Here is a 111,723-nt window from a genome sequence, read left to right as displayed (position 1 = left end):
TGGGAGCGCGGCGTTCCCGTGTCAGAGCGGTGGAGCAACTTCACCGGATGCGAGGGTTTCCGCAACTATTCGCTTTGGGAACACTTGGGCTTCTCGCTCTACCGTGTTGTCGTGGGCTTCCTTCTGGGCGCTTTGGTCGGCATTCCATTGGGCTATGCCATGGGCCTATCCAACTGGGCACGGGGCTGGTTTGATCCCATCGTGGAATTCATGCGCCCGGTGCCGCCGCTTGCACTGATCCCACTGGTTATCATCTGGGCCGGTATCGGTGAAAACGGCAAGGTCGTGCTGCTGTTCCTTGCTGCCCTTTGGATCATGGCAATTGCCGCGCGTTCCGGCGTGTCCGGCGTTAACCTGTCAAAGGTCCACGCGGCCTATTCGCTGGGGGCCAACAAAACGCAAATCATGCGCCACGTGATTATCCCGAACTCCCTGCCCGAAATCTTCACCGGCGCTCGTGTTGCGATGGGCGTGTGTTGGGGCACGGTTGTGGCCGCAGAACTTGTGGCGGCGGTGCAGGGGGCTGGCATGATGATCATGGTCGCCTCGCGGTTCCAGCTTACGGATATCGTGATCTTGGGCATCATCCTGATCGGCATGATCGGCTTCGGCATCGATATCTTGATGCGCATGGCCGAGAACAAACTCGTGCCTTGGAAGGGGAAGAGCTAGCGCTCAAGCAGCCGAAGGCGGTAGCGCATAGAAAGGCGCTCAAGCAGCCGAAGGCGGTAGCGCATAAAAAGGTGCTCAAGCAGCCGTCAGGCGGTAGCGCATAGAAAACGCTCAAGCAGCCGAAGGCGGTAGCGTATAAACAACCCCGCTCAAGCAGCCGTCAGGCAGTAGCGGATTAAAAACAGGCGTTGGCCCGGATGCGGGCCGGCGCCTTTTTACTGTCCGGCCACCGCTTTTGCAGGGGCGCGGAAAACGAAGCTATCTGCGCCGTAGGCATCCGCGGCCCAATCATAGGGTCCGTGCGTGGGCGCGGGCTTGGCGGTGTTCGCCACTTCGGTCATTTCCATTGCCGGAAAGACGGGCAGTGGCGCGGTGTAATCTGTTGTTTCCAACATTCTGTGTCTCCTTGTTTGGGTACGGGCCGCTCTTTGCGCGGCGTTAAGCCTTTCTCCATCATTCAGATGGCGCAAACGGGGCCTAGGCTGGGTCAAAACTGTGATTGGATTTGGGGAAATTGAGACTTTCCACGACACTCCGACTAAAATTGTCCCGAGTGGTCCTTGTTTCGCTGGGGTGCCTCCATTTGCTGCCCGTGCAGCGCCTTGGCCGCGGGCAGTCGCCTTTAAACCGATCTGCTGGTAATCCATTCCCATGACCGAGCAAGCCTTCCACCCGTCGCGATTCCTTCCCTACCTGCTGAACCAAGCGGCCGAGGCATCGAGCCGGGAATTTCAGGCCTACTACCGGTCGCGTTACGGGATGTTGCGGACCGAATGGCGGGTGTTGTTTCATCTGGGATGCTACGGCGAGCTATCGGCAAAGCAGATTTGCGAACGGGCCTCGATCCACAAAACCAAGGTCAGCCGTGCGGTGGCTGCATTGACCGAGAAACGCTTCCTGACCCGTCGCCCCAGTGACGCCGATCGCCGGATCGAGGTTCTGTCCCTGACTCCGGCCGGAAACACCGCGTTCGAGGATTTGTGCCGCGCCGCAGAAGGCTTCGATGCGAAGCTGGTGGCGCGTCTTGATCCCGCCGAAATGGACGCCCTGCGCCGCGCGCTTTTGGTGCTGTCAAAACCCGACCTCTAGGCGCGGACGAATCGCGTTTGGGCGAAATCGGCGGAAAATAGGCCCTATGCGCAAAATCGTTGAAATCAAATTGATATACCATTGATATACCCCTGAAGCCTCTCTGCTGAGCCAAACGGCCCTGAATGGGGGGATTGTTATATCTGCGTCACGCTCCGCCTTGCGCCTCAAAAATAGGCGCTTCGATAACCTGTGGACGGGGGCCGCGCATGTCTTCTATCGTCACGCAAAAGACTAAGAATACAGTACCACCAGATGGACTCTATGGGAGGATTCCAATGACCAAACTGCACACACTGCGGCTTACTTGTGCTGCGACTGCCTTGATGGCGGCGGGCACGGCTTCTGCTGATGAAGTTAGCTTCCTTTGCTACCAAAATGGCAACGAATGCGACGTTCTTGGCGCGATTGCCGCCGATTATGAGGCTGCCTCGGGCCACACGGTAACGATGGAAGTTGTCGGTTACGAAATCGTCCGCGACCAGTTGGAAAACCAGTTGCAAACAGACGCCGCACCTGACGTGGCCCGTGTGACTAACTTGGGCGGTTTGAACCAGTATTATTTGGACCTGACGCCCTATGTGGACGCTGACTATATGGAGGCCGCCTACGGTGCGGTTCTGCCTTGGTATCGCGCCCCCGGCGGTGAGGATAACGGTATCTACGGTTGGCCGACCGAGCTGACAGTTACCGGCCCTTTCATCAACGTCACCATGTTCGATGACGCAGGCGTAGACATCCCCGGCAACGGCGCCACATGGGATGAATGGATGGTTGCCCTTGGCGAAGTGCAAGAAACACTCGGCATGGATGCGGCCTTCGCAATGGACCGCACCGCGCATCGTTGGGCGGGGCCTGCGTTCTCCTATGGTGCTGCTTTCTTTGACGAAAGCGGCGCTCCGATCCTTGTGGATGAAGGTTTCGCCACCTACGCGGAAACCTTTGTGGGTTGGCACGAAAGCGGCCTGATGCCCGCCGACGGTTGGCCCGCTGGCACCGGCACGGCCTACCGCAACGCGGCACCTCTGTTCCTGTCTGGCTCCGTTGCGATGCATATGTCGGGGTCTTGGATGATCGGTAACTACGCTGAGAACATCACGGACTTTGAGTGGCGCGCCGTCCCTGCGCCCTGCGGTCCTGGCGGCTGTGGCGCTATGCCTGGCGGCGCGGGCATTGTGGCGTTCAACTCTACCGATGTGCCCGAGGCAGCAGCGGGCCTGATCGCCCACTTCGCGTCCGAGGAAAACACCGCCCGTTTCGCGGCTGAAACCTCCTCCATCACGGCGCACGCGGGCCTTCAGGCATCTGGCGTTGATTATGGCGATGCGGACCCGGCGGTAGCGCAAGCGCTGTCCACCTTCGCGGCATCCATCGGCACCGCGGCTGAAACCACACCGCAGGCCTTTACGTTCCAAGGCTACGCCCAGAACTTCGTGATCTACGGCGTTGTGCCGGACTACATCACGCAGGTCATCACCGGTGAATCCACCCTTGAGGACGCTCTGGCAGCCATCGACGCGGACGTCGCCGCGCAGATCGCGGAATAAGGCTAGGTAAGGGTCAGGCCGATGTGGACGGCGATTGAGAATGCCTTCGCAGGTTCGTCCTGGCCCTTGGCTTTCCTTGTTTATCTAATCGTGGGGGCGGTCATTGCCCGCCCCTCCGGCACTCTCGGCTCTCGGGCGATGGCCATTCTTGGCTGGCCGATCGAGCTGGCCCAAAAGATGCGCGGCCATGGGCCTCTGCCGTATCTCTTTCTTCTTCCTAACCTATTGGTTTTCGGCGTTTTCACCTTCGCGCCGCTGTTCATTAACGTGGGCTTCTCGGTGACCGAGGGCCAATCCATCAATTTCGCGGATCGCCCCTTTGCCGGCACGGATAACTGGCAACGTCTGTTGGCTGAAACGCAGATTGATACCGGCAATCCAAATCTTGAGGACGACCAATTCTACCGCGCCGTCATGGACACAAGCGTGTTCGTGATCTTTCAGGTGCCGATCATGGTGCTGTTTTCGCTGATTACCGCGCTGGTGCTGAACCGCGATATCGTGGCCCGTGGCTTGTGGCGCTCGATCTTCTTTTACCCCGTCATGCTGTCGCCTGTCGTAGTCGGCTTCCTGTGGACGCTGATTTTGAAACGCCAAGGCGTGCTGTCGATCACCCTGATGGAATGGGGCTGGATCGAGGAGCCGATCCAATGGCTGGTGGACCCTGCGTGGACGATGTTCTGGTCCGTTTTCGTGTTCACATGGGCGCATCTGGGCTTCTACATGCTGATCCTTCTGGCGGGTCTGCAAGCGATCCCCTCGGACCTTTATGAAGCCGCCGAGATGGACGGCGCCTCCCCGTGGCGCGTGTTGCGGAAGATCACCCTGCCGCTGTTGATGCCCACGCTTCTGGTCGTCACCGTCTTGTCGCTTATCAAGGCATTCCAAGCGTTTGAGGAGCTTTATGCCATGCAGGTCGGCTGGATCTCCATCGTTGCCTACATCTTCGAGACCGCAGGTCTGCGCGGGAACCCGACGCCCAACGGGCTTGGCATTGCGGCCACGGCGTCGCTTATCGTTGCGGGCGCGTTGGCGATCTTCTCGATCATCCAAATCTTCCTCAGCGGAAGGAACGCCCGATGACCGCCCTCTGGGACTTCCTGTCGCGCACCAACGGGCGCGCCAAGCTGAGTTGGACTGATTGGCTGTCCTACGCCTACCTGATTTTCGGCTTCCTGATCATCCTTGTACCCGTGGTTTGGCTTGGACTGAACTCCGTCAAGTCTCAGTTCCAGATCGAAAGCCAAGACCTTTCCCTACTGCCCGGCGACTTTGACCGTGTGGCGCGGGCCACCGTGAATGGCCCCGATGGACGAGAGATATTTATCATCGCGGATCTGCCCGATTGGGTGCTGAACTGGTCGGACCTGAGCGCCGACGAACAAGCTGCCGAAGATGTGAGCGGCTTTCTGGCGGATTTTGAGGGCAACCCACTTTACGCCCTACGCTCGCACCTCGGCCAAGTCTCCGCAGCTGCGAGGAGGCAAATTGCCGAGGAGGGGTTGCCAGAATGGCTGAACCGCTACAGCGCGCTGACACCGCAGGCGCGAGAGGCGTTTGATCTGGACGCTGTCGCCGGGTCGCTCTCTCCCGATCAGGCGCGGTTGATCCTCGAATATCTGGGGGTTGATCCCTATCAGCCCAACCGCATCGTCACCCAAGCCCTTGTGACCGCGCCCCATCCTGACACCGGAGAGGTCATGGAATGGGCGATCCCCAATCCTAACGCCTCCTCTGCCTTCTTCCCCGGTCGTGCGGTTAATGGCGACGCCAGCCAAGTCGTGCGCCTGCCTGCGGAAAGTGTCACCGCCAACCGTACCATCGCGCCCTCTTGGGGCAATTACATCGAGCCGCTGACCGGTACCGCTTATGGCGTCAACGTGGACTTCGCGACCTGCATCACCAACTCGGTCCTTGTCACGGTCATCGCCACATTGATGACGCTGCTTATCAACTCCATGGCCGCTTTCGCGCTGTCAAAATACACCTTCAAGGGCCAGACCCTGTTCCTTGTGGTGATCCTTGCGACCCTGATGGTGCCCGCCACGATCACCCTTGTGGGGGTCTTCAAGGCGATCAACGCAACAGGTCTGTCGGGCAGCATATGGGGGGTTATCATCCCCGGCGCGGCCACGCCCGCGGGCGTGTTCCTTCTGCGTCAATACATGCTGACGATTCCCGATGAGCTGCTAGAGGCCGCGCGGATGGACTCGGCCTCGGAATGGAAAGTCTACTGGCGGATCGTGTTGCCCTTGGCGCTTCCGGCTATCGCGGCGCTTGGTATTCTTAGCGTGATTTGGCGCTGGAATGACCTGATTATTCCCATGGTCGCCATCGCCACCAATACCGATGCCTACACCATCCAGCTGTGTCTGCTGGAATTCCGGGGCGAGCATATCAGCCAGGAACACTACCGTCTTGCGATGACGGTCGTGTCGCTGATCCCCACGACGCTCGTTTTCGTGTTCCTCCAAAAATATATCACCACCGGTATCGCGAATACCGGCATGAAGTGAGCGCGCTCAAGTAGCGAAGCGATAGCGCATAGAAAGTTAAACCATGGCCCTGTTAGAACTGCGCAATGTGAAGAAAGCCTACGGCGAGGTGGAGGTCATCCACGGCGTCGATATCACCGTGAAATCCGGCGAGTTCTGCGTTTTCGTCGGCCCCTCGGGCTGCGGGAAATCCACGCTCTTGCGGATGATCGCGGGGCTGGAGCCGATCACATCGGGCGAGATTGCCATTGATGATGAGGTGCTCAACAATGTGCCCGCCTCCAAACGCGGGCTGGCGATGGTGTTTCAAAGCTACGCGCTTTATCCGCATATGTCCGTGCGCAATAACCTGTCGTTCGGGCTGGAAAACATCGGCATGGACCGCGCCGAGATTGACGCCCGCGTCGGTGAAGCCGCCCGCATGCTGCAAATCGACGACTACCTCGACCGCCGCCCCGGCCAACTGTCGGGCGGCCAGCGCCAGCGCGTCGCGATCGGTCGCGCCGTGGTAAGGGAGCCGCGCGTGTTCCTGTTTGATGAGCCGTTGTCGAACCTCGACGCGGAACTGCGCGTCGCCACACGGGGCGAGATCAGTGAACTTCATCAACGCCTTGGAAACACGATGGTTTACGTGACCCATGACCAAGTGGAAGCCATGACCATGGCCGACAAGATCGCCGTGTTGCGGGCGGGGCGCCTAGAACAATTTGGCCCCCCGCTCGAGCTGTTCAACGCCCCTGCGAACCGCTTTGTGGCGGGTTTCATCGGTTCTCCCAAAATGAACTTCATCCGCGGCGCGATGGGCGAGAACGGCATGTTCGTCTCCGATGGCGGGGCGTTTGTGGCGTTGGACCAGAGCCGTTTCAACACCCGTCCCGGTCAGACGGTGGAACTGGGCGTGCGCCCAAGCCATACCAACCCCGCCGACGGCAAAGGCGTGCCCCTGGAAGTGCGCGCGGTGGAGCAATTGGGCACAGAGACCTTCGTTTACGGGGCTGTGTCAGGATCGGATGATTTTGCCATGCAGCTTCCCGGTCAGGTGGATATTCAGGCCAAGACCACGCTTCAGGTCGAGATTGACGCCTCTGCCGCGCATCTGTTCGACCTTGAGACGGGCCTAAGCTGCGCCAACCCCTAAACTGCCCTGACTGTGCCTTGACATGGCTCGTGGAACGTTCCAATTATTCCACAATAGGAACGTTCCAATTTTGTCGGGAGAACATCATGCGTTGGGGATTGATCGGAGCGAGCACCATCGCGGCGGAGCATATGATCGGGGCCATCCGTGCCTCGGGTGGAGAGGCGGCAACGGTCCTCAGCTCTAACGCGGATCGCGCCGTAAGCTATGCGGCGGAGCACGGCATCGGCAAAGGCGTCACGGATCTGGACGCGGCAATGGACGGCGTCGATGCGGTCTACATCTCTACCACCAACGAAAAGCACCTGCCGCAGGCTATGGCCGCGATCAAGGCGGGCAAGCATGTGCTGTGTGAAAAGCCTCTCGCGATGAGCGCCGCCGATGCCGTGACCATGGTGAACGCAGCGCAAGCGGCGGGCGTTACTTTTGGCACCAACCACCACCTGCGCAACGCCGGCAGCCATCTGGCGATCCGCGAATTGATCGAAACGGGCCGCATCGGCACCGTCTTGTCCGTGCGCGTCTTCCACGCCGTCCACCTGCCGCCCCACCTGCAAGGCTGGCGCATCGACAATCCCGCCGCTGGCGGTGGCGTCATCCCCGATATCACCGTCCACGACGCCGATACCGTGCGCTTCCATCTGGGCGAAGACCCGGTGGATGTGGTCGCCATGAAAACCGCTAGCGGCATGGGGCAAGGGGTGGAAGATAGCGCCATGTCGGTCTGGTCCATGCCTTCGGGGGCGATGGTGCATACCCACGAAAGCTTCACTCACCGCTTCGCCGGATCGGGGATCGAGGTGCATGGCACCGAAGGCTCGATCATCGCGCGGGGCGTCATGACGCAGCAGCCGGTGGGCGAGGTCACCTTGCGGTTTGAGGGTGGGGAGCAAGCCGTCGAATACGCGACCCACGGCCTCTATGACCGTGCCGTGAACCTTTTCATCAAGGCCTGCGCCGGTGAGGGCCGCCCCTCGGCTGATGGGGTGGATGGGGTCAAATCCCTTGCTGTGGCGGAGGCTGTCGCAAAGGCCGCCGAAACCGGCCAGCGTACTGCCGTTGACTACGGCGGTGTCTGAGATGTCGAAGGTTGTCACAGGAGCGCAAGCGGCCGCCCGGATCAAGGACGGCGCGGTGGTGACCGTGTCTTCCAGCTCTGCGCTCGGCTGCCCCGATGCGGTTTTGCAAGCCATCGGCGCACGGTTCGATGCGGAGGGCGCCCCGCGTAACCTGACGACACTACACCCCATCGCGGCGGGGGACATGTATGGCGTGAAAGGTGTGGACCACATCGCCAAGGACGGCTTGCTGGCGCGGATTATTGGCGGCAGCTACCCCTCGGGGCCGTCGTCCCTGCCGATGCCCGCGATCTGGCAGATGGTGGTAGAGGACCGCGTTGCGGCCTACAACGTGCCCTCGGGCATCCTCTTTGACATGCACCGCGACGTGGCCGCGCGCCGTCCCGGCGTGTTGACCCAAGTGGGGCTAGAGACCTTCGTGGACCCGATCCGCGAGGGCTGCGCCATGAACGCCCGCGCCGAGGCCGCGCCAATCGTGAGCCGTGTAGATTTCGCGGGCGACACCTGGCTGCACTTCCCCAATATCGTGCCTGATGTGGCCATCATCCGCGCCACCACGGCCGACGAAAACGGCAACCTGACCTATGAACACGAAGGCGCGTATCTGGGCGGGTTGGATCAGGCGATTGCCACGCGCAACCACGGCGGTTTGGTCATTGCGCAGGTCAAGCGCGTGACAGCGGCGGGCAGCTTGCGGCCCCACGATGTGCACGTGCCGGGGCATATGGTGGATATGATCGTGGTCGACGCGGATCAGAAACAGACCACGGAAACCCCCTATGATCCCGCGATCAGCGGAGAGGTCATGCGCCCGTGGGACAGCTTCGCCTTGGCAGAGCACGGCGTTGAAAAGATCATCGCCCGCCGTGCCGCGATGGAGCTGAAGCGCGGCATGACCGCCAACCTCGGCTTCGGCATCTCGGCCATGGTGCCCCGTGTTCTGCTGGAAGAAGGCGCCCATGACGCCGTCACTTGGGCCATCGAACAAGGCGCCGTCGGCGGGATGCCCCTGACCGGGTTCGCCTTTGGCTGCGCCTCGAACGCCGATGCGTTTGTGCCGTCCCCGCAGCAGTTTAGCTACTTCCAGGGCGGCGGGTTCGACGTATCCTTTCTGTCGTTCATGGAGGTGGATGTGGATGGCAACGTCAACGTCTCCAAACTCGGGAAAAAGCCTTACCTCACAGCGGGCTGCGGCGGGTTCGTGGATATCACCGCGAATGCCCGAAAGATCGTGTTCAGCGGCTATTTTGAGGCTGGCGCTCAGTTGGAAGTCACCGACACCGGCCTGCATGTCTCCAAACCCGGCAAGTTCACCAAGATGGTGGAGGCGGTGGAGCATGTGACCTTTGCAGGCCGCCGAGCAAGGGCACGAGGGGCAGAGGTGCTTTATGTCACCGAGCGGTGCGTCATGGTTCTGGGTGACAGTGGCCTGATCGCGACCGAGATCATGCCGGGCATCGACCCGAACCGCGACATCATCGCCGCCAGCGAGGGCCGTGTGAGCGTGGCGGACGACGCGAAAACCTTGCCGCTTTCGTTGCTGCAAGACGCGCCCATGGGGATCGCATTATGAGTGCCGTACATCTTTCCATCGACGGGGCCATCGCCCGGATCACGCTGGACAATCCAGCCAAGTTGAACGCGTTCACCGCCCCAATGCTGCAAGAGCTGGAGGCCGCCTGCGCGACCCTTGAAACCTCGCCCATCGTGCGCTGCGTCCTGATCACCGCCAAGGGCGATCGCGCCTTTTGTGCCGGGGCCGATATCGCGGCTTGGGGGGCGCTGTCGCCCCCGCAGTTTGCCCGCCTTTGGGTGCGTGAAGGCCACCGCATCTATGACCGTTTAGCACGGCTATCTATGCCGACAATCGCCGTGCTGGAAGGCCATGCTTTCGGCGGTGGGCTGGAATTGGCTGCCTGCGCTGACCTGAGGATCATGGGCCCAAACGTGACCTTGGGCTTGCCAGAAGCGCAAGTGGGCATCGTGCCCGGTTGGGGCGGTTGTACGCGCCTGTTGCGGTTGCTGCCCGAGCCCGTGGTGAAAGACATGGCGCTGTTTGGCCGCCGAGTGACCGCAGACAAAGCAGAAGCCCTTGGCTTTGCAGAAGTGTCCGACACGCCGCTTGCGACGGCGGTCGCCATCGCCAAGGCCACGATCTCGGCCTCTCCGCGTGCGCAAGAGATTGCAAAATACCAAATCCACGCGGCTGTCGGCGAAGACCGAAACGCGATGATTGAGGCGTTGGGCGGCGGCATGGCCGGCGCAACCGACGATAGGGACGAGGGCGTCACCGCCTTCGCCGAGAAACGCACACCCGATTTCCGAGGGACATAACCCATGACGAAGATGACGATTATCCCCTCCGCCGGGGCGGCGATGCCTGCGCCTTTCACGGGGCGGCATCTGATTGACGGTGAATGGCGCGACAGTGCCGATGGGGCCGTGTCGGAACGACACTCTCCGGCCCACGGCACCCACGTCAGCACCGCCGCCGAAGGCAGCGCGGCCGAGGCCGAAGCCGCGATAGCGGCGGCGCGGGCCACGTTTGATGCGGGCAATTGGGCGTTTTCCAGCGGGGCGTCCCGCGCGGCGATCCTGTTGAAGGTCGCTGATCTGATCGAACGGGATCTGGACCGCATCGCCCTGTTGGAAACTTTGGAATCTGGCAAGCCGATCAGCCAAGCCAAAGCCGAAATCGGCGGTGCAGCGGACCTTTGGCGCTACGCGGCCAGCCTTGCACGGATGGTCTACGGCGATAGCCATAACGCCCTTGGGCCGGATATGTTGGGCGTCGTCCTGAAAGAACCCATCGGCGTCGTGTCGATGATAACCCCTTGGAACTTCCCTTTTTTGATCGTGTCGCAAAAGCTGCCCTTTGCCTTGGCCGCGGGCTGCACGGCGGTCATCAAACCGTCTGAGTTGACACCTTCAACCACCTGCATCCTTGGAGAATTGCTGATCGAGGCGGGCTTGCCCGCAGGCGTTGCGAACATCGTTCTGGGCTTCGGTGACCCGGTGGGAGAGGTGCTTTCGACCGACGCCCGCGTCGATATGGTCAGCTTCACCGGCTCCACCGGGGTGGGCAAGCGCATTAGCGCGGCGGCATCGGGGACGTTGAAGAAAGTCTCGCTGGAATTGGGCGGTAAGAACCCGCAGGTGATTTTCCCCGACGCGGACTTGGACCAAGCCGCCGATGCCATCACCTTCGGCGTCTATTTCAACGCGGGCGAATGCTGCAATTCCGGTTCTCGGATCATCGTTCATGAGGACGTGGCCGCGGAATTGACGGCTAAGGTCGTCGCCTTGTCGCGCCGCGTTCCCTTTGGCGATCCGCTGGACGAAGCGACGCAAGTTGGCGCGATCATTTCGCCCGAGCATATGGCGAAGATCGACGGCTATGTGCAGGACGCCGTGGCCGAAGGGGCGACCGTCGCCATAGGCGGCGCGGCGTTGGCTGTGGACGGCGTCGGCCCGCAATTCTACCAGCCCACGGTCGTCACCAACCTGCGCCCAGATATGGCCATCGCCCGCGATGAGGTCTTTGGCCCGGTCCTGTCCGTGCTGACCTTCAAAACCCTTGATGAGGCACTAAACCTTTGCAATGACGCCGCTTATGGCTTGTCCGCGGGCGTGTGGTCCAGGGATATGACCACCTGCCTTTCCTTTGCCAGAAGGGTGCAGGCGGGGACGGTTTGGACCAACACCTGGATGGACGGTTTTCCGGAAATGCCCTTCGGTGGCGTCAAGGAAAGCGGGCAGGGCCGAGAGCTGGGGCGCTACGGCCTGGAAGAATTCCTAGAGGTCAAAACCGTGCAAATGCGCATTGGTGACACCCGTCAGCCTTGGGTTGTGGGGTGACCGGATTGTTCGAACTCCGGCATCAGCAGATGCGTCAGCCCGTCCGAAGGTTTGCCCGCCATGCGGTGCAAAAGCATCTCGGACATTTTATGGCCGGTCATGCGCAGGTCCTCAAAGACAGAATCGATGCGCGGGCGGATGTTGTCAAAGATCGGAGAGGCGCGTTTGGCGAAAATATCCGCATCGCGCCCCAGAACCGCGCCGCTGTCAGACAGGGCCGACAGGGTCACAAGGGCCGTCACCTCGCCCACGCAAACGTAGCCATCGGGCGGCGTGGCGGACATGCGGCTTGCGCGGGTGGCGCGCACAATGTCCTCGGACGAGCTATCAAGGGTCACGCCTTCCATGATCTCATAATCAACACCCGCCTCGCGCACGGCACTCAGAAAGCCGTAGCGCAGGTGTTGGGTGAAGGTGAAACGGTCTTCCGGCAAAATCATCGACAGGCGGGTACGGCCCTTGGCGACCAGCCTCTCAACGGCGGTTCGAGCGAAGGCCTCGTTATCGAAATCTACGTAGGGATGGGGCGCCGTGAACTCGGTTCGACCATGACAGACGAAGGGAAAATCCGCCTCCATCAGCATCCGGACGCGGGGGTCAAATGCCTCGGTCCGGGTGAACAAGATGCCATCGGCAAGCTGGTTGCGCAGGATATTGCGGACCGGGGCCAGGCGGTCTTCGCCCACATGGTCGGGCACCACGTTCACGGAATAACCGGTGCCGCGCAATGCGTCCGTCATGCCGGCCAGAAATTCATGGGTGAAGCCAAGGAATTCGTGCTCGGTGTTCAGCAACAAGGTCACAACTTGGGTGCGCCCGGTGCGCAAGCGTCGCGCGGCACGGTCGGGGACATACCCCGCGTCGGCTGCTGCCTGTGCTACGGTGGCCCGGGTCTTCGCCGCGATTCGCGGATCGTCCGCCAAAGCCCGAGAAATCGTCGCCACAGAGAAGCCAGTGGCCTCGGCCAAAGAGCGCAGCGTCGGCTTGTCGCCGGTCTGTGTCAGGCCGATATCTCGATTCATCGCGAAGGGGCGTCCAAAGGTTGCATCCCGCATTGTATTACGCAGGATTTCAAACGTTACAATAGCGCATATCGGTGCCTAAGCCATTTCTGCAATGCAGAAATAGTGAGCAAAATATGCCGCAATGCGGCGTGATGAGCGGACGGGTGACAAAATTTCTGGTTGACTTGAACCGGATTTATAACGTTTTAATTCTGACAACCCCGGGAGGGGGATCGGTCAATTGGGAGGAAATCGAATGACCATGATGAAAAAACTGTACACGGGTGCCGCTGTTGTTGCGCTGTCGACCAGTGCCGTGATGGCGCAAGAGGTTGAAGTTCTGCACTGGTGGACCTCGGGCGGCGAAGCGGCTGCGTTGAACGTTCTGCGCGAAGATCTGGCAGGCAACGGCATCGGCTGGACCGACATGCCTGTTGCAGGCGGCGGTGGCTCTGACGCCATGACCGTTCTGCGTGCGCGCGTCACCGCAGGCGACGCCCCCACCGCCGTTCAGATGCTGGGTTTCTCGATCCAGGATTGGGCCGCAGAAGGCGCGCTGGCAAACCTTGACGCGCTGGCGGAAGAGCAGAACTGGAACGAAGTTGTGCCCGAGGCGCTGCAAGCGTTCTCCACCTACGACGGCCATTGGGTTGCAGCCCCTGTGAACGTCCACTCCACCAACTGGGTTTGGGCCAACACGGCGCTGATGGAAGAACTCGGCATCGAGCAGCCCGAGACTTGGGAAGACTTCGTTGCAGCCATGCAAACGGCCCAAGATGCCGGTTACACAGCGCTGGCTCACGGCGGTCAGGCTTGGCAAGACGCCACCATCTTCGATTCGATGGTGATGGGTGTTGGCGGTCCTGAGTTCTATCAGGCCTCCATGATCGATCTCGACGCTGACGCGCTTGGCGGTGAGTTGATGGTTGAAGCCTTCGACCGGATGAACACGCTGCGTGGCTTTGTGGACGACAACTTCTCGGGTCGTGACTGGAACCTGGCCTCGGCTATGGTGATCAACGGCGAAGCGCTGTTCCAGATCATGGGTGACTGGGCGAAGGGTGAATTCGTCAACGCCGGTCAAACCGCTGGCGAAGAATTCCAGTGCTTCCGCGTTCCCGGCACCGAAGGCACCGTGACGTTCAACTCCGACCAATTCGCCATGTTCGGCGTTGAGGACGAGGGCGACCAAGCATCCCAACTTGCCATGGCAACTGCCGTGATGAGCCCTGAGTTCCAGATCGCGTTCAACGTGGTCAAAGGCTCTGCGCCCGCACGGACCGACATCGACGCGTCTTCCTTCGATGCATGCGGTCAGGCGGCAATGGCCGATCTGGCAGCGGCTGGCGAAAGCGGCGGTCTGTTTGGGTCCATGGCCCACGGCCACGCCAACCCACCATCCATCCAGAACGCGATGTATGACGTGATCACGGCGCATTTCAACGGTGAGTATGACTCCGCCACTGCGGCAGAGGAAATGGTTACAGCGGTTGAGCTGAACCAATAATCACTAGACGGACTGGCCCCTTTCGGGGCCGGTCCATTCCCGTCGGGTGCCCCCTGTTTTCGGCCCGCCCGCAATTCCTGTTCGACTGAAGGAGAGGCCCCATGGCCGCAACCGATCCCATGCTGTCTGGGGGCGCGGATTTCCGCACACGCCTACAGAACTGGCTGCCCAAGATCGTGCTCGCCCCGTCATTCGCTGTGATGGTGCTGTTCGTCTACGGCTTTATCGCCTTCACAGTGTACCTCAGCTTCACCGGCTCGCGCATGCTGCCGAGCTTCGATCTGGTCGGATTTCAGAACTACGAACGCCTGTTCCGGGTGCGCCAGTGGGACACGGCGATTGTCAATCTGGGGGTTTTTGCGGGCCTCTATATCGTCATCAGCACGATCATCGGTCTTTTCCTTGCCATCTTCCTCGACATGAAAATTCGGGGCGAGGGCCTGTTGCGCCCGATCTTCCTGTACCCCATGGCCCTGTCCTTCATCGTGACGGGCACAGCCTGGAAATGGATTTTGGACCCCGCCATCGGGCTAGAGGTCACGGTACAGCGTTGGGGGTGGGAGACCTTCCAGTTCGACTGGATCAAAGACAGCGACATGGCGATTTACACCATCGTGATCGCCGCCGTCTGGCAGTCGTCGGGCTTTGTGATGGCAATGTTTCTTGCGGGCCTGCGCGGGATCGACAACGAGATCCTCAAAGCGGCCCAGATGGACGGCGCCTCTACCTTTCAGATGTATCGCCGGATCATTTTGCCACAACTGCGCCCGGCGTTTCTGTCGGCTTTCGTGATCCTGAGCCACCTTGCGATCAAGTCCTACGATCTTGTCGTGGCGATGACGGACGGCGGCCCCGGCACGTCCACATGGCTGCCAGCGTTGTTCATGTACGAATACACCTTCACGCGGAACCAGATGGGGATCGGCGCAGCATCGGCTGTGATCATGCTGATGACCATCGCCGCAATCATGGTGCCCTACCTCTATGCCGAGCTGCGGGAGAAGAACTGATGTCGATTGCTTCCAACGATACCGTTATTCGGTCCTCCAAGGTGACACGCACGTTCATGTACCTTGTCCTGGTGCTATTCGCGCTGTTCTATCTGATGCCGTTGTTCATCATGGTGGTGAACTCGCTTAAGCCGCTGGATGAGATTACCAGCGGGGGGATGATTTCCCTGCCGCACAACTGGACGATCGAGCCATGGCTGTCCGCCTGGTCCACCGCCCAAATCGGCGTGTCGCCCACGGGGCTGCGGCCCTACTTCATCAACTCCATCGCGATGGCCGTGCCAGCGGTGGCGATTTCCACTATCGCGGGGGCGCTGAACGGCTATGTACTGACAAAATGGCACTTCCGGGGTGCGACTTGGGTCTTTGGGTTGCTGCTGTTTTCGTGCTTCATCCCGTTCCAGATCGTCCTGATTCCTATGGCACGTGTCTTGGGACTTCTGAACATCTCGGGCACCACATACGGGTTGATCTTGGTCCATGTGGTCTACGGTGTAGGCTTTTCGACGCTTTACTTCCGCAACTACTACGCCGCCTTCCCGACCGAGCTGGTTCGTGCGGCCCAGATCGACGGGGCAGGATTTTTCCAGATCTTCTGGCGGATCATGCTGCCCTCGTCCGGGCCGATCATCGCGGTGTGCTGCATCTGGCAATTCACCAATATCTGGAATGATTTTCTGTTTGGCGCTTCCTTCGCGTCCGGCGGCGCCGCGCCGATGACGGTGGCCCTTAATAACCTCGTGAACTCCAGCACCGGTGTGCGCGAGTATAACGTTCACTTCGCGGGCGCCATCATGGCCGCCGCGCCTACTCTTCTCGTCTACATTGTGGCCGGTCGGTACTTCGTTCGGGGTCTCATGGCCGGCAGCGTGAAGGGATGAATTTTCGTACGAAAATTCGAGGGGGCGATTCTTCGTACGAAGAATCCGTGTTCTCGATCACTGAAAGGACCTGATCCATGGGTTTTCTAGACATCAACAACGTCACCAAATCCTACGGCGCGGTGGAGGTTCTGCATAAGGTGGACATCCAGGTGCAGGAGGGAGAGTTCCTTGTCCTCGTCGGGCCGTCGGGTTGCGGCAAGTCCACGTTGCTCAACATGATCGCAGGGCTCGAGGGAATCACTTCGGGTGAGATCTCGATCAAAGACCGCGTCGTCAATGATGTGACGCCCTCCAAGCGCAACATCGCGATGGTGTTCCAAAGCTATGCTTTGTACCCGAACATGACCGTGGGCCAGAACATCACCTTCGGCCTGGAAATGCAGGGCACCCCTAAGGCTGAGCGGGATGCGGCCATGGCCGATGTGGCCAAGCTGCTGCAAATCGAGAATCTGTTGGATCGCAAACCCGGCCAGCTGTCCGGCGGGCAACGCCAGCGTGTCGCCATGGGCCGCGCTTTGGTGCGGGACCCCGACGTGTTCCTTTTTGATGAACCGCTATCCAACCTCGACGCGAAGCTGCGTGTGGACATGCGGACCGAGATCAAGAAGCTGCACCAAAAGCTTGGCACCACCATCGTTTACGTGACCCACGACCAGATTGAGGCGATGACCCTCTCCACCCGCATCGCCGTGATGTACGATGGCTATGTGCAGCAACTGGGCACCCCGAAAGAGATCTACGACAACCCCGCCAACCTGTTTGTGGCGACGTTTATGGGCTCGCCCGCGATGAATGTGCTGAACGCGCGTCTGATCGAAAAGGACGGCGTGATCCAAGCGGTGTTCGCGGGGGCTGATGGAGCTGATGTCCATCTGCGGATTGAAGACGCACCGGTGGCATACCGCAATTACATCGATAGCGACGTGATGCTCGGCATCCGGCCCGAGGCGATTACAGATCCCGAAGGGGCCGATCGTAATGCGCGCAACATCCAGACCATGACCAACACCGTTAGCGTAACCGAGCCCGCGGGCGCGGATACTTTCGTGTCCACCACGCTTTCTGGCAAGGATTGCATTGCCCGGATGCGGGCGGACGCTGACGTTCACGCGGGCCAACCGTTTGAGTTTGCAGTGAACATGGATAAGGCCGTCTTGTTTGATCCGAAAACCGAAGACCGCATCGCCTGAAAGCCGGACCCGAGTGGAGACGCTCGGGTCTATTTTTTGCTTGAAATTGGAACGTTCCAAAATTAACTAGTGTGATCATGAGCGACGCCGATATCATTATCGTAGGCTCCGGTATGGGGGGCGCGACGCTGGCCGCAGGGCTGGCGGCGACGGGCCTGCGCGTGTTGATCCTGGAACGGGGGCAGTTGCTGCACGACTGCCCCGAGGCCCGTAATCCTTTGGCCGTGTTCAAGACCGGTCACTTCCGCCCGGATGAGACTTGGTTGTCCCCGGAGGGGGAGCGATTTAACCCCGGCAATTATGCCTGTGTCGGTGGCAACTCCAAATTCTACGGCGCGGTGATGCTGCGCTACCGTGAGGCGGATTTCAGCCCGATCGCCCATATGGGTGGTACGACGCCCGGTTGGCCGATCAGCTATGACGATCTCGCGCCGTTCTACACCCAGGCCGAGGCGCTCTACCAAGTGCGGGGCCGTATGGGGCAAGATCCGACAGAGCCGCCGCATCAAGACTATGCCTTTCCGCCGATCCCCCATGAACCCACCATCGCAGACCTCGCCGTACGGCTTACCCAAGCGGGATTGCACCCTTCCCCCTTGCCCTTGGCGGTGGATTTGGAGCGTTGGTTGCAGCGCGCGCGTACCCCTTGGGATGGCTTCCCCGACACCACCGGCGGCAAGCTAGACGCCGAAAGTGCGGCCCTTGTGGCGGCTCTGGCGCACCCCAACGTGACCCTGCGCACCGGAGTGGAGGTCCGCAAGGTCGAGGTTGAGGGAGCCCGTGTCACCGGCCTGCTAACGTCCGCCGGGCGGCTATCCGCGCCACGCATCGTGCTGGCGGCAGGCGCAGTTCATACGGCGGCGTTGCTGTTGCGCTCAGCCACCGAGGCAGACCCCAATGGGTTGGCCAACCGCTCGGACCAGGTGGGGCGCAACTTCATGAACCACAACGCCAGCGCGGTGCTGGCGCTGAGCACGCGGCGCAATCGCTCGGTGTATCAAAAGACCTTGCAGATGAACGATTGGTATCTGTCGGGCGGGCCTGACGGGGCGCCCTTGGGCAACGTGCAGCTCCTCGGGCGCGTCTCCGCGCCCATTCTCGCCGCGCAAACGCGCTTACCAAAACCGCTGGCCAAAGTGATCGCGGACCGGGCGATTGATTTCTACGCCATGTCCGAGGATTTGCCGAACCCCGATAGCCGTGTCACCCTTCGCGGAGACGATATCGTGCTGAATTGGAAACGCTCCAACTTTGCCGCCCATGAGGCGCTGGTGGCCAAGCTGAAGGCGACGCTCAAACGTATCGGTTTCCCAGTGGTGCTGTCCCGGGCGTTTGATCGCCGCACGCCGTCCCATCAATGCGGCACGGCGCGGATCGGGACGGACCCAAACAGCAGCGTTTGCGACGCGTTCGGGAAGGCTCATGACCTAGATAACCTCTATATCTGCGATGCCTCCTTGCTGCCGACCTCGGCGGCGGTGAATCCGTCGCTGACCATTGCCGCGCTGGCCTTGCGCCAAGCGGACCACCTCGCGTTGACCTTGCCCGCCAATGGCGAAATGGCAGGCTTTGAAAAGGGCACGACATGAAAGCGCTTATTACCGGTGGCCAGCAGGGCATAGGCCTTGGGATTGCGACGGCCCTTCACGCCGCGGGGTGGGAAATTGCGGTCGCGTCTGAGGCCGCCTCGGCAGAACTACCGTTCCCGGCCAGCTACCACCAACATGACGTACGCGACATTGCAGCGATCCCGGCGCTTATGGATGCGGTCGGTCCGATCACCACGCTTATTTCCAACGCGGGCGTGGGCGCGATGGCACGGGGCGATGTGCTTGAAATGACGCCGGAAAGCTATGACCGCTGCCAAGAGGTCAACACCCGTGGCGCGATCTTTTTGGCACAGGCGGTAGCGAAACGGATGCTGGATATGCCAGCGGAGTCTTACCGCTCCATCACCTTCATTACCTCGGTCAGCGCGACCATCGTGAACCCGTCTCGGGTGGAATATTGCATCTCCAAGGCGGCCACCGCGATGGCGGCGAAAGCCTTTGCCGAACGCCTCGCGCCTCACAACATCGGCGTCTTTGACATTCGCCCCGGCATCATCCAGTCGGCCATGACGGCCCCCGTGGCTGAGCGCTACGACGCCACGATCCCGGACACCGTGCCCATGGGCCGCTGGGGCACGCCGCGCGACATTGCCGACATCGTCGTGCCCCTGGCACGGGGCGATTTCGCCTTTGCCACTGGTGCACAAATCCCTGTGGATGGCGGCTTGTCCATCCAGACTTTCTGAGGCGGTCCCATGGCTGAAGGCTTTGATTTCATCATCATCGGTGGCGGCTCTGCCGGCTCTGTCATCGCGTCCCGGCTGTCGGAAAATCCCGACGTTCGCGTTTGCCTGCTGGAAGCCGGAGGGTCTGACCGCCACCCGTTTTTCCACCTGCCTGCGGGCTTTGCGAAAATGACCAAAGGCATCGGGTCCTGGGGGTGGAGCACGGTACCCCAAGCTCACATGCAGGGCAAAGTGTTCACCTATACGCAGGCCAAAGTGATCGGTGGCGGATCGGCGATCAACGCGCAAATCTACACGCGTGGGCATCCGTTGGATTACGACGAATGGCGGCAATTGGGATGCGAGGGCTGGAGCTATGAAGATGTCCTCCCCTACTTCCGCAAGTCCGAGGGGAACGACACCTTTTCAGGCCGCTATCACGGGCAAGACGGCCCCCTGGGCGTGTCGAAACCCATCGCGCCCCTGCCGATCTGTGAAGCGTATTTCGAGGCAGCCAAAGCGGTGGGCATTCCGTTCAATGAGGACGTCACCGGAGAGGTTCAGGAAGGCGCGGCCTACTATCAGCTCACCCAGAAGAACGCCCGCCGTTCCTCGGCCGCGATGGCGTTCTTGCATCCAAACCGGGGCCGCAAGAACCTGACCGTAAAACTCCGCGCGCACGTGCGGCGGATCATCGTAGAACAAGGCCGTGCCGTTGGGGTCGAGATGATAGACGGAGCCCGCCTGATCGCCGATCGCGAGGTGGTGCTGTCCAGCGGGGCCATCGGCTCGCCCCGGTTGTTGCAGCTATCGGGCATTGGTCCGGCAGACGACCTGCGGGCGCTTGGCATCGACGTGGTGCTGGATCAGCCTCAGGTGGGCAGCAACCTGCAAGATCATCTGGACCTGTATTGCATTGCCGAGGTTTCCGGCCCCCATACCTACGACCGCTTCGCCAAACCGCATCTTAGCGTGCTTGCGGGGCTGCAATACCTGACGACCCGCAAGGGCCCGGTGGCCAGCAGCCTCTTTGAAACGGGCGGTTTCTGGTACGCAGACCCCAACGCGCGGTCACCCGATTTGCAGTTCCACCTTGGCCTTGGGACCGGGATTGAAGCGGGCGTTGTCTCTATGCCCGATGGCGGCGTGACGCTGAATTCCTGCTACCTGCGGCCCCGGTCCCGTGGCTCTGTCCGGCTGGCCAGCGCCGACCCGGCGAAAGCGCCGTTGATTGATCCGAACTACTGCGCCGATCCCCATGACCGCGAGATGTCCATTCGGGGGCTGAAACTGACGCAGGAAATCCTTGGCCAAGATGCGCTGGCCCACATGATCCGGACCGAGCGTTTGCCGGGCCCTGATGTGCGCACCGATGAGGATTACTTCAACTTCATCTGCGCCCATTCCAAAACCTCGCATCACTGCGCGGGCACCTGCGCCATGGGGCCGGACGACAGCGCCGTTGTCACGCCGCGATTGGCGTTTAATGGAATCGAGGGGCTACGGGTTGCCGATGCCTCGATCATGCCGCGCGTCGTGTCGTCCAACACCAATGCACCCGCGATCATGATCGGTGAAAAAGCCGCCGATATGATCCGTGAAGACCAAGGAGTTTAGACCATGTTGCTGCCCACCTACGCCGGCACGTTGGAACCCTATTCCTTAACGGGAGAGCCCTTGGTGCCCCGTGCTCCAAAGGTGCCGCTAACCCGCACGGCTTTTGCCGCGGCCCATGTCATCAGCGATCCTTTGGCCGAGCGAGACCCTTGGCAGGGCCGCCCCGCTGTGGATTGGGATGCGACATTGGCGTTCCGGGTTGGCCTTTGGGATCAAGGGCTTGGACTGGCCGAGGCGATGGACACCTCGCAGCGGGGAATGGGCGTGGATTGGCCCACCGCGCGGGAATTGATCGAACGCACCATGGCCGCCGCCAAAGCACATCCGGCGCAGCCTCGGGTCGCTTGCGGGGCAGGGACGGATCATGTGGCATCAGAGGCATTAACCACAATCGACGCGATCCGAGAGGCGTTTTTTCATCAGATGGAGGCGGTCGAGGCCGCAGGCGGGCAGGTGATCGTGATGGCGACCCGCGCCCTGCCCGCAATCGGCGCGGGCCCGCAGGAATATGCGCGGCTCTATGACGATCTGATAACCCAAGCGCAAGCGCCGGTGATCCTTCATTGGTTGGGCGATATGTTTGACCCGGCGCTGAAAGGTTACTGGGGCAGCGACGATGTCGCGCAGGCCGATGAGGTGGTGCATGATTTGATCGTGCGGAATGCCGCCAAGGTCGATGGCCTGAAGATTTCCCTTCTGAATCAATCGCATGAGGAGGCGTTCCGCGCCCGCTTACCGGATGGCGTTCGCCTCTATACCGGGGATGATTTCAACTACGCTGCCCTGATTGAGGGCGACGGCACCCATCATTCCCACGCGCTTCTGGGCATTTTCGCCGCCATAGCCCCCGCCGCGTCACAGGCGCTGGAGGCGCTGGCTATGGGGGATACGGAAACGTATCACGCCCTGCTTGCGCCCACCGTGCCGCTCAGCCGTGAGATATTCAAAGCGCCGACGCAGTTATACAAGGCGGGCATTGCGTTTCTGGCGTGGCTCAACGGGCAGCAGAGCCACTTCATCATGCCGGGCGGCTTCCAATCCTCTCGCGAAATCAGCCACTTCGCCGAAGTGTTCCGCCTTGCGGACCAAGCGCGCCTTTTGTCCAACCCGGACCGGGCGCAGGCGAAAATGGCCAACCTTCTGGCGCTCCATGGGATCGACGGTTAAGCATTTACCATGACCCGCCGCCCCACCATCCTTGACGTTGCCGCAAAGGCTGGCGTCTCCAAATCCACCGTGTCGCTGGTGTTGCAGAACTCCAAGCAGGTGAAGGCCGAGACCCGCGATGCGGTGCGCGCGGCGATGGCGGACATCGGCTACGTCTACAACCGCGCAGCGGCGCAGATGCGGTCGCAATCGGCGGGGCTTGTGGGGCTTGTCATTAACGATCTGCGCAACCCGTTTTTCACCGAATTCGCCACGGTCTTACAGATGACCCTAGCCGCGAAGGGCTATGCAACGGTCATTGCGAACAGCGATGAAGACCCTGATTTGCAGGAGAAATTGATCGGCTCGATGATCGAACACGGGGTTTCGGCGCTGGTGGTGTCCCCGGCCTACGATGACGCGGGCGACGCCTTCGATCAGATCGAGCGGGCGGGCATCCCGGCGATGCAGGTGTTGCGCAAAACCGACCCGCGCACCGGGCTGTTTCCCTTCGCGTCCTTCGACTATGCGGCGGGCTCGGCCAAGGCGACGCGGCACCTGATGAACCAGGGCGCGAAACGCATCGCTTTCGTCGGCGGCATGGAAGGCCGCGCCATCACGGAAGAACGGAAATCAGGCTATCTGGCCGAGATCAAACGCGCCGGAGCGGAGCCGTTTACCCTCCACGGTCGCAGCAGCCGCGCCTTCGGGGTGGAGGCGGTGAAGGAACTGCCATTGGATGTAGATGCTGCCATATGTTTCAATGACTTAGTGGCATTAGGCATGTTGTCCGGCTTCGCCCGAGAAGGTGTGGAATTGGGCCGGGAATTTCGGCTTGTGGGCTTTGACGATATTGAGGATTGCGCACAGGTTTGGCCGCAAGTGTCGTCGGTTGGCTGCGACATCGAAGGCTTCGCCCGCAGCATTGCCGACGGGCTTTTGGCGTGGATGTTGAACGGTGAAACGCCGTTGCCAGAACATCGCTTCCCGGTAGAGCTTGTGGCAAGAACCTCCAGCACGGGAAGAAGCAATTGAAAGATAACGACTTTCTGAGGAGTTTGTTTGATTGCGCCGTGCGCGTTGCGGACCCGATGCAATCGCTGGCCAGTGCTTTGCCCCCCAAGCCCAAGGGCCGCGTTGTGGTGATCGGGGCAGGCAAGGCCAGCGCCCGCATGGCCGAAGCGGTGGAGGCCGAATGGGGCCCCTGTGAAGGCTTGGTCATCACCCGATATGGCTACGAAAGACCCTGCCAAGGCATTGAAATCGCTTCAGCTTCCCACCCCGTGCCCGACGCGGCGGGGGTGGCGGCGACCAAGCGGATGTTGGCGTTGCTGGATACGGTGGGCGAGGGTGACTTCGTGCTTTCCTTGATCTCGGGCGGTGGATCGGCGCTGTTGTGCGCCCCGGTCGAGGGGGTGACTCTGGAAGAAAAACAACAGCTTACGACTGATCTTCTGGCGTCTGGCGCACCGATCGGCACGATCAACGGCATCCGGAAAGAGCTTTCAGCCGTGAAGGGCGGAAGGCTGGCCGCCGCCGCATATCCGGCGCGGATGTTGGCGCTGATGATCTCGGACGTGCCCGGCGACGACCCCGGCGATATTGCCAGCGGGCCGACGGTTGGTCATGATGGAAGCGCGGCTAATGCGTTGAAAGAGCTAGGTAATTGGGGCGTCGTGCCTGCGCCTGCCATCGGCGCGTATCTCCAGAAGGGCGGCGACCCGGTCCGCCCGGACGACCCGCGCCTGTCCACCACGACGAACATGATCTACGCGGCCCCATCGCAATCGCTGGCAGCGGCGGCGGAACAGGCGCAGGCGGCAGGCTACACCGTTGAAATACTGGGAGATTCCATCGAGGGGGAGGCGAGGGACATTGCCAAGGCCCATGCCGCCCACGCCCTGAAGGCTGCCCCCGGCACTCTGATCCTGTCGGGCGGAGAATTAACCGTAACAAGGCGCGGTGACGGGATCGGCGGGCCGAATGCGGAATACGCGCTCGCCCTTGCTATCGCGTTGAACGGGCAGGAAAATATCCATGCCATCGCCTGCGATACAGACGGCGTGGACGGCGCGGCAGAGGTTGCGGGCGCGATCGTTGGACCGGACACGTTAACCAAAGCCACCACGCTTTCGCCGCAGGACGCGCTGGCCAACAACGATGCCCACAGCTTTTTCGCCAGTATCGGCGATCAGGTTGTCACCGGGCCGACCCTGACAAACGTTAACGATTTCCGCGCAATTTTGGTCAAATAGGGCCGAGGGGGGTATATCAATGCTATATCACTTGGTGATGCTGGAGCCCGACGGCCCCGGCGCGATGCCTCAGATCGAGCAAGCGATGGCGATCTTGAACACGCTGTCCGCTCAGCTTTCTGGCTTCACGGAATTTCGCCACGGGCCTAACCGCGATTTTGAGCAGAAATCGGAACGCTACCCCTACGGTTTTCTGTGCACCTTTACCGACAAGGCGGCGCTGGATGCCTATACCGCCAACCCCGACCATCAGCGGGCGGGCGCGATGTTGGTGGCGTCGTGCAAGAATGGCGCGGACGGGATCTTTGTGGTCGATCTAGAGGTCTGACACTGGCGCGGTGCGCCAATTGCGGGCAAGGTAACGCCCGAGCAGCAGATGCGGAAAACCGCCATGAATGACCCCAAATCCCTCGCCCTTTTTTATGTCGCGGACGGCTACCGGTTGGAAAAGCAATCGTGGCTTTTGGCGGCGTCCCTTATGGCGGCCCACAAGGGCGACGATCGGGTAAAGCAATTCGCCTATGCCAGTGCCGAGAACCGGGCCGAGATGCGCGACATCACCCATGCGATCTATGAGGTCTGCGGGGTTGAACTGCGCACCTTGGCAAAGCCGCCGAAGTGGAAGGGCCCGTACCCCCACGGCAACAAGATCATCGCCGCTTGTGATGATCGGGGGGCGACCCATTCCGTGTTCCTCGACACGGATATGGCCTGCACCGGCTCTCTCGCTGATTTCATGGACCTCGCCCCCGATACCTGCGCCGCCGCGCCAGAAGGGCGGCCCACATGGGGCGGCAAGAACGCCCGCTGGACGCGGGCCTATGCGCATTTTGATATGGAGGTGCCGAAGGAAAGGGTGAAGCTGTTGCGCGGGGCGAAGCTGGAATATGTGCCTTATTTCAACGCGGGCCTTGTGGCCTTCCCCGAGGGCAAGCACGAAGATGGTCGCCGGTTCGGAGAACATTGGTTGGACACGGCGCTGGATTTCGACCGCAATTGCGCCATTGCCAACAAGCGCCCGTGGCTCGATCAGATCACGCTGCCCCTGACGATGAAGCGCTTTGGGTACAAGACGCGGGTGTTGAGCGAGCTTTACAATTACTCTCTGTCACACCGGATGGATTACAGCAAAACGCCAACAGACGCGGTGATCCTGCATTACCACCGGATGCGGTTCCTGTTTCAGTCACCGCAATGGCCCGCGCTTAGGGACACTTTGATCGACACGATGCCAAGCAAGCACCGTGACGAGTTGGACGTTCACATCAAGGATATCGAAACGTCGTTAGAGGCGGACGACAGCAGCGTTTCCACCTGATCGCGGCTGCCCATGGAGGCGGCAGTGCCGTGCTTGGTGACGCAAAGCGCGGCGGTTGCCGTGGCGAAAAGCAGCGCGTCCTTGATGGCTTTGCCCTCGGACAGTGCCGTGGCGAAGCCGCCGTTGAAGGCATCGCCTGCGCCGGTTGTGTCCACCACGGGGCCTGCGTTCATCGGTTTGGTGTGAATGGCTTGGGTCGCGTCCACATAAAGTGATCCGGCCTCACCCAAGGTGACGACGACGCCCTTCGACACCCCCGCTGCGAGGAGCGGCTTTGCCGCGAGGAGGGCCTCTTCCACCGATGTCACGGGAAGGCCCGTCAGGGCCTCGGTCTCGGATTCGTTGGGAGTGATGTAGTCACACAACGCCAGCATCCCGTCCGGCAAGTCCGCGGCGGGGGCCGGGTTCAGCATGGTGGTGACGCCACTGGCACGGGCCAGTTCCAGAAAGCGCACGGCGGCATCCATGGGTTGTTCCAACTGGGTCAGGGCAACCTTGGCGCCTGCGATTTCCTTGGCCCGCGCCTCCACATCGGCGGCGGACAAAAGGCCGGACGCCCCCGGCGCGATCACGATGGCGTTGCTGCCCGAGGATTCCTCGATAAAGATCCCGGCCGATCCCGTGGGCACGTCGGCGTCTTCGATCACCAGCGGGTGCACCCCCGCCTCTGCCCAGACATCGCGGCCCATTTTGCCAAAGGTGTCGGCTCCGATCCGAGAGATAAACGCAACGTCACCGCCCGCTTTCGCAGCCGCCACGGCTTGGTTCGAGCCTTTCCCGCCCGGCCCAAGTTGGAACCCGGTCCCTAGAAGCGTTTCGCCGACAGCGGGCATCCGCGCGGTCCGGTAAGCGGCGTCGGCGACGTAGACGCCCAAAATGATGATGTCTGTCATGTGGTTGCCCCTTGGAGTTGCGGGCTGACCGAAGCATGATGCCGCCAAACAATGCAAGAGCGCTGAAAGCACAAGGGAAGGATCTTCGATGAAGTTTGTCAGATGGGGTGAAGCAGGGTCCGAGAAGCCCGGGGTTTTGGATAGTGACGGCAAGGTGCGGGATTTGTCCGGTGTGGTCAGCGATATTGACGGCAGCACCTTGGCCACAATGCCCGCCATCACGCCCGAGGATTTGCCCTTGGCGGGCGACGATGTGCGCCTTGGGCCTTGCGTCGGCAACGTGGGTAAGCTGGTCTGTGTGGGCCTGAACTATGCCGATCACGCCGCAGAGGGCGGATGGGACGTTCCGACCGAGCCGGTTTTGTTCATGAAGGCCACGACCTCGATTTCCGGCCCGAATGATCCAGTGATCCTGCCACCCGGCAGCGAAAAGACCGATTGGGAGGTGGAGCTGGGCGTTATCATCGGCACCCGCGCCAAGAACACTACCGACGGTGCGTCGCATATCGCGGGCTATTGCATCGTCAACGACGTGTCTGAGCGCGCGTTTCAGCAGGAAATGGGCGGCCAGTGGACCAAGGGTAAATCCTACGACACCTTTGCGCCCATGGGGCCATGGATGGTCACCGCCGATGAATTAGGCGACCCGACGGGCCGCGCGATCTGGCTGGAGGTTGACGGAGAGCGGATGCAGGACGGCACCACCGACACGATGATCTTCAAGCCCGATTTCATCGTCGAATACGTCAGCCGTTTCATGACCCTTGAACCCGGCGACGTCATCACCACGGGCACACCGCCCGGCGTGGGGATGGGCAAGAGCCCGCAGGTCTTTTTGCGGGCTGGTCAAGAGATGCGCCTTGGCATCGACGGTTTGGGCGAGCAACGCCTGCCCGTTCAGGGTGCGTGACAGGCAACATCTGCGTGAAAACATGGGCGGCTGCCTTGTTGCCAAGGTCCCAGCCGCCTACATCACATGGAATGAAGCACCTGATCCCCTTCCTTAAATCCGAGCCGAAAGTCGCCGTGATCCGCCTGCAAGGCGCGATTGCATCTGGATCGCGGGGCGGCATCAGTGATGCCACCTTCGCGCCGGTGATCGAGAAGGCGTTTGCCAAGGGCAAGCCTGCGGCGGTGGCGTTGATTATCAACTCGCCCGGCGGCTCGCCTGTGCAATCGGCCCTTGTGGCCGCTCGCATTCGCCGTTTGGCCGATGAAAAGAACGTGCCCGTTCATGCCTTCGTGGAAGATGTCGCGGCCTCGGGGGGGTATTGGCTGGCCTGTGCCGCCGATGACATCTGGGTCGATCCCTCGTCCATCGTGGGCTCCATCGGGGTTGTGTCGGCGGGCTTCGGATTTGTAGAGGCATTGGGCAAGCTTGGCGTGGAACGCCGCGTTCATACGGCGGGCGAAAACAAAAGCATTCTCGACCCGTTTTCGCCTGAGAAGGCCGAAGATATTGAGCGCCTCAAAAGCCTGCAAATGGACATTCATCAATCGTTCATCGACCACGTCAAAACCCGCAGAGGCGCGCGTCTGAAAGAGACGCCCGAGACGTTTACCGGCGCGTTCTGGACCGGAACCAAGGGTGTGGAACTGGGCCTTGCCGATGGCATTGGCCATCTGGTGCCAAAGATGAAAGACCTCTATGGAGCGAAGGTCAAATTCGCGCCCTACGGGCCGAAGAAGCCGCTGATCCCTCGCTTGGGGGCGCAGGTATTGGCTGACCTGGATCAAAGCGTAGAGGAGCGGGCGTTGTTTGCCCGGTTTGGGCTGACGTAATGCTAAAGATTGTAACCCTTTTCCTGATCGGCATGGCCGTGCTGGCCATGTTCGGTAAACTGCATTGGCTTGGCGGCAACCGCATCGGGCGCAATCGCCAGAATGGACCGTTGCCCAAGCCAAGAACCTGCCCTGATTGCGGCCGGATGAACCTGCGCGGCGGTAAATGTCGCGTCTGTCGTGAGGACACCAATGGCTGAGACGTTTGGCTACGCCGCTCTAGGGCTGGTAATTCTGTTGCTGGCCGGGGACGTGCTTGTGAAAGGCGCGGTGAACCTTGCGTTGCGCCTGGGGATTCCGGCACTGATCGTATCGTTGACCGTGGTGGCTTTTGGCACTTCGGCGCCCGAGTTGCTGATTTCGGTCCAGTCCATTCTGGACGGCGTGCCGGGGCTAGCATTGGGGAACGTGGTCGGGTCCAACACCGCGAATGTGTTGCTGGTGTTGGGCGTGCCCGCGCTGATCACCGGCTTGGCGGCCAGCAGCGACACCTTGCGTGAATATACCTTCATGATGATCGGCACGGTGCTGTTTATCGGCCTGTGCTTTGTCGGTCCCCTTACGTGGTGGCACGGGGCGATCCTGCTGTTGGGCTTGGCCTTTGTTCTGGGCGACGCGGTGCGATCCGCCCGGGCCCATCGTAACGCGGCCAGTTGCGACGACCTGATAGACGAGATCGAGGAAGCAGACCCAAACATGCCGTGGTGGCAGGTCTGTGTTTATCTTCTGTTGGGTCTGATCGGCCTGCCCCTTGGCGCCTCGCTTCTGATCGACAGCGCCACGACCATCGCGACGGAATACGGCATCAGCGATGCGGTGATCGGACTGACATTGGTGGCGGTTGGCACGTCGTTGCCGGAGCTGGCAACAACGGTGATGGCCGCAATTCGCCGCCAGGCAGATGTGGCGATTGGCAACGTCATTGGCTCTAACGTGTTCAACCTTCTGGGCATCATCGGTGTGGCGGTTTTCGTCGGTCCGATCCCTGTTGACGCCGAGATCCTTCGCTTTGACCTTTGGGTCATGCTGGCGGCCTCGGTCGTGTTGGCCCCCTTCGTCTATTATCGCTGGCCCATGGGCCGGGGCGTGGGCTTGGTCTTTTCCGCGCTATATGTGGGCTATATCCTTTTGCTCTTGATGTAAGGAGCCTGAGCCATGACAGCATTGGTAACCGGAGCCGCCAAACGGTTGGGCCGCGCGATGGCGCTAGAACTGGCTGCACAGGGCCATGACGTGGCGATCCATTACAACAGCAGCGATGACGCCGCCGAGGCAACCGCAGCGGACGCCCGCGCCCTTGGCGTGAAGGCGGTGACCGTCCAAGCGGACTTGCTGGACGAGGAGGCGGTGCAGGGGCTGATGCCCCGGGTGATCGACGCGCTCGGCCCGGTGGAGGTGCTGGTCAACAGCGCCTCGGTCTTTGATTACGACAACCTGACATCCGCCACGCGGGCATCGTGGGACGCCCATATGATGTCGAACCTGCGCGCGCCTTTCGTGTTGACGCAGGCTTTGGCCGCACAACTGCCCGAGCCTGATATCGACGGGGGCGGTGAACCTGTCGCCCGTGGTCTTGTGGTAAACATGGTGGATCAAAGGGTGCGCAAACTTACCCCCGAGTTCATGACTTACACCTTGGCGAAGGCCGGGCTTTGGACCTTCACCCAAACCGCCGCCCAAGCGTTGGCGCCGCGCTGCCGCGTGAATGCCATTGGCCCCGGCCCTACGATGCAAGGCGCCCGCCAATCGGCCGAGCATTTCGCCGCGCAACGGGCCGCGACGGTCCTGAACCGCGGTGCTGGCCCCGAAGAGATCGTTGCGGCGCTGCGCTACTTTCTTGCCGCAAAGGCGGTCACGGGGCAGCTAATTTGCGTGGATGGAGGTCAGCATTTGGGGTGGAAAACCCCCGATGTTTTGGGCGTAGAATGAAAGGCCTCGCAAGTATTCTCCACTGGGGCGCTATTTCGGGTAACATTTATGAAGATTTGGTAAATTCGCCCGCCTCAAAACTTAACGTAAGGTTTTTTCTGTTTTAAAACAAAGTATTGCATATGCGCTTAAAAATTAGGCAAACCGTAGAACCCTGCTAAAAACAAAGGAAAATTCCTATTCTCAAAGAGTTCTCCGCAGGGTTATCCACAAGATCGGTGGAAAGCTAAGGGGTTGCCAAGGGGGGAGCCGCATTGCAGCGCAAAAGAGAATCACAAAACTGTCACAATTGATGAAAAATGAAACCGAGACATCTCAGGACTTTACGCCCGTAAAACATGGGGCCGAGGTCATTGCCGACTACGTTCGGACGCTGGATATGAGCCCCGGCGTCTATCGTATGCTCGATAGTCAGAGCCGGGTTTTGTACGTGGGAAAAGCCCGCGCCTTGAAGCGGCGGGTGGCGAATTACGCGAAGCCGACGGGCCATTCGCCCCGTATCGCACGGATGATCCGCGAAACCGCCTCGATGATGTTCCTGACGACGCGCACGGAAACCGAGGCGCTGCTGCTAGAGCAGAACCTGATCAAACAGTTGAAGCCCAAGTTCAACGTGCTGCTGCGTGACGACAAGTCTTTTCCGAATATATTGGTAAGCGATACCCATGCCTTCCCGCAGATCAAAAAGCACCGGGGCGCGAAGAAAGAAAAGGGCAGCTACTTTGGCCCCTTCGCCAGCGCAGGTGCGGTGAACCGGACGCTGAACCAATTGCAGCGGGTCTTTCTGCTGCGCAATTGCACCGACGCGGTGTTCGAGTCCCGCACGCGGCCTTGCCTTCTGTATCAGATCAAGCGGTGCTCTGGCCCTTGCGTCGGCCACATCAGTGAACAGGATTACGCCGCCTCCGTGACAGATGCCGTGCGCTTCCTGAAGGGCGACAGCACCGATTTGCAACGGCAGCTGGCCGAGGGCATGGCCGCGGCGTCCGAGGCGATGGAGTTTGAACGCGCTGCCGCCTTGCGCGACCGGATCAAGGCGTTGACCAATGTTCAATCCGCGCAAGGCATCAACCCGCAGGGCGTGAAAGAGGCCGACGTGATCGCGCTCCATATGGAGGGCGGGCAAGCCTGCGTGCAGGTCTTCTTCATTCGCGCCAACCAGAACTGGGGTAATCGCGACTTCTACCCTCGCGTCGGTCCCGACATTGATGAACCCGAGGTTCTCGAAGCCTTCCTTGGGCAGTTCTACGACAAGAAAGAACCGCCCCGTCAGTTGCTGCTATCGCACCCGGTGGAAAGCATGGACCTGATGGCAGAGGCGATGGCAGGAAAGCGCGGCGGCAAGGTGGAAATCCTTGTACCGCAGCGCGGAGAGAAGGCCGAGCTGGTGGACGGCGCAAGGCGTAACGCCCGTGAAAGTCTGGGGCGTCGCATGGCCGAGAACCAAGCGCAGGGCAAACTGCTGGACGGATTGGCGGGTGCTTTCGGGTTGGACGCCCCGCCAAAGCGGGTGGAGGTCTACGACAACTCCCACATCCAAGGTGCCCATGCCGTGGGCGCGATGATCGTGGCAGGGCCGGAAGGCTACCTGAAAAGCCAGTACCGAAAGTTCAACATTCGCGGTGATAGCCTGACCCCGGGCGACGACTTCGGGATGATGAAAGAGGTGCTGACGCGCCGGTTCTCACGCCTGTTGAAGGAAGATCCGGATCGCGAGACCGAAGCCTGGCCGGACCTGTTGCTGATTGACGGCGGAGCGGGGCAGGTATCGGCTGTGAAAGAGATTATGGACGAATTGGGCGTCGATGATGTGCCTTTCGTCGGCGTGGCCAAAGGCATCGACCGCGATCAGGGGAAGGAAGAATTCTACGTCCCCGGCAAATCCGCCTTCGCGCTGCAACGTAATGATCCGGTGCTCTACTTCGTGCAGCGGATGCGGGACGAGGCGCACCGCTTTGCCATCGGGGCGCATCGGGCAAAACGCTCCAAAGCCGTGTCGGCGACGCCGCTGGACGATGTGCCGGGCGTCGGCGCGGCCCGAAAACGGGCGCTTCTAGCACATTTCGGCAGCGCCAAAGCCGTGTCGCGGGCGAACTTGTCCGATCTGACGGCAGTGGACGGCGTGAGCGAGGGTCTGGCCCAGAAGATTTACGACTTCTTCCACGATCAGGCGTGAGTGGCACAGGCGTCAGGATTTCCGCCACTTCCCAAGGCCGTTCCCTCAGATACACTCGGCCCGATCCCCCTTCGGAGCTTCCCATGATCGACTTTCGCAAACCCTCCTTCCTCATTCCCATGGCCCTCATCCTCGGCGGCATCGGGTGGAACATACTCAACACAAACACCTCAAGCACCGAAGTCACGGTGGAGGTCATGCTGCACCCCAGCGGCGAGGTGATCACAGACCTCGCCCAGATCGACGCGTTCGAGACCTATATCCCTTTGGAAGTCGGTGAAGATGGCGGCTATGAGCGTTACGGCCCGATTTTCAACGTCGAGGGTCAGTCCAACGTGTTCCGCGTCGATGGCGGGGTTCAGGCCGGGTTCGCGGCGCGGGTAGGGGCCACCGATCTGGGCATGATCGCCACCACCGGTGGCGGGGCCGAGACGCGCAACATCACCTTCCCGTCAACCGATGGGCTGGTGAGGTTGTCGGTGCAGACCGACGCCGCGCCCGAGTTCTTCGTGCAAGCGACCTCTGATCTGGCATCGGGAACTTTGGACATCCAAAGCCAGGGTGCGCCGGAGGGTGGCGAGATGGTGTTTCTGTTGCCGCCGGGCGACTGGACCTTCTCTGCCGTGAATGACGCCTTTGACCAAAACGTCGTTGTCACGGTCCCGTCTGGCGCTAGCGTGGATGCAACGCTGGACTTGCGCGCCGACAATTGAACGCCCGCACATCGTTCAATTTGGCGGTGATCCACTGGTTAACATCAGGTTAGCGAAACTCCGTTAATCGTTTTTGTTCAATATGTTAGGTTGGGTTCTCAAGCTTGCGCATCCCCGCGCGTGCGCCATCGGCCTTCCGTGCCCTCTGGCAAGTGCCGCGCAAGAGCGCTAGGTACATCTTATGCAGTGGAACGTGCCCAACATCCTGACCCTTGTGCGCCTGATCGCGGCGCCGATGGTGGGGTTCGTCTTCCTCCTTCTGCCGCGCCCGTTTGCGGATTGGGTAGCGTTGTTCCTGTTTATGGGGGCGTCGATGACCGATTATCTCGACGGCCTTTTGGCGCGGAAATGGGGGCAGGAAAGCCGCTTTGGCGCGATGTTGGACCCGATTGCCGACAAGGCGATGGTGGTGATCGCGCTGGCGGTTTTGCTGGTTATTATGAGCCTCGATCACGGATGGTCGGCGCTGATCCTTGTGCCCGTGATTGTCATCTTGTTCCGAGAGATTTTCGTTTCAGGATTGAGAGAGTTTTTGGGTGCCCATGCGGGCACGCTGAAGGTGACGAAGCTGGCGAAGTGGAAGACCACGTTGCAGATGGTCGCCATCGGTTTGCTGTTCTGTTGGGGGCTATTCACCCACTATTTCTGGGCGCTGACCATTGGGATGGATGCCACGATGATCGAGAGCATTCTGGCCGGAGTTACTGCCGATGAATTTGGTCTGGTCTGGATCGAGTTTGGTTTCTTCTGGAGCGGCCTTGTGGGCAAGGTCTTGCTTTGGTTGGCGGCGCTTCTGACCGCGATCACCGGGGTAGACTACTACCTGAAGGCGCGTCCGTTCTTGCAGGAAGACGCCTGATGGACCTGCGGTATTTTGCCTGGCTCAGGGAGCGGATCGGCACGGGTCACGAGGTCGTCGAGACCCAAGCGCGCACCGTGGCTGAGTTGATTGAGGAACTCAAAGACCGCTCGGAAGCCCATGCGTTTGCGTTGTCCGACCTGAAATCGGTACGCGCGGCGGTGGACCAGAAATTGGTCAGCTTTGATGCGCCCTTGGAGGGCGCGCGGGAAGTGGCGTTGTTCCCCCCCATGACAGGGGGCTGAGAGATGGATTTTGTGCGGGTGCAGGAAGCGGCGTTTGACAGCGGCGCGGAGCTGAACGCCTTCACCGGGGCCATGGCAGGCGCGGGCGCTGTGGTGAGCTTTACCGGCATCACCAGAGATGTATCCGAGGGCGACATGGTCGCGATGGAGATTGAGCATTACCCCGGCATGACGGAGGCCGCGCTGGCCGAGATCCGAGAGGACGCGGTCGCAAGGTTCGAGTTGCAAGGCGCCTTGGTGATCCACCGGTTTGGGCGTTTGGCCCCCGGAGAGGTCATCATGATGGTGGCCACGGCGGCCCGCCACCGGGCAGGGGCCTTCCAAGGTGCGGAGTTCCTGATGGATTACCTGAAGTCCCGAGCGCCGTTCTGGAAGCGGGAAGTCACCGAGCGGGGGGCCGATTGGGTTGTCGCGAAAGATGATGATGAGGCCGCGCTGGGGCGATGGTAGGCCGGTGACGGGGTGGCTGCCGAGCCGCTTCGGGGGACAGGCTGCCGGCGGGCGCTTTGGCACGCGGGGCGTCGGGCGCGCTGAGGGGGCGGGAGCCTCCGGCGGGAGTTGTAGGGCCAAGATGAAGGCGCGATGCCGCGTTTGGGGCGGCGGTTACGTGCCTTGGTTGATGGATTCCACGTAGTTGCGAAGTTCCTCGGACTCTGTCCGGGCCTCGCGCAGGCCTTCCATGGCGGCGCGAAGTTCGGCCTCGGTCTGGCTGAGTTGGTTGGTCAGTTCGCCTTCGCGCTGTTGCAGGTAGGCGATGGCTTGGTCACGGGTTTCTTCCGCATCATGCAGCGCACGGGCAAGGTTTTCCATTTCGCCCAGATCCGCAGAGGACACCTGGTTGAACCGGGTTACGAGCCAATGGGCTAACCAGCCAAGGGCGAAGGCCACGAACAAGATGATCGCAATCGTGATGATGAATTCCAAGCGGTTCATGGGGTCTTGGCTTTCTGTCTAGTTTGCATCGGAGGCCTCGGGGGGGGCGATGGGGCGCGGCAGGGGGCGGATATCGAACGGCCAGTCGGCAATGGCGCCAGCGGCCAGAACACCGCCACGGGTACGGGGTTGGTCATCGGCGTCAGCAGCGGCATCGGCGACTTCGGCGGTGGCCAAGAGGCGGAAGTCGATACGGCGGTTTTGTTCGCGCCCGTCTTCGGTTTCGTTATCGGCGATGGGTTGGCTTTCGCCGTAGCCTTGGGCCGTTAGGTTGGTCACCAGAACGCCCCGAGCCAAGAGGCCGTTGAGCACCGCATCGGCACGGGCTTGGCTGAGGTTTAGGTTCATATCCTCGCCGCCCTGCGCATCGGTATGGCCGCCGATTTCCATGCTCACGTGGAGGCAATCGGGCAGCACTTCGGCGATCTGGTCCAGAACTTCACCGGCGGCACGGTTGATCTCGGTGGAGCCGGGGTCGAAAGTGATTTTGGTTTCGTCCTGGATTTCGCGAATGCGGGCCTCGCATTGCTCGGGCGTGGGCTGAGAGGCGATGGGGTCCAAGGTCTCGTCGTAGCGGACGTCCATCTGGAAGTTCACGCCGGGCCCGAGGTCCTCGGAGAGTTGCCGGGTGAGGCGGGAGATCATTTCGTCATCGCCGGTGCGGCCAGACAGGCGCAGGTTGTCTGGCTCGACCGTGAGCATGCCGTCTTCGAGTTCCGATAGGGCAGTGAGGCCCGCCATGACCCGAACGGACCAGCCTTGCGGCAGGTCAGGCACGCCACGGGTGGCGAGATCCGTCCGGTCCGCGCCGAAAATGGCCGTGGCGAAGGATTCAACGGATTCGCCAATGCGGCCATCGGGCAAGCGGCCGCGAAGGCGCGCGCCTTGTTCCGCATCATAGGTGGCGGTGAAACGGGCGGGACCGGTGCTGGCTAGTGTTTCAGGCTCGGGCAGGATCGCTTGCAGGGAGAAAACTGCAGGCAGGTCTGCGTCCAGCTCGCCCACGACGGTGTCGAAGTGGTCCTGAGCCGTGCCTTGGGCGGCGATCAGGGTTACGTCTGCGTCGGAAAGGGTGACAGAGCCGTTGCCCAGTTCCGTCAGTGCCGCCAAGGAGATGGCGACGGCATCGCCCCAAGAGGGGGAGGGCACGCCAAGGCCGATGGTGCAGGGCACGGTGCCTGTGGCCCCGGCGGTGCGTCCGGCAGAAACGATCTGATCGCGGGCCTCGGGGGTGTCGGCGGTACAGGTTTCAAAGCGCGCCCCCCCGGCATCGCGCACGAAGCGCAGGGTGAAGGGGGTGATGACCGGGCGCGGGGCCGAAATATCGAGAACGACCTCGACGCCGGAGGGTTGGTTCTGTTGCAGGCGGGCGATGAATTCGGCCCGCTGTTCCCGGGTTTCGGCCACGGCCTCGACCTCCACCCGGTCGGCAAGCACCGTCACTTTGGAGCGCGGCAGCGCCTCTAGCGCGCGGAGGCCATAGGCGAGGGCGGCGTCCCAATTCTCGGGCGCGGCAAGGCTGGCGGTTTCGACCATGTTCACCACATCGGCGGAGCCCGCGATGTCGGCAATCGCTTCGGCGACGGCAAATGCTTCATCGCCTTCGGGGCCCGGGATCAGGCCGATCAACTGGATGCCATCGCCATTGCGCAGCATGTCGAGGGAAAAGCGCGGCGGCTCGGACACTTCGAAGGCGGCGACCTCTAGGCGGTTAATCACCCGGTCCGCATCGACGATGGCGCTTGCGCGGGTTTCGGCGCGGAAGCGCGTGGCCTCGTCCGGGGCGGTGCCATCAAGGAAGACTTGCAGGCCATTGGCCGAAACTTCGACCCATTGTATGCCATCGGCCTCCAGCGAGGTGATGATGTCCTCGGTGGAGCGATGTTCGATCGTAAGGGCCGCGAAAATCGCGGTGACAACGGATAGGCCGCCCGCAGCTGCAAAGGAAGCGGGGCCGACCAGTGCGGATATGCGGTCTTTGTTTGACATGGGCGAAGCTACGCGAAATCCCTGCTCGGGGCCTAAATGTTGTATCGCAGTACCGCGTCCTGCGAGGGCTTTCAATCAAACGAGTGCGGCACAGGCGAAAAACAGCACAGGGATCAGGCCGGCATTCCGGTTGGAACGGAACAGGCGCAAGCAGGTCTCGGCGTCGTTGATGTTCAGATGGATCAATTGCCAAGACAGGTGCCAGCCCATGGCCCAAACACCTGCAAGGGCAATGACAAGGGCCAAGACATTTTGCGACGGCAGCAGCGCCACGATCACGCCCAGGCCGATAAGGCAGACCGTAAGAACAAGGAAGAAGCGCAGCCAGGTCTGGGTATTGTCGCCAAATAGTCGGGCGGTGGATTTGATGCCAATCATGGCGTCGTCTTCACGGTCTTGGTGGGCGTAGATCGTATCGTAGAACAGCGTCCAGCAGATGCCCCCGAGGTAGAGTAGGATCGGCGCGGTGGACAGGCTTCCGGTGTGGGCGGCCCAAGCCAGCAAAGCGCCCCAGTTAAAGGCGGTGCCAAGGAATACTTGCGGCCACCAAGTGAACCGTTTGGCGAAGGGGTAGATGCAGACCAAAGCGCAAGAGGCCACGCCAAGGGCGATGGCGGTCCAGTTGAACGTCAGAAGGATCAGCAGGGACACAAGAGCTTGGGCCACCATCCAAGCGACCGCCCCTTTTACCGAGACCTGCCCGGAGGGGATGGGCCGAGACGCCGTCCGCGCGACCGAGCCATCAAGGTGGCGGTCGGTGATGTCGTTCCACGTGCAGCCCGCGCCGCGCATCAGAAACGCGCCAAGCCCGCAACCGATGAAAATCCAAGCGTCAAAGCTCGTGGCCGTAGCAGGAGCCGCCGCGATGGCCAACATCAGCCCCCACCAGCAAGGCAACAGCAACAGCCAAGTGCCAATGGGACGATCCGCCCGGCTCAGGCGCAGGTAGGGGCGGGTTGCTGCGGGGGCGAGGGTATCAACCCAATTACCCGATACGGCGTCGGCGACTTTTACGTCTGCATCTGCCGGAGTGTCTTGTCCATCGCCCTGCGCGCTCATACGTTCCACCCCATGAAAAACCGTCCGAAAATCCGCCTCTATGTAGATCACCCCTTGGGGGAGGCGCAAAGCGTTCCCGTGTCGCGGGACCATGCCAACTATCTGTTCAACGTGATGCGCCTTGGCGTCGGCGCAGAAGTTGCGCTGTTCAACGGCCAGGACGGGGAATGGCGGGCCGAGGTGGCGGCCAAGGGCAAGCGCGGCGGCGTGTTGGTCTGTGACGAGAAGACCGCGCCACAGATGATGCCGCCCGATGTCTGGTTGCTGTTTGCGCCGATCAAGAAGGCGCGCACGGATTTCATCGTGGAAAAAGCCGCGGAACTGGGCGCGGCGCGTATCCTGCCCGTGCGCACGGATTTCACCAATTCCGAGAGGCTGAGACAGGACAAGTTGCAAGCCCACGCGATGGAAGCAGCCGAGCAATGCGGCGGGACGTTTGTACCACCGGTGGAAGAGATCCAACCGTTGCAAAAAGTGCTGGAGGGCTGGGACGCTTCGCGGACGATTTTCTTTGCCGATGAGGCGTTGGCCGACCCCTCCTCGGCCCCAGAACGGGGCCTCCTCGCAGCGGCTCCTGCGCCTGCGGCGATCTTGATTGGGCCCGAGGGCGGATTCTCCGATGCCGAGCGGGACCGCCTGCGGGCGCTGCCATTTGTGCACACCATGTCCTTGGGGCCGCGCATTTTGCGGGCTGACACCGCCGCCGTGGCCGCTTTAACCCTGTGGCAGAAAGCGCAAGGGGATTGGGGGTGAGCGGCTTTTTCCGCCCCGAAGCCATCGCCGCCGTCGCCCGTTGGCGCGAGGTGCTCGTGGCCGCGACCATCATCGCGCTTGGCCTCTGGATCGCGGCCAAACCCGGTGGCATGATCGTCACAGGCTTCGGCTACGTCCTGATCGGCCTTGGCGCTGTGGCCATGGTGCCCGCCGTGCGCCGTGCGCGGTTCATCACCGGCGGCAATGGGCCGGGGGTGGTGCAAATCGACGAAGGACGCATTCTGTTCATGGGGCCGGAAACGGGTGGCGCCATGGCGTTGGATGATCTTAGCATCCTGTCCCTGCGCCGCGACCGGGATGGCAAAAGCGCCTGGGTGCTGGCCGATGCGTCGCAACTTCTTGTGATCCCGGTGGATGCCTCGGGGGCGGACGCGCTGTTTGATGCCTTCGCGGCGCTGCCCGGCCTCAATATCGACAGACTGATCGCCTCGGTGCAAAATCGCACATATGGGTCGCAAAGGTTGTGGGTCCGTGACCGCCCGCTGGCCTTGACACCGTAGACGCAACGGGCGACGCCTTTAGCCCAATCGAGCGCCCCTTCAGCGGTGACACCTTCAGGAGACACGTCCCATGTCCATCCCCCAATCCGGCGGCGGCCCCATCGAGCATTACAGCCAGCTGGCTGAATATCTGGCCGACGGCTGCAAGCCCAAAGCCGATTGGCGCATCGGGACCGAGCATGAGAAGTTTGGCTACTGCCGTGATACCCAGGTGCCGATTCCCTACGATGGCGAGCGGTCGGTGAAAGCGGTGCTGGAAGGGCTGCGGGACCGCTTCAACTGGTCCCCGGTGGTCGAGGGTGGCAACATCATCGGGCTGGAAAAAGACGGCGCGAATATCTCCCTGGAGCCCGGAGGCCAGTTGGAGCTTTCCGGGGCGCCGCTCGAAAATGTCCACCAAACCTGTGACGAGGTGAACGACCACCTGCGCCAAGTGCGTGAAGTGGCCGATATCATCGGCGTCGATTTCATCGGGCTGGGGGCGGCCCCGATCTGGCGACACGAAGATATGCCCCTGATGCCCAAGGGCCGCTACAAGCTGATGGACGGCTACATGCAGAAAGTCGGCACCATGGGCCGTACCATGATGCGCCGTACCTGCACCGTCCAAGTGAACCTCGACTTCGGGTCCGAGGCCGACATGATCCAGAAAATGCGCGTGGCTGTGGCCTTGCAGCCCATTGCAACGGCGCTTTTTGCCAACTCGCCCTTCCTCGATGGCAACCCCAACGGCCACAAATCCTGGCGCTCTCGCGTATGGCGTGACCTCGATGCCGACCGGACCGGCACCGTGCCCTTCATCTTTGATGAGGGCTTCGGGTTCGAGGCTTGGGTGGAATACGCCCTCGATGTGCCGATGTATTTCGTCTACCGCGATGGCCAATACGTGGATGCCCTCGGACAATCCTTCCGGGATTTCCTCAAAGGCGAACTCCCCGCGCTACCGGGCGAAAAACCCACCCTCAGCGATTGGGCCGACCACCTGACAACATTGTTCCCCGAAGCGCGCCTGAAGAAGTTCATCGAAATGCGCGGCGCCGATGGCGGCCCTTGGCGCAGGCTCTGCGCGCTGCCCGCCTTCTGGGTGGGCCTGATGTACGATCAAACGGCGCTCGATGCCGCTTGGGACCTCTGTAAAGGCTTCGATGCCGAAACCCGTGATGAGATGCGTATCCAAGCCTCTGTAGGCGGCCTTCAAGGCTTCGCGGGGGGCTACAAACTGCATGACCTCGCCCGAGAAGCCCTGTCCATCTCAGAAGCCGGCCTCAAAGCCCGCGCCATGCCCGGTGCCGGTGGCCTCGTCCCCGATGAAACGCACTTCCTCAATGCGCTCAAGGACTCGGTGGAAACCGGCCAAGTTCCAGCCGATGAATTGCTCGAGAAATACAAAGGCGAATGGGCAGGCGATCTTACCCGCATCTATGGCGAGTACTCCTACTAAACGCGCCGCTCCTCCATTCATCTTGGCGGGTACAACTCCCCCCGGAGGGTCCCCAACCTCCCCCTCATCATACCGCTGAGGGGGCGAGATACCTCAGCCCAACGCTCACGCCTTTTGGATTGAGGGAAGAACATGGCGTCGGTAATAGTCCTGAGCTTCCGCGCGGCGGGCCACCTCGGCTTGCACCCGCGCTTCCCCCTCTAACGCGCCTGCAAACGCCGGATGGGACGGGACCGGACGTTTGCGATCAGGGGCGCTATCGCCACCAAAGCGGTTGTTCCCGTAGGTGCCGGGCAGGCACATCAGAACAAAGAACCAAATCGCGCCAATAATTGGAATAAGCTGGATGAAATACCATGCGCCAGACCGATCCGTGTCGTGCAGCCTGCGGATCGTTACGGCTAGGCCCGGAAGCCAAAAGAAAAGCAGGTTCGCAGCCGCATAATAGCCCGCATAGTAGCGGTACTGCTCGACAATCGCCGGGTTCGCCGACCCGTAACGTTGGGCCTGTTGCATCTGGTTAGCCAGTTCCGGGTTGTTGATCGCGTAAAATCCAAGCGCGGCACCTGCGGCCATGCCTGCGATGATTGTCCACAGCATGAACCACCAGAACTCTGACCGCCGCGCGCGTCCAGAGAAGTGCAACATGTTGCCGTAGCAATGAATGACTGCCTTTGCGAAACCCATACCCATCGTCCCTTGGTACTAATCTGACTTTGGGCCATGTCATGGCGGCGAAATGTGCCAAGGATGCGGCAAACGCGGGACAATCTTTGGGGCATGGCCGCAAACGCAAAACGGCCCGCCGGGAAGGACGGGCCGTTTGTATTGGATAGAAGGGCTGTGGACTACACGGCCGCAGGTGTGTCGTAGGGGTCTTGACCGTAGTCGTTCGGGCCCACCGTGCCACGCTGAACGAACCAGTAGATATAGAGGATGATGCCGACGAGCGGGATCAGCACGATCAGGATCCACCAGCCGGATTTGCCGATGTCGTGCATCCGGCGCACAGCGACGGCGATGTTGGGGATCAGCAGGCCAAGGGTTGTGATGATGTAGAGGATAGGCATGCCAATTGCGCCGTCCACGATCTGCGCCACAACGCTGACGATCATGGCAAACAATGCCCACCACCAGAACTCGGAGCGCCGCGCGCGGCCCGAGAAGTTGGCGTAGTTAGCGAGGACGTGCTTAACAGCAGTCATGAAATCCATAGGGGTGTCCTTTCAGGGTCCGAACTTATCTTTGTGACGAAGGCGCGTTTGGGACGCAAAGGCGCATTGTGGCCCTCGTTCCAGCACACAATCGCGTGAGGGGCCCACAAAATCAACGAAATTTACCTAACGGTAAGGAAACCCGTAAGTCTCAGGTTTTCTTGCCAATACGTGGCTCTTGCCCGTTCACAAGGCGGATGATGTTGGCGTGGTGCCGAATGAAGATCAGTACAGCCAACGCAAGGCAGAACAAAGTCGCCGTTGGGAAACCTAATGCCCAAGCCGCCAACGGGCTTAGCGCCGCCGCCACCAGCGCCGCGAGCGACGAGATGCGGAACAAACCAGCGGTCACCGCCCAAGTGGCACAGGCGGCGACCCCGATGGGCCAGGCCAGGGCCAGCAACGTGCCCAAAAACGTCGCCACCCCTTTGCCGCCCCTGAAGCCCAGGAAAACTGGGAAGCAATGGCCCAAAAATGCGGCGAAACCAGCGAGTTGCGCCGCATCTTCCCCGACCAAGAACCGCGCCACCAAAACCGCAATCGCCCCCTTTCCGGCATCCAGAACCAAAGTCAGGAAGGCGGCGGGCTTGTTACCGGTGCGCAGAACGTTCGTCGCCCCGATATTGCCCGAACCGACACTGCGCAAATCCCCCAATCCAAAAAGCCGCGCCATCACAATGCCAAACGGTACCGACCCCAATAAATATGCGAGGAGGGCTGTAAGCCCGAGGAGGGGCAATGCGGTTTCGATCATCGGGATCATTTGCTTGCCTCAAACACGGTTTCGCCGCCCACAAGGGTGCGCAGCACCCGGCCCTGCATCCGCGCCGCATCAAACGGCGTATTCTTGGATTTCGATTGCAACGTCGTCCGGTCCAGTTGGAATGGCATGTCGGGATCGAACAAGATCAAATCCGCAGGCGCGCCCACCGCCATCCGGCCTGTGGGTTGCCCAAACCGCCGCGCGGGGTTGAAGGACAAGGCGCGGAACAGCTCTGGCAGGGTCAATTGCCCTGAATGCACCAGCCGCATGGCGGCGGGCAAAAGAGTTTCCAACCCCACCGCGCCCGAGGCCGCGACTTCAAACGGCAGGCGCTTGCTTTCTTCGTCCTGAGGCGTGTGCATGGAGCAGATGATATCAATCGTGCCGTCGCGCACGGCCTCCACCATCGCTTGGCGATCATCCTCGGAGCGCAGAGGCGGCTTCAGCTTAAAGAACGTCCGGTAGTCCGCTACGTCAAATTCGTTCAACGTCAGGTGGTGGATCGACACGCCCGCCGTTACGTCCAGCCCGGCCTTGGCGCGTGCCAGCGCGGGAAGGGCCGCGGCGGTCGATATCTGATCCGCGTGATAGGCCACGCCTGTCATCTCCACCAATGCAAGGTCACGCTCCAGCCCCATGCGTTCGGCCATCGGAGACACCGCCGGCAACCCCCGCAGAGAGGCGAATTTGCCCGAGGTCACAGCCGCCCCGTGGCTGAGCATAGGCTCCTGCGGGTGCCCGACAATCAACGCCCCTAGGGACCGCGCATAGGTCATGCAGCGGCTGAGCACTTTGGTGTTCTCGGTCACCGCATCGCCATCGGTAAAGGCCACCGCACCGGCATCGCGTAGAAAGCCGATCTCGACCATTTCACGACCCTCGCGGCCTCGGGTCAGCGCGGCCATGGGGGCCACGCGCACGGCCGAATGATCGCGGCCCCGGCGGGTCACGAAGTCCAGCACTTCGGGGGTGTCAATCGCGGTGGTCGTGTCGGGGCGGGTCACCATGGTGGTCACGCCACCGGCGGCGGCGGCAAGTCCTGCGGTGCGGAAGCTTTCTTTGTGGCGCTCGCCGGGTTCGCCCACTTTCACGCCAACATCCACGATCCCGGGCGCAAGGCAAAGCCCGCCGCAGTCAATCCCGCCAGCGCGCGTGCCTTCACCGATCTCGGCAATCAAGCCGTCTTCGATCCGTACCCAACCGAGCGTTTCTGTCCCCGCCTCGGGGTCAATCAACCGGGCGTTGTGAAAAAGCGCATTGGTCATAAAACGTGCCTGCCGTGCTGTGCCAGAGAGTGTGCCAGTGTGTGTGCAAGTGCGCCCATCAAGACCACCCCACAAAGAAAATGAGCGCCGCCAGAATGGCCATCCCGATCAACGCATAAAGCGCAAGAGGTGGACCCACCTCGTGGCGGGCCGGGGGCGCGGCGGTGGGCAGGGGCGTGACCTTTGCTTTTGGCAAGTCCGCCCCGTGATCGGCCCGCGCCAAGGCGAGGCTGGCGATCAAGTTGGCTTTCGGGCCGGGCGTGGCCGCAGCGGAAAGCGCCTTGTCGGGCACCAGCAAAACGGCCCCGTCCAAGGCATCAAGGCGCGTCACCGTGGCTGTGGGAATGGCAGCTTCGGGGGCGAAGGCAAGGCGGATATAATCGCTCAGCGCCATATCGCTTAGGTCGTTGATGGCAAACAGCTCGATTTCATCGGTGTCGATCGCCTCGACTCCAAGCCAGTCGGCCAGGGGCGGCAGAACGGCCACCTCCCCCTTCTGGCGTGTGAGGTGCGTATGAGAAACCGCGACCGGCTCATTCAGGGCGAAAACGTGAAGCATGCTCATGCTGCCGCCCTCCGCTCGCGGAGGTTTTCAGCGAGGATTTCCATTGCGGCCATACGCACGGCAACCCCCATTTCGACCTGCTCCTGAATCACGGATCGGTTGATGTCATCGGCCAGAAGTCCGTCAATCTCGACGCCCCGGTTCATTGGGCCGGGGTGCATGATGATAGCGTCATCCTTGGCCACGCTCAGCTTGGCGGCGTCGAGGCCGAAGCGGTGGTAGTATTCCCGCTCTGACGGGATAAACGCGCCGTCCATGCGCTCTTTTTGCAGGCGAAGCATCATCACAACGTCGCAGCCTGCAAGGCCGGTTTCCATATCGTCATAGACCTCTACCCCCCAATCACGCACGCCCGAAGGCATCAGAGTAGGCGGGCCGATAAGGCGAATGCGGTTTTCCATCTTGCCCAGAAGCATGATGTTGGACCGCGCCACCCGGCTATGGGCGATGTCGCCACAAATGGCGATGTTCAGGCGATGCAACCGCCCCTTGGCGCGGCGGATCGTCAGCGCATCCAGAAGCGCCTGCGTTGGGTGTTCGTGGCGGCCGTCGCCCGCGTTCAGCACCGCACAATTCACCTTGTCGGCCAGCAGCTTCACCGCGCCGGAATGCGGATGGCGCACAACCAGAAGATCCGGGTGCATGGCGTTCAGGGTCAGGGCGGTGTCGATCAGCGTTTCGCCCTTCTTCACGCTGCTGGTCTGCATTGCCATGTTCATTACATCGGCCCCAAGGCGCTTTCCGGCGATCTCGAAGCTAGCTTGGGTGCGGGTCGAGTTCTCGAAGAACATATTGATCTGGGTAAGCCCCTTGAGCGGCGCACCATGGTCGCGCGCGCCCCGCTCGGCCTCAGCATGGAGGTCGGCACGATCAAGCAATGTGGTGATTTCCAGCTGAGACAGCTCTTCAATGCCCAGAAGATGTTGCTTGTTGAATGTCATCGGCACGCCCTTTTGGTTTGTCCGCTTATAGGGGGGGCATGGGCGAGGCGGCAAGTATTAGGGCCGGGTGATTGTGGCGGTAATCCTGTCCGCGTTCCGCATCTGGTGGCGGTATTTGTAAAGGTGGCGGCCGACGCGCACCATGTAGCCGGTCAGCAGCCCACTATCGACGACGATCCGATCGGCCCAAATCGCGCCGCCCTCGGTCGGCGTGACGGTGAGCGTGTGGTCCCATTGGCGGATCGCTCGACCCTGTTCGCGCGACTGCATGATCCGTTCCGCTGGGTCGAGGCGCTCCACATGGATCTTGTATTGCGGGTTATGCATCCAGCCCCAAACCGTGACGTAGGTTTGATAGCTCTCGTTCGCCTCAAAAGCGCCGTCCGGCAGGCCCTGGTAGGTGGCAAGGCCGCGGGTCGCCGCGACCATGCCCGGAATGCTGATGGCTTCGGAAAACACCTGATCCGCCGCGCGCGGGTAAAAGGCGGAGACGGTGAGGATGCGAGCTGTTTTCATGGGCCGTGCTTGGCAGAGCGGTGGCGGCGCTGGCAAGAAGACGCAGCGGGCGCGGGGCATATAGAGCCGGGGCGTTGCCGATCCGGCCTACCTAAAACGATAGAATCGCAGCGTTGTCAGAGCGTTTCCACGGAGATAGAGACATTGCGCCCCCGGCGGCGGCGATGGCTTGCCTTGTGGATATGGCGGGTCAGCGCCCCGATGATTCTACCCGGCGGCGGGCCCGGAAGCTCGATCCGGTCGGTCCAAAGGCTCCCGCCGCTGTCGGGCGTGATGTGGGTTGTGTAGCGGGCGCTCGGCGCGTCAGGCGCTTGAACAGTAGTCAACTCGCAAACGCGGGCGATGGGGTCAATGCGGGTGCAGGTCACGCGTGTCTCGGGCATCCGCAGGAAGGTCCAAAGGACGGGGGTGAAGCTGTAGGATTGCCCCTCAAAGACGGTGCCACGGGGCATGCCGTGGTAATCTACCAACCCCCGCAGATCGCGGTGCAAAGCGTCAAAGCTTAGCGCGTCGGCGAAAACGGCGTCCGGGGTGCCAGCGTAATGGGCGGTCACGGTCAATAGGCGCATGGCTAAGATATGCGCCCCCTTTCCGCCGCTGCCAATCCCGAATAGCCTAGGCATCATGTTGGATGCGCATAACATGGACAGCTGGGGCTATTGGGATTCGCTTGCCGCGTTGGAGTGGCAGGTGGAACTGGGCGCGGATGAAGCGATGCTGGACGATCCGCTTGACCGCTTCGATCTGCCCGCCCCCGTCGCCATGCCCAAGCCCGAGGGGCGCAAAGCCCCCACCGGTGCCCCGACGCCCGCCGCGCTCGCAAGGCAGGCCGCGCCCAAGGTCGATGCCGTGGCCATTGCCCGGCAGATGGCGGAAGCCGCAGACACCTTGGAGGCGTTGCAAACGGCCATGGCCGGGTTCGAGCATTGCCAGTTGAGGCGCGGCGCACGCAACCTTGTGTTTGGGGAAGGCGCCCCCTCGGCCCGCGTGATGGTGGTGGGAGAGGCCCCAACCCGTGACGAAGATACGCAAGGCAAACCCTTTGTCGGTGCAGAGGGTGCGCTGTTTGACAAGATGTTCGCGGCCATCGGTCTGGACCGTGCGAAAGAAGGGGCGGAGGGCGTCTACGTCGCCAACATCCTGCCGTGGCGCCCGCCCCAGAATCGAGAGCCGGCGCCCGAAGAACTGGCGATGATGGCCCCGTTCATACAGCGCCATATCGCGCTGGTCGCGCCCGATGTCCTTGTGGTGATGGGCAATGATGCCTGCGCGGGCCTGTTGGGGCGGCGTGGTGTGTCGCGGATGCGCGGAAATTGGGCAGAGGTGGCTGGAACGCCAGCTCTGCCGATGTATCGGCCCGGATTTTTGCTACGCAACCCCGCCGCCAAGCGAGAGGCTTGGGCAGATCTTCTGGCGATCAAGGCGCGGCTGGCGTGAGGGTAACCTGCCCTCCTCGGCCTATTCTAGGCCTCCTCGCAGATGGCCGTTCCGACCCCTTACTGACCATGGATCTCTGATGTCGAACCTTGATCTTTCCCGTGATTTCATCGCCTGCCGTATCGCTGTTCTTGCCGTTAGCGATACGCGCACCTTGGCCGAGGACACTTCGGGCGATTTACTGGCGCAACGGCTGACGGAGGCGGGCCACCGCTTGGCCGCTCGCCAGATGCTGCGTGATGACCGCGCCGCAATTGCCGAGCAGTTGCGCGAATGGTGCGCGGACCCACAGATTGACGTGATCCTGACCACAGGCGGCACCGGATTGACCGGGCGCGATGTGACCGTTGAGGCGCACCGGGACGTCTACGAGAAAGAAATCGAGGCCTTTGGCACCGTATTCACCCATGTATCCATGGCAAAAATCGGCACATCGGCGGTGCAATCGCGGGCCACGGGCGGCGTGTCGAACGGCACCTATTTGTTCGCATTGCCGGGAAGCCGGGGGGCTTGCGCGGATGCTTGGGATGAAATTCTTGTGAAGCAACTCGACTATCGGCATCGTCCCTGCAACTTTGTTGAGATTATGCCAAGACTAGATGAACATAAGCGGCGCAAGTGATGCGGACCTCTTGGTTGCGCCGTGGGTTGCGACAGTTTTTTAAATTCAAGGATAGTAAATGCGGTTTCTCACTCGTGCTTTGATCGGTCTTTTCCTGACGGCCTGCACGGTGGGCCTTTTCGCATTGGCCGGCAGCATTACCTACGGCGCATTGCAGACCCGCTGGGCGGATGAGGGGCGCCCCCCTCCGTCGCGTGAACGGGTCTTTGCGGCAGAGGTGGCCCCCTTGGTGTTTGGGGAGGAAACCCCGATCCTGACAGCCTTTGGCGAAATCAGATCGCGACGCACGTTGGAACTTCGCGCGCCCGCTGAAGGCACGGTGATCGAGCTGGCCGATGGGTTTGAAGAAGGCGGCGCTGTCACCGCAGGGCAGCTTTTGCTGCGGATTGATCCGGCGGAAGCGCAATCCGCCCGTGACACAGCGGCCACCGATCTGCGTGATGCCGAGAATGAACTGGCAGAAGCGACCCGCGCCTTGGAACTGGCCGAGGAAGAGGTCGCCGCCGCGCGGATGCAGGCTGAAATTCGCAGCCGCGCCTTGATCCGGGCCAGCGATTTGCTGGAGCGTGGCGTAGGCTCTGCCGCCGCGGTGGAAACGGCGGAACTGGCCGATGCCACGGCGCGTCAGCAAATCCTGTCGCAACGCCGCGCCTTAGCGGTGGCAGAGGCGCGGGTCGATAACGCCGATACGGCGCTGGACCGCCGTCGGATCGCCTTGGCCGAGGCCGAGCGGCGCTTGGCGCAAACGGAGCTGCGGGCAGAGTTTAGCGGCGTGTTGACCGAAGTGGACGCCGCCTCAGGCCGCTTGGTGAACCGCAACGAACGCCTTGCCGCGCTGATCGACGCCGATGCGCTTGAGGTCGCTTTCAGGATCTCGACCGCGCAATATATCCGCCTTCTGAATGAGGAAGGCGCGTTGACCCAACGCCCGGTGCGCGTGATTTTGGATGTCTTTGGTCTGGATGTGCAGGCCAGTGCCACTCTGACCCGTGAAAGCGGCGCGGTAGAGGAAGGACAATCAGGTCGTCTGCTGTTCGCCCGCCTTGAGATGCCAAGGGGCCTGCGCGTGGGGGATTTCGTACGGGTAGAGGTGGACGAGCCGACCTTGCCCCGCGTGGCACGCCTGCCCGCGGCTGCCCTTGGGTCCGACGGGCAAATCCTGCTTTTGGGCGAAGACAATGTGCTAGAGGCGGTCGATGTCACTTTGATGAGCCGCCAAGGCGACACGGTCCTTATTCGCGGTGAACAGGGTGCAGGCCCGTTGCAAGGCCGCGATGTGGTGCTGGCGCGTACACCGGTTCTGGGGGCGGGCATCCGCGTGAACCCGATCCGCCCCGACGCCGCTGACGCCCCCGAGGTGCCTGATACCATCGCCCTCGATCCAGACCGCCGCGCCCGCCTGATTGCCTTTGTGGAAAGCAACGGCTTTATCCCCGCCGATGTCCGCGAAAGGATGCTGCGCCAACTGGCCGAGGAAGAGGTGCCAACCCGCATGGTCAACCGCCTCGAAGCGCGGATGGGCAGCTGATATGCGCAATCTTCCCCCTTCGGCTGGCGGCATCCTAAGCTACTTTACCCGGCATCGAACGGCGGCAAATCTTGTCTTGGTGATGATGGTCGTGGCAGGCCTTGCGGCTCTGCCTCAGATGCGGGCGCAGTTCTTCCCCGATGTGGTTTCGGACGACATCACGATTGTCACGACATGGGACGGGGCAGGGGCCGAAGATGTCGATACCGCCATCGTCGCGGTGCTGGAACCGGCCTTGCTTCTGGTGCCGGGCGTCGCGGGAACGTCCGCCTCGTCCCGCGAAGGGCGCGCAACGATCACCTTGGAGTTCGACCCGGGCTGGGACATGTCCCGTGCCGCTGATGAGGTTCAACAAGCCCTCGATGCGGTCACGGATCTTCCCGACGATGCCGACGAAGGCTCGATCAGGCGAGGGAATTGGTTTGACCGGGTCACCGACGTTGTCATCACCGGCCCCGTGGCCACCGAGCAGTTGGGGCGCTTCGCCGATGAATTTGTCACCCGCCTGTTCGAGGCGGGAGTGACCAACACGACGATCCGTGGCGTCGCCGCCCCAGAGACGTTGGTGATTGTGCCCTCGGCCAACCTGATCCGCTACGATGTGTCGATGGCCGAGATTGCCAGCGTCATTGCCGACGCCGCCGACACCGCACCCGCAGGCGACGTGGACGCTGCTAACGCACGGGTTCGCACCGGCAGCGAAGCGCGCAGCGCCGAGCAGATCGCCGCGTTGACCCTGCGTACCAATGATGATGGCTCCGTGCTGACCATCGCAGACGTTGCCGTGATCGAAGTCAACGGCATCGACAGGGACCGCGCCTATTTCGTGGGCGAAGACCCGGCCATCGTGATCCGCGTCAACCGATCCGAGGCGGGCGACGCTTTGGCCATCCAAGCCGATGTGGAACGCGTTGCTGCCGCGCTAGAGGCAACCTTGCCCACCGGCACGCAGATTGACCTGATCAACACACGGGCCGAGGCAATCTCTGGCCGCCTGAACATCCTTCTTGATAACGCGCTCATGGGGCTCGGCCTCGTGATCGCGCTGCTGTTTCTGTTCCTGAACGCGCGCACCGCGTTTTGGGTGGCGATGGGCATCCCCGTTGCCATGACAGCCGCCATTGCGCTTATGTTCATCGCGGGCATCACCATCAACATGATCTCGCTTTTCGCGCTGATTATCACCCTCGGCATCGTGGTGGATGACGCCATCGTTGTGGGTGAACATGCCGATTACCGTGCTCGCCACTTGGGGGAACCTCCGGTCGTTGCCGCCGAAAACGCCGCCCGCCGCATGGCCGCACCGGTGTTCTCGGCCACGCTAACCACTGTCCTTGCCTTCACCGGCCTCGTGGCCGTTGGGGGCCGGTTTGGCGATCTGATCTCGGACATTCCCTTCACCGTGATCGTGGTGCTCTTGGCGAGCCTAGTGGAATGTTTTCTGATCCTGCCAAATCACATGTCCCATGCCTTGGCTCATTCCGCGCAATCCCACTGGTACGATCTGCCGTCGCGTGTGGTGAATGGGGGTTTCGACTGGATGAAGCGAGTGTTGTTCCGCCCCCTGATGCGTTTCGTGGTCTGGGCGAGGTATCCGGTTATCGCCGGGGTGATTGTGCTTTTGTCCACCCAAACGGCGCAATTCATCCGGGGCGATGTGATCTTCCGCTTCTTCAGCGCGCCGGAAACTGGCAGTGTCACGGCGAATTTCGCCATGGTTGATGGTGCAAGCCGCGAAGACAGCCTTCAGCAGATGCTAGAAATGCAACGCGCCGCCGAAGCCGTCGGTGCCGCGTTTGAGGCCGAGCATGGGGTGAACCCACTGGCCTATGTTCTGGCAGAAATCGGCGGCAATTCGGGCCGTCAATTGGGCGGGACCGAAAACAAAAGTACCGACCTTCTGGGTGCTCTGTCGATCGAGCTGATTTCAGCCGACCTGCGCCCCTATTCCAGCTTCGCTTTCGCCAGTGCGATGCAGGACGAGGTGCGCCAATTGCCCTTGACTGAAACTCTGGCGTTTCGCGGTGGCCGTGGCGGACCCGGCGGCGATGCAATCGACGTGCAGATCTTCGGGGCTTCCACCGATGTGCTGAAATCCGCGTCCCAAGCCCTGCAAAGCGCCTTGGCGGTGTTTGCCGAGGTCTCGGGGCTAGAGGATTCGATGGCATACGATCGCGAAGAACTGCTGCTGGAACTCACCCCACAGGGCGAAGCGCTGGGTTTCCAGATCGCAAACCTCGGCCGCACCCTTCGCAACCGACTGGGTGGGGTCGAGGCCGCGACTTACCCCGATGGCCCCCGCACCGCGTCGATCCGCGTTGAACTGCCCGACGGCGAGCTGACCGCAGATTTCCTCGACCGGACGCTGCTGCGCTCGGACAGCGGCCAGTATGTGCCGCTTGCCGATATTGTCACCGTGGCCACCCGTCAGGGGTTTTCCACGATCCAGCGTGAAAACGGCGTGCGGTTGATCTCGGTTATGGGCGACCTGTCCGAGGATGACCCCGCCCGCGCCGAGGCCGTGATGGCCGAACTGCGTGAGGTCATCATCCCCCAGATCGAGGAATCCTTCGGCGTCGCCACCCGCCTTTCCGGCTTGGCCGAGGATGAAGACGCCTTCCTCACCGATGCCATGACAGGTTTCATCCTGTGCCTCATCGGTATCTATCTGGTGCTGGCCTGGATCTTCGCCTCTTGGGCGCGGCCCTTGGTGGTGATGTCGATTATTCCCTTCGGGCTGGTGGGAACGATCTTCGGGCATGTGGCTTGGGATGTGCCGCTGAGCATGTTCACAGTCGTGGGCCTGATCGGGATGACGGGGATCATCATCAATGATTCCATCGTCTTGGTCACCACCGTCGATGAATACGCCGAGAAACGCGGCCTGTTTCCGGCCATCGTGGATGGCGCCTGCGACCGCCTGCGCCCGGTCCTTCTGACGACGCTGACGACCGTTCTGGGCCTGATGCCGCTGCTTTGGGAAACCTCCCAAGACGCGCAATTCCTCAAACCTACGGTGATTACCTTGGTCTACGGCTTGGGCTTCGGCATGGTGATCGTGCTTCTGGTGGTGCCAGCGCTTCTGGCCATCGGGCAAGACGTCGGCCAGCAGATGCGTGGCTTCCGCCGGGCGCTGCACGCGCGTGCCCATAGCCCCGCCACAACCTTTGCGTTCTGTGCCCTCACGCTGGCAACCGCGGCGATCTTCTCGGTCACCCTGGGGGCGTTTATCGCCCAAGGCGCCATGTGGCGTCCGCTTGCTCCCTATGCCTCCTCAGCCCCCATGGCCTTCGGCGTCTTCATCCTCACAACCGCCGTGCTCTGTGCCATCGGGCTCATCCTTAGCCTGATCGCCACCACCCTGCGCAAGCCGCGCAAACGCGCCGCATCGGCCTAGCCCCTTCATCTTTTCAAAAATATCGCAGGGAGTTTGAGGGGCTGGCCCCTCAATTCTTCCCTCTCACCCAGTGCAACGATCCAACTCAATCGCCATCCGGCTGCCAATAACCGTGATCCGCAAGTCACCCCGGTTCATCGCAAAGGGCCCGTGATCGGCTGGTACAACGTCCGCCGCTCCAGTCAGCCAACCGCCCTGCCGCTGCACCGACGCCTCCGACACCCAGATCATCGGATCTCGGTGCTCTACCACCAGCGCCTCATCATTTCCGGTATCTGGCACCTGTGCTCGAACGGTGACCCTCAGGCCATCGGCGATCGGCTCTATGGCACAAGTTACAGCACCCGCGCCCGCCTCACGCGCCGTGAACGGCCGGTCAGACAACGCCGCCGCAATCGCGCCATCCCTTGATGTTTCGACCGGCAAGAGCCCCGCCAGATCGACCGAGATCGGCATGCAAACGTCCTGGCACACACCCAAATCCAACCGTCCGGCGACCTGCGCCACACCTTCTGTGGTCAGCGAAAATTCAACCGGCAAAATCACGTCACCTTCATAGCCGATGGATCGCAATCCGTTCGAGTAGAACACCCTCGGCCGGGGCCAATGCATCGCCATGCCAGCCACTCCGTCAGCCTGCGTCAGGCGCAACACGGTCGGCACTCCGCCGTCACCCGGCGCGCGCCAATAGGTCTTCCACCCCGGCGCCAAGCGGATGCGGATCGCGGCCATGTGGCGGTCGCCCTCCAGTCGGTAACCGGGCATCAGGCTCACCTCCACCACGTCATCGGCGGAAAAGTACTGCGCCGAAGCGGGGAAAGCTGCCAACACCCCAAGGGCTGCGGCGCAAAGGAAACGGATCATATGTGTCATGCAATCTGACCTAGGAACTCGCCGTTGAAATGAAAAGTCACGTTCACGCGACGCGCAACCGCGAAAGGCGATTGATTGAAGCCGGCAACAGGCCCATGCTGAGGATATGACCATGCCCGACCTCTCACACGATCTCACAGGCAAACTGCTCATCGCAATGCCCGGAATGCAAGATCCGCGCTTTGCCGGCGCGGTGATTTTCCTGTGTATCCACTCCCCCGATCAAGCCATGGGCCTGATGATCAACAAGCCGATGGAGGAGGTCACTTTCAAAGAACTGATGGAACAACTCGATATCCCCAAGCGCGGCGCGGCCCCGACTGTGCCCGTCTGCTTTGGTGGCCCGGTTGAGATGCGGCGTGGCTTTGTGTTGCACTCCCCCGACTACGCCCCTCGTGGGGAAGAGGCGCTGCGGGTCGATCATCGCTTCGCCATGACAGGCACCCTCGATATCCTCGAAGACATCGCCGGCGGGTGTGGGCCCATGCGGTCGCTTCTGGTGCTCGGTTACGCCGGTTGGGGCGAAGGCCAGCTAGAGGCCGAGATTTCACGCAACGATTGGCTTACCGCCGATGCGACGCCCGAACTGGTTTTTGATTTGGCGATGGGCAAAAAGTGGGACGCTGCCGTGCAAAGCCTTGGCATCAATCCCCTGATGCTCTCGTCCGAGGCAGGGCACGCCTAAGCCTTTCCCCTACGTCGCCGCCCGCCGCAAACGATCATTAATCGCCCGTCCCAATCCGACCTCTGGCACGTCGGACACCCGGATCACGTATGCGCCCTTGGCCACTGCACGCGTGTCCGCGGCGTGGAGCGTAGCGAACAGCCGCGAGGCGGCCTCAACGAGGTCGCCGCGCTTGGAGAGCGTGAAATCCCCCGGCATCGCCCCAAACCCGATCGTCACCTCATCCGGCGCGGCAGCGCCCCCCAACACAACCTTAGTGCGCGGCGCATAATGGCGCTCCATCTGCCCCGGTGCCTCCACGCGTCCCGGCGTCAGATCCGCTGTGACCGGGCCAACCACTTCCTCCACTGCCTCTCGCGAAATGCCGCCCTCTCGCAGCAGCCGCACACCGTCCGGGCCGGGGGCTAGAATCGTCGATTCCAACCCTACGCCGCAGGCCCCGCCATCCAGCACCGCCTCTACCCTGTCGCCCAAACCTGCCACAACATGCTCTGCCAATGTCGGGCTGATCTGCCCTGACGGATTGGCCGAGGGCGCCGCAATCGGGCCGCCAAATTCTGCCAGTACGGCGCGGGCCAACGGATGGGCGGGCACGCGGATCGCCAATGTCTCCAACCCGCCCGAAACAAGATCGGCCACGTGCCCCTTGGAGGGCACCACAAGTGTCATCGGGCCGGGCCAGAACGCCTCCGCCAAGGTCAGCGCCGTGTCGGAGAAACCGCCCAGTTCCATCGCCGCCTCCAGAGATGAGACATGCACTATCAGGGGGTTGAACGTGGGGCGGCCCTTGGCCTCGAATATCCGCGCCACCGCCCGGTTGTTGCGGGCGTCGGCGGCAAGGCCATAGACCGTCTCGGTCGGCAGGGCCAATAGCCCGCCGTCACGCAACACCTCTGCGGCGCGCGCGATGCCCGCGACATTTTCGTGCAACATTTCGGGTTTAGGGCGGGACATCTCGTGACGTAACGTTGAAGTTGCTGAACCAATTGCCGAGGCTCCATTGTTTGCCTCAACACGATAACGGCCCTAGCGCGAAACGCATCCGCGCGCAAATGGCCCCGCCCCCCGGGAGATCCCAGACATGACCTATCGCGCCCCCGTTTCTGACATCAGCTTCTGCCTCGATCACATTGTCGGGTTTGACCGCCTGCAAGCCGACCCCACGTTTGAGGACGCCACAAGCGACGTGGTTCAGGCAATCCTGACGGAAGCGGGCCGCATCTGCGAAGAGGTCATCGCCCCCCTCAATCGCGGCGGCGACCTGACGCCCGCTCGGTTGGAGAACGGCGTCGTGCGCACCTCTCCCGGTTTCGCCGACGGCTACAAGGCGATTGCTGACGCGGGTTTTCTGGCGATATCGGCCGGACAGGATCATGGCGGCATGGGCCTGCCCCTGACGGTGACCACCGCCGTGAATGAAATGATCGGTAGCGCCTGCCTGTCGCTTGAGTTGAACCCCCTGATGACCCAGGGCCAGATTGAGGCGTTGGAGCATCACGCCTCGGACGAGATCAAGGACCTCTACCTGCCCAAGCTGACCACTGGCGAATGGTGCGGCACGATGAACCTGACGGAACCTCAGGCCGGATCGGACGTGGGCGCATTGTCGTCCAAGGCGGAACCCAATGGCGACGGCACCTATGCGGTGTCGGGCCAGAAAATCTACATTTCCTGGGGCGACCACGACATGGCCGAAAACATCGTCCATCTGGTCCTTGCCCGCCTTCCCGGCGCGCCCAAAGGCACCAAGGGCATCAGCCTGTTCCTTGTGCCGAAGAAAATCCCCGACGAAAACGGCAACCCCGGTGTCGCCAACACCCTGAGCGTAGTGAGCCTGGAACATAAGTTGGGTCTTCACGGCTCCCCCACCTGCGTCATGCAGTATGATGGCGCGCGGGGCTGGCTGATCGGCGAGGAAAACAAAGGTATGGCCGCCATGTTCACGATGATGAACAACGCCCGCCTTGGGGTGGGTGTGCAGGGCCTGTCGATTGCCGAGGCCGCCTATCAACACGCGCTGGCCTTCGCCCAAGAACGCAAGCAGGGCCGCAGCCCGGTGGAAGGCGGCACAGGCACGATCCTTGACCACGCCGACGTGCGCCGGATGCTGATCGAGATGAAGGCCGAAGTTTTTGCCGCTCGCGCCATGGCGCTGGATCTGGCCGTGGCGTTGGACCTTGCCAAAACCGGCGACACCGCCGCCGCTGCCCGCGCGGCGTTCCTGACCCCGATCACCAAGACCTACGGCACCGAGATGGGGATCAAACTGGCTAACATGGGCATTCAGGTTCACGGCGGCATGGGCGTGATCGAGGAAACCGGCGCAGCCCAATTTGCCCGCGACGTGCGTGTCACCGCGATTTACGAAGGCACCAACGGCATCCAGGCCATGGACCTTGTGGGCCGCAAGCTGATGGATGGCGGCGCGGCGGCCTTTGCCTTGCTTGATGAGATCGAGGCCGCAGGCGATCCCGCCGTGACCGCGATGGCGCAAGAGCTTCGCAAGACGACGACGCATCTTCTCGGCCTCGACATGAATGACCGTTTCGGGGGGGCTGTGCCTTACCTGATGGCATTTGCCCGTGTGTTGGGCGCACATTACCACGCCAAAGCAGCCGCGACGGGCGACAAGACCCGCCAAAGCCTTGCAAAGTTCCACCTTTCGCGCCTTCTGCCCGACGCGCACGGCCTGTTGGCGCAGGCGCAATGTGGGGCCGATGGGCTCTATGACCTGAGCGCTGATGAGCTGGCTGCCTAGATATGGCCGCACAGGGCTTCACGTGGTTGGCAGGCAAAGCTGGCGACGTGAAGCTCTTCCATCACGGCAAGTTGGCCACCACCTTGCGGGGGCGAAAAGCGCAGGCCTTCCTTGACCTTACTGCCGCTGGCGACGAGGGTGCGGCACAACTCGAAGCGGCGCGACTGACGGGTAATTACAAGCGCGGCAACGAACGGCTTTCCAAAGGACACGCACGCAATGCCTGATGGTAGTTTGAACCCAATTCGCACCCCTTTCCCCGATGCCCCATCCGAGGGCGAGGCCATTGAGGTTGCCGACGGCATCCTTTGGCTGCGCATTCCCCTGCCGATGGTTCTGGACCATGTGAACGCCTACGCCCTTCGCGATGCCGATGGTTGGACGGTTATTGATACCGGTGTGAACTCCAAGCGCACCAAGGCACTGTGGGAAACGATATTTGCGGGCCCCTTGGGCGGTGTTCCGGTGACCCGGCTGATCGTCACCCACCACCACCCCGATCATGTGGGCCTTGCCGGGTGGTTCCAGAACCGGGGCGCGGAGCTGCATATGACGCGCACCGCGTGGTTGTTCTCGCGCATGTTGACGCTTGATGAGCAGACGCAGGCCACCGACGAGCAGGTGCAATTCTGGATCAACGCGGGCATGTCCGCCGAAGTGCTGGCAGAACGTCGCGCAGAGCGGCCGTTCAACTTTGCCGACATGGTCCACCCCATGCCCTTGGGGTTCGAGCGTCTGCACGAGGGGGGCACAATCGAGATGGGCGGGCGCACCTGGGACATTCGCTTCGGCCACGGCCACGCGCCCGATCACGCGACATTCTGGAGCCGCGACGAGGAAATCGTTATCGGCGGCGACCAATTGCTGGCCACAATTTCCCCCAATATCGGCGTTTACGCGACCGAGCCCGAGGCCGACCCCTTGGGCGATTGGATGGCTGCTTGCGAGGCGTTGCAACCCCACGCCCGTGAAAGCCAATTGGTGCTGCCCGGACACAAGTTGCCCTTCACCGGCTTGCCCGCACGAATGCGGCAGTTGATCGACAATCACCACAGGGCCTTGGCGCGTCTGCGCGATCATATCGAAAAAGGCCCCTGTAGCGCGGCAGAGTGTTTTCCGGCGCTGTTCAAGCGCAAGATTGATGGCGGCACCTACGGATTGGCGCTGGTCGAAGCGGTGGCGCATCTGAACCACCTGCATCAGCTAGGGCAAATAACCCGGGCGCGGCGCGATGATGGGGCATGGGTCTACGCGCTGGCCTAGCGCGACATCGCGGCATTGAGACACGCTTGACCGGGGCTGACACGCCGCGCGTTCTGCGGTATTTCGGGCGCAACAGAATTTAGAAATCTCCGATCCAAGGAACCCAACATGGCCGATCAAGACGACTACAAGCACGGCGAAATGGACATCAGCGCACAGGAAAAAGCGTTTGATGGCTTCATGAGAATGTCCACGAACGTAGGAATTTTCTGCATCGTTGTGGTGATTTTCCTGGCGATCTTCGCAACATGATCGGGGCGATGCGGATTGCCTTTGCGGGCCTTCTGGCGCTGACGCTGGGAGGCTGTGTCGGGGAATCCGTATGGGCACCGGACGAAGAAGTCGCCCGCGCAACCTATGTCGCGCCGGGCCCTGCGACGGTGACCCTGATCACCTCGATCAATACGCACAGCAATTCCGGCGCCCATTCCGGGTTACTGATTGATGGTGCGCAACGGTTGTTGTTTGACCCCGCTGGAAGCTGGCACAACCCCGGCGTGCCAGAGCGAAATGACGTGCTGTTTGGCATGTCGCCCGCCTATCTGGATATGTACATGGCGTTTCAGTCCAACGGCGTGTTCGAAGTGCGGACACAGACCGTTGAGGTTTCCGCCGAGGTGGCGCAGCAATTGAGCCACGCCGTGCAAAGCTATGGTGCTGTGGCGCCCGCCTATTGCTCTCGGTCCATCTCCGAGATTTTGGGAAACACGCCGGGGTTCACCTCGATCCGGCAGACGTTTTTCCCGATGAATACGATGGAACAATTCGCGCAGATTCCCGGTGTGCAAGACGCAACGATCGTCGGCACGACCGGCGATGAGGATGACGCCAGCGATGCGGTTCTGGCGGCGCAACTGGCGAACTAGCCTTCTGCGTCTTTTCGTAGGACGAACAAAGAAAAACCCCCGTCAGGCGTGGCCTGCGGGGGTTTTTCAATTCTTAACGATTCGCATGTGCGACCGACGCGGGGCTACTTAGAGCATCCCTTCGCGCTGGAGCTTTTTGCGCGCCAGTTTGCGGGCACGACGGATTGCTTCCGCCTTCTCGCGTGCGCGTTTCTCCGAGGGTTTTTCGTAATGCTGCTTGAGCTTCATTTCACGAAAGACGCCTTCGCGCTGAAGTTTTTTCTTCAGAGCACGGAGCGCTTGATCGACATTGTTGTCGCGAACACTGACCTGCATGTGGTGTCACCACCTTTCTAGGTTAGAATTGCAAGGATCTGCAGGAAGTGGCGCTATAGCAATTGCCCTCTATCTTGTCTAGCCAAGGGATAAGGAGACCGCGAATGACCGATATGAGTGATGCCATCCTCGACGCCGCCCGCCTGCACGTGCCTTTCGACGGCTGGTCGCAGGTGACTTTTGAAGCCTCTGCCCATGATGCGGGTGTATCCATTGCCGACGCGCGGGCGCTTTTCCCGCGCGGGGCCGTTGACCTGGCGATGGCGTTCCATCGCCGCGCGGACCGGGCCTTGGCTGAGGCCTTGGCGGGTGCCGATCTGGGCGCCATGCGGTTTCGCGACAGGGTCACATTTGCGGTGAAGCGGCGGTTGGAACTGGTCGCAGCAGATAAAGAGACCGTGCGCCGGGGGGCGACGTTGTTTGCCTTGCCGATCCATGCTGCCGACGGGGCCAAGCTGATGTGGGAAACCGCTGATGTGATCTGGACCGGATTGGGGGACAGCAGCCGGGATTTGAACTGGTACACCAAGCGCGCAACGCTGGCGGGAGTATATTCGGCCACGGTCCTGTTTTGGCTGGGAGATCAATCCGAGGGCCACGGGGCCAGCTGGGAATTTCTGGATCGACGCATTGGCGATGTGATGAAGATTGAAGAGATCAAAGCGAAGGTGCGCGGATCGGCCCTGATGAAGCCGTTTGCCGCCGGGCTCGACCGCTTCGCGGCCGCTGTGCGCGCGCCGCGCGGGGCGGAGCAAGATGATTTGCCGGGCCGCTGGACGCCTCCGGCGTAGACCCGCCCTTTGGGCGGCGGGGGCGCCTTCGGCGCAATATGAACGATGCAAAACGAGGGATGGAAATGGCAGACATGATGCGGGCTGTTGAGATTGCGAAACCCGGCGGGCCGCACGTGCTGCGCCTGTGTGAGCGTCCGATTCCGTCGCCGGGGGCGGAACAGATCTTGATTGCGGTGGACCATGCGGGGGTGAACCGCCCCGATGCGTTGCAACGGGCGGGCAGCTATGCACCGCCGCCGGGGGCGTCTGATTTGCCGGGCTTGGAATGTTCGGGCCGGGTGGCCGCCGTTGGTCCCGGCGTGACGCGGTGGGCTGTGGGTGATGCGGTCTGTGCGTTATTGCCGGGCGGCGGCTATGCCGAGCAGGTCGTGACCCACCAAGACCACGCACTGCCGGTGCCCGAGGGCCTGTCGATGGCCCAAGCCGCGGCTTTGCCGGAGACGTTTTTCACGGTTTGGAGCAACGTATTTATGCGCGCGGGTCTGAGGGCCGGGCAGAGGTTTCTCGTTCATGGCGGATCGAGCGGGATCGGCACGACAGCGATCCAGTTGGCGCGTGTTTTTGGGGCGAGAGTGTTCACCACGGCGGGCTCTGCCGAGAAATGCGCGGCTTGCGAGGCTCTGGGAGCCGAACAGGCGATTAACTATCGCGACGCGGATTTCGTGGCGGCCATGAAGGACGTGGGCGGGGCGGATGTGATCCTGGATATGGTGGGCGGGGAATACCTGCCGCGCAACGTCAAGGCTTTGGCCGATGACGGGCATTTGCAGCAGATTGCGTTCTTGCAGGGGCCGAAGGTGGAGCTGAATTTCGCGCAATTGATGGTGCGACGGCTGACGATTTCGGGCTCGACCCTGCGGCCACAGTCAGACGGGGCGAAGGCGAAAATTGCCGCTGAGTTGCGCGACAAGGTATGGCCTTTGTTGGTGGCGGGAAGGGTCGCTCCGGTGATGGATCAGGCCTTTGCGTTCGAGAAGGCGGATGAGGCCCATAGGCGGATGGAATCCAGCGCTCACATTGGAAAGATTGTGTTGAAGGTCGCTTGAACGGCCCTTGGGGCGGACGGTGGTCTGCCAAAGGTTGGGTTAGGTGGCTTTGGCAGAGTGCGGGATCCCTCCGGGGGGAGTTGTACGGCCAAGGTGAATGGGGCGGTGCGGCCTGCGCTCAGGGCGCGTCGAAGACATGCCAACCGGCCATGTAACGGGTGGCGGCAGTGACGATGCAAACCGCAGAGAAGCCCCATGCGATCCAGACGAAAGCGGAGGGAAATAGGCAGAAGGCGGCAAAGATGGCGATGGTTTCTGCCCCCTCGGCCAAGCCGCCCAGGTAGTAGATGCCCTTGGAGGGGTAGTCGGTTGCTTGCAGGCCGCGCCGTTCCGCGATGATCGAATAGGCGAGGAACGAGGTGCCCGTGAGGACAAAGCAGGCGATCAGGACCGCACCGGGTAGGCCATTGATCGCGGGATTTGCGAAGATGAAGCCGATGGGGAAGGCGGCGTAGAAGACGAAATCCAGGGCGATATCCAGAAACGCTCCGCGATCGGTGGGTGTGGTCAGGCGGGCAACGGCGCCGTCCAGACCATCGGCCAAGCGGTTTAGGGCCAGGCCCAAAAGAGCCAGGGGGTAGATCTCGAAGGCGGCAGCAAGTGCGGCCAGCAGGCCGATGCCACATCCAATCAGCGTGATCTGATCGGCGCGTACGCCACGGGCCACCAGCCACCGGGCGGGGGGCTGCATCAGCATACGCTGCAAGGGCAAGAGGCGGGCATCGATCATGGGGGCGTCATGGCTTGGAGAGGCATTCCGGTCAATGCACAGGTTTGTTAGCGGGGGCGTCGCTGCCATAATAAAACCGCGAGAAGGCAGGGCAGGCAGCCGATTGCAGAGAGGGCCTGCAACGTGCCGATTGGGCCAAGGGCGGGCAGCATCCCAAGCCCCACCAGCGGCGCCAGAGCCGAGACGCTAAGGATGGGCAGGGCCAAGCGGGCCATCGTGGCAGGATAGGCCGCCGGGCCGAACAACGCCAAAGGCACGGTGCCCCGCGCAATCGTCCAAAGACCCAAGCCCATGCCGTAGATTATGAGACACAGGGCAGCGGGCGCGTGGAACGACAGGGCGCCAAGGCCGCCCGCGACGCAAAAGGTGGAGACGACCATAGTTGTCAGCGGCGAATGACGCCCGCCACCCAACATCTCGACCAAGCGGGCGCCCACCTGGGAAGGCCCGATCACCGCCCCCAAAGCTGCCGCTTGGGCGAGGTCATAGCCACTGGCCACCAGAAGCCGGGGCAGGTGGAGGGCCACGGTCGAGAAGATGAACACAAGGCACACGCCCGCCAAGGCAATGGCGCAAAGGCGCGGATCACGCCAAGGGATTGGGGCAACGGAAGGGGCGTCGTCCTCGGCTGTTGCGGGCGGTGACGTGGCCCGAGGCAAGCCGAAGCGGCAGAGCGGCAGGGTCACGGCAAGGTGCAAAACGGCGTAGGTTGCGCAGGTGCCGCGCCAGCCCCAAGCCTCGACCAGCAGGGCGGAAAGCGGCCAGCAGAGCGTGGCGCTGAACCCGCCCACAAGGGTCAGCGCGGTAATAGCCCGCCGCGCCTCTCCCCCGAAAATCTGCGACAGGGTGGAGAAGGCGGCTTCGTACAAAGTGGCGGCCATGGCAGCGCCGATCACGACCCACGCAAATAGGTAGACCGGTAGGTTTGGGGCAAGCGCGAGCAGGAAGAGCCCTATGCTCAACAGTATCACCCCGGCGGACATGACGGACCGCCCCCCGTGCCGGTTGATCGCGCGGCCCACCGGACCAGCCGCCAAAGCCGAGGCCAGAAGCGCAAGAGAGATGCCGCCGGTCACGGCATAGGCGCTCCACCCCGTGTCTTGGGTGATGGGCGGGGCAAGGATCGCCAGAAGGTAGAAAGAGCTACCCCATGTGAGGATTTGAACCGATCCAAGAACTGCGGCCAGAACCCGGTGGTTTGGGGCGGGGGGCATCGGTGACCTCACTCAAGCCCATCAATCAGCGCGGTCAGCCCGCTTAGGTCGGGGAGCTCGTGGAATTTCGGATGCCCTTCAGGTGTTTCAGCATGTTCCAGCGCCCAAGTGACCCCATGGGGCACGTAGACCGCATGAGCCCCTACATCGAGTGCGGGGCGGATATCGGATTTCAACGAATTACCCACCATCATCGCGTGCTTTGGCCCCTTGCCGTGGATCGAAAAAGCGTGATCATAGGTGGCAGGGTGCTTCTCGGACACGATCTCGACGGCGGCGAACAAATCGCCCAAGCCGCTGGCGGCCAGCTTCTGCTCCTGATGCAAAAGGTCGCCCTTCGTGATCAAAACCAATGGATATCGGTCCGTTAACCGACCCAGAGTTTCTTCCACATAGGGCAGCAAGTGGATTGGGTGGCGCAGCATTTCCTGGCCCATCTCAAGTATCTGACTGATGACACGGCCTTCAACGCGCCCGTCAGTCACCGCAACCGCGGTTTCGATCATCGAAAGCATGAAGCCTTTAATTCCAAAGCCATAATGCCCGATATTCTGAACCTCAAACTCCAACAAGCGTTCGCGCAGGTGGGTATCTTCGGCGTAATCGGCCAGTAATTCGGCGAACCTGTCTTCGGTCAAACGAAAGAAACTTTCGTTCTGCCAAAGCGTATCATCGGCATCAAAACCGATCACGCTTAACCCTTCGCCCATATCAACCTCTTTTCGGAATCGATTGCAGTCTTATATACTGCGGACTAACCACGGGACTTGGAACCGGGATCAGACTTCATGACGACACTTCAAATGATGGCAGATGAGCCCGACGACGTCGATACCGGAGACGGCGACGTCTCGCTTGCGACGAAGACCAAAACAAAGACCCAACGGCCGCCGATGTATAAGGTGATGCTGCTTAACGATGACTACACGCCGATGGAGTTCGTCGTGCATGTGTTAGAGCGGTTCTTTGGCATCACCCATTCCGCCGCGGTGGAAATTATGCTTGTGGTTCACAAAAAGGGACTTGCGGTTGTGGGCGTCTTCTCGCACGAGATTGCTGAAACCAAGGTGGCGCAGGTGATGGACTTCGCCCGCCGCAACCAACACCCCCTGCAATGCACGATGGAGAAGGAGGAGTAATCCTCCTCTGATCTTATGACCCCCGATAGATGGACCCTCGCCCTTGATAGCGGCGACTTAGAGGCGCCTTCCGGTGCTGTTCTGGTGCTGCAAGCACGCGCCGACAGTGACTTTTCTGCACTGGTTGATGTGACCTGCGTGCAAGGCTTCGCGCCGGATTACGACCGGCTGGAGGCCCGTGGCCAAAACGTGATGGTAGAGGCCGAGGGCACGTTCACCAGTGCCCTTGTGCAGATCACCAAATCCCGTGCCGGAACGCTTTCGGCAATTGCCGAGGCGTTGGGCCAAATCCCGCCGGGCGGGCTATTGATGGTCGATGGCCAGAAGGAAGAGGGGATCGAGGCGATTGTAAAACAGCTCAAGCGGGTGTTTGCGGTCGATCACGTCTACTCCAAGGCACACGGCAAATTGGCATGGCTGCGTCGCCCCGATGCGATCCCGGCAGAGGTGCTCGATTGGATCGTAACGCCGGAAGTGGGCGAGCACGGCTATATGACCGTTCCCGGCGGCTTCAGCGTGGATGGGCCTGATCGTGGGTCTGAAATCCTTGTGGCGCTACTGCCAGAACTTAAGGGCCGAGTCGCGGATTTCGGGGCCGGGTGGGGCTATTTGGCCGCCGAGGTTCTGGCCGAGCAGGAGGGGATTGAAACCCTTGATCTGATCGAGGCCGACCACGCCATGCTGGAGGCGGCACAGGTCAACGTTGAAGACCCTCGCGCCGATTTCCATTGGGCCGATGTCACACGCTTCACGCCGGAAGCCCCCTATGACGCGATTATCTGCAACCCGCCCTTCCACACGGGCCGGCGCGCAGATCCGGAAATTGGCCGCGCCTTCATCCAAGCAGCCGCCCGCAACCTGACGGCAAGGGGCCGCTTTTTCATGGTAGCCAACCGGCATCTGCCTTATGAAGAGACCCTTAAATCCTGCTTCGGGTCCGGCTCGATGCTGGGAGAGCTAGAGGGCTACAAAATCTACGAGGCGGTGAAGCCTCTGGGAAAACCAAAGCGCTAGAACGCATCTTTCACACATCTAGGGATCATCCAGATGAGCCTTTCCATCCAAGGTAAGACCGCCATTGTGACCGGCGCCGCAAACGGCGTTGGGCTTGCGATTGCCCGCCATTTTATTGACCGGGGCGCGAATGTCATGTTTGCGGACCGCGACAAGACCAGACTGAAAGACGAATGCGGCGAAACTGAAGGCAGCGATGAAAACATCCGCTACTTTTCCGGCGACTTACGCGAACGGCTCACGGTCGAAAACCTTATCTCGGCCACGATCGACGCTTACGACCGGATCGATATCTTGGTGAACGCTTCGCGGCAGGTGATGACAACGGACCCGCTGGACCCGACGGATACTTCCGTCGAGGCGATGCTGGAACAGAACCTATACCCTTCCCTGCGCCTGTCGCAGGCGGTCGCAAAACGGATGATCGCGCAGGCCGAGGCGGATGGCCACGAAGACGGGCCGATTGGTTCGATTGTGAACATTTCGTCCATCGCGGCACGGCGTACCCACCCCGATCTGTTGGGCTATTCCATCGCCACGGCGGCGCTGGATCAAGCCACGCGCAACCTGGCGGTTGCCTTCGCGCCCCATCGTATTCGCGTGAACGGCGTTGCATTCGGCTCTGTCATGTCCGCGAGCCTGAAGGATTCGTTGAACGAAACCGATGGCTTGCGCAAAGAGATCCGCGAATGCACGCCCTTGGGGCGCATCGCCTCGGCCCGAGAAGTCACAGCGGCGGTGCAGTTCCTGGCCTCGGACGGGGCGGGTTTCGTGACCGGAGAGACCATCACAGTCGATGGCGGGCGCACTTTGCTTGATTCGGTGACAACGGCGGCCCACTAGGCCGTTGTTGGCCCGCTACCCCGCAATCAACGCGCAAATCGTGGCCATGTCGTCTGGCAGGCCCTGCGCCCATCCGTGGGCCACGGGCGTGCCTTGCGTGTCGAAAACCTCCAGATACTCCCACCCGCCGCGCAACGGCATATGGGAAAGTGTGAAGGTCTGACCCGCTTCCACCCGGCCCAGGACGGTCATGTTGGTGGAAATCCCGGCGTAAAGTGGGATGGGCGCCCCGAGGTAGTCGCTGCACCCATGCTCGCTATCGGCCCTGACGGGCACGGTAAACAGCGCCATCAGGCGGGCGTGGAAGGGGAGGGCGTCAAGGGACAGGCGGTTCGCCTCTGTATCAACGGCGCAACTGGCCCGGGCCTCTGCTTCTTGCGCAAATCGCACTATTTCTGCGTCCAGCGGGTTCAGGCGAATCTCGGTAGCCACGCAATCGGAATTGTCAAAGACGGCCTGCCCAAGGACAGAGCTAAAGCACTGCCCCGCACGATCCATGACAGTGTTCCGACTAAGCCAAAGCTCTTGGCAAAGCGGGTTGTTTTGCGCGGCAACAGGGGCGGGGGCAAGCATCAGGCATAGGCAAGATAGGAGGCGGATCATGGGGGAAACGTAACAGATCGACAATCCGGGACCAGCCCCGACGGGCCTTACCATCGCTCTACCACCAAATCGCGGAACCAATAGCGCCGTCCATCGGAAGTCATCAAACGTCGCCCATGAAATCGCGCAGTTACAATGCCTTGCGCTTCGGTGCTTTCGGCAAAATCCCGGCGCCACGCCCCAAGGCGCTTGCCGTGCCAAGTGATGGCCTGAAACAGATCGCCGTCTGGTGTTGTCAGGTAGCAGCCGTTTTCCACGACGCCCCCGTCTTTGGCGCGGCGGCTTTCCGTGGCGGTAAACAACCGGCGAAACATCGCCTTGCGGTCTGCGCCATCGGGAACAAGAAAGAACCCCGTCTGTCGGTCACTGGCGTACCAAATTCCGGGCAGACGAGGTTCCATCATCGGGCTTAGCCTTCGTCTTCATCCTCATCGTCTTCACTGCTGGCGGGCAGGTTGAAGAACGTGTCGGCATCCGGCGTATGCTCTGGCTGGTCATCCTCATCAGGTGTGGAGAGGGTGAAGGTCTCCAACCCGGCAATGGATGCAGGAACAGCGCTATCAAGATCCATCCCAAGCGAGGTTTCCGTGGAAACCAGTTTGCGACGTTCATCATCGGTCATTGCCGCACCCTCGGCCAGCTTCTTGGCGTTGGCTTTTTGCACGGCGGCGTCCAACTCGGACTGTTTGCACAGGCCCAGAGCGACGGGGTCGATGGGTTGGATGTTGTTGATGTTCCAGTGAGTCCGCTCGCGGATCGCCTGAATGGTCGGCTTCGTGGTGCCCACCAGTTTGGAAACCTGACCGTCGGTCAATTCGGGGTGGAACTTCACCAGCCACAGGATCGAGGCCGGACGGTCCTGGCGCTTGGACAGCGGCGTATACCGCGGACCCCGGCGCTTTTCCTCGCCCACAGCGGCAGAGTAAAACTTCAGTTGCAACTTGTGGTGGGGATCGGCGGTGGCTTTGTCGATCTCTTCCTGGGTCAGCTGGTTGTTGACGATCGGGTCAAACCCTTTGACGCCCGCGGCCACGTCGCCATCGGCAATGCCTTGAACTTCCAGCTCGTGCAGGCCGCAAAAATCGCCGATTTGCTTAAAGCTCAGCGTGGTGTTGTCGACCAGCCAAACAGCAGTGGCTTTCGTCATGATCGGTTTGCTCATCTCAATCCCTCCGGGTACGTCTGAACACAGGGAACAAGGCCGGTGGAAGCGGCTGCAAGGCGGGGCCTTACGGTTCCTCGATTTCAGGAAAATCACGAGGTATATAGGCGCAATGAGGCACTGAGGGAAGACCCAAATGAAACGACTGATACTCGCGCTATTGTTTGCCGCAGGCACGGCCCACGCAGACGGGGAACCCGCCGGCGAATTTGACTACTACGTCATGAGCCTCAGCTGGACACCCACATGGTGCCTTCTGGAAGGCGACGACCGCTCTTCGCCCCAATGCGACGATGGCCAAGGCTTCGGCTTCACGCTTCACGGGCTGTGGCCGCAGTATGAGGAAGGCTGGCCCGCCTATTGCCCCACGGTGATGCGCGCCCCGTCGCGTGGGATGACCGGCGAGATGGCGGATATCATGGGCACATCGGGCCTTGCCTGGCACCAATGGCGCAAACATGGCGTGTGCACAGGATTGGAAGCGCGGGATTACTACGCGCTCTCTCGGCTCGCCTACGAATCCGTGCAACGCCCCGACATTCTAAGGCGCCTGGATACGGAGGTGCGCGTGCCTGCGGCTGTGATCGAAGAAGCTTTCCTAGAGGTGAACCCGCAACTGGGCCCGGACATGTTAACCGTCACCTGCCGCGCTAACCGGATTCAAGAAGTGCGCGTGTGCCTCACCCGAGAGCTTGAGCCACGTGTTTGCGGTGCCGATGTCATTCGCGATTGCCGCTCACCAGACGCACTATTTTCACCGATGCGTTAGGCCACAAATCGGATGGGGGGCTGTCTGCCCCCCAGCGCCCTAGGGGGCGCTCCCCCCGACGGATATTTGGGGGGGCTTAACGCTTGGTTAAGGGTATTTAGCGACAGTCAGAATGCGACGTGTGGTTAAAGTTTTAGCCGCACGGACGCTTAAGTTCTCATTCGGCGGAGAAGCAGGCCAGATTTAGGCCCCGGTCGCCGAATGAGCCTTTCACCAGCCGTCGCACGGGCTCCCTAATTCACCTTGGCTTTACAACTCACTGCGCAACAGGCCAACCATGCGCCGTGTTTGATGGTGGTAATCACCTTTGGCCAAGGGCCGCTTCCCATCGTCACAAGCTTTTTCGGGCTCGGAAGGCGGCAGATATAGTGCCATCGTCGAGGTAATCCAATTCCCCGCCGATTGGAACGCCTTGTGCGAGGGACGAGAGGCTGACGCCAACGGAGGCCAGTTCGTCGGCGATGTAGTGCGCCGTTGTTTGCCCGTCTACGGTCGCGTTGAGGGCCAAGATCACTTCGGTAATCCCCTCATCGGTCATGCGGGCACGCAGTTTCGGGATGCCGAGGTCTTCGGGGCCCACATCGTCCAGCGCCGAGAGCGTACCGCCGAGCACATGGTAGCGCCCCTTAAATGCTTGCCCTCGCTCCATCGCCCAGAGGTCTGCCACATCCTCTACCACGCACAACTCTCCAGTCGCGCGGCCGACGTCCGAGCAAATGTCGCACAGATCGCCGGTTCCGATATTGCCGCAGTTCACGCATTCCCGCGCGCTCTCGGCCACCCGTGCCATCGTCTCTGCCAGAGGGCGCATCAGCGCGCCACGCTTTTTGATCAACGTAAGAACCGCTCGCCGCGCCGACCGGGGGCCAAGTCCCGGAAGACGGGCCATGATCCCGATCAGTTCTTCAATATCTGGGGGCGTCTCTGCCACGCGTTAGAACGGAAGTTTCATGCCAGCAGGAAGGCCGAGATCTTCGGTCATCTTCTGGATTTCTTCGTTGTGTTTGTCCTGCGCCTTGGACTGCGCATCTTTGATCGCGGCGAGGATCAGGTCCTCGACGACCTCTTTCTCGTTCGGGTCAAAGATCGACGGATCAATGTCCAGCGCCGTCAGTTCCCCTTTTGCTGTTGCCGTCGCCTTGACCAAGCCCGCGCCGCTTTCGCCCTGCACGGTAATCGAGGAAAGACCCTCTTGGACCTCCGCCATCTTGCCCTGCATTTCCTGCGCTTGCTTCATCATCTTGGCCATATCGCCAATGCCGCCCAAACCCTTCAACATCTCATCTTCTCCAATTGATCTCGTTTGCTCACACGTATGCCGCACGGGCATAGGTCACAAGGTGCATCGTGTTTCACTCGTCTTCGAAGGGGTCCCAATCATCGGCCTCTTCCGGTATCTCTTCCAGCGCCGTCGCCGCGGCCTCTTGTGCCAAATCCGCATGGCTACGGATTTCCGAGATCCGCGCTTGTGGGAACCGGGACAGAACCGCTTGCATCAGCGGATGCTTAGTGACCTCGGCCTCTACCTCTTTCTGGGCCGCCTGTTCCTGTTCCTGAATCGTCGCGCCGCCGCCCGAGGAGGCCACCGTGATGCCCCAACGCGCGCCCGTGGCCGTTTGAAGCATCCGCCCCAAGCGCGGGATCAGATCGCGTGGCGCAGTGTCAGTCACTTCGACCTCAAGACGGCCGGGTGAGTATGACACCAGCCGCAGAGCCGTCTTCACTTCGATCAACAGCTTGATATCGCGTGCCGATTCGATCAGCGCCACGATGGAGTCAAAGGTAGGGTAGGCGGCAAGGTCCGGTCCGGACTGCGGCGCAAGGGCCGCTTGTGCACCACCACCACTTCCGCCAACGGGGGCCGCCCCCGTAGACCGGGCCTGTGGCCCGGGGCCGGACACGCCGCCGCCGACACCACCCGAGGGCGGGCCGCCGGCGGGGCGGGGAGTTTCCGCCAGTTTCTTCACCAGATCGCCCGGCGTTGGCAGGTCGGCCACATGGGTCAAGCGGATCACCGCCATTTCGGCGGCCATCATGGCGTTGGGGGCCATGGCGACCTCTTCCAGCGCTTTCAGAAGCATTTGCCACATCCGCGTTAGCACCCGCATTGGCAGCTTCTCGGCCAAGGCCAACCCGCGCGTACGTTCGTCGGGGGAAACCGTGGGGTCTTCGGCCGCATCGGGTGTGATCGAGATGACCGACAGCCAATGGGTGATTTCGGCCAGATCGCGCAGTACGGCCACCGGGTCGGCACCGTCGGAATATTGCGCCCCCAATTCGTCCAACGCCTTGGCGGCGTCGCCGGCCATGATCGCCTCAAACAGGTCCATCACCCGGCCCCGGTCGGCAAGGCCCAACATCGCACGCACTTGGTCGGCGGTTGTTTCGCCTGCGCCATGGGCAATGGCTTGGTCAAGAAGGCTCATCGCGTCCCGGACCGAGCCTTCGGCGGCACGGGTAATCAGGGCAACGGCATCTTCTGCAATCGCGGCGCTTTCAAGGCCCGCGATGCGTTGCAGGTGGGCGATCATCACCTCGGGCTCGATCCGGCGCAGGTCAAAGCGTTGGCAGCGCGACAGCACCGTCACCGGAACCTTGCGGATTTCGGTCGTGGCGAACAGGAATTTGACGTGGGCGGGGGGCTCTTCCAATGTCTTGAGTAGCGCGTTGAACGCGCTGGTGGACAGCATGTGGACTTCGTCGATGATGAAGATTTTGTAACGCGCTTGTGCGGCGCGGTAGCTGACCGTCTCGATGATCGCATCGCGGATGTTTTGAACGCCGGTGTTCGACGCCGCGTCCATCTCCATCACGTCCACGTGGCGGCCCTCGGTGATCGCCACGCAGTTCTGGCACACGCCGCAAGGGTCCGTCGTGGGGCCGCCTTCGCCGTCTTCGCCAATACAGTTGAGGCCCTTGGCGATGATCCGTGCCGTGGTAGTCTTACCAGTCCCGCGAATACCCGTCAGCATGAAGGCTTGCGCGATGCGGTCGGCCTCGAACGCATTCTTCAAGGTGCGGACCATGGCCTCTTGCCCGATCAGATCGGCAAAGGTCGCGGGGCGGTATTTCCGCGCGAGGACTTGGTAGCCTTTATCGGGGGTCTCGGTCATATCGCCTCACGCCTGTGTGTGGCGGTAAACTACGGCCCCGCCCGCGCGGCGTCCACCGGATTAGAGCAGCCAAAGGATGACGCCGGTCAAGATCGCGCCGATGGACAAGATGGCGGCGGTGATTGTCATTGAAGCATTGGATTTTGGCGTCGCGGCATGGTCGTTCATGCGCGCTTGGGTGGCACAAGACTGCTGACGCGCGGTGAAGAAGATGTAGCAGGCCAAGACGATGAAAACGCTCGCGGTCGCTTTGGCGGCCCAGACCGGCTCAAAATCCCCGAACACGGCCTTCATCCCAAGCGCAAGCGCGACCGAGGCCATGCCCGTGCGCATCCATCCGGCAAAGGTACGCTCGTTTGCCATGATTGTGCGATCTTCGGCCCAATCGGTGCGCTCCATCGCCAATTCATTTGCGGTTTCTTCTTTGTCGTCCGTCATAGCCAAGAGTTTAGGCCAGCCCGCTGCAATGTCGAGCGGTCAACGACATTGCTTGAGGCGCGGGCGGCATTCGGTCTAGGATTGCACTGCTGCTCGGGGCAGCCTCCAGATCCGCGGAAAGCCGTCATCGGCCCCCTTAAGACATCCATGACAGACACGCTTTCGGTGTCTCTCTGCCCATTCAGCGGATCGTTGGGCGTTTAGTGAGGGAACCGACCATGAAAACACTCGACCAATTGCGCCGTGATGCGACGGCTCTGAAAAAGGCCTTTGGGGCACAGGCGGCTGACGCAGTTCAACGCGTGGTCTCTCATCGGCCTCGGCCAGAGGGAGAGCCGCTGAAGCACGCCGATTTTCTCCATGTGATTGCCCGCGAGCAGGGTTTTGCCACATGGCCCCACCTGAAGGCCGCCGTGGAAACCCAAGGCATGGACCGGGCGCAGCGGCAACAGCGGTTGGTGCTAGCCTTGAAGAACGGGCAAGATCACGTGACGCAGCAATTGCTGTCGGCTGATCCTTCTCTGCCGCAGGGCCACTTCACCTTGAGCGTTCTGCTCTACGACGCGGCGGCCGTGGCAAAAATGATTGCCGCAGATCCGCAGTTGGCGGTGCGTCCATCGCCACAGCTTCCTCCGCTGACGGTTCTTGCTCAATCCCGCGCCATCCATCTGTTCCCCGAACGTGAGTCGCAGATGTTGGCCATCGCTGAGCTGTTGCTGTCCCACGGCGCTGACCCCAATTATGAAGCGCCACAACAGGGCGCTCACGCCCTATCGACCCTCTATTTCGCTCTTGGTCACGCCAATAACATGGCCCTGTCTGAATGGCTTCTGGATCACGGCGCTGACCCCAATGATGGCGAGTCCCTCTATCACGCCACCGAATTGGGTCACCACGGCGGCTTGCGCCTCTTGCTGGCCCATGGGGCAGAACCGAAGGGCACGAACGCGCTCTTGCGGGCGATGGATTTCCACGATGTGGAGGCCGTGCAGATGCTGATGGACGCTGGCGCGCGGGCCGATGATTTCAATGCCGACGAGGTGGGTGGAGAGGTGCCCTGGACCGTCCCCGCCTTGCACCAAGCTGCCCGCCGGATGTCGCCGCCGGATATGGTGGCGTTGTTGTTACAAAAAGGCGCTGATCCAACGCGGGTTTATGAAGGTGTGACGCCCTACGCCTATGCGCGCATTATCGGCAACAACGCGCTGGCGCAGCAGCTAGAGGACGCGGGCCACGCCACCCCTCTGACCGAGGTAGAGGCGCTATTGGCACAGGTGGCCGACGGGAACGTGCCGGAAGGGCGCTACATCGACCCGTCGAACTTGCCTCCAGCGGCCCGCAATATCATCCGCGAGATCCTGCATCTGCCCGGCAAGCTTCCGCATCTGCAACGGCTCGCCGCAGTGGGCGTGGAATATGACCGCCCCGATAGTGCGGGCGTGACCCCGGTGCAGGCGGCGGGGTGGGTTGGCTTGCCCGATGTGATGCAGGCGCTGTTGCGCCTTAAACCGGACCTTGGACATTTGAACAGCTACGGCGGCAACCTGTTCTCAACGATCCTGCACGGGGCCGCGAACAACCGCGACCAGACCCGCAGCGACTACATTGCTTGCCTGCAACTGGCGCTTGATGAAGGCGTGGCGCTGCCCCGTTCCGCCATTGACCAAGTGGGTGACCCAGAGATCGCGGCCTTCCTGCGCGATTGGGCCGATACCAAGCCGGGGCAGGTGGTGGAGACCGGCCCTAGATGACGCGGTGCCTGATGGTTGCGGGACAAGGACTTGCCCCCCGCAGCCACAAGGGTATCAACAGTGCTGCAACTAAACGCGCGAGGCATCCGATGGACGAAACCTATGAGCACCGCATCGCCCGCGCGATGGCAGAACTTGAAGCCTCCTCCATCACCAGCCTCAACTACGCGCCTCCGATGTTCCGCATTGCGCGGCGCTTGGGCCTCAAGCCGCGCCCGCCCCACTACATGAGCTTCCTTCGGGCGGTTCTGGTCTTGGGGCCGATGTTCGGCGTGGTCTGGGGCGCGATTATGTGGTTCGTGCAATGGCAGCATGCAGATTTGCCCGTCGTCGTCGCGCTGATCTCCGCGCTAATGGCGGGGGTGATCTTTGGCTTGCTGATGGCCGGATACTACAGGTGGGCCGGATCGCAGGCGGGCCTGTCGAAGTGGGAAGACCTGTAGAAAAGGCCCTCCCACCCGCTAATTGACGTGCCGCGTCTACTTCTTGCCGCGCTTGTGCTTTGACGCGGCAATCACCGTTTTGGTCATTTTCTTGAAGTCTTTCTCTCTCGCGCGGCGTTCGTGGGCAGCCTCTTGGTTGATCTCGTCCTCTCGGACCAGCTTCAAGAACCGCTTCACCCGGTCCGCTTCCAGCTTCCCTTCAGCCACGGCTGTTTGCACCGCGCAGCCCGGCTCTGCCACGTGCGAGCAGTTACGGAACTTACATTGATCCGTCAGTTCCTCGATATCGGCGAAGACTGCGCCGATGCCGTCGGCGGCGTCGTTCAGTCGCAAAGCCCGCATTCCGGGCGTGTCGATCAGCCAGCCGCCGAAGATCGTTGGGGCCAAACCCCGTGACGTGGTGGTGTGGCGGCCCTTGGCGTCATCCTCTCGGATATCGGCTGTAGCGTCATCAGCGCCCGTCAACGCATTGGCCAAGGTGGTTTTGCCGACGCCGGATGAGCCGACCAGCGCGAAGGTTTGTCCATTCTTGGCCCACGGCTTCAACACCTCGGCCGCGTCGTCGGCCTTGGCGTTCATGGCGATAGCCGAGGCCAACGGCGAAAGTGCCTCGGCCCGGCGCTCAAACTCTCGCGGATCGTCGGCCATGTCGGATTTGGTCAGAATGATCAGCGGCAGACACCCGGCTGAGGCCGCCATTGCCAGATAACGCTCCAGCCGAGCGATGTTGAAATCCGCGTTGCAAGACGTGACGATGCCGAGCGTATCGACATTGGCCGCGATCAACTGCGTTTCTAACCCCGACCCGGCGGCGCGACGGGTTAGCAGGGTGTCCCGCTCTAGGCGGCGCAGCACGATGCCTTGATCGGCATCGGCCAGCACCCAATCGCCGGTCACATAATCGCCGGTGCTTTCGTCGCCTTGAGTAACAAGCCGCAAAGGGCCTTGGGCGCTGAAAGCGGTGATACGGGTGCGCGAGACCTTGTTGACGCGCGCTGGCACAGCGCCCGCATCCTCGTCGGTCAGTTGCGCGATATGCCGATTGGTCCAGCCAAGGTCAGCAAGTGAAGGAAGTGTCATTGTAGGAGTATCCCGAATGGTCATGACGAAAGGCGCGGCATCAAGCTACGCGGTCAATTCTTCGGGCGTGGTCTGATTTCAGACACAGGCCCGGAGAGAGAATGCAATCGGCATAAAACCTCCGGTATGAAACGCCGCCTTGTCGCCATCGGCGAAGCGGCTTTGGCGCGTCGCACTGCAACGCGCCGGAATGTGGTGAGAGGCTGAACAACGACCCAAGCGGGAATCGTTACGGCTGCTTCCTTCCGGATCTGACCGAGTTGGCGAAGTGCTTGCCCGCGCCAACCCCTCGACTGGGTAGATAGGGGCAACGGGCGAAAACCGCAAGACGCAGTTGCACGAAGCGCTTAAGGTGATTTCGGAACCGCCAAAGATGCACCGAAGGAGATCCGCCATGCGTTTGCGTAACAGAAGAACCAGCCGCAACGTGATCGACCAGCGCCGCCGACGCGGCGGTGGCGGCCCGCGCCTGTCAGGGCGCGCGAGCGGAGGCAGCATCGTGGGCGTGCTGGCCGTGGTCGCTTTGGGCTATTTCTTTGGCGTGGACCTGACGCCTCTGCTGGATCAGCAAGGCGCGCCCATGCAACAGCAGCAACCCCAAACCCGAGAACTGACAGCAGCCGAAGACGAAGCCGGGCGCTTCGCCAGCCAAGTCCTTGCCACGACCGAGGATATCTGGGCCGACATCTACCCCCAAGCCTTTGGCGAGCGGTACGATCCCCCGTCACTGGTCTTGTTTTCCGGCGCAACCCAATCGGGGTGCGGTGGGGCGCAGGCATCCACCGGGCCGTTCTACTGTCCGGCCGATCAACGCGCCTACCTCGACACCGCGTTCTTCGCCTACATGGCACGGGAACTGGGCGCAGGAGGAGACTTCGCAGCAGCCTACGTTATCGCTCATGAGGTGGCCCACCATATCCAGCAGGAGTTGGGCATATTAGGAGAGGCCAACCGTATCCGTGCGACGTCTTCCCAGACCCGATCAAACGAAATTTCGGTGATGATCGAACTGCAAGCCGATTGCTTTTCCGGGGTGTGGGCCTCTCGCTTGGAGGGGGTGTTAGAGCCGGGTGATCTGGAAGAGGCTCTTAATGCAGCCGAGCGGATTGGCGACGATTACCTGCAAGCCCGCGCGGGGCGCGCCGTTAATCCCCATACCTTCACCCATGGCACCTCAGCGCAGCGACAGCGGTGGTTTACCATCGGCTATAACTCTGGTGATCCAAACGCTTGCGATACGTTTGCGGCGGACCAACTTTAAGACGCACCTCTCCAACCGCATCCATGTCCAGATCGCGCAGTATATGCGGAACGAATTAGCCCAAAGGGACGCGTCGGCCGTGGCCGATAGATATCTCGGGGGGGCGTTTGTGGACGGGGGAGGGGGCGAGAGTTGGTTGACCTTCCCCCTTGATGCCATTCTGGAACCCGGTGCCCGCGCGACGGTCATTCCCGGCGTGCAATTTGGGGCCAAAAGCGCTCGGCTCGGTCAGTTTTGGTTGCTTGGAGGAGGTCTGCACCATTCTCGACCTGACCCGAAATCAACTGAAGCGTACCCTTGCCGTTATGGCCCCTATGCGGCCCTTGGTGAACGACAAACGCGCTACCAAAATGGTAAGCCGCCATGCCAAAAACGACCGGGCGCTTGCCGATAGCGGTGCCGCGATCGGGTAATTTGCAGCGCTGCCCTTGCGGAAGGGGCGACGACAGGCGTACCCAAGGCCCATGCCAGAAACTCAAACTACGCCGCAACGCCCGCTTCGCGGAATTGCCCTGAAAATCGCCTCGGTCTGCGTGTTCGTCGCCATGGCGTCGTTAATCAAATCGTCCTCCGGGAGTGTGCCGCCGGGCCAAGCGGTGTTCTTCCGTTCGCTCTTTGCGATTCCGGTGATTTTGGCATGGCTGATGATGAAGCATGACCTTGCTCATGGCCTAGAGACGAAGAACCCCATGGGCCATGTTTGGCGCGGTCTGGTGGGGACATCGGCCATGGGCCTTGGCTTTGCGGGCCTTGGCCTTTTGCCGCTGCCTGAAGTGACGGCCATCGGCTACGCGGCCCCGATCCTTGTGGTGATCTTCGCGGCGATGTTTCTGGGCGAAGAAGTGCGCCTGTTCCGGCTGTCGATGGTGGCCGTGGGCCTTGGCGGTGTCTTGATCGTTCTGTCGCCGCGCTTGGCCGTGGACCCGGAGAACGTCGATACCGGCCAAGCCCTTGGGGCGGTTCTTGTCCTGATGGGGGCCGTTTGTGCGGCACTGGCGCAGGTCTTTGTGCGCAAACTTGTGCAGACGGAACGCACGGCGGCGATCGTGTTTTGGTTCTCGATCACGGCGACGGTCTTGTCGCTGCTGACCTTACCGTGGGGGTGGGTGTGGCCGACGCCGGGCCAATACGTCACGCTGATCCTTGCGGGGCTTGCGGGCGGGGTTGGGCAGATCTTGCTGACGTCGTCTTACCGCAACGCCGATGCCTCCTTGATTGCGCCGTTTGAATACACGTCCATGCTTCTGGCGATCATCGTCGGCTACTCGGTATTCGGAGAGGTGCCATCTCTTACCATGATCTGCGGCGCTGCCCTGATTGTGTTTGCAGGCATCGCGATCATTCTGCGCGAACGCTCGCTTGGCATTCAACGGGGCGCACGCCGTGCAGGCACCCCCCAGCCCTAAGCGCGGGCGCGGCGGTAGTCGTCTTCGGCCAAGTTACCTTGACGCGCCAGCAACCCTTGCAGTCGCTGCATCACCCGCCCCCGAGCTAACTTGAGCGTTTGCAGCGCCAGGCGAGCCGACAGCGTGTTGGCCGACAGGTCCAGCGTGACCTGCACGCGGGTCATGTCATCGCGCAGTTCTAGGAAGGTCATTTCATAGACCGCTTCCATGCCGCCGACTGTGGTGGTGATCTCGCACCGAAGCGGTCCGTCAAGGGCGCTGATTTCGGACGTGACAGGGCGCACACGCCCCCGGATTTTCGCCGATCCACGCCAGCCTTTGCCTTGGCTGGCCGTCGTCCAATTGCCCACCCGCGACAGGTCCGCGCCACGCCCGGTTGCCTCGGCCTCGATCCCCGAAAAATCGGTGAACCGTGACCATGTGATATCCGCTGGCGCGTCTACGTCTTCAGAAACCTTGAATTTCATGCCCGTTCCATTTTTCTTGCTTGCCTCTGATCTGCCCGTCCTTGACCCATTGCGTCAAGTCCGACTACCCGCAAACCCTTCCCATGGGGTTAATCGAGCGTATCTGCCAGCCAATGATGCAACAGAAAGTGCGCAATTGCGCCTTTGCGGGCGGGCAACATGGTGGGGTCATTCCCGGCAAAGACCTCGAGCATCTGGGACCGGCTGACCCATTTGGCATCCTCGATTTCGTCCGGGTCAATCTCAATCTCGGTGCTGAGCGCGTCGCCTTTGCATCCGAACATCAGCGATGCGGGGAAGGGCCATGGCTGGCTGGCAAGGTAGTCTACGCGGCCCACGTAGACGCCGGATTCCTCAAAAACCTCTCGGCGCACGGCGGCCTCGATGGTTTCGCCCGGCTCCACGAAGCCGGCCAAAAGGGAATACATCCCCTCGGGCCACCCCGGAGAGCGTCCAACAAGAACCTTGTCCCCGTGGGTGATCAACATGATCACCACCGGATCGGTGCGCGGAAAATGTTTGGCGTCGCAGCTTGCGCAGTCGCGTTGCCAACCGGCTTGCGTCATCGCGCTTTTCGCGCCGCATTTGGCACAAAACTGATGGGTCGAATGCCACATCATGACTGCGCGTGCGGTGGCTGCTACCTCGGCCTCGCGACGGGTGAGGTGGGTCATCAAAGCCCGCAACTCTCGGAACCCTGCGCCGGAAAGGCGCTCAGCCGGGTGAATTTGCACGGTGGGATCAAGGAACGTGTTAACGGCTGCCTCATCCACTGTTTTCGGCTCCCAAACCGATATGTCGAGCGCGAAGACAGGCGTTTCGCCATCTTCGTGCAGGCCGATCAGGATCGGCTCTTCGCGGGCTTTCGATAAGACCGGGTCCGCCATTGTGCGATAGGCCAGCTTGACGTCGCCATCTTCGGGCTTGCCCTCCACCAGTACCTTGCCCCGCCAAACCGGCAAAACCGGTGACCCGGCCTTCAACGCGGCCTGCAATCGGCCAAGGTCCAACCGCAGCGCCGCCGCGCGGTCCATGCCGGAAGTCCCAAAAGTGACGTCTTCGCTCAGGCGCATTGTTAACCCTTTCGTAACCATTGCCCAAAGGTGTGACGCCGTGGCAACATAATGCATAATCGCCCCGACATTCAGGGCATGCGCGTTGTGTAGTCCTTCGAAAACCGCGGTCAACAGGCCAAGTTCTAGCCAAACACGAGGTAAGGGCGAAAATGACCTTCCCAGAACAAATTGCAACCGCGCAGGGGACAGCGGCGGGAATGACGGTGCACCTTCGGGTGCTCGCTACGACTGATTTACATGCACATCTGCTTCCGTTCGATTACTTCACAGACCGCCGTGATAATTCGGTCGGTTTGGCCCAGTTGGAAGAGTTGATTAACGCGGCGCGAGCGGCTGCGAAAAACGTGCTGCTCCTCGACAATGGCGATACCTTGCAAGGCGCACCTCTGGCCGATGCTGCCGTGGCCGAGATCGTACCCGCCGGGCGCTTACACCCCATGATCGTGGCCATGAACGCCCTTGGCTATGATGCGGCGACCCTTGGAAACCACGACTTCGACTTTGGCTTGCCGCATCTTTCTGCGTCGATTGAAGGGGCATCGTTCCCGATCGTTTCTGCCAACGTCCATTGCACCGCAGGTTACGGCTTTGTGCCCCCGCGGTGCGTTTTGACCCGCGAGGTCATCGATAGCGTGGGCGAGGTTCACACGCTGCGGATCGGCATCACTGGCGGTGTGCCGCCTCAGGTGGCGCAATGGAACAAGCCGCATTTGCAGAACTGCATGGCGGTGGATGATATGCTTGGCGCGCTGCGCGGCGAAGTGGCTGCGCTGCGGGAGGAGGGCGTTGATATCGTGTTGGCGCTGGCCCATTCCGGCTATGGCCAACCAGACGCCAAGGCGGGCGCGGAAAATGTGGCGCTGCAAGTGGCGAAGATTGCCGGGGTAGATGGGGTGGTGGCGGGCCACACCCATAAGGTGCGAGCCGACGCGACTGACCTTGCGCCAATGGGCACCTACGCCCCTATCGTTCAACCGGGGGCCTACGGCTCTCATCTCGGGTGCATTGATCTGGTTCTGGACCGGGCTGATGGCAAGGGCCCGTGGCGTGTGCGTCAGTCGAGGGCGGCAAACCTGGCGTCCAAGCAAAAGCGGGCTTTGGGAGTGGAGACTCGCGCCCGGATTTTCGCGGACAATCCAGAGCTGCGCCAGCAGATCGCGGTAGAGCATCGGGCAACCCGCGCCTATGTGGCGCGGTTTCTGGGGGCCAGCGATGTGCCGCTTGAAACCTACTTTTCGGTCATCGCACCCTGTGCCGCGACGCAAGTTATCGCGGATGCGCAATGGGATATGGCAAAACCCCTGATCGCCGCAGAGCCGAGTTTGGCGCAGCTGCCGGTGGTATCAGCAGTCGCGCCGTTCAAGGCAGGCGGGCGCTCAGGCCCGCGTAGCTACACGGATGTGCCTGTGGGCCCCTTGCGGTTGCGCCATGCAGCAGATCTCTATGCCTATCCCAATATGCTGAGCGTATTACGCCTGACAGGGCAGGAGGTGGCGGAATGGTTGGAACGCTCGGCCTCGCTATTTCGGCAGATATTGCCCGGCAAACCCAGTCTCCAGCCACTGATCGACCACGACTTTGCCCCCTATAATTTCGATCGGCTTGCCGGGTTACGGTATCAGATCGACGTGTCTCGTCCGGCGCGGACCAATGCCGATGGGGATGAAGTCTTCGACACCGCCGGCCGCATTCGCAACCTCTGCTTGGCTGACGGTACGCCCTTGGGTCCACGCGATGAGGTACTGGTTATCACAAATTCCTACCGCGCGGCAGGGGGCGGACATATGCATGCCGCAGAAAAGGCGGAGGAGGTGATCTCGGCACGGCTGTCGATCCGAGAAGCCGTGGCCAGTTACATCAGCAATAGCGCCGGGCCGCTAAATCCAGTGGTAGAGCAGACGTTCAGCTTCGCCCCCGTCGCAGGCGCTCAGGTGGTGTTTGAAACCGGACCGGGCGCCTTGGCCCATGCCGCGCGCTGTGCCGAATTGGGCCTGACCCCCTTGGAGCTGGCTGAAAACGGGTTCCAACAGTTTTCCATGACATTGCCCTAAGCGGGGGCGATCCCAAGGTCGCGGCGCAAAGTTGCGTCAGTCGCGAGAGGTATCGGCCGGATAGGTGCCAAGGATTTTCAGCTTGTCGGTGAAGTACCCCAACTCCTCCATCGCCAGTTGCACATTGGCGTCGTCGGGGTGGCCTTCGATATCCGAATAGAACTGAGTCGCGGTGAAAGACCCGTCAACCATGTACGATTCGAGCTTGGTCATGTTGACGCCATTGGTCGCAAACCCGCCCATCGCTTTGTAAAGCGCGGCGGGAATGTTGCGGACGCGGAAAACGAAAGTGGTCATCATCCGCTCTGCCCGCCGGGTCATGTCGGCCTCGGGGGCCATGACCAAGAAACGTGTGGTGTTGCGGTCGTGATCCTCAATATGGCGAGCCAGAACATCGAGCCCATAGATGTCGCCAGCCAACTCGGATGCCAGCGCCGCTTTGGATTTGTCCTCCCACGCGGCCACGTCCCGTGCGGCACGGGCGTTGTCGCTGCTGACCCGCCCCTTGATGTTGTGCTCGTTCAGAAATTTTCCGCATTGAGGCAACAAAACAAGGTGGCTGTGGGCCTCTGTCACGTCTTCCAGCTTCGCGCCGGGCACCCCCAAGACGTTGATATGCACCCGCACGAATGCCTCATCCACGATATGCAGACCTGATTCTGGCAGCAGGCGGTGGATGTCTGCCACCCGCCCGTAGGTCGAATTTTCCACCGGCACCATGGCCTGCTGTGCGGCACCTGATCGGACTGCCTCGATCACGTCCTCGAAGCTGCCGCAAGGCAATGCTTCAAGGTCTGGGCGGGCATCAAAGCATGCTTGATGCGAGTAGGCTCCGGGTTCCCCCTGGAAGGCGATGCGGTCCGTCATTGTCAAATCCAAAGCAAAAAGGTCGTTTGGTCGCGCTCCCTACACCTTGCCATAGGCAGACGGAACACAATAGATACGCCCAACTAGCGACATTCCCGTGGAGCCGACATGTTCGACACGATGACGATCACAAAAGCCGGCGGCGCACTCTGCGCTGCTCTTCTGGTACTTCTTCTGGGCGGTTGGGCCGCTGAGGAGCTTTATAACGTAGACCACCATAGCGAAGACCACGTCAGCGGGTATCGCGTGGAAGTGCCTGAAGATGGCGCGGCTGCGGTTGTTGAAGAAGTGGCTGTCCCGTTCGAAGAAGTTTACGCCGCTGCCGATGCAGGCGCGGGTGAGCGTTTGTGGCGCCAGTGTTCGGCCTGCCACGCGCTGGACGCGGGGCGTAACGGTGTTGGTCCCTACCTTGCTGGTATCGTGGGTCGCCCCGTCGCAACGGCCGATGGCTTCAGCTACTCCGATGCATTGGCCACCTTGGGCGGCGAATGGACCCCTGAGAACCTGTCGGAATTCATTGCCAACCCCCGTGGTTACGCCACCGGCACAGCGATGAGCTATGGCGGTATGGGCGACATCGAAGACCGCGCCAACCTGATTGCCTACCTCGCAACGCAATAAGAATTCGGTCAGTCTGATCCGCAGCGCCGCCCGTTTGGGCGGCGTTTTGCGTTTGGCCAAGGGAATCGGCAAAAATGCAGGCGTTCACCGCCCGATCACGAAATCTCAACTTGAACCTTGGGGGGGCTGGTCACTAACGTCACATGACCCATAATAATGGGGGTGCCGGGAAGAATACTGCCGGCCAATGAACAAGACGCCCAAAGGGAGGTGCAGATGCAGAACCATGACGCCCCGAAAGTCGCCGCCAAAGCGCGTGAGGATGCGCGCACCCCTTGGCAGGCATTGGCCTTGCCTCTTGCTGGCGCGACGTTGATCCTTGGCCTCTTTGCGATCAGTGCGAAGGCGCAGGAGGTCGGCGAAGATGGGCTGATCCATGCTTCTGGAATCTCGACCTTTGGGGAACCCGGCTATGGTCCTGATGCGCCGCATCTGAACTACGTGAACCCTGACGCGCCCCGTGGCGGTGAAATTTCTTTCGCTTGGTCGTCGGGCTCTTTCGACTCGATGCACCCCTACAGTCGGATCGGGCGGCCAGCGGTTCTGTCGTCGATCTTTTTTGAGCCCATGCTTGAGGGCACCGCTGATGAAATCGGCTCGGCCTATTGCCTGCTCTGCTCGGAATTCGCCTATCCCGAAGACCGGTCCTATGTGATCTTCACCCTGCGTGATGAGGTGGCGTTCTCGGACGGCACCCCCATGACAGCCCATGATGTCTTGTTCTCTTACGAGATCCTGCGTGACGAAGGCTTGCCTTCTTTCCAAGCCAACATCCCCAACACGATCGAGAGCGCCGAAGTTATCGACGATCGCTCCATCCGCTACACCTTCAACCCCGATGCGCCTCTGCGTGACCGTATTCAGACAGCGGGCGGCTTGCCGGTGTTCAGCCAAGCCAGCCACGAGGCCAGCGGCCGCGATTTTGAGGAAAGCCGCCTAGAGCCGCTGATTGGTTCTGCCGCCTACGTCTTGGGCGAAGTGGACCCGGGCCGCCGCACGGTCTTTGTACGCAACGACGATTACTGGGGCGACGACCTGTGGCTCAATCAAGGGCGCAACAATTTCGATTCGATCCGTATTGAATACTACGGTGACAGCCTTGCCGCCTTCGAAGGTTTTACTGCGGGCAATTACACGTTCCGCCAGGAAAGCAGCAGCCAAGCCTGGGCCAACAACTACGACTTCCCGGCGTTGGAAAACGGCACTGTCGTGCAGGCGGAATTGCCCGATGGCACCATTGCTACGGGGCAGTCGTTCATGATCAACCTGCGCCGCCCGCAGTTCCAAGATGTGCGCGTGCGCAGCGCTATCGCCCATATGTTCAACTTCGAATGGTCGAACGAAACACTGTTCTACGGCCTGTATTCCCCGGTCGTCAGCTTCTGGGAAAACACTTGGATGGAAGCCGAAGGCCTGCCGTCCGCGGCTGAATTGGAACTTCTGGAACCGCTACGCGATCAACTGCCGGAAACTGTCTTCACTCAAGAAGCCTATTCCGTTCCCCTCTCTAACCCAGATCGGGCCTTGGACCGACGCCAATCGCGCCGCGCCACGGCATTGCTGGAAGAAGCGGGCTGGACCCCCGGCGATGACGGGATGCTGCGCAACGCGGACGGCGACACGCTGGATGTGGAGTTCCTGAACTCCTCTCCTCTGTTTGACCGGATCATCAACCCCTACGTGGAAAACCTGCGGGCGATCGGCGTGAATGCCTCGCTCAATCGGGTGGACAACGCCCAGTTGCAGCAACGCCAGCGCGATGGTGATTTCGACATGATTACCGACCATTTCGCCATGGGCTACGAGCCCGGCGCTGGTCTGCGGCAATACTTCGGCTCCCTCGGGGCGGATGAGAGCCTGTTCAACGTGCCGGGTCTGGCCGATGAAGGTATCGACGCACTGATCGAGGTTGTGGTGAACGCCGAGACCCGTGAAGAGCTGGACGTGGCCGTCACAGCATTGGACCGGGTCCTGCGTGACCGTGTGATCCGCGTGGGCCAATGGTACAACGCAAGCCATTGGGTCGCCTATTACGATATGTATCGTTACCCAGAAGAGCTTCCGCCCTACTCGCTTGGCTTCCTCGATTTCTGGTGGATTGACGCCGAAGCCGAACAGGCCCTGCGCGACCAAGGGGCGTTCTAAGCCACTATGGGATCCTACATCCTCAGACGTTTGTTGCTGGTCATCCCGACCCTTCTTGGGGTGATGCTGGTCAACTTCATTCTCATCCAATTCGTCCCCGGCGGCCCGATTGACCAAGTGCTCGCGCAGCTGGAGGGCGAGGGGGACGTCTTCGCCGGTATTTCGGGCGGGGGCTCGGAAGCGATTGGCGACAATGAATTTGAAAGCCAAGGCGCACGCGGGCTGCCGCCGCAATACCTCGATAGCCTGCGGGTGGAATTCCGCTTCGCGCGCATCGTCTGCGAAGACGGCTTCACCGGAGAGCCGGACCTTGATGAAGATGCCTGCGTCGTCGAAGACATCCCGGTGGCAGAGCAATTCGTGATAATGATGTGGGATTATCTTCGCTTCGATTTCGGCGAAAGCTACTTCCGGTCCATCGGCGTGTTGGAGCTTGTGCAGGAAAAACTGCCTGTGTCGATCTCTCTGGGCCTGTGGTCCACGCTGATCGCCTATGCTGTGTCGATCCCCTTGGGCATCCGCAAGGCAGTGCGCGATGGCACGACCTTCGACAGCGTCACATCTGGCATCATCATTGTGGCCTACGCGATCCCCGGCTTTCTTTTTGCGATCATGCTGCTGATCGTCTTTGCCGGAGGGCGCTACCTGCAATGGTTCCCCCTGCGGGGGCTTACCTCGGACGGGTTTGAGGATATGAATTTCATCCAGCAAATCGGCGACTACTTCTGGCACATTGCCCTGCCGGTTCTGGCCTCCACCATTTCCGCGTTTGCGACCCTGACGTTGCTGACGAAGAACTCGTTCCTGGATGAGATCAAGAAGCAATATGTGATGACGGCGAAGGCCAAGGGTCTGCCCGAACGGCGCGTGCTTTATGGTCACGTTTTCCGCAACGCCATGCTGATCGTGATCGCTGGTTTCCCGGCTGTGTTTGTCGGCGTGTTCTTCGGCGGGTCGATCATTATCGAGACGATCTTCTCGCTCGATGGTTTGGGCCGTTTGGGGTTCGAGGCCGCCGTAAGCCGCGACTATTCGGTGATGTTCGGGACGCTCTATGTCTTTGGCCTGATCGGGTTGGGTGTCGGGATTATTTCGGACCTGATGTACGTCTGGATCGACCCCCGTATCGACTTTGAAAAGCGGGAGGGGTAGCGCGATGGCACGCCAATCCAACACCTCCGCCCCCGAGCTGCGTCAAGGCGGCTGGATTTCGCCACTGACCCGGCGCCGCTGGCGTAACTTCAAGGCGAACCGCCGCGCCTTCTGGTCCCTTTGGATATTCGCGGTTCTCTACGGGCTTAGCCTGTTTGCCCCGTTTCTGGCCAACGACCGCCCCTTGATGGTGAGCTATCAGGGGCAATCCTACTATCCGATCTTCAACTTCTACCCCGAAACCGCGTTTGGCGGCGATTTCAGGACCGAGGCCGTCTATCGCGATATCGAAGTGCAATGCCTGATAATTTCCGGCGGCTTGCAAGACTGTTGGGACGATCCCGAAGGGGTCATCGACACGGTGGAGGCCACAGGTGAGTATGAAGGTGCCACGATCCAACGCGGCTCGATCACATGGCCTTTGGTGCCCCATAACTTCGACTCCATTGTGGATCGTCCAGGCGTGGCCCCGGCGCCGCCCAATGTCATCAATGGCTACTATACCTCGCTTGTTGATCCCGATGCCGACCCGGTGTTCCAACTGCCCGCCGGGGCCGAGCGTGAAGATTGGTCCTACAGCTTTGGCTTCCTGCCCGAACCTTTGGCGGGCACCAACGTTTTGGGCACCGATGATACCTCTCGGGATTTGGCGGCTAGGGCGATCTATGGATTTCGCCTTTCGGTTAGCTTTGCGCTGATCGTGACGTTTCTTGCCTCGGTCATCGGGATATTTGCCGGTGCTGTGCAGGGCTTCTTTGGTGGCTGGCTGGACCTGTCCGTACAGCGCCTGATCGAGATTTGGGGCGCGACGCCAAGCCTTTATGTCATCATCATCATGGCCACGATCTTGCCGATGAGTTTCTGGCTATTGGTGGGGCTTATGGTGGCGTTTGGCTGGACAGGCCTTGTGGGCGTGGTCCGGGCCGAGTTCCTGCGGGCGCGAAACTTCGAATATGTCCGCGCCGCCCGAGCCCTTGGGGTGGGCAGTGGCAAGATCATGTATCGGCATGTTCTGCCCAATGCGATGGTCGCGACGTTGACCTTCATGCCCTTCATCGTGACGGGCACCATCGGTAGCCTTGCCTCCCTTGATTTTCTGGGCTTCGGCCTGCCGTCGTCCGAGCCGTCCTTGGGCGAGATGACCCTGCAAGCGAAGAACAACCTGCAAGCCCCGTGGCTTGGCTTCACGGCGTTCTTCACCTTCGCCATCATGCTGTCGCTCTTGGTGTTCGTTTTTGAGGGCGTGCGCGACGGGTTCGATCCTAGAAAGACGTTCCAATGACCTCTCTTTTCGCAGGCATATCCCGATGAAGCGTGTGTTGGACGTGAAAGACCTGACGGTGGATTTCGCCCAGGATGGGCGCACGGTCCATGCTGTGCGCGGCGTGTCGTTCCATGTGGACAAGGGTGAAACCGTGGCCTTGGTCGGCGAAAGCGGCTCGGGCAAATCGGTGACGGCACTGTCGTCGGTGGACCTTCTGCCCTCCTCGGCCAGCCTTGGAGGCTCGATAACCTACAACGGCGAGCAAATGGTCGGCGCATCGGAAGCCAAGCTGCGCCAAGTGCGCGGCAACGACATCAGCTTCATTTTCCAAGAGCCGATGACATCGCTGAACCCGCTTCACACGATTGAACGGCAAATGGCAGAAAGCCTGGTGCTACACGGGGGCTACACCTATCCAAACGGGTTGCGCCGGATGGCCCGCAACTTGGCCAACGCCAGCCTGTGGCGGGGCCTGATGGTGCTGTGGGGACTGCTGACGCTGGCGGCGTTCTACTACTTCGCCGTTGTCCGTTTTGGGGAACCGATTTCATTCGCGCCGGAGGCCCTGAATTCTGTCACTAACGCCGTGGTGGTTCTGCTTGCCGCAGCCGTGGGGGCAGTGGCGCAGGGCTTCATTTGGGCGGCAATCATCGGAGTACCTCTGTTGTTGCTTCAGGCGCTTTGCCGCGGCTTGGGGATGCGCAACGCGCTGCCGTCGGGATTGCATCAGCGCATTGTGGAACTGCTGACCAAGGTCGGTATTCGCGACCCGGAGTCTCGGCTGGGGGCCTATCCACACCAACTATCGGGCGGACAACGGCAGCGCGTGATGATCGCCATGGCATTGGCCAACGGGCCAGATCTGTTGATCGCCGATGAACCGACAACGGCGCTGGACGTGACCATTCAGGCGCAAATTCTTGAACTGCTGGCCGATTTGAAGCGACGCGAAGGCATGAGCCTTCTGTTCATCACCCACGACCTTGCCATCGTGCGCCGTATCGCCGATCGCGTCTGTGTTATGCAGGGCGGCGAGATCGTGGAGCAAGGCCGCACCGTCGATATCTTCGAGAACCCGCAACACCCCTACACCCGCAAGCTGTTGGGGGCAGAGCCGACCGGCGCGCCAGACCCGGTGCCCGAGGGCGCGAAAGAACTGTTGACCACCGACAAGCTGCGCATCTGGTTCCCGATCCAGCGCGGCCTTCTGCGGCGCACTGTGGGCCATGTGAAAGCGGTGAACGAGGCGACAATCTCCATCCGTGAAGGGGAGACCCTTGGCGTCGTGGGGGAAAGCGGGTCGGGCAAGACAACGCTGGCGCTGGCGATCATGCGCCTGATCGGGTCCGAGGGCTCGATCAAGTTTGAAGGGCAGGAACTGCAAGGCCTTGAGAAGTCCGAGTTGCGGGCGATCCGCAAAGACATCCAGATCGTGTTCCAAGATCCGTTCGGGTCACTTAGTCCTCGGATGACCGTTGGGCAGATCGTGGCCGAAGGGCTAACGGTACAGGGCAAAAGCCGGGGCCACACGCGGCGCGTCGGTGAGGTTCTGGAAGAAGTCGGCCTGGACGCCGCCATGATGCACCGCTACCCGCACGAATTTTCTGGCGGACAGCGGCAGCGCATTGCCATCGCCCGCGCCATGATCCTGCGCCCTAAACTGGTGGTTCTGGACGAGCCGACAAGCGCGCTCGACATGACAGTGCAGGTGCAGATCGTGGACCTGCTGCGCCGCCTTCAGCGCGAACACAAGCTGGCCTATCTGTTCATCTCGCACGACCTGAAAGTTGTGCGGGCGCTGTCCCATAAGGTGATGGTGATGAAGCAAGGCGATGTAGTGGAAGCAGGCGACGCCGAACAGCTGTTTGCTGAGCCGCGCACCGCCTATACGCGCCAGCTGATGAAGGCCGCTTTCGGGGATGAAAACCCGCTTTGATCCCACCGTCGCGCGGTCTGTGGCAGACCCCAAGCTGATACGCCGCAGTTGAGCGTACCGTGCCTTCTTGGTAAGCGTTAATGAGATGGAAACAGGCGCGTTGATTGCAATCAACAGCGGCCGACTTCGGTTCTCGCGAACAAGGACCACAACATGAACGAACAACTGCCCGCCCTTGGTGTCCCGAGCGATTGCTCCGGATGCCCGATCCGGCATCGCGCCGTCTGCGCGCGTTGTGACGCCGATGAGCTTGAGCAATTGGACGCGGTGAAGTTCTACCGCACTTACGCAGCGGGCGATGTTATCGCGTGGTCGGGCGATGAGATGACCTTCGTCGCCTCGGTCGTCTCTGGGGTCGCGACATTGACCCAAACCATGGAGGATGGCCGCCGCCAAGTGGTGGGCCTGCTTCTGGCATCGGACTTCATTGGCCGCCCGAACCGTGACCGGATCACCTATGACGTCACGGCCACCACGGACGTGACCCTGTGCTGTTTCCGTCGCAAGCCGTTCCAGGATATTATGGTGAATACTCCCCACGTCAGCGAGCGCTTGCTGGAGATGACGCTGGATGAGTTGGACGCCGCGCGGGAGTGGATGTTGATCCTTGGCCGCAAGACCGCCCGGGAGAAAATCGCCAGCTTCCTTGCCATTCTCGCCCGTCGTGATGCCAGCGTTTCGGGAACCCGGGCGCAGGCGAACATGCGGTTTGAATTGCCTCTGACCCGCGAAGCGATGTCCGAATATCTGGGCCTGACGCTGGAAACTGTGAGCCGCCAAATCTCGGGTTTGAAACGGGACGGGGTGATTCTGCTGGAAGGCAAACGCCAAGTCATCGTGCCCAACTTTGATGCGCTGCTGGTTGAAACCGGCGACGATGCCGAGGGCGGAATTATCGCCTAATTGGTTCCAGTCGCCAGTCCGTGGCGGCCTCTAACCCCTGAAATCATAGGTGCTTGCCCGCAACGCGGTTGTTTTCCCATGTCTTTCGACAGGGACAAGCGATCCTAGGGCAATCTCTGCATTCCTTGACACAGATCAAGGTACGACCCCGCACAATCCGCGATCAAGCCTTCGATGGAACAGCTTTGGCGACAGGTTTGGGCGTGCCCCCCTTTCGTGTGAAGCACAACGAAGGGGACGATCCATGCTTGATTATGTGAAGCTTGCGATCCTAGGGCTGATAACGGTCCTTGCGGCGATTGCCGCGAACTACGGGTTGGATTTTGCCTACAAGGTCCATGCAATCCTGATCATGCTGGTGTCTGGCGGGCTATTCCTATGGCAATTGCGCCTCATCGATGAAGAGAAGGTGCCAGCGCCGCAGGATGAATACATGGACGGCCCGGTGAAAGCGGCGGCGATTGCCACCGTTTTCTGGGGCTGCACAGGCTTTTTGGTGGGCGTGTTCATCGCCTTCCAACTGGCGTTCCCGGTGCTCAATTTCGAATGGGCTCAACCCTATCTGAACTTCGGCAGACTTCGGCCCCTTCACACCTCTGCGGTGATTTTCGCGTTCGGCGGCAATGCCTTGATCGCGGCGACGTTCTACATCGGCCAGCGCACCTGCGCGGTCCGCATGTGGGGCGGCAACCTGAGCTGGTTCGTGTTTTGGGGCTATCAGTTGTTCATCGTTCTGGCGGCGACAGGCTACCTGATGGGCGCGACCCAAAGCTTGGAATACGCAGAGCCTGAATGGTACGTGGACCTTTGGCTGACCATTGTGTGGGTCGCCTTCCTTCTGGTCTACATGGGTACGATCCTGACAAGGAAAGAGCCGCACATCTACGTAGCCAACTGGTTCTTGCTGGCGTTCATCGTCACCGTCGCCATGCTGCACCTTGTGAACAACATGGCGGTGCCGGTGTCGATCTTCGGATCACGCTCTGTGCAAGTCATGTCGGGCGTACAAAGCGCGATGACCCAATGGTGGTACGGTCACAACGCCGTGGGCTTTTTCCTGACCGCCGGTTTCCTGGGGATGATGTATTACTTCGTGCCGAAACAGGCCGAACGTCCCGTCTATTCTTATAAGCTGTCGATCATCCACTTCTGGGCGCTGATCTTCCTGTATATATGGGCCGGCCCCCACCACCTTCATTACACCGCCTTGCCTGATTGGGCGGCGACCCTTGGTATGGTCTTCTCGATCGTGCTGTGGATGCCAAGCTGGGGTGGCATGATTAACGGCCTGATGACCTTGCAAGGGGCATGGGACAAGCTGCGCACCGATCCGATCCTGCGGATGATGGTCACGAGCCTCGCGTTCTACGGCATGTCCACCTTTGAAGGTCCGATGATGTCGATCCGCGCCGTGAACTCACTGTCGCATTACACCGATTGGACCATTGGCCACGTGCATTCCGGCGCGCTTGGTTGGAACGGGATGATTACCTTCGGGATGCTCTACTACCTGTTCCCCAAGCTCTGGAACAAAGCGTCGCTTTACAGCGTGCGGGCCGTGTCCTGGCACTTCTGGCTCGCGACGGTGGGGATCGTTCTCTACGCCTCGTCGATGTGGGTGACCGGTATCATGGAGGGCCTGATGTGGCGCGAAGTGGATGCGCAGGGCTTCCTCGTGAACTCTTTCGCGGACACCGTCGAAGCGAAACTGCCGATGTATGTGGTCCGGGGTTTGGGCGGGATCATGTATCTGTCCGGCGCTCTGATCATGGCGTGGAACCTGTGGATGACAGTGCGAAGTGGTGAGGCTGTGGCCGACACCAACTCCGCTGTCCCAGCAGAATAAGGAGAGGGATCATGGGTTTCCTTGACCAACACAAGAAGATCGAGACCAACGCGACGCTGCTTCTGGCGCTGAGCTTCGTGGTCGTGACCATCGGCGGCGTGGTAGAGATTGCGCCGTTGTTCTACCTGGAAAACACCATCGAGGATGTGGAGGGCGTGCGCCCCTACTCGCCACTAGAGCTGGCGGGCCGAGAGATCTACATTCGCGAAGGCTGCACCGTCTGCCACAGTCAGATGATCCGCCCCATGCGTGATGAGGTAGAGCGCTACGGCCATTACTCACTGGCCGCAGAAAGCCAGTATGACCATCCGTTCGTTTGGGGGTCAAAACGCACCGGGCCGGATTTGGCACGGGTCGGCGGGCGCTATTCCGATGAATGGCATTACGATCACTTGGTGCTGCCACAATCCGTTGTGCCCGAAAGCATCATGCCGTCCTACGCCTTCCTTGCGGATACGCGGCTGGACGGCGAGTCCGTGGGCGACCTGATGGCCACCCACCGGATCGTGGGCGTGCCGTATACCGACGAAATGCTGGAAAACGCGCGCCTCGATTTCATCGAACAGGCCACCGACTTTGGCGATGCCGGGGTGCTGGATCGCTACCCCGGCGCGCAACAACGTGACTTTGATGGCAACCCTAACGTGACCGAAATGGATGCGTTGATTGCCTACCTGCAAGTGCTCGGCACGATGGTCGATTTCTCGACCTTCACGCCGGAAGAAAGCCGATAGGAGAGGGCGGATGATGCAAGATTATACGTTTCTAAGGGAGCTCTCTGGCAGCATCGGCACCGTGTTTTTGGTGCTCAGCTTTCTAGGGTTCATTCTTTACGCCTTCCGGCCCGGCTCTCGGGGTGTGCACAGCGAGACCGCTGAAATCCCCTTCCGGCACGATGATAAACCCGCCTCGGACCACGATATCTCTGCGGCCCACGCAAGGGAGCCCCGCCAATGACCGATCAAGAACATTCCAACCTGCATCCCGATGATCCCGAAACCACGGGTCACAGCTGGGACGGCATTCAAGAGTTCAACAACCCGCTACCGCGCTGGTGGTTATGGTGCCTGTACGCGACCATCGTTTGGGCGCTGCTTTACACGGTGGCCTATCCCGCTTGGCCGATGATTTCGGGCGCGACACCGGGGCTTCTGGGCTACTCCACCCGTGCCGAGGTCGCCGAAGAGATTGACCGTTATGACGCGCTTAACGCCGATTTGCGCACACAATTGACGGAAGTTGATCTGGCAGGGGTCACCCAAGAGGACATGCCTGACCTCTATAACTTCTCCATCCAGTCGGGCGGGGCAACCTTTGCGACCTGGTGTTCCCAGTGCCACGGACGCGGCGCGAACGGGGTGCAGGCCTCGGGCTACCCCAGCTTGCTCGACGATGATTGGCTATGGGGCGGCACGGTCGATGACATCCATCAAACCATCGCCCACGGCATCCGAAACGAGGAAGACCCAGACGCCCGCTGGTCCGAGATGACTGCGTTCGAGGGCATCTTGTCCGACGAGGAGATCAGCCAAGTGGTCAACTACGTGCTAACGGTATCGGATCAAGAGGCTGACACCACGCTGGCCGCCGCCGGGGAAACGGTGTTCCTCGACAATTGCGCAGCCTGCCACGGTGATAATGCTATGGGCGACCGCTATCTGGGCGCACCCAACCTGACGGACCGCATCTGGCTTTACGGCGGCACGCCAGAGGCGATTGAGGAAACCGTGCGTCATTCGCGCTTTGGCGTCATGCCCCCTTGGTCGGGCCGGTTGAGCGAGGCCGAAGTGCGCGCCACCGCGATCTACATCCACAGCCGGGGCGGCGGCGAGTAGCCTCTGCCCTGACAACCCGGTAACTCGCGGCCTCCATCGTCGCGGGTTCGGCACAGCCCCGCGTCCTGTTCGCACCATCGCGCGGGGCTGTCGCCACAACCTTCCGCGTCCACAGCGCCCCCTCGGTTTTCCCGCCGAAGGGGCGTTCTGCCATTCTTACGGCGACTTGATCCACGTCAAAGCGGTCCGCCCACTCCCCTCCTATTGCTGAAGAGCGAACAGAAACCGATTCTCAGGAAACCCCATGTCTTCCAGTGATGCCCCGCCAAAGCTCTATGCTGCGCAGGAGCCTATCTTTCCTAAAAAGGTGAAAGGTACGTTCCGAAACCTGAAATGGGTCATCATGTTTGTGACCCTTGGGATTTACTACATCACCCCTTGGATCAGGTGGGACCGTGGCCCCAGCCTGCCGGATCAAGCTGTTCTGGTAGACATGGCCGGGCGCCGGTTCTTCTTCTTCTGGATCGAGATTTGGCCCCACGAATTCTATTTCGTCGCGGGCCTGTTGATTATGGCGGGCCTAGGCCTGTTTCTGTTTACCTCGGCTCTGGGCCGCGTGTGGTGCGGCTATACCTGTCCGCAAACGGTCTGGACCGACCTGTTCTACACGGTCGAGCGCTGGATTGAGGGCGACCGCAACGCTCGCCTGCGCCTGTGGAAAGGCAAGTGGGACCTGCGCAAATGGCGGCTACGGATCACCAAGTGGATCGTCTGGCTGCTGATCGCCGTGGCCACAGGCGGCGCTTGGGTTTTCTACTTCGCTGACGCCCCCACGCTGCTGCGGGATTTGTTGACCGGGCAAGCGGCTTTTGTGGCCTATGCAACAGTCGGCGTTCTGACCGCCACCACCTTCCTGTTTGGCGGTTTCGCGCGGGAACAGATTTGCATCTACGCCTGCCCGTGGCCCCGCATCCAAGCGGCGATGATGGACGAGCATTCGATCACCGTGGCCTACCGCGACTGGCGCGGCGAAGATCGCGGCAAAGGCAAGGACCGCGAAGGATTGGGCGACTGCATTGACTGTAACGCCTGCGTCAACGTCTGCCCCATGGGCATCGACATCCGCGACGGCCAGCAGATGGAGTGTATCACCTGCGCCCTCTGTATCGACGCCTGCGACGAGATCATGGAAAAAACCGGCCGCGAGCGCGGGCTGATTGATTACCTCGCCCTGACCGATGAAGCGAATGAGCGTGAGGGCAACCCAAAGGTGCCCGTAATGCGCCACATCTTGCGGCCTCGAACGTTGATCTACACGGCTCTGTGGTCGCTGATCGGGGTTGGCCTTGTGGTGGCGTTGTTTATCCGGTCCGAGATTGGCCTGACCGTCGCGCCCGTGCGCAATCCGCAATTCGTGACCCTGTCCGATGGCTCGATCCGTAACACCTATGATATCCGCATCCGCAACATGACCCAAGGCGACGCCGTGTTCCGTATTGGCCTGACCTCGGACGAGATCCTTCGGGTGGACCTCGAAGGCGGCCAGGATTTGATGGTCGATGTGCCCGCCGACGAAACCCTGTTGCAACGGGTCTATGTCATCGCGCGGCCCGACGATCCGGCGGCCACGGCGGACCGGACAGAACTGCGCTTCTGGGTCGAGGAATTCGGCACCAACGAACGCGCCTATCAATCGCAATCTTTCATCGGGCAGGGCACGCAATGACCACGCAATCCGACACCCAACGCAAACTCACCGGATGGCATGTTCTGGGCATCTTTGGCGGCTGCTTCGGGATCATCATCGGGGTGAACCTGTTTATGGCGTTTCAAGCGGTTTCAACCTTTCCGGGGGTAGAGGTCTCGTCCAGCTACGCCGATAGCCAAACCTTCGACGCCCGCCGCCATGCGCAAGAGGCGTTGGGTTGGCAGGCCTCGGTCGAAACCGGGCCGGGGCAGGTGATCCTGACCCTTGTGGATGACGCGGGCCGTCCGGTTTACCCGGCAGAGCTAGAGGCGCTTTTGACCCGCCCCACGACGCAAGCTGACGATCAGTTGCTTACCCTGACGCGTGGGCCGAACGGCACCTTGATCGCGCCTGCTGATCTGGATGTCGGGCGCTGGCGTTTGCGGATGACGGGCCTGTCGCGCAGTGGCACGGAATATCGCCACAACATCACCTTCTCGGTTGCGCGACCATGACAGCCCTCGCCGATCCTGCGCGGCCCTCGGCCTGTCCGGCGTGCGATGTGGCCCCCTTGGCCGAGCAGGTTGCCGGAGCCGCGCCCGTGCAAGCGCGGCTGATGATCGCCGTGCCGGGCATCCACTGTGCCGGGTGTATTTCGGGGGTGGAGCGGGTATTGCACGCGCTGCCCGGCGTGCGTGACGCGCGGGTCAACCTGACCCTGCGCCGTGTCGCGGTCGAGGCCGATCTGGACGTTGACGCGGACACCCTTTGCCACGCCCTGACGGACGCAGGGTTTGAGGCGCACGCGTTGGACCCCGGCGTTCTGGCGGCGACCGAGATTGACGCCAAAGGCCGCGCCCTTCTGATGCGCCTTGCGGTGGCTGTTTTCGCGATGATGAACGTGATGCTCTTGTCGGTCGCCGTGTGGTCCGGGGCCGAAGGCGTGACCCGCGACATGATGCATTGGATCAGTGCCGCGATTGCTATTCCCGCCGTTATTTTTACGGGCCAGCCATTCTATGCCTCGGCCTTCGCGGCGCTGAAGGCGGGGCGCTTGAACATGGATGTGCCGATCACGCTGGCGATCGTGCTTGCTGTCGGCACCTCCCTTTACGAGACGATGCTGTCAGGCGAGCACGCCTATTTCGACGCCGCAATCGCGCTGTGTACCTTCCTTTTGGCGGGCCGTTATCTGGATCACAGGACCCGTGCCAATGCCCGCTCTGCGGCACAGGAATTGGCCGCGCTGGAAGTGCCGCGTGCTTTGCGGATCACGGGGGAGGGGACGCAAACAGTCAGTGTCGCCGACGTGCGCCCCGGCGATCTGGTGCGTGTGCTTCCGGGCGGGCGTATCCCGGTGGACGGCGTGTTGCGTGACGGGGCGACCGAGTTGGACCGTTCGATCATGACAGGCGAAACGCTGCCCGCGGTGGCCGGGCCGGGCGACGTCGTTCATGCGGGTGAGGCGAATTTGACAGGGGCCATCACGGTCGAGGTTCAGGCAGCAGGGCGCGACACAGAGCTGTCGCGGATCGCCGATTTGGTCGCCGTGGCCGAGGCGGGTCGCAACAACTATACCTCTCTCGCGGATGCGGCGGCCAAGCTCTATGCGCCGGGGGTTCACATCATCTCGGCCCTTGCGGCAGTGGGGTGGTTTCTGGCGACGATGGACCTGCGCGTGGCCCTGAACATCGCGGCGGCGGTTTTGATTATCACCTGCCCCTGCGCCCTTGGGTTGGCGGTGCCTGCGGTGACCACGGCGGCCTCGGCCCGATTGTTCCGCAAGGGCTTGCTGATCAAAAGCGGCACGGCGCTGGAGCGTTTGGCGCAGGTCGATACGGTGGTTTTTGACAAGACCGGAACGCTGACCGATGGCGCGCCCGTGGCCTTGGGGTTGGAGCGGCTTTCAGATGCCGACCAAGGCGTGGCGCTGGCTTTGGCGCAAGGATCAGCGCATCCGCTGGCGCAATCCATGGCCCGGGGCCTTGCTGATCTGGGCGTGAGCCCGGTGGCCTTGGATGCCGTGCAAGAACACCCCGGTTTCGGCCTGGAGGGGCAATGGCGCGGGCAAACGGTAAGACTGGGCCGCGCGGGATGGGTCAGGGCAGAGGCATTGGCCACCACGGCGACCTATCTGAAAATCGGGGAAGGGGCGGCGCAGGCGATCGCCTTTGACGATACAATCCGTACCGGAGCGGAAGCGCTGGTGGCGGGGCTGAAAGCGCAAGGCAAACGTGTGATTCTGCTGTCGGGCGATGTGGAGGCGGCGGTAAGCGCCTTTGCGGCCCGTATAGGGATCACGGAAGTGATGGCCGAGGCGCGGCCCGAAGCGAAGGCCAAGGTAATTGGGGCGCTTCGCGATAGCGGCGCAAAGGTGTTGATGGTGGGCGATGGGATGAACGACACAGCGGCGCTCACGGCGGCGGACGTCTCGATCTCTCCGGCCACGGCGCTGGAGGCGGCACGGGCCGCGTCGGACATGGTGTTGACGGGGGGCAGCTTGGCCCCGATCCTTGACGCAATGGCCACGTCAGTTGCCGCGAGAAAACGGATCAAGGAGAACTTTACCATCGCCTCTGTCTACAACCTATTAGCCGTGCCTCTGGCGGTTGCGGGCCTGTGTTCGCCCCTGATCGCGGCGCTGGCGATGTCCAGCTCGTCCTTGACCGTATCGCTCAACGCATTGCGGCTGCGCTGATGGAAGTGCTTGGCTTGTTGATCCCGGTGAGCCTTGCCCTTGGGGCTTTGGGACTTGTCGCGTTTTGGTGGCTTCTGAAGAAGGGCCAGTTTGACGACCCCGAAGGCGACGCGCATCGGATTTTGCGCGATGACTATGATGACAAGCCGAAATAGGGACGGGAAGACGCGGGTCCACTGTTTTGCGGGGCAAAACCGCGAGACCACGCCCCTCCCCCCGTCCCGTAGGGCGGCGGATACAAAAAATGTCCAGTAGCGCGGTGGATACAAAAACGGCGGCTCCGATCGGGCCGCCGTTTTGGTAGGTGATTTGTCGCTAGGTGTCAGGGACCAAAGGTCTCGCAGCTAATGTTCTGGGCCGATAGTCGGGCGCAGGCTTGAGAGGCCTGATCCTCGGTCATACCCGCAAACCGTGCGTCGTAGCCTCGGCTCACGTTGACGACGCGGCGCAGGGCTGTGTCGAAGGTGCCAAGCTCGGCCAGCGCGGTGCGCAGCAATAATCGCTCGGCCGCGTGATGGGAGTTCTGCGGCCCCAATGACACGCCATATAGCCGTGACCCCGTGGACGACGCCCGTGTCACCAATTCCGGTTCAGGCGGGGGGATCGGCGTGGGTTCAGGCTCTACCGCCGCTTGCGGCTCAGGCCGGGGGGCGGGCCTGTCTGAGGGGATCTCGGCGGCGCTGAGTGCGGCTTCAACGGCGGCGGCAACTTCGGCGCTAGGTTCCAGCGCCTCGCCCACAGCGCTGTTGATTGCGGCCAGCATATCGGCGTTCACCCCGTTGGCCGGACGCGTCATGGGCCGCATAGAGCGTTCCGGTGCCCGTTGCCCGCGCGGAGTGCTGCTTTGCCCGGACGGGCCGCCATCATCTGCGTAGGTGGGTAGGGGCGGGGTGCGCAGCGCGACAGAGCTCGGCGCCCTCTCAAATCCCATATCAAGCAGTTCCATCACCCGTTCGTTGCGCCAAGCAGAGCTTCGCCCGCCAAAAACCGTTGCGATAATGCGCTCTTCCCCGCGTTGGGCCGAGGCCACAAGGTTGAAGCCCGCTGCCCGCGTGTAGCCGGTCTTGATGCCGTCCGCGCCGCGATAGGTGGTCAGCACGACCCGGTTGGTGTTGCGTACCGTGGCGATGCCCGCATCAGCGGTCACTCGGGAGAACAAGTTGTAATACTGGGGATAATCATAGATCAGCCGCCGCCCCAACATGGTCATGTCACGGGCCGTGGACAGGTGGCCCTCTTCGGTCAGGCCATGGGCGTTGCGGAAGGTGGTGCGGGTCATGCCCAAGGCGCGGGCGGTGCGTGTCATTCGGCGGGCAAAGGCAGCCTCGGAGCCGGAGATCGCCTCCCCGATCGCGGTGGCGGCATCGTTGCCCGAACGGATCGCAGCGGCCCTGATCAGGTAGCGCAGGCGAATCGTGGACCCCGCCCGAAGACCAAGCCGCGATGGAGGCTCATTCGCGGCATTGGCAGAGATCGTCACCTCGGTATCGAGCGTGATCTCGCCAAGGCGAAGGGCTTCGAACGCAATGTAGAGGGTCATCATTTTGGTGAGGGAGGCCGGATGCAATCGGGTATCGGCGTTGCGCGAATGCAAAACCTCGCCGTTGCGTGCGTCCATCACCATTGCGGCGTAGGGAGCGGCCTGAACCGGACCGGGGAGCACGGCGAAAAACACCATGAGAGCCCCCATAAGGGCTGCATAAAAATTCCGTACGAACATGAGTTGCTCTATCTGCCTCTGGTGCCGTCTATTGCGGCGATTACGTTCAGCGTACGACAAAGTTTCTATAAAATCCATGCCATCGAGCCGAAAATTCTAGCCTCTGCAATGAATTGGCAAATGTGGGCAGTGGAACGGGCAGAGGCTCCATATGTGGGCCATCGAAGCGGCCACACTGTGTGGCGAAGGGGTTTTCGCTCTGCTACAAGGCGGCGAAGTGTTGCAAAAAGGAAGCCCCCAAGATGCTCGACCTGACCCTCGATCACAAAACGCGGGCGGCCAATTGGTTCCGCAGTTTGCGCGATGACATCGTTGCCGCGTTCGAGAAAGTAGAGCAGACCCAAGGCGGCGATGCCCCGGTGGGCACGTTCGAGGTCAGCGAAACCAAGCGCACGTCCGAGGACGGATCAGACGCAGGTGGCGGTTTGATGAGCGTCATGCGGGGCGGGCGCGTATTCGAGAAGGTCGGCGTGAATGTATCCGAGGTCTACGGCGTTCTGGGAGAGCGGGCGCAAAAGGCCATGGCCGCGCGCGGTGTGCCGGGGATGGATACGGACCCAAGGTTCTGGGCGTCCGGCATCAGCCTTGTGGCGCATATGCAGAACCCCCGCGTGCCAGCGGTTCACATGAACACCCGTATGTTCTGGACGCCCGGCGCATGGTGGTTTGGCGGCGGGTCCGACCTAAACCCGGCGATTGAATATGATGAAGACACAGCCTTCTTCCACAAGACCCTGAAGGATCATTGCGACCCCCATGGCGAAGACCTCTATGGCCGCTACAAGAAATGGGCCGATGAGTATTTCTATGTCCCCCACCGCAAACGCGCCCGTGGCGTTGGCGGCATCTTCTATGACGACCATAACACCGGCGATTGGGAGGCGGATTTCGCCTTCACCCAAGACGTGGGTCGCGCCTTCCTGCCCGCCTTTTTGGGCTGCGTGGAGAAGCGCCGTCACGAGTCGTTCACCGAAGCCGACCGAGAGGCGCAACTGGTGCATCGGGGGCTCTATGCGGAATATAACCTTGTCTACGACCGGGGTACCAAGTTTGGGCTGGAAACAGGCCATGACGCCAATGCGGTCCTGATGTCTTTGCCCCCGATCGCTAAATGGACCTGAGGCCTGATCCCCAAACGCTCGACGTGTTGGTGCCGAACTTCAAGAAGCGGCTTTCCGGCGTGACGGCAACCATCGTACGGCTGGTGCCATTGCAGGCCCGCGCCATGGCATTGGCCGCCGTGTCGCCTGATCTGCCCGCCCATGTGCCGCAAATCCGGTTAAGCCAGTTGCTGACCATGTCGCGCAAAGGGCCCCATGGCGCTCGTGTCTGGCACGCGCGGCGCAATACCGAGATGTTGGCGGGCCTCGCCCTGAAACACCTGCTGCGCAAACGGTTGAAACTGGTGTTCACCTCGGCCTCTCAGCGTAAGCATACGGGCTATACGAAATGGCTGATTGGGCAGATGGACCACATCATTGCCACGTCCCAAAAGACGGCTAGCTATCTGGAACGGCCTGCCGACGTGATCCTGCACGGAATCGATGTGGCGGCCTTCACCCCTCCCGCGGATAGGTCCGCATTGCGCGCCCGTCTTGGGTTGCCTGACGCCACGCTGATCGGTTGCTATGGGCGCATTCGGGCGCAGAAAGGCACCGGGGATTTCGTTGATGCAATGATCCCGGTGCTACAGGCCAATCCTGATGCGTATGGTCTTATCATGGGGCGGGCGACCTCGGACCATGCCGCCTATGAGGCCGGACTTCGCACGCAAGTTGCCCAAGCGGGGCTGAGCGACCGATTGCTGTTCAAGCCCGAAGTGCCGGTGCACGAAATGGCCGATTGGTACCGCGTTCTTGACCTATTCGTAGCCCCGCAACGGTGGGAAGGCTTCGGCTTGACCCCTTTGGAAGCCATGGCCTGCGGGGTTCCTTGTGTTGCTACGACCGTCGGGGCGTTCCCGGAGCTTTTGACGCCGCAAACAGGCACGTTGATCGCGCCACAAGACACGCCAGCCATGACAGAGGCCGTCACCCGTTACACAAACGTGCCCGCCCTTTGCGCCACCCAAGGCCAAGCCGCCCGCACCCACGTAGAGCAGCACTTCCGCATCGAGGGTGAAGCCGAAGCGATCATGGCGATTTATCGTGGTCTTCTTGTGGCGGGCTAAGCCCTTCCCCGGGGCCGGTATTGTGGTTAAACGGTAGTGTCTCTTACGAAAGTGAACCATGGCTGATCCTTTTCGCAACTTTCGCCGTAAATGGCACCTGATGACGGGTACGGCGATGTATTGTTTTGAGGCTGTGCACATTCATGTCCTTCAAAGCACGCAAGGGACTGCAGAAACGGCTTTTCTGAAAGAAGCGGCGTTGGCTGTAAAAGGCCTGTTCCCGGTCAAGGTTCTGCGCGAGGCGGTGTTATGCTGGCGCGCTACACCGTGACTGAAGGCACCTGGCCCTCCTACGTAGTCAACCTGGCAGACAACACCGCCCGGATGGAAAACGCCCGTGCACAACTGGATGCGCAAGGCATTCACTTCACGCGTGTTGAAGCGGTTTGGGGCGCAGACTTGACGCCTGAGCAGGTCGCGGAAGTGTATGACGAGAAAGCGAACCGGCGCCGCGGGAAGCAGGATCTCGTGGCGGGCGAGTTGGGATGTTACCTGAGCCACATCAAGGCATGGCAGGCGATCGTAGCATCTGACGCCCCCGGCGGCTTCGTTTTTGAGGATGATTTTAAGGTGAAGGGTGATTTGGCCGAGGTTCTTCGGGCTTTGAGTGCTCGGGAAGATCTAGATTGGGACGTGGTTAAACTGTTTAGTATTAACAATGATCCCGGCATGATCTCCGCGTCGCCCTTGGTAGGCGCTTTTTCGTTGGGAACACCCTACCGTGTTCCGACTACGATGCTCGGGTATGGTCTCAAAAGAGCCAGTGCTGCCGCGCTGCTTAAGCGCTGCGTCCCGTTCTTTAGACCGATTGACGAAGACCATAAATTCTTCTGGGAGCACGGCCAGCGTATCGCCCTCGTCCAGCCTAACTCCCTTGAAGTCGGAGATGAACAGGCCGTCACTGGCACCATCGGTGACGCCCGTAGAAGCCGCAGCAAGAGTGATGCGTTACGAAAGTTGAAGTACCAGCTAGACTATCAAATCCGCTTGCGTTGGCACCGTTGGGCCGGACGGACATGAGCACGTTGCGTCTTTTTAGTATTTGTCTACGCAAAGAGGGCGGCGCTGAGCGATTCTTCGTGAACTTGGCTCAAGCCTTCGATCGCCGGGGCGAAATCGAGCAGCGTTTCATCATTCGACCCGTCCGCACATGGCGCCGGCGTATTGTCGAAATTGGTCCAACTATCGAAAACAACCACCGCTTCTTGCCCTTGACGCGTTTCTGGCTTCGGGCCGCGTACCGCCGCATATTAAGGGATTGGCATCCGGACGTTTTATTTTCTTTTGAGCCCCACGCTGCGCGGTTTCAGCAAAGTATCAAAGGATCGTTGAAGGTTGAGCGTTTTGGGGACTACCCAACAACAATTGGCCATCTCGGCGATAGTGACATCATTGTCTCCAACACGCCCGCGATCACGGACCATGTAAAGGCACTGGGCTGGACGAAGCCCGCTAAGACCATCACAAATTTCGCCCGCCCTGTTAAGGCGCAGCCGATCAGTCGCGCAGAGGCTGATACGCCCGAGGGTGCATTTGTTGTCGCCGCAGCGGGCCGCTTTGTGAAGCGCAAAGGGCTCGACATGGCGATCCGAGCCGTGGCTCGTATGCCCGGCACGATCCTTTGGCTGATGGGTGATGGCGAGGAAAAGCAAGCGCTGGAAGCACTGGCGGTAAAGGAAGGCATCGCAGATCGCGTGCGGATGCTGGGTTGGGTCGATGAGCCGGTCCATCATTTCGCGGCTGCCGATGCCGTTCTTTTCCCCTCCCGTCATGAGCCATTGGGAAACGTTGTTTTAGATGCTTGGCAAGCGGGAATGCCCGTTGTTGCCGCCCGCTCAGAGGGACCGGGTTGGTTCATTCGAGACGGCGTAGATGGGATATTGACCGAAATTGATGATCTTGATGCGATGGTTGCTGGGCTGCGCTCGTTGCAGGACGATGACAGCCTGCGGCAGCGCTATGGTGCAGCAGGGCGAGAGCGTCTCACCACCTTTTTCAGTGAAGACGCGATCGTGGATGCCTATCTGGCTGCCTTTCGAGGAGAGCTTGGTCAGTGAAGGTGCTCGTTATCAACCTCGGCCCTGAAAGCGCGCGGATGTCTTTCATGGCGGGGCAAATCACCCGTTTGGGGTTGGGGTTGGTCCGGCAAGAGGCGGTGACCCCGCAAACACTGACACCCCCAAGCGATGATCCCTATTGGCAGCGATGGGAGCGGCCTCTGCGCACGACGGAGATGGCCGCCCTCGCCAGCCACCGGGCTGCTTGGGAACGGGTTTTGGCCGAAGGCGCGCCGATGTTGATCTGCGAAGACGATGCCGTCCTGCACGATGATACGCCTGATTTCCTGCACCAGATTGAAGCTCTGCCCGAGGCAGAGTTGGTCACGCTGGAAACACGGGGGCGGCGCAAGCTGATCGCCCGTGCCCCTCACATGCAGGCCCCCATGCACCGCCTATGGCAGGATCGCACCGGGGCGGCGGCTTACGTTTTGCGGCCCTCTGGCGCGCGCAAGTTGCTGGACCGGGTGGCGCAGGCGCCGGGACTGGCCGATGGTATGATTTGCGCCGCCTACGATGTGACGGCGTGGCAGGCGGTTCCGGCCCTTGCTGTGCAGCTTGATCAATGTGAGGCGCTTGGCCTGACCCCGCCCATCCAAACCGAAAGCGCCATTGACCGGGAAGCGCGGCCGAAAGCTGCCAAGTCCCTTGGACAAAAATGGCGTCGTCTAAGGGGGCAAGTGCGCATGGGGGCTCGACAAATCCGGCGCATGCCTGGCGCTCAGAGGGTTATCGTGCCCTTCGCCAAGGCATCCCCCGCCCGAAGTTAATTGCGGATTGCGTCCAGCAAAATGTGAACATTCTCGGGGTCTGCATCGGGGGTGATCCCGTGACCAAGATTGAACACATGGGGGCCGCCTTTTAGCGCATCGCGGATACGCCGCGCCTCTGATGCCAAAGCCTCTCCACCTGTGACCATGAGCTTAGGGTCCAGGTTGCCCTGCACACAGCCCGCAACCTGAAGGTTCTGTGCCGCCCATGTGGCATCGACCGAAGTATCAATCGCCAGACAATCGGCACCAACGGCATCGGCAAAGCCAATATACTTGTCGCCCGCTTCCCGAGGGAAGGCGATGACTGGCAGATCGGGGTGGCGCGATTTTAGTTCAGCAATGATCTTCTTGGCGGGGGCGAGGGCGTATTTATCAAACGCCTCTCCCTTCAGGGAACCGGCCCAACTATCGAACAGCTTCACCACCTCGGCGCCTGCTTTCACCTGCATATCGAGATATTCGATCGTCGCATCGGTAATCAGGTCGATCAGCGCATCAAACGTCGCCGGGTCGCCTTCGCGCAGCTTGTGAGCAGGGGCCTGATCCGGGGTGCCACGGCCTGCGATCATATAGGTCGCAACGGTCCAAGGGGCACCGGCAAAGCCGATCAACGTGGTTTCTTTGGGCAGTTCCTCGGCCAGGATTTTGACTGTTTCATAGACCGGGTTCAGGGTCTCGTGGATGTCGTCCTTGGTCTTCATCCCCGCCATGCCAGAGGCATCGGTGATCGTGGAAAGCCGGGGCCCTTCGCCGGTGACAAACCAAAGGTCTGCGCCAAGGGCTTGGGGGATCAACAAGATGTCCGCAAACAGGATCGAGGCGTCAAAGCCGAAACGGCGGATCGGCTGCAAGGTGACCTCTGCCGCCAGTTCTGGATTGTAGCAAAGGGACAGGAAGTCACCCGCCTGCGCCCGCGTCGCACGATACTCGGGCAGGTAGCGTCCTGCTTGCCGCATCAGCCACACCGGCGGCACGTCCATCGTTTCACCTGCCAAGGACCGGAGGAGCTTTTTCTTATCGGTCATGGCGGTTATCCTTCAGGTCATCTGGTGGGTGCGTGAATTTTCGGTATGAGTGTCACAGACCACCGCCTTGTCAACCCGAGTTGCCCCACCGCCAGAGGTCCTATGACGATCACTTTACCAACCCCCGCCGCCCCTTTGCGTATCGGCACCCGAGGCTCGCCCCTCGCGCTGGCCCAGGCCCACGAGACCCGCGCTCGTCTTATGGCTGCGTGGGACTTGCCTGAAGAGGCGTTCGAGGTCGTGGTCATCAAGACAACCGGAGACGACCGTTCGTTGATCGATGCAGACGTGGCCCTGAAAACGATTGGCGGCAAAGGACTGTTCACCAAGGAAATCGAAGAGGATATGTTGAGCGCCGCGATTGATATCGCCGTGCATTCCATGAAGGACATGCCAACAGAACAGCCCGCAGGATTGGTGCTGGATTGCTACTTGCCCCGTGAAGACGTGCGCGATGCTTTTGTGTCGCTTAACCACGAGGGTCTGGATGCTTTGCCGGGGGGCGCCATTGTAGGCTCATCCTCTTTGCGGCGAAGGGCACAATTGTTTGCACGGCGGCCAGACCTGAATGTGGTGGAGTTCCGCGGCAACGTACAGACGCGGATGAAGAAGTTGGCGGATGGGGTGGCCGATGCGACGTTCCTCGCCATGGCGGGCCTGCGCAGGTTGCGCATGGAGGAGGTGGTGAAATCCGCGATTGAGGTGGAAGATATGCTGCCCGCTGTGGCGCAAGGGGCCATCGGGATTGAGCGCCGCGCGGATGACAACCGCGCCGCAGAGATGCTGGCGGCGATCCACGACGTGCAGACAGGCCAAAGGCTGGCGGCGGAACGGGCGTTCCTGAAGGGGCTCGACGGTTCTTGTCAGACGCCGATTGCCGCCCTTGCCGAGTTGGACGGCACCACCCTGCGCTTGCGCGGTGAAATCCTGCGCCCCGACGGCTCGGAAGTGCTAACCGATGACCGCACCGCCCCCGTTGAGGACGGCGCGAAACTCGGCGCTGACATGGCCCGCGCCCTGCGCACCCGCGCCGGAGAGGGCTTCTTCGACTGGCACTAGACGCGGCGGCGACAAACCCTTGCAAGGGTTTGCCCAAAGCCTTGCAAGGCTTTGGTTGCGCCCGTTGCGAGGCAGGCGTCTCCGTGGCATTGTCCCGCAAAATGGCGGCAGAGCAGGACCCTCCGATGCAGATTGACCAAACGGGCCTTGAGGGGCTTCTTGTGATAACCCCGCCGCGCTTCGGCGACGCCCGCGGGTTTTTTGCTGAAACCTACAGCGCGGCGAAGTTGGCCGACCATGGCGTCACGACCACCTTTGTGCAGGACAACCATTCGTTGTCAGCCGATGTCGGCACCATCCGGGGGCTGCATTTTCAGGCCCCACCTCACGCGCAAGACAAGTTGGTGCGGTGTGGCAGGGGGCGTCTGTTTGACGTGGCGGTAGATATTCGCAAAGGCTCGCCCACCTATGGCAAGTGGTTCGGTATCGAACTGACGTTCGAGAACGGAAAGCAACTTCTGGTGCCCGCTGGTTTCGCCCATGGCTTCATTACCCGAGAGCCGGGGACAGAGATCATCTACAAGTGCAGCGATTTCTACGCGCCCGAAACGGAAGGGGCCGTTATCTGGAGCGATCCCGACATCGGCATTGATTGGGGATTAGAGGGCGCTCCGGTTCTGTCCGGGAAGGACGCAGTAGCCCCCGCTCTCAAAGACCTCGACAGCCCATTTACTTACGAGGTCGCCCCATGAAGATCCTTATCACCGGCGGTGCGGGTTTCATTGGCTCTGCCGTGATCCGCCTTGCCGTGGCGCGCGGCCACGAGGTGATCAACCTTGATGCGCTGACCTATGCCGCATGTTTGGAAAATGTGGCGACAGTTGCGTCTTCAAACCTCTATACCTTCGAGCACGCCGATGTATGTGACCCTGCGGCGATGGCCACAATTCTAGCGCGGCACAATCCCGATGCGATTCTGCACCTTGCTGCCGAGAGCCACGTTGACCGTTCCATTGATGGGCCGGCTGCCTTCATCCAAACCAACGTTACCGGCACCACGACCTTGCTTGATGCCGCCCGTGCCCATTGGGAGGCGCGTGGCAAGCCCGAGAGCTTCCGCTTCCATCACGTCTCCACCGATGAGGTTTACGGCACCCTTGGTGATACCGGCCTGTTCACCGAAGACACGCCCTACGCGCCTAACAGCCCCTATTCGGCTTCCAAGGCAGCATCTGACCATATGGTTCGCGCATGGCATGAAACCTATGGGCTGCCCATTCTGCTGACCAATTGTTCCAACAACTATGGCCCCTATCACTTCCCCGAAAAGCTCATCCCCGTGGTGATCCTCAAAGCTCTCGCGGGGGAGCCGATCCCGGTCTACGGAAACGGCATGAACATCCGCGATTGGCTGTACGTCGAAGATCACGCCGATGCGCTGCTGTGTGTGCTGGAGAACGGCGAGGTAGGCCGCAGCTACAACATCGGTGGCCATAATGAGCGGACAAACATCGACCTTGTGCGGGCCATTTGCGGCCTGTTGGACGCGCGTCGACCGCAAAACGCCCCCCATGCCGATTTGATCACCTTCGTCGCAGACCGCCCCGGCCACGATTTGCGCTACGCGATTGATGCCAGCCGCATTCAGGATGAACTGGGCTGGACCCCTTCCGTGACCGTCGAAGAGGGTCTTGAAAAGACCGTGGATTGGTTCTTGGCCAATGAACCGTGGTGGCGTGCGTTGCAGGAACGCGACGGTGTTGGGTCGCGTTTGGGAACGAAAGCATGACCCTGCTGGCGTTTGGGCAAACGGGGCAGGTGGCGCAAGAATTGGCTCGCCTTGGGGTGCGGACAATCGGGCGCGATGGGGCCGACCTCAGCGATCCAAATGCCTGCGCCCGCGTGATTGCAGAAAGTAACGCAACCGCCATTATCAACGCCGCCGCTTACACCGCCGTTGACCGGGCCGAGCAGGACGAGCCGTTGGCCCATACCGTCAACGCCGAAGCCCCCGCTGCTATGGCGCGGGCCTGCGCTGCCAAGGGCATTCCATTCGTCCAGATTTCCACCGACTACGTGTTCGACGGGGCCGGGAGAGATCCGTTCAAACCCTCGGACCCAGTGGCCCCGCTTGGCACGTATGGCCGCACGAAGCTGGCGGGGGAGGAAGCCGTTCTGACTTCCGGCGCGGCCCACGCGATCATGCGCACCAGTTGGGTGTTTTCTGCCCATGGCGCCAACTTTGTGAAGACGATGCTACGCCTCGGCGCAGATCGGGAGGCGCTGACGATTGTGGCGGATCAGGTTGGCGGACCGACCCCAGCCCGCGATATTGCGCAGGCCTGCGTGACCATGGCCGAGGCGCTGCAACGTGATCCGTCCAAGTCCGGCACCTACCATTTCTCGGGTGCGCCGGATGTCTCTTGGGCAGATTTCGCGCGGGCGATTTTTGCAGAGGCGGGGCTGGAGGTCGCGGTCACGGATATCCCCTCAACCGAGTATCCAACGCCAGCCACGCGACCGCTGAACTCCCGGCTCGATTGCTCGGACATAGCGGCCGTTTTCGACATCGCCCGCCCGGATTGGCGCGCGGGCCTGCGGGCGGTTCTGGCTGATCTGCGCAATTCCTGACGGTCTTCAATCAATCTTAATTATTTGGCGTCAGAAGTCTTGGACAAGGCGCGTCGTTGGCAATTTCCGGCAAACGCGCTACCCGTGAAACGGGTTCACGACATGGAGACGCTAGAATGGCGCGCAAAGGAATTATTTTAGCAGGCGGGTCTGGCACACGCCTTTACCCGGTGACGGTTGGTGTCTCCAAGCAACTGCTGCCGATCTATGACAAGCCAATGATCTATTATCCCTTATCGGTTCTCATGTTGGCCGGTATCCGGGAAATAGCCATCATTACCACTCCAGAAGATCAGGCGCAGTTCCAGCGCACACTGGGCGATGGTAGCCAATGGGGCCTGTCGCTTACTTATATCGAACAACCTAGCCCCGATGGACTTGCTCAGGCCTATTTGTTGGCCAAGGATTTCCTGAACGGTGCCCCTTCGGCGATGGTTCTGGGCGATAACATTTTCTTCGGTCACGGTCTGCCTGAGGTCTTGGCCGCCGCCGATGCCCGATCCTCAGGGGGCACTGTGTTTGGCTACCGGGTGATGGACCCGGAACGCTATGGCGTGGTGGATTTTGCTGACGATGGCAGCGTTACGTCTATTGTGGAAAAGCCCGATGTGGCGCCGTCCAATTTTGCGGTGACAGGACTGTATTTTCTGGACGGCACCGCGCCGGATC

General features: G+C 61.2%; 115 protein-coding genes and 1 other RNA gene (2 of these 116 only partly in view). 82 read left to right on the top strand and 34 right to left on the bottom strand.

Features of this window, described 5'->3' with window-relative positions; genetic code table 11:
- On the top strand, positions 1–672 hold the end of the coding sequence (locus K3728_17525; GenBank protein UWQ95451.1) for an ABC transporter permease subunit. The gene continues 684 nt to the left of window position 1, outside the view; the window shows 672 of its 1,356 coding nt (coding positions 685–1,356); the start codon falls outside the window, past its left edge; the stop codon is at positions 670–672.
- A 215-nt stretch (positions 673–887) separates the two neighbouring features.
- Here the strand turns inward: K3728_17525 and K3728_17520 are convergent, their stop codons facing one another.
- Entirely contained in the window at positions 888–1,067 is a 180-nt protein-coding gene (locus K3728_17520) for a hypothetical protein (protein UWQ95450.1), read from the bottom strand.
- A gap of 256 nt (positions 1,068–1,323) precedes the next feature.
- On the opposite strand from K3728_17520, the gene K3728_17515 reads away from it, so the two are divergent.
- From K3728_17515 to K3728_17475, 9 genes are all read left to right on the top strand, one after another.
- Positions 1,324–1,761 (top strand): MarR family winged helix-turn-helix transcriptional regulator, encoded by a 438-nt coding sequence (locus tag K3728_17515; GenBank protein ID UWQ95449.1) that lies wholly within the window; start codon positions 1,324–1,326, stop codon positions 1,759–1,761.
- A gap of 278 nt (positions 1,762–2,039) precedes the next feature.
- Positions 2,040–3,308, top strand: a complete 1,269-nt coding sequence (locus K3728_17510) for an extracellular solute-binding protein (GenBank protein UWQ95448.1) — start codon at positions 2,040–2,042, stop codon at positions 3,306–3,308.
- Positions 3,309–3,329: 21 nt separating this feature from the next.
- The gene (locus K3728_17505) at positions 3,330–4,391 is read left to right on the top strand and encodes a sugar ABC transporter permease (protein UWQ95447.1); all 1,062 of its coding nucleotides are present in this window, start codon (positions 3,330–3,332) and stop codon (positions 4,389–4,391) included.
- Positions 4,388–5,824: a carbohydrate ABC transporter permease gene (locus K3728_17500; GenBank protein ID UWQ95446.1), complete on the top strand. Its 1,437-nt coding sequence runs from the start codon at positions 4,388–4,390 to the stop codon at positions 5,822–5,824. The genes K3728_17505 and K3728_17500 overlap by 4 nt, the downstream gene beginning before the upstream one ends.
- A 43-nt stretch (positions 5,825–5,867) precedes the next feature.
- On the top strand, positions 5,868–6,941 hold the full coding sequence (gene ugpC, locus K3728_17495) for a sn-glycerol-3-phosphate ABC transporter ATP-binding protein UgpC (protein UWQ95445.1): 1,074 nt from the start codon (positions 5,868–5,870) through the stop codon (positions 6,939–6,941).
- Positions 6,942–7,024: 83 nt separating this feature from the next.
- The gene (locus K3728_17490) at positions 7,025–8,020 is read left to right on the top strand and encodes a Gfo/Idh/MocA family oxidoreductase (GenBank protein ID UWQ97610.1); all 996 of its coding nucleotides are present in this window, start codon (positions 7,025–7,027) and stop codon (positions 8,018–8,020) included.
- Between the two features lies 1 nt (position 8,021).
- Positions 8,022–9,593, top strand: coding sequence for an acyl CoA:acetate/3-ketoacid CoA transferase (locus tag K3728_17485; GenBank protein UWQ95444.1), 1,572 nt, complete (start codon positions 8,022–8,024; stop codon positions 9,591–9,593).
- Positions 9,590–10,354, top strand: coding sequence for an enoyl-CoA hydratase/isomerase family protein (locus K3728_17480; protein UWQ95443.1), 765 nt, complete (start codon positions 9,590–9,592; stop codon positions 10,352–10,354). Before K3728_17485 ends, K3728_17480 begins: the two co-directional genes overlap by 4 nt.
- 3 nt (positions 10,355–10,357) lie before the next feature.
- Complete coding sequence (locus K3728_17475; protein UWQ95442.1) at positions 10,358–11,878, top strand: aldehyde dehydrogenase family protein; 1,521 nt, start codon at positions 10,358–10,360, stop codon at positions 11,876–11,878.
- Here the strand turns inward: K3728_17475 and K3728_17470 are convergent.
- Positions 11,857–12,900, bottom strand: a complete 1,044-nt coding sequence (locus K3728_17470; protein UWQ95441.1) for a LacI family transcriptional regulator — start codon at positions 12,898–12,900, stop codon at positions 11,857–11,859. The genes K3728_17475 and K3728_17470 overlap by 22 nt on opposite strands.
- A 247-nt stretch (positions 12,901–13,147) precedes the next feature.
- On the opposite strand from K3728_17470, the gene K3728_17465 reads away from it, so the two are divergent.
- The 12 genes from K3728_17465 (at position 13,148) to K3728_17410 (ending at position 26,084) form a co-directional block, all read left to right on the top strand.
- Positions 13,148–14,389, top strand: coding sequence for an ABC transporter substrate-binding protein (locus K3728_17465; GenBank protein ID UWQ97609.1), 1,242 nt, complete (start codon positions 13,148–13,150; stop codon positions 14,387–14,389).
- Between the two features lie 119 nt (positions 14,390–14,508).
- Complete coding sequence (locus tag K3728_17460; GenBank protein UWQ97608.1) at positions 14,509–15,399, top strand: sugar ABC transporter permease; 891 nt, start codon at positions 14,509–14,511, stop codon at positions 15,397–15,399.
- Positions 15,399–16,280 (top strand): carbohydrate ABC transporter permease, encoded by an 882-nt coding sequence (locus tag K3728_17455; GenBank protein UWQ95440.1) that lies wholly within the window; start codon positions 15,399–15,401, stop codon positions 16,278–16,280. Before K3728_17460 ends, K3728_17455 begins: the two co-directional genes overlap by 1 nt.
- A gap of 77 nt (positions 16,281–16,357) precedes the next feature.
- The gene (gene ugpC, locus K3728_17450) at positions 16,358–17,473 is read left to right on the top strand and encodes a sn-glycerol-3-phosphate ABC transporter ATP-binding protein UgpC (GenBank protein ID UWQ95439.1); all 1,116 of its coding nucleotides are present in this window, start codon (positions 16,358–16,360) and stop codon (positions 17,471–17,473) included.
- 77 nt (positions 17,474–17,550) lie between these two features.
- Entirely contained in the window at positions 17,551–19,062 is a 1,512-nt protein-coding gene (locus tag K3728_17445; protein ID UWQ95438.1) for a GMC family oxidoreductase, read from the top strand.
- Positions 19,059–19,769 (top strand): 3-ketoacyl-ACP reductase, encoded by a 711-nt coding sequence (locus K3728_17440; GenBank protein ID UWQ95437.1) that lies wholly within the window; start codon positions 19,059–19,061, stop codon positions 19,767–19,769. Before K3728_17445 ends, K3728_17440 begins: the two co-directional genes overlap by 4 nt.
- Before the next feature lie 9 nt (positions 19,770–19,778).
- Complete coding sequence (locus K3728_17435; protein UWQ95436.1) at positions 19,779–21,365, top strand: GMC family oxidoreductase N-terminal domain-containing protein; 1,587 nt, start codon at positions 19,779–19,781, stop codon at positions 21,363–21,365.
- Positions 21,366–21,368: 3 nt separating this feature from the next.
- Complete coding sequence (locus K3728_17430; GenBank protein UWQ95435.1) at positions 21,369–22,532, top strand: dihydrodipicolinate synthase family protein; 1,164 nt, start codon at positions 21,369–21,371, stop codon at positions 22,530–22,532.
- A gap of 9 nt (positions 22,533–22,541) precedes the next feature.
- Entirely contained in the window at positions 22,542–23,546 is a 1,005-nt protein-coding gene (locus K3728_17425; GenBank protein ID UWQ95434.1) for a LacI family transcriptional regulator, read from the top strand.
- Positions 23,543–24,766, top strand: coding sequence for a glycerate kinase (locus tag K3728_17420; GenBank protein UWQ95433.1), 1,224 nt, complete (start codon positions 23,543–23,545; stop codon positions 24,764–24,766). The genes K3728_17425 and K3728_17420 overlap by 4 nt, the downstream gene beginning before the upstream one ends.
- Positions 24,767–24,785: 19 nt before the next feature.
- Positions 24,786–25,094, top strand: coding sequence for a Dabb family protein (locus K3728_17415; GenBank protein ID UWQ95432.1), 309 nt, complete (start codon positions 24,786–24,788; stop codon positions 25,092–25,094).
- A 63-nt stretch (positions 25,095–25,157) separates the two neighbouring features.
- Complete coding sequence (locus tag K3728_17410; GenBank protein ID UWQ95431.1) at positions 25,158–26,084, top strand: hypothetical protein; 927 nt, start codon at positions 25,158–25,160, stop codon at positions 26,082–26,084.
- Here K3728_17410 and K3728_17405 read toward each other — a convergent pair.
- The gene (locus K3728_17405) at positions 26,027–26,977 is read right to left on the bottom strand and encodes a ribokinase (GenBank protein UWQ95430.1); all 951 of its coding nucleotides are present in this window, start codon (positions 26,975–26,977) and stop codon (positions 26,027–26,029) included. The genes K3728_17410 and K3728_17405 overlap by 58 nt on opposite strands.
- Positions 26,978–27,065: 88 nt before the next feature.
- Here K3728_17405 and K3728_17400 point away from each other — a divergent pair, with 88 nt between their 5' ends.
- From K3728_17400 to K3728_17355, 10 genes are all read left to right on the top strand, one after another.
- Complete coding sequence (locus tag K3728_17400; protein ID UWQ95429.1) at positions 27,066–27,887, top strand: fumarylacetoacetate hydrolase family protein; 822 nt, start codon at positions 27,066–27,068, stop codon at positions 27,885–27,887.
- 71 nt (positions 27,888–27,958) lie between these two features.
- A complete protein-coding gene (locus K3728_17395) occupies positions 27,959–28,759 on the top strand; it encodes a S49 family peptidase (GenBank protein ID UWQ95428.1) in 801 nt (266 codons plus the stop codon).
- Positions 28,759–28,959 carry a hypothetical protein gene (locus K3728_17390; GenBank protein UWQ95427.1) on the top strand — a complete coding sequence of 67 codons (201 nt, stop codon included), beginning with the start codon at positions 28,759–28,761 and terminating at the stop codon, positions 28,957–28,959. Before K3728_17395 ends, K3728_17390 begins: the two co-directional genes overlap by 1 nt.
- Entirely contained in the window at positions 28,952–29,902 is a 951-nt protein-coding gene (locus K3728_17385) for a calcium/sodium antiporter (protein ID UWQ95426.1), read from the top strand. Before K3728_17390 ends, K3728_17385 begins: the two co-directional genes overlap by 8 nt.
- A 12-nt stretch (positions 29,903–29,914) precedes the next feature.
- Positions 29,915–30,688: an SDR family oxidoreductase gene (locus K3728_17380; GenBank protein ID UWQ95425.1), complete on the top strand. Its 774-nt coding sequence runs from the start codon at positions 29,915–29,917 to the stop codon at positions 30,686–30,688.
- 292 nt (positions 30,689–30,980) lie between these two features.
- Positions 30,981–32,864: an excinuclease ABC subunit UvrC gene (uvrC, locus tag K3728_17375; GenBank protein UWQ95424.1), complete on the top strand. Its 1,884-nt coding sequence runs from the start codon at positions 30,981–30,983 to the stop codon at positions 32,862–32,864.
- Between the two features lie 83 nt (positions 32,865–32,947).
- Positions 32,948–33,577 carry a hypothetical protein gene (locus tag K3728_17370; protein ID UWQ95423.1) on the top strand — a complete coding sequence of 210 codons (630 nt, stop codon included), beginning with the start codon at positions 32,948–32,950 and terminating at the stop codon, positions 33,575–33,577.
- 181 nt (positions 33,578–33,758) lie between these two features.
- Entirely contained in the window at positions 33,759–34,436 is a 678-nt protein-coding gene (gene pgsA / locus K3728_17365) for a CDP-diacylglycerol--glycerol-3-phosphate 3-phosphatidyltransferase (GenBank protein UWQ95422.1), read from the top strand.
- Positions 34,436–34,681, top strand: coding sequence for a molybdopterin converting factor subunit 1 (gene moaD, locus K3728_17360; GenBank protein UWQ95421.1), 246 nt, complete (start codon positions 34,436–34,438; stop codon positions 34,679–34,681). The genes pgsA and moaD overlap by 1 nt, the downstream gene beginning before the upstream one ends.
- Before the next feature lie 3 nt (positions 34,682–34,684).
- Positions 34,685–35,131, top strand: coding sequence for a molybdenum cofactor biosynthesis protein MoaE (locus tag K3728_17355; protein ID UWQ95420.1), 447 nt, complete (start codon positions 34,685–34,687; stop codon positions 35,129–35,131).
- Positions 35,132–35,284: 153 nt separating this feature from the next.
- On the opposite strand, the gene K3728_17350 is transcribed toward K3728_17355, so the two are convergent.
- The 3 genes from K3728_17350 to ubiA form a co-directional block, all read right to left on the bottom strand.
- The gene (locus K3728_17350; protein ID UWQ95419.1) at positions 35,285–35,614 is read right to left on the bottom strand and encodes a hypothetical protein; all 330 of its coding nucleotides are present in this window, start codon (positions 35,612–35,614) and stop codon (positions 35,285–35,287) included.
- 18 nt (positions 35,615–35,632) lie between these two features.
- Positions 35,633–37,603: an OmpA family protein gene (locus K3728_17345; GenBank protein UWQ95418.1), complete on the bottom strand. Its 1,971-nt coding sequence runs from the start codon at positions 37,601–37,603 to the stop codon at positions 35,633–35,635.
- A 75-nt stretch (positions 37,604–37,678) separates the two neighbouring features.
- A complete protein-coding gene (gene ubiA / locus K3728_17340) occupies positions 37,679–38,662 on the bottom strand; it encodes a 4-hydroxybenzoate octaprenyltransferase (protein ID UWQ95417.1) in 984 nt (327 codons plus the stop codon).
- Between the two features lie 12 nt (positions 38,663–38,674).
- On the opposite strand from ubiA, the gene K3728_17335 reads away from it, so the two are divergent.
- From K3728_17335 to K3728_17325, 3 genes are all read left to right on the top strand, one after another.
- The gene (locus K3728_17335) at positions 38,675–39,415 is read left to right on the top strand and encodes a 16S rRNA (uracil(1498)-N(3))-methyltransferase (GenBank protein ID UWQ95416.1); all 741 of its coding nucleotides are present in this window, start codon (positions 38,675–38,677) and stop codon (positions 39,413–39,415) included.
- Positions 39,412–39,936 carry a hypothetical protein gene (locus tag K3728_17330; GenBank protein UWQ95415.1) on the top strand — a complete coding sequence of 175 codons (525 nt, stop codon included), beginning with the start codon at positions 39,412–39,414 and terminating at the stop codon, positions 39,934–39,936. Before K3728_17335 ends, K3728_17330 begins: the two co-directional genes overlap by 4 nt.
- A 70-nt stretch (positions 39,937–40,006) precedes the next feature.
- Complete coding sequence (locus tag K3728_17325; protein ID UWQ95414.1) at positions 40,007–41,377, top strand: glutamate--cysteine ligase; 1,371 nt, start codon at positions 40,007–40,009, stop codon at positions 41,375–41,377.
- Between the two features lie 105 nt (positions 41,378–41,482).
- Here K3728_17325 and K3728_17320 read toward each other — a convergent pair whose 3' ends face one another.
- The 8 genes from K3728_17320 to K3728_17285 form a co-directional block, all read right to left on the bottom strand.
- A complete protein-coding gene (locus K3728_17320) occupies positions 41,483–42,064 on the bottom strand; it encodes a DUF805 domain-containing protein (GenBank protein ID UWQ95413.1) in 582 nt (193 codons plus the stop codon).
- 161 nt (positions 42,065–42,225) lie between these two features.
- A complete protein-coding gene (locus K3728_17315; GenBank protein UWQ95412.1) occupies positions 42,226–42,591 on the bottom strand; it encodes a DUF805 domain-containing protein in 366 nt (121 codons plus the stop codon).
- Between the two features lie 151 nt (positions 42,592–42,742).
- Complete coding sequence (plsY, locus tag K3728_17310; GenBank protein UWQ97607.1) at positions 42,743–43,351, bottom strand: glycerol-3-phosphate 1-O-acyltransferase PlsY; 609 nt, start codon at positions 43,349–43,351, stop codon at positions 42,743–42,745.
- Entirely contained in the window at positions 43,351–44,619 is a 1,269-nt protein-coding gene (gene pyrC, locus K3728_17305; protein UWQ95411.1) for a dihydroorotase, read from the bottom strand. Before pyrC ends, plsY begins: the two co-directional genes overlap by 1 nt.
- Before the next feature lie 58 nt (positions 44,620–44,677).
- Positions 44,678–45,184: a hypothetical protein gene (locus K3728_17300; protein UWQ95410.1), complete on the bottom strand. Its 507-nt coding sequence runs from the start codon at positions 45,182–45,184 to the stop codon at positions 44,678–44,680.
- Positions 45,181–46,125, bottom strand: coding sequence for an aspartate carbamoyltransferase catalytic subunit (locus K3728_17295; protein ID UWQ95409.1), 945 nt, complete (start codon positions 46,123–46,125; stop codon positions 45,181–45,183). Before K3728_17295 ends, K3728_17300 begins: the two co-directional genes overlap by 4 nt.
- Before the next feature lie 57 nt (positions 46,126–46,182).
- The gene (locus K3728_17290) at positions 46,183–46,641 is read right to left on the bottom strand and encodes a hypothetical protein (protein ID UWQ95408.1); all 459 of its coding nucleotides are present in this window, start codon (positions 46,639–46,641) and stop codon (positions 46,183–46,185) included.
- A gap of 116 nt (positions 46,642–46,757) precedes the next feature.
- Complete coding sequence (locus K3728_17285) at positions 46,758–47,210, bottom strand: hypothetical protein (GenBank protein UWQ95407.1); 453 nt, start codon at positions 47,208–47,210, stop codon at positions 46,758–46,760.
- A gap of 73 nt (positions 47,211–47,283) precedes the next feature.
- On the opposite strand from K3728_17285, the gene K3728_17280 reads away from it, so the two are divergent.
- The 4 genes from K3728_17280 to K3728_17265 all read left to right on the top strand — a co-directional run bounded on the left by K3728_17280 (position 47,284) and on the right by K3728_17265 (position 53,625).
- Positions 47,284–48,078: a uracil-DNA glycosylase gene (locus tag K3728_17280; GenBank protein UWQ97606.1), complete on the top strand. Its 795-nt coding sequence runs from the start codon at positions 47,284–47,286 to the stop codon at positions 48,076–48,078.
- A 79-nt stretch (positions 48,079–48,157) separates the two neighbouring features.
- On the top strand, positions 48,158–48,700 hold the full coding sequence (moaB, locus tag K3728_17275) for a molybdenum cofactor biosynthesis protein B (GenBank protein UWQ95406.1): 543 nt from the start codon (positions 48,158–48,160) through the stop codon (positions 48,698–48,700).
- Between the two features lie 58 nt (positions 48,701–48,758).
- Positions 48,759–50,228 (top strand): HlyD family efflux transporter periplasmic adaptor subunit, encoded by a 1,470-nt coding sequence (locus tag K3728_17270; GenBank protein ID UWQ95405.1) that lies wholly within the window; start codon positions 48,759–48,761, stop codon positions 50,226–50,228.
- Between the two features lies 1 nt (position 50,229).
- Positions 50,230–53,625, top strand: coding sequence for an efflux RND transporter permease subunit (locus K3728_17265; protein UWQ95404.1), 3,396 nt, complete (start codon positions 50,230–50,232; stop codon positions 53,623–53,625).
- Positions 53,626–53,688: 63 nt separating this feature from the next.
- On the opposite strand, the gene K3728_17260 is transcribed toward K3728_17265, so the two are convergent.
- Positions 53,689–54,498: a hypothetical protein gene (locus tag K3728_17260; protein ID UWQ95403.1), complete on the bottom strand. Its 810-nt coding sequence runs from the start codon at positions 54,496–54,498 to the stop codon at positions 53,689–53,691.
- Between the two features lie 106 nt (positions 54,499–54,604).
- Between K3728_17260 and K3728_17255 the strand changes: the two genes are divergently transcribed.
- Positions 54,605–55,183 carry a YqgE/AlgH family protein gene (locus K3728_17255; protein UWQ95402.1) on the top strand — a complete coding sequence of 193 codons (579 nt, stop codon included), beginning with the start codon at positions 54,605–54,607 and terminating at the stop codon, positions 55,181–55,183.
- Positions 55,184–55,192: 9 nt separating this feature from the next.
- Here the strand turns inward: K3728_17255 and K3728_17250 are convergent, their stop codons facing one another.
- Complete coding sequence (locus K3728_17250; GenBank protein ID UWQ95401.1) at positions 55,193–56,137, bottom strand: threonylcarbamoyl-AMP synthase; 945 nt, start codon at positions 56,135–56,137, stop codon at positions 55,193–55,195.
- 127 nt (positions 56,138–56,264) lie between these two features.
- On the opposite strand from K3728_17250, the gene K3728_17245 reads away from it, so the two are divergent.
- From K3728_17245 to K3728_17225, 5 genes are all read left to right on the top strand, one after another.
- Positions 56,265–57,941, top strand: a complete 1,677-nt coding sequence (locus tag K3728_17245) for an acyl-CoA dehydrogenase (GenBank protein UWQ95400.1) — start codon at positions 56,265–56,267, stop codon at positions 57,939–57,941.
- A gap of 2 nt (positions 57,942–57,943) precedes the next feature.
- Positions 57,944–58,168: a hypothetical protein gene (locus tag K3728_17240; GenBank protein ID UWQ95399.1), complete on the top strand. Its 225-nt coding sequence runs from the start codon at positions 57,944–57,946 to the stop codon at positions 58,166–58,168.
- Positions 58,161–59,204: an MBL fold metallo-hydrolase gene (locus K3728_17235; protein ID UWQ95398.1), complete on the top strand. Its 1,044-nt coding sequence runs from the start codon at positions 58,161–58,163 to the stop codon at positions 59,202–59,204. The genes K3728_17240 and K3728_17235 overlap by 8 nt, the downstream gene beginning before the upstream one ends.
- A 108-nt stretch (positions 59,205–59,312) precedes the next feature.
- Positions 59,313–59,456, top strand: coding sequence for an aa3-type cytochrome c oxidase subunit IV (locus K3728_17230; protein UWQ95397.1), 144 nt, complete (start codon positions 59,313–59,315; stop codon positions 59,454–59,456).
- Positions 59,453–60,070: a hypothetical protein gene (locus tag K3728_17225; protein UWQ95396.1), complete on the top strand. Its 618-nt coding sequence runs from the start codon at positions 59,453–59,455 to the stop codon at positions 60,068–60,070. Before K3728_17230 ends, K3728_17225 begins: the two co-directional genes overlap by 4 nt.
- Before the next feature lie 108 nt (positions 60,071–60,178).
- Here K3728_17225 and rpsU read toward each other — a convergent pair whose 3' ends face one another.
- Positions 60,179–60,385: a 30S ribosomal protein S21 gene (gene rpsU, locus K3728_17220; GenBank protein ID UWQ95395.1), complete on the bottom strand. Its 207-nt coding sequence runs from the start codon at positions 60,383–60,385 to the stop codon at positions 60,179–60,181.
- A gap of 104 nt (positions 60,386–60,489) precedes the next feature.
- On the opposite strand from rpsU, the gene K3728_17215 reads away from it, so the two are divergent.
- Positions 60,490–61,176 (top strand): COQ9 family protein, encoded by a 687-nt coding sequence (locus K3728_17215; protein UWQ95394.1) that lies wholly within the window; start codon positions 60,490–60,492, stop codon positions 61,174–61,176.
- A 65-nt stretch (positions 61,177–61,241) separates the two neighbouring features.
- Entirely contained in the window at positions 61,242–62,225 is a 984-nt protein-coding gene (locus K3728_17210) for an NAD(P)H-quinone oxidoreductase (protein ID UWQ97605.1), read from the top strand.
- A 118-nt stretch (positions 62,226–62,343) separates the two neighbouring features.
- Here K3728_17210 and K3728_17205 read toward each other — a convergent pair whose 3' ends face one another.
- From K3728_17205 to K3728_17195, 3 genes are read right to left on the bottom strand one after another with little or no spacing between them, the layout of a single operon-like run.
- Positions 62,344–62,955: a CDP-alcohol phosphatidyltransferase family protein gene (locus K3728_17205; GenBank protein ID UWQ95393.1), complete on the bottom strand. Its 612-nt coding sequence runs from the start codon at positions 62,953–62,955 to the stop codon at positions 62,344–62,346.
- Positions 62,956–63,002: 47 nt separating this feature from the next.
- Positions 63,003–64,169, bottom strand: a complete 1,167-nt coding sequence (locus K3728_17200; protein UWQ95392.1) for an MFS transporter — start codon at positions 64,167–64,169, stop codon at positions 63,003–63,005.
- 8 nt (positions 64,170–64,177) lie between these two features.
- Positions 64,178–64,879 (bottom strand): HAD family hydrolase, encoded by a 702-nt coding sequence (locus tag K3728_17195; protein UWQ95391.1) that lies wholly within the window; start codon positions 64,877–64,879, stop codon positions 64,178–64,180.
- Positions 64,880–64,957: 78 nt separating this feature from the next.
- Between K3728_17195 and clpS the strand changes: the two genes are divergently transcribed.
- The 3 genes from clpS to K3728_17180 are packed head-to-tail and all read left to right on the top strand — an operon-like array spanning position 64,958 to position 67,165.
- Entirely contained in the window at positions 64,958–65,308 is a 351-nt protein-coding gene (clpS, locus tag K3728_17190; protein UWQ95390.1) for an ATP-dependent Clp protease adapter ClpS, read from the top strand.
- Positions 65,309–65,323: 15 nt separating this feature from the next.
- Positions 65,324–66,322 (top strand): class I SAM-dependent methyltransferase, encoded by a 999-nt coding sequence (locus K3728_17185; protein ID UWQ95389.1) that lies wholly within the window; start codon positions 65,324–65,326, stop codon positions 66,320–66,322.
- Between the two features lie 33 nt (positions 66,323–66,355).
- A complete protein-coding gene (locus K3728_17180) occupies positions 66,356–67,165 on the top strand; it encodes an SDR family oxidoreductase (protein UWQ95388.1) in 810 nt (269 codons plus the stop codon).
- Between the two features lie 15 nt (positions 67,166–67,180).
- On the opposite strand, the gene K3728_17175 is transcribed toward K3728_17180, so the two are convergent.
- From K3728_17175 to K3728_17165, 3 genes are all read right to left on the bottom strand, one after another.
- Positions 67,181–67,738 carry a DUF4453 domain-containing protein gene (locus tag K3728_17175; GenBank protein UWQ95387.1) on the bottom strand — a complete coding sequence of 186 codons (558 nt, stop codon included), beginning with the start codon at positions 67,736–67,738 and terminating at the stop codon, positions 67,181–67,183.
- A gap of 77 nt (positions 67,739–67,815) precedes the next feature.
- Positions 67,816–68,172, bottom strand: coding sequence for a hypothetical protein (locus K3728_17170; protein ID UWQ95386.1), 357 nt, complete (start codon positions 68,170–68,172; stop codon positions 67,816–67,818).
- A 5-nt stretch (positions 68,173–68,177) separates the two neighbouring features.
- The gene (locus K3728_17165) at positions 68,178–68,930 is read right to left on the bottom strand and encodes a DUF1013 domain-containing protein (GenBank protein ID UWQ95385.1); all 753 of its coding nucleotides are present in this window, start codon (positions 68,928–68,930) and stop codon (positions 68,178–68,180) included.
- 136 nt (positions 68,931–69,066) lie between these two features.
- Between K3728_17165 and K3728_17160 the strand changes: the two genes are divergently transcribed.
- Positions 69,067–69,699, top strand: coding sequence for a ribonuclease T2 (locus K3728_17160; GenBank protein ID UWQ95384.1), 633 nt, complete (start codon positions 69,067–69,069; stop codon positions 69,697–69,699).
- 331 nt (positions 69,700–70,030) lie between these two features.
- Here K3728_17160 and recR read toward each other — a convergent pair whose 3' ends face one another.
- From recR to K3728_17140, 4 genes are all read right to left on the bottom strand, one after another.
- On the bottom strand, positions 70,031–70,630 hold the full coding sequence (gene recR / locus K3728_17155; GenBank protein ID UWQ95383.1) for a recombination mediator RecR: 600 nt from the start codon (positions 70,628–70,630) through the stop codon (positions 70,031–70,033).
- A gap of 3 nt (positions 70,631–70,633) precedes the next feature.
- Positions 70,634–70,978: a YbaB/EbfC family nucleoid-associated protein gene (locus K3728_17150; GenBank protein ID UWQ95382.1), complete on the bottom strand. Its 345-nt coding sequence runs from the start codon at positions 70,976–70,978 to the stop codon at positions 70,634–70,636.
- 73 nt (positions 70,979–71,051) lie between these two features.
- A complete protein-coding gene (locus K3728_17145) occupies positions 71,052–72,812 on the bottom strand; it encodes a DNA polymerase III subunit gamma/tau (GenBank protein UWQ95381.1) in 1,761 nt (586 codons plus the stop codon).
- Positions 72,813–72,872: 60 nt separating this feature from the next.
- Positions 72,873–73,250 (bottom strand): DUF202 domain-containing protein, encoded by a 378-nt coding sequence (locus K3728_17140; GenBank protein ID UWQ95380.1) that lies wholly within the window; start codon positions 73,248–73,250, stop codon positions 72,873–72,875.
- Between the two features lie 218 nt (positions 73,251–73,468).
- Between K3728_17140 and K3728_17135 the strand changes: the two genes are divergently transcribed.
- Together K3728_17135 and K3728_17130 are read left to right on the top strand one after the other, a co-directional pair.
- The gene (locus K3728_17135) at positions 73,469–75,001 is read left to right on the top strand and encodes an ankyrin repeat domain-containing protein (protein UWQ95379.1); all 1,533 of its coding nucleotides are present in this window, start codon (positions 73,469–73,471) and stop codon (positions 74,999–75,001) included.
- 89 nt (positions 75,002–75,090) lie between these two features.
- The gene (locus K3728_17130) at positions 75,091–75,444 is read left to right on the top strand and encodes a hypothetical protein (protein UWQ95378.1); all 354 of its coding nucleotides are present in this window, start codon (positions 75,091–75,093) and stop codon (positions 75,442–75,444) included.
- A gap of 36 nt (positions 75,445–75,480) precedes the next feature.
- Here K3728_17130 and rsgA read toward each other — a convergent pair whose 3' ends face one another.
- Both rsgA and ffs read right to left on the bottom strand, forming a co-directional pair.
- Complete coding sequence (gene rsgA, locus K3728_17125) at positions 75,481–76,524, bottom strand: ribosome small subunit-dependent GTPase A (GenBank protein UWQ95377.1); 1,044 nt, start codon at positions 76,522–76,524, stop codon at positions 75,481–75,483.
- 193 nt (positions 76,525–76,717) lie between these two features.
- Positions 76,718–76,816, bottom strand: an RNA gene (gene ffs / locus K3728_17120) — signal recognition particle sRNA small type.
- 102 nt (positions 76,817–76,918) lie between these two features.
- Here ffs and K3728_17115 point away from each other — a divergent pair.
- The 3 genes from K3728_17115 (at position 76,919) to K3728_17105 (ending at position 79,191) form a co-directional block, all read left to right on the top strand.
- Positions 76,919–77,785, top strand: a complete 867-nt coding sequence (locus tag K3728_17115) for a neutral zinc metallopeptidase (protein ID UWQ95376.1) — start codon at positions 76,919–76,921, stop codon at positions 77,783–77,785.
- Positions 77,786–77,937: 152 nt separating this feature from the next.
- On the top strand, positions 77,938–78,198 hold the full coding sequence (locus K3728_17110; GenBank protein ID UWQ95375.1) for a hypothetical protein: 261 nt from the start codon (positions 77,938–77,940) through the stop codon (positions 78,196–78,198).
- 51 nt (positions 78,199–78,249) lie between these two features.
- Positions 78,250–79,191, top strand: coding sequence for a DMT family transporter (locus K3728_17105; GenBank protein ID UWQ95374.1), 942 nt, complete (start codon positions 78,250–78,252; stop codon positions 79,189–79,191).
- Here K3728_17105 and K3728_17100 read toward each other — a convergent pair.
- Together K3728_17100 and nudC are read right to left on the bottom strand one after the other, a co-directional pair.
- Positions 79,188–79,658: a hypothetical protein gene (locus K3728_17100; protein ID UWQ95373.1), complete on the bottom strand. Its 471-nt coding sequence runs from the start codon at positions 79,656–79,658 to the stop codon at positions 79,188–79,190. The two genes, K3728_17105 and K3728_17100, sit on opposite strands and share 4 nt — an antisense overlap.
- A gap of 89 nt (positions 79,659–79,747) precedes the next feature.
- Positions 79,748–80,731 (bottom strand): NAD(+) diphosphatase, encoded by a 984-nt coding sequence (nudC, locus tag K3728_17095; GenBank protein ID UWQ95372.1) that lies wholly within the window; start codon positions 80,729–80,731, stop codon positions 79,748–79,750.
- 200 nt (positions 80,732–80,931) lie between these two features.
- Between nudC and K3728_17090 the strand changes: the two genes are divergently transcribed.
- On the top strand, positions 80,932–82,785 hold the full coding sequence (locus K3728_17090; GenBank protein ID UWQ95371.1) for a bifunctional 2',3'-cyclic-nucleotide 2'-phosphodiesterase/3'-nucleotidase: 1,854 nt from the start codon (positions 80,932–80,934) through the stop codon (positions 82,783–82,785).
- Positions 82,786–82,821: 36 nt separating this feature from the next.
- Here K3728_17090 and K3728_17085 read toward each other — a convergent pair whose 3' ends face one another.
- Entirely contained in the window at positions 82,822–83,652 is an 831-nt protein-coding gene (locus tag K3728_17085; GenBank protein UWQ95370.1) for a prephenate dehydratase, read from the bottom strand.
- 108 nt (positions 83,653–83,760) lie between these two features.
- Between K3728_17085 and K3728_17080 the strand changes: the two genes are divergently transcribed.
- From K3728_17080 to ccoS, 14 genes are all read left to right on the top strand, one after another.
- A complete protein-coding gene (locus K3728_17080; protein UWQ95369.1) occupies positions 83,761–84,273 on the top strand; it encodes a cytochrome c family protein in 513 nt (170 codons plus the stop codon).
- Positions 84,274–84,489: 216 nt separating this feature from the next.
- Positions 84,490–86,418: an extracellular solute-binding protein gene (locus K3728_17075; GenBank protein UWQ95368.1), complete on the top strand. Its 1,929-nt coding sequence runs from the start codon at positions 84,490–84,492 to the stop codon at positions 86,416–86,418.
- 6 nt (positions 86,419–86,424) lie between these two features.
- Positions 86,425–87,570 (top strand): ABC transporter permease subunit, encoded by a 1,146-nt coding sequence (locus K3728_17070; GenBank protein ID UWQ95367.1) that lies wholly within the window; start codon positions 86,425–86,427, stop codon positions 87,568–87,570.
- 4 nt (positions 87,571–87,574) lie between these two features.
- Entirely contained in the window at positions 87,575–88,852 is a 1,278-nt protein-coding gene (locus tag K3728_17065) for an ABC transporter permease (GenBank protein ID UWQ95366.1), read from the top strand.
- A 25-nt stretch (positions 88,853–88,877) separates the two neighbouring features.
- The gene (locus K3728_17060) at positions 88,878–90,770 is read left to right on the top strand and encodes an ABC transporter ATP-binding protein (GenBank protein UWQ95365.1); all 1,893 of its coding nucleotides are present in this window, start codon (positions 88,878–88,880) and stop codon (positions 90,768–90,770) included.
- 153 nt (positions 90,771–90,923) lie between these two features.
- Positions 90,924–91,673: a Crp/Fnr family transcriptional regulator gene (locus tag K3728_17055; GenBank protein UWQ95364.1), complete on the top strand. Its 750-nt coding sequence runs from the start codon at positions 90,924–90,926 to the stop codon at positions 91,671–91,673.
- Between the two features lie 244 nt (positions 91,674–91,917).
- Positions 91,918–93,519 carry a cytochrome-c oxidase, cbb3-type subunit I gene (gene ccoN, locus K3728_17050; protein ID UWQ95363.1) on the top strand — a complete coding sequence of 534 codons (1,602 nt, stop codon included), beginning with the start codon at positions 91,918–91,920 and terminating at the stop codon, positions 93,517–93,519.
- 11 nt (positions 93,520–93,530) lie between these two features.
- A complete protein-coding gene (ccoO, locus tag K3728_17045; protein UWQ95362.1) occupies positions 93,531–94,253 on the top strand; it encodes a cytochrome-c oxidase, cbb3-type subunit II in 723 nt (240 codons plus the stop codon).
- Positions 94,254–94,266: 13 nt separating this feature from the next.
- The gene (locus K3728_17040; protein UWQ97604.1) at positions 94,267–94,476 is read left to right on the top strand and encodes a cbb3-type cytochrome c oxidase subunit 3; all 210 of its coding nucleotides are present in this window, start codon (positions 94,267–94,269) and stop codon (positions 94,474–94,476) included.
- Complete coding sequence (gene ccoP, locus K3728_17035) at positions 94,473–95,354, top strand: cytochrome-c oxidase, cbb3-type subunit III (GenBank protein ID UWQ95361.1); 882 nt, start codon at positions 94,473–94,475, stop codon at positions 95,352–95,354. Before K3728_17040 ends, ccoP begins: the two co-directional genes overlap by 4 nt.
- A 244-nt stretch (positions 95,355–95,598) precedes the next feature.
- On the top strand, positions 95,599–97,020 hold the full coding sequence (gene ccoG / locus K3728_17030) for a cytochrome c oxidase accessory protein CcoG (GenBank protein ID UWQ95360.1): 1,422 nt from the start codon (positions 95,599–95,601) through the stop codon (positions 97,018–97,020).
- Entirely contained in the window at positions 97,017–97,496 is a 480-nt protein-coding gene (locus tag K3728_17025; protein ID UWQ95359.1) for a FixH family protein, read from the top strand. The genes ccoG and K3728_17025 overlap by 4 nt, the downstream gene beginning before the upstream one ends.
- Positions 97,493–99,679: a heavy metal translocating P-type ATPase gene (locus K3728_17020; GenBank protein UWQ95358.1), complete on the top strand. Its 2,187-nt coding sequence runs from the start codon at positions 97,493–97,495 to the stop codon at positions 99,677–99,679. The genes K3728_17025 and K3728_17020 overlap by 4 nt, the downstream gene beginning before the upstream one ends.
- Positions 99,679–99,834 (top strand): cbb3-type cytochrome oxidase assembly protein CcoS, encoded by a 156-nt coding sequence (ccoS, locus tag K3728_17015; protein ID UWQ95357.1) that lies wholly within the window; start codon positions 99,679–99,681, stop codon positions 99,832–99,834. The genes K3728_17020 and ccoS overlap by 1 nt, the downstream gene beginning before the upstream one ends.
- Before the next feature lie 167 nt (positions 99,835–100,001).
- Here the strand turns inward: ccoS and K3728_17010 are convergent, their stop codons facing one another.
- Positions 100,002–101,399 carry a D-alanyl-D-alanine carboxypeptidase gene (locus K3728_17010; protein ID UWQ95356.1) on the bottom strand — a complete coding sequence of 466 codons (1,398 nt, stop codon included), beginning with the start codon at positions 101,397–101,399 and terminating at the stop codon, positions 100,002–100,004.
- Positions 101,400–101,641: 242 nt separating this feature from the next.
- Here K3728_17010 and hemF point away from each other — a divergent pair, with 242 nt between their 5' ends.
- From hemF to K3728_16980, 6 genes are read left to right on the top strand one after another with little or no spacing between them, the layout of a single operon-like run.
- Positions 101,642–102,520, top strand: a complete 879-nt coding sequence (gene hemF / locus K3728_17005) for an oxygen-dependent coproporphyrinogen oxidase (GenBank protein ID UWQ95355.1) — start codon at positions 101,642–101,644, stop codon at positions 102,518–102,520.
- Positions 102,511–103,569 carry a glycosyltransferase family 4 protein gene (locus tag K3728_17000; GenBank protein ID UWQ95354.1) on the top strand — a complete coding sequence of 353 codons (1,059 nt, stop codon included), beginning with the start codon at positions 102,511–102,513 and terminating at the stop codon, positions 103,567–103,569. Before hemF ends, K3728_17000 begins: the two co-directional genes overlap by 10 nt.
- Before the next feature lie 58 nt (positions 103,570–103,627).
- Positions 103,628–103,840 (top strand): hypothetical protein, encoded by a 213-nt coding sequence (locus K3728_16995; protein UWQ95353.1) that lies wholly within the window; start codon positions 103,628–103,630, stop codon positions 103,838–103,840.
- Positions 103,819–104,589: a glycosyltransferase family 25 protein gene (locus tag K3728_16990; GenBank protein UWQ95352.1), complete on the top strand. Its 771-nt coding sequence runs from the start codon at positions 103,819–103,821 to the stop codon at positions 104,587–104,589. Before K3728_16995 ends, K3728_16990 begins: the two co-directional genes overlap by 22 nt.
- Positions 104,562–105,626, top strand: coding sequence for a glycosyltransferase (locus K3728_16985; protein ID UWQ95351.1), 1,065 nt, complete (start codon positions 104,562–104,564; stop codon positions 105,624–105,626). Before K3728_16990 ends, K3728_16985 begins: the two co-directional genes overlap by 28 nt.
- Positions 105,623–106,396: a glycosyltransferase family 25 protein gene (locus K3728_16980; protein ID UWQ95350.1), complete on the top strand. Its 774-nt coding sequence runs from the start codon at positions 105,623–105,625 to the stop codon at positions 106,394–106,396. Before K3728_16985 ends, K3728_16980 begins: the two co-directional genes overlap by 4 nt.
- Here K3728_16980 and hemE read toward each other — a convergent pair.
- Complete coding sequence (gene hemE, locus K3728_16975) at positions 106,393–107,424, bottom strand: uroporphyrinogen decarboxylase (protein ID UWQ95349.1); 1,032 nt, start codon at positions 107,422–107,424, stop codon at positions 106,393–106,395. The two genes, K3728_16980 and hemE, sit on opposite strands and share 4 nt — an antisense overlap.
- 102 nt (positions 107,425–107,526) lie before the next feature.
- On the opposite strand from hemE, the gene hemC reads away from it, so the two are divergent.
- The 5 genes from hemC to rfbA form a co-directional block, all read left to right on the top strand.
- The gene (gene hemC / locus K3728_16970; protein ID UWQ95348.1) at positions 107,527–108,483 is read left to right on the top strand and encodes a hydroxymethylbilane synthase; all 957 of its coding nucleotides are present in this window, start codon (positions 107,527–107,529) and stop codon (positions 108,481–108,483) included.
- Between the two features lie 125 nt (positions 108,484–108,608).
- Positions 108,609–109,175 (top strand): dTDP-4-dehydrorhamnose 3,5-epimerase, encoded by a 567-nt coding sequence (gene rfbC, locus K3728_16965; GenBank protein UWQ97603.1) that lies wholly within the window; start codon positions 108,609–108,611, stop codon positions 109,173–109,175.
- Positions 109,172–110,212, top strand: a complete 1,041-nt coding sequence (gene rfbB, locus K3728_16960; protein UWQ95347.1) for a dTDP-glucose 4,6-dehydratase — start codon at positions 109,172–109,174, stop codon at positions 110,210–110,212. Before rfbC ends, rfbB begins: the two co-directional genes overlap by 4 nt.
- A complete protein-coding gene (rfbD, locus tag K3728_16955) occupies positions 110,209–111,054 on the top strand; it encodes a dTDP-4-dehydrorhamnose reductase (protein ID UWQ95346.1) in 846 nt (281 codons plus the stop codon). The genes rfbB and rfbD overlap by 4 nt, the downstream gene beginning before the upstream one ends.
- 116 nt (positions 111,055–111,170) lie before the next feature.
- Positions 111,171–111,723 carry the 5' portion of a glucose-1-phosphate thymidylyltransferase RfbA gene (gene rfbA, locus K3728_16950; protein ID UWQ95345.1) on the top strand. It continues 320 nt past the right edge of the window, so the window shows 553 of its 873 coding nt (coding positions 1–553); it begins with the start codon at positions 111,171–111,173; the stop codon falls past the right edge of the window.

This window comes from Rhodobacteraceae bacterium M385 (assembly GCA_025141835.1).
GTDB lineage: Bacteria > Pseudomonadota > Alphaproteobacteria > Rhodobacterales > Rhodobacteraceae > Gymnodinialimonas.
The sequence above is the reverse complement of the archived record's forward strand: the minus strand, read 5'-3'. Positions and strand labels throughout refer to the sequence as shown.

Bases quoted from the DNA above. Each gene is read 5' to 3' on its own strand.
- K3728_17520 (UWQ95450.1), bottom strand. From the start codon at position 1,067: ATGTTGGAAACAACAGATTACACCGCGCCACTGCCCGTCTTTCCGGCA.
- K3728_17515 (UWQ95449.1), top strand. From the start codon at position 1,324: ATGACCGAGCAAGCCTTCCACCCGTCGCGATTCCTTCCCTACCTGCTG.
- K3728_17510 (UWQ95448.1), top strand. From the start codon at position 2,040: ATGACCAAACTGCACACACTGCGGCTTACTTGTGCTGCGACTGCCTTG.
- K3728_17505 (UWQ95447.1), top strand. From the start codon at position 3,330: ATGTGGACGGCGATTGAGAATGCCTTCGCAGGTTCGTCCTGGCCCTTG.
- K3728_17500 (UWQ95446.1), top strand. From the start codon at position 4,388: ATGACCGCCCTCTGGGACTTCCTGTCGCGCACCAACGGGCGCGCCAAG.
- ugpC (UWQ95445.1), top strand. From the start codon at position 5,868: ATGGCCCTGTTAGAACTGCGCAATGTGAAGAAAGCCTACGGCGAGGTG.
- K3728_17485 (UWQ95444.1), top strand. From the start codon at position 8,022: ATGTCGAAGGTTGTCACAGGAGCGCAAGCGGCCGCCCGGATCAAGGAC.
- K3728_17480 (UWQ95443.1), top strand. From the start codon at position 9,590: ATGAGTGCCGTACATCTTTCCATCGACGGGGCCATCGCCCGGATCACG.
- K3728_17475 (UWQ95442.1), top strand. From the start codon at position 10,358: ATGACGAAGATGACGATTATCCCCTCCGCCGGGGCGGCGATGCCTGCG.
- K3728_17470 (UWQ95441.1), bottom strand. From the start codon at position 12,900: ATGAATCGAGATATCGGCCTGACACAGACCGGCGACAAGCCGACGCTG.
- K3728_17465 (UWQ97609.1), top strand. From the start codon at position 13,148: ATGAAAAAACTGTACACGGGTGCCGCTGTTGTTGCGCTGTCGACCAGT.
- K3728_17460 (UWQ97608.1), top strand. From the start codon at position 14,509: ATGCTGTCTGGGGGCGCGGATTTCCGCACACGCCTACAGAACTGGCTG.
- K3728_17455 (UWQ95440.1), top strand. From the start codon at position 15,399: ATGTCGATTGCTTCCAACGATACCGTTATTCGGTCCTCCAAGGTGACA.
- ugpC (UWQ95439.1), top strand. From the start codon at position 16,358: ATGGGTTTTCTAGACATCAACAACGTCACCAAATCCTACGGCGCGGTG.
- K3728_17445 (UWQ95438.1), top strand. From the start codon at position 17,551: ATGAGCGACGCCGATATCATTATCGTAGGCTCCGGTATGGGGGGCGCG.
- K3728_17440 (UWQ95437.1), top strand. From the start codon at position 19,059: ATGAAAGCGCTTATTACCGGTGGCCAGCAGGGCATAGGCCTTGGGATT.
- K3728_17435 (UWQ95436.1), top strand. From the start codon at position 19,779: ATGGCTGAAGGCTTTGATTTCATCATCATCGGTGGCGGCTCTGCCGGC.
- K3728_17430 (UWQ95435.1), top strand. From the start codon at position 21,369: ATGTTGCTGCCCACCTACGCCGGCACGTTGGAACCCTATTCCTTAACG.
- K3728_17425 (UWQ95434.1), top strand. From the start codon at position 22,542: ATGACCCGCCGCCCCACCATCCTTGACGTTGCCGCAAAGGCTGGCGTC.
- K3728_17415 (UWQ95432.1), top strand. From the start codon at position 24,786: ATGCTATATCACTTGGTGATGCTGGAGCCCGACGGCCCCGGCGCGATG.
- K3728_17410 (UWQ95431.1), top strand. From the start codon at position 25,158: ATGAATGACCCCAAATCCCTCGCCCTTTTTTATGTCGCGGACGGCTAC.
- K3728_17405 (UWQ95430.1), bottom strand. From the start codon at position 26,977: ATGACAGACATCATCATTTTGGGCGTCTACGTCGCCGACGCCGCTTAC.
- K3728_17400 (UWQ95429.1), top strand. From the start codon at position 27,066: ATGAAGTTTGTCAGATGGGGTGAAGCAGGGTCCGAGAAGCCCGGGGTT.
- K3728_17395 (UWQ95428.1), top strand. From the start codon at position 27,959: ATGAAGCACCTGATCCCCTTCCTTAAATCCGAGCCGAAAGTCGCCGTG.
- K3728_17390 (UWQ95427.1), top strand. From the start codon at position 28,759: ATGCTAAAGATTGTAACCCTTTTCCTGATCGGCATGGCCGTGCTGGCC.
- K3728_17385 (UWQ95426.1), top strand. From the start codon at position 28,952: ATGGCTGAGACGTTTGGCTACGCCGCTCTAGGGCTGGTAATTCTGTTG.
- K3728_17380 (UWQ95425.1), top strand. From the start codon at position 29,915: ATGACAGCATTGGTAACCGGAGCCGCCAAACGGTTGGGCCGCGCGATG.
- uvrC (UWQ95424.1), top strand. From the start codon at position 30,981: ATGAAAAATGAAACCGAGACATCTCAGGACTTTACGCCCGTAAAACAT.
- K3728_17370 (UWQ95423.1), top strand. From the start codon at position 32,948: ATGATCGACTTTCGCAAACCCTCCTTCCTCATTCCCATGGCCCTCATC.
- pgsA (UWQ95422.1), top strand. From the start codon at position 33,759: ATGCAGTGGAACGTGCCCAACATCCTGACCCTTGTGCGCCTGATCGCG.
- moaD (UWQ95421.1), top strand. From the start codon at position 34,436: ATGGACCTGCGGTATTTTGCCTGGCTCAGGGAGCGGATCGGCACGGGT.
- K3728_17355 (UWQ95420.1), top strand. From the start codon at position 34,685: ATGGATTTTGTGCGGGTGCAGGAAGCGGCGTTTGACAGCGGCGCGGAG.
- K3728_17350 (UWQ95419.1), bottom strand. From the start codon at position 35,614: ATGAACCGCTTGGAATTCATCATCACGATTGCGATCATCTTGTTCGTG.
- K3728_17345 (UWQ95418.1), bottom strand. From the start codon at position 37,603: ATGTCAAACAAAGACCGCATATCCGCACTGGTCGGCCCCGCTTCCTTT.
- ubiA (UWQ95417.1), bottom strand. From the start codon at position 38,662: ATGAGCGCGCAGGGCGATGGACAAGACACTCCGGCAGATGCAGACGTA.
- K3728_17335 (UWQ95416.1), top strand. From the start codon at position 38,675: ATGAAAAACCGTCCGAAAATCCGCCTCTATGTAGATCACCCCTTGGGG.
- K3728_17325 (UWQ95414.1), top strand. From the start codon at position 40,007: ATGTCCATCCCCCAATCCGGCGGCGGCCCCATCGAGCATTACAGCCAG.
- K3728_17320 (UWQ95413.1), bottom strand. From the start codon at position 42,064: ATGGGTTTCGCAAAGGCAGTCATTCATTGCTACGGCAACATGTTGCAC.
- K3728_17315 (UWQ95412.1), bottom strand. From the start codon at position 42,591: ATGGATTTCATGACTGCTGTTAAGCACGTCCTCGCTAACTACGCCAAC.
- pyrC (UWQ95411.1), bottom strand. From the start codon at position 44,619: ATGACCAATGCGCTTTTTCACAACGCCCGGTTGATTGACCCCGAGGCG.
- K3728_17300 (UWQ95410.1), bottom strand. From the start codon at position 45,184: ATGAGCATGCTTCACGTTTTCGCCCTGAATGAGCCGGTCGCGGTTTCT.
- K3728_17295 (UWQ95409.1), bottom strand. From the start codon at position 46,125: ATGACATTCAACAAGCAACATCTTCTGGGCATTGAAGAGCTGTCTCAG.
- K3728_17290 (UWQ95408.1), bottom strand. From the start codon at position 46,641: ATGAAAACAGCTCGCATCCTCACCGTCTCCGCCTTTTACCCGCGCGCG.
- K3728_17285 (UWQ95407.1), bottom strand. From the start codon at position 47,210: ATGCGCCTATTGACCGTGACCGCCCATTACGCTGGCACCCCGGACGCC.
- K3728_17280 (UWQ97606.1), top strand. From the start codon at position 47,284: ATGGACAGCTGGGGCTATTGGGATTCGCTTGCCGCGTTGGAGTGGCAG.
- moaB (UWQ95406.1), top strand. From the start codon at position 48,158: ATGTCGAACCTTGATCTTTCCCGTGATTTCATCGCCTGCCGTATCGCT.
- K3728_17270 (UWQ95405.1), top strand. From the start codon at position 48,759: ATGCGGTTTCTCACTCGTGCTTTGATCGGTCTTTTCCTGACGGCCTGC.
- K3728_17265 (UWQ95404.1), top strand. From the start codon at position 50,230: ATGCGCAATCTTCCCCCTTCGGCTGGCGGCATCCTAAGCTACTTTACC.
- K3728_17260 (UWQ95403.1), bottom strand. From the start codon at position 54,498: ATGACACATATGATCCGTTTCCTTTGCGCCGCAGCCCTTGGGGTGTTG.
- K3728_17255 (UWQ95402.1), top strand. From the start codon at position 54,605: ATGACCATGCCCGACCTCTCACACGATCTCACAGGCAAACTGCTCATC.
- K3728_17250 (UWQ95401.1), bottom strand. From the start codon at position 56,137: ATGTCCCGCCCTAAACCCGAAATGTTGCACGAAAATGTCGCGGGCATC.
- K3728_17245 (UWQ95400.1), top strand. From the start codon at position 56,265: ATGACCTATCGCGCCCCCGTTTCTGACATCAGCTTCTGCCTCGATCAC.
- K3728_17240 (UWQ95399.1), top strand. From the start codon at position 57,944: ATGGCCGCACAGGGCTTCACGTGGTTGGCAGGCAAAGCTGGCGACGTG.
- K3728_17235 (UWQ95398.1), top strand. From the start codon at position 58,161: ATGCCTGATGGTAGTTTGAACCCAATTCGCACCCCTTTCCCCGATGCC.
- K3728_17230 (UWQ95397.1), top strand. From the start codon at position 59,313: ATGGCCGATCAAGACGACTACAAGCACGGCGAAATGGACATCAGCGCA.
- K3728_17225 (UWQ95396.1), top strand. From the start codon at position 59,453: ATGATCGGGGCGATGCGGATTGCCTTTGCGGGCCTTCTGGCGCTGACG.
- rpsU (UWQ95395.1), bottom strand. From the start codon at position 60,385: ATGCAGGTCAGTGTTCGCGACAACAATGTCGATCAAGCGCTCCGTGCT.
- K3728_17215 (UWQ95394.1), top strand. From the start codon at position 60,490: ATGACCGATATGAGTGATGCCATCCTCGACGCCGCCCGCCTGCACGTG.
- K3728_17210 (UWQ97605.1), top strand. From the start codon at position 61,242: ATGGCAGACATGATGCGGGCTGTTGAGATTGCGAAACCCGGCGGGCCG.
- K3728_17205 (UWQ95393.1), bottom strand. From the start codon at position 62,955: ATGATCGATGCCCGCCTCTTGCCCTTGCAGCGTATGCTGATGCAGCCC.
- K3728_17200 (UWQ95392.1), bottom strand. From the start codon at position 64,169: ATGCCCCCCGCCCCAAACCACCGGGTTCTGGCCGCAGTTCTTGGATCG.
- K3728_17195 (UWQ95391.1), bottom strand. From the start codon at position 64,879: ATGGGCGAAGGGTTAAGCGTGATCGGTTTTGATGCCGATGATACGCTT.
- clpS (UWQ95390.1), top strand. From the start codon at position 64,958: ATGACGACACTTCAAATGATGGCAGATGAGCCCGACGACGTCGATACC.
- K3728_17185 (UWQ95389.1), top strand. From the start codon at position 65,324: ATGACCCCCGATAGATGGACCCTCGCCCTTGATAGCGGCGACTTAGAG.
- K3728_17180 (UWQ95388.1), top strand. From the start codon at position 66,356: ATGAGCCTTTCCATCCAAGGTAAGACCGCCATTGTGACCGGCGCCGCA.
- K3728_17175 (UWQ95387.1), bottom strand. From the start codon at position 67,738: ATGCTTGCCCCCGCCCCTGTTGCCGCGCAAAACAACCCGCTTTGCCAA.
- K3728_17170 (UWQ95386.1), bottom strand. From the start codon at position 68,172: ATGATGGAACCTCGTCTGCCCGGAATTTGGTACGCCAGTGACCGACAG.
- K3728_17165 (UWQ95385.1), bottom strand. From the start codon at position 68,930: ATGAGCAAACCGATCATGACGAAAGCCACTGCTGTTTGGCTGGTCGAC.
- K3728_17160 (UWQ95384.1), top strand. From the start codon at position 69,067: ATGAAACGACTGATACTCGCGCTATTGTTTGCCGCAGGCACGGCCCAC.
- K3728_17150 (UWQ95382.1), bottom strand. From the start codon at position 70,978: ATGTTGAAGGGTTTGGGCGGCATTGGCGATATGGCCAAGATGATGAAG.
- K3728_17145 (UWQ95381.1), bottom strand. From the start codon at position 72,812: ATGACCGAGACCCCCGATAAAGGCTACCAAGTCCTCGCGCGGAAATAC.
- K3728_17140 (UWQ95380.1), bottom strand. From the start codon at position 73,250: ATGACGGACGACAAAGAAGAAACCGCAAATGAATTGGCGATGGAGCGC.
- K3728_17135 (UWQ95379.1), top strand. From the start codon at position 73,469: ATGAAAACACTCGACCAATTGCGCCGTGATGCGACGGCTCTGAAAAAG.
- K3728_17130 (UWQ95378.1), top strand. From the start codon at position 75,091: ATGGACGAAACCTATGAGCACCGCATCGCCCGCGCGATGGCAGAACTT.
- rsgA (UWQ95377.1), bottom strand. From the start codon at position 76,524: ATGACACTTCCTTCACTTGCTGACCTTGGCTGGACCAATCGGCATATC.
- K3728_17115 (UWQ95376.1), top strand. From the start codon at position 76,919: ATGCGTTTGCGTAACAGAAGAACCAGCCGCAACGTGATCGACCAGCGC.
- K3728_17110 (UWQ95375.1), top strand. From the start codon at position 77,938: ATGCCATTCTGGAACCCGGTGCCCGCGCGACGGTCATTCCCGGCGTGC.
- K3728_17105 (UWQ95374.1), top strand. From the start codon at position 78,250: ATGCCAGAAACTCAAACTACGCCGCAACGCCCGCTTCGCGGAATTGCC.
- K3728_17100 (UWQ95373.1), bottom strand. From the start codon at position 79,658: ATGAAATTCAAGGTTTCTGAAGACGTAGACGCGCCAGCGGATATCACA.
- nudC (UWQ95372.1), bottom strand. From the start codon at position 80,731: ATGCGCCTGAGCGAAGACGTCACTTTTGGGACTTCCGGCATGGACCGC.
- K3728_17090 (UWQ95371.1), top strand. From the start codon at position 80,932: ATGACGGTGCACCTTCGGGTGCTCGCTACGACTGATTTACATGCACAT.
- K3728_17085 (UWQ95370.1), bottom strand. From the start codon at position 83,652: ATGACGGACCGCATCGCCTTCCAGGGGGAACCCGGAGCCTACTCGCAT.
- K3728_17080 (UWQ95369.1), top strand. From the start codon at position 83,761: ATGTTCGACACGATGACGATCACAAAAGCCGGCGGCGCACTCTGCGCT.
- K3728_17075 (UWQ95368.1), top strand. From the start codon at position 84,490: ATGCAGAACCATGACGCCCCGAAAGTCGCCGCCAAAGCGCGTGAGGAT.
- K3728_17070 (UWQ95367.1), top strand. From the start codon at position 86,425: ATGGGATCCTACATCCTCAGACGTTTGTTGCTGGTCATCCCGACCCTT.
- K3728_17065 (UWQ95366.1), top strand. From the start codon at position 87,575: ATGGCACGCCAATCCAACACCTCCGCCCCCGAGCTGCGTCAAGGCGGC.
- K3728_17060 (UWQ95365.1), top strand. From the start codon at position 88,878: ATGAAGCGTGTGTTGGACGTGAAAGACCTGACGGTGGATTTCGCCCAG.
- K3728_17055 (UWQ95364.1), top strand. From the start codon at position 90,924: ATGAACGAACAACTGCCCGCCCTTGGTGTCCCGAGCGATTGCTCCGGA.
- ccoN (UWQ95363.1), top strand. From the start codon at position 91,918: ATGCTTGATTATGTGAAGCTTGCGATCCTAGGGCTGATAACGGTCCTT.
- ccoO (UWQ95362.1), top strand. From the start codon at position 93,531: ATGGGTTTCCTTGACCAACACAAGAAGATCGAGACCAACGCGACGCTG.
- K3728_17040 (UWQ97604.1), top strand. From the start codon at position 94,267: ATGCAAGATTATACGTTTCTAAGGGAGCTCTCTGGCAGCATCGGCACC.
- ccoP (UWQ95361.1), top strand. From the start codon at position 94,473: ATGACCGATCAAGAACATTCCAACCTGCATCCCGATGATCCCGAAACC.
- ccoG (UWQ95360.1), top strand. From the start codon at position 95,599: ATGTCTTCCAGTGATGCCCCGCCAAAGCTCTATGCTGCGCAGGAGCCT.
- K3728_17025 (UWQ95359.1), top strand. From the start codon at position 97,017: ATGACCACGCAATCCGACACCCAACGCAAACTCACCGGATGGCATGTT.
- K3728_17020 (UWQ95358.1), top strand. From the start codon at position 97,493: ATGACAGCCCTCGCCGATCCTGCGCGGCCCTCGGCCTGTCCGGCGTGC.
- ccoS (UWQ95357.1), top strand. From the start codon at position 99,679: ATGGAAGTGCTTGGCTTGTTGATCCCGGTGAGCCTTGCCCTTGGGGCT.
- K3728_17010 (UWQ95356.1), bottom strand. From the start codon at position 101,399: ATGTTCGTACGGAATTTTTATGCAGCCCTTATGGGGGCTCTCATGGTG.
- hemF (UWQ95355.1), top strand. From the start codon at position 101,642: ATGCTCGACCTGACCCTCGATCACAAAACGCGGGCGGCCAATTGGTTC.
- K3728_17000 (UWQ95354.1), top strand. From the start codon at position 102,511: ATGGACCTGAGGCCTGATCCCCAAACGCTCGACGTGTTGGTGCCGAAC.
- K3728_16995 (UWQ95353.1), top strand. From the start codon at position 103,628: ATGGCTGATCCTTTTCGCAACTTTCGCCGTAAATGGCACCTGATGACG.
- K3728_16990 (UWQ95352.1), top strand. From the start codon at position 103,819: ATGCTGGCGCGCTACACCGTGACTGAAGGCACCTGGCCCTCCTACGTA.
- hemE (UWQ95349.1), bottom strand. From the start codon at position 107,424: ATGACCGATAAGAAAAAGCTCCTCCGGTCCTTGGCAGGTGAAACGATG.
- hemC (UWQ95348.1), top strand. From the start codon at position 107,527: ATGACGATCACTTTACCAACCCCCGCCGCCCCTTTGCGTATCGGCACC.
- rfbC (UWQ97603.1), top strand. From the start codon at position 108,609: ATGCAGATTGACCAAACGGGCCTTGAGGGGCTTCTTGTGATAACCCCG.
- rfbB (UWQ95347.1), top strand. From the start codon at position 109,172: ATGAAGATCCTTATCACCGGCGGTGCGGGTTTCATTGGCTCTGCCGTG.
- rfbD (UWQ95346.1), top strand. From the start codon at position 110,209: ATGACCCTGCTGGCGTTTGGGCAAACGGGGCAGGTGGCGCAAGAATTG.